The organism is Candidatus Nanopelagicales bacterium, from assembly GCA_037045355.1.
In the GTDB taxonomy this organism is placed as follows: domain Bacteria; phylum Actinomycetota; class Actinomycetes; order S36-B12.
This window is the reverse complement of record JBAOHO010000012.1, coordinates 173,015-288,357: the sequence shown is the minus strand read 5'-3', so window position 1 is coordinate 288,357 and position 115,343 is coordinate 173,015. Positions and strand designations below refer to the sequence as shown.

General features: G+C 66.6%; 101 protein-coding genes and 3 pseudogenes (2 of these 104 running past the window's edge). 44 read left to right on the top strand and 60 right to left on the bottom strand.

Annotated features, from left to right (window positions below):
• On the top strand, positions 1-618 hold the 3' portion of the coding sequence (locus V9E98_06120; protein MEI2716558.1) for a ParB/RepB/Spo0J family partition protein. Its footprint begins 351 nt before the window's first position; only the last 618 of its 969 coding nucleotides appear in the window; its start codon lies beyond the left edge, outside the window; its stop codon occupies positions 616-618.
• 37 nt (positions 619-655) lie between these two features.
• Here the strand turns inward: V9E98_06120 and V9E98_06115 are convergent, their stop codons facing one another.
• Together V9E98_06115 and V9E98_06110 are read right to left on the bottom strand one after the other, a co-directional pair.
• Positions 656-1,615, bottom strand: coding sequence for a D-alanine--D-alanine ligase (locus tag V9E98_06115; protein ID MEI2716557.1), 960 nt, complete (start codon positions 1,613-1,615; stop codon positions 656-658).
• 122 nt (positions 1,616-1,737) lie between these two features.
• A complete protein-coding gene (locus tag V9E98_06110) occupies positions 1,738-3,042 on the bottom strand; it encodes a PLP-dependent aminotransferase family protein (protein MEI2716556.1) in 1,305 nt (434 codons plus the stop codon).
• A gap of 54 nt (positions 3,043-3,096) precedes the next feature.
• On the opposite strand from V9E98_06110, the gene V9E98_06105 reads away from it, so the two are divergent.
• The gene (locus tag V9E98_06105) at positions 3,097-3,246 is read left to right on the top strand and encodes a hypothetical protein (GenBank protein ID MEI2716555.1); all 150 of its coding nucleotides are present in this window, start codon (positions 3,097-3,099) and stop codon (positions 3,244-3,246) included.
• A 31-nt stretch (positions 3,247-3,277) separates the two neighbouring features.
• Here V9E98_06105 and V9E98_06100 read toward each other — a convergent pair whose 3' ends face one another.
• The 11 genes from V9E98_06100 to V9E98_06050 all read right to left on the bottom strand — a co-directional run bounded on the left by V9E98_06100 (position 3,278) and on the right by V9E98_06050 (position 13,981).
• Positions 3,278-4,429, bottom strand: a complete 1,152-nt coding sequence (locus V9E98_06100) for a peptidoglycan-binding protein (GenBank protein MEI2716554.1) — start codon at positions 4,427-4,429, stop codon at positions 3,278-3,280.
• A gap of 27 nt (positions 4,430-4,456) precedes the next feature.
• A complete protein-coding gene (gene trxA, locus V9E98_06095; GenBank protein MEI2716553.1) occupies positions 4,457-4,783 on the bottom strand; it encodes a thioredoxin in 327 nt (108 codons plus the stop codon).
• Between the two features lie 74 nt (positions 4,784-4,857).
• Entirely contained in the window at positions 4,858-5,235 is a 378-nt protein-coding gene (locus tag V9E98_06090; protein ID MEI2716552.1) for an NAD(P)/FAD-dependent oxidoreductase, read from the bottom strand.
• A gap of 19 nt (positions 5,236-5,254) precedes the next feature.
• On the bottom strand, positions 5,255-5,794 hold the full coding sequence (locus V9E98_06085; GenBank protein MEI2716551.1) for an FAD-dependent oxidoreductase: 540 nt from the start codon (positions 5,792-5,794) through the stop codon (positions 5,255-5,257).
• Between the two features lie 268 nt (positions 5,795-6,062).
• The gene (locus tag V9E98_06080; protein ID MEI2716550.1) at positions 6,063-6,752 is read right to left on the bottom strand and encodes a hypothetical protein; all 690 of its coding nucleotides are present in this window, start codon (positions 6,750-6,752) and stop codon (positions 6,063-6,065) included.
• Between the two features lie 156 nt (positions 6,753-6,908).
• Positions 6,909-7,511: an RNA polymerase sigma factor SigM gene (gene sigM / locus V9E98_06075; protein MEI2716549.1), complete on the bottom strand. Its 603-nt coding sequence runs from the start codon at positions 7,509-7,511 to the stop codon at positions 6,909-6,911.
• Between the two features lie 21 nt (positions 7,512-7,532).
• On the bottom strand, positions 7,533-8,972 hold the full coding sequence (locus V9E98_06070) for a protein kinase family protein (GenBank protein ID MEI2716548.1): 1,440 nt from the start codon (positions 8,970-8,972) through the stop codon (positions 7,533-7,535).
• 252 nt (positions 8,973-9,224) lie between these two features.
• Entirely contained in the window at positions 9,225-9,695 is a 471-nt protein-coding gene (locus V9E98_06065) for a hypothetical protein (protein ID MEI2716547.1), read from the bottom strand.
• Entirely contained in the window at positions 9,670-11,394 is a 1,725-nt protein-coding gene (murJ, locus tag V9E98_06060; protein MEI2716546.1) for a murein biosynthesis integral membrane protein MurJ, read from the bottom strand. The genes V9E98_06065 and murJ overlap by 26 nt, the downstream gene beginning before the upstream one ends.
• Positions 11,387-13,477: a DUF6049 family protein gene (locus V9E98_06055; GenBank protein ID MEI2716545.1), complete on the bottom strand. Its 2,091-nt coding sequence runs from the start codon at positions 13,475-13,477 to the stop codon at positions 11,387-11,389. The genes murJ and V9E98_06055 overlap by 8 nt, the downstream gene beginning before the upstream one ends.
• A complete protein-coding gene (locus tag V9E98_06050) occupies positions 13,478-13,981 on the bottom strand; it encodes an NUDIX hydrolase (GenBank protein ID MEI2716544.1) in 504 nt (167 codons plus the stop codon).
• Here V9E98_06050 and V9E98_06045 point away from each other — a divergent pair.
• Both V9E98_06045 and V9E98_06040 read left to right on the top strand, forming a co-directional pair.
• Positions 13,980-15,095 (top strand): glycosyltransferase family 2 protein, encoded by a 1,116-nt coding sequence (locus V9E98_06045; GenBank protein MEI2716543.1) that lies wholly within the window; start codon positions 13,980-13,982, stop codon positions 15,093-15,095. The genes V9E98_06050 and V9E98_06045 overlap by 2 nt on opposite strands.
• 93 nt (positions 15,096-15,188) lie before the next feature.
• The gene (locus tag V9E98_06040; GenBank protein MEI2716542.1) at positions 15,189-16,637 is read left to right on the top strand and encodes a CCA tRNA nucleotidyltransferase; all 1,449 of its coding nucleotides are present in this window, start codon (positions 15,189-15,191) and stop codon (positions 16,635-16,637) included.
• 110 nt (positions 16,638-16,747) lie between these two features.
• On the opposite strand, the gene V9E98_06035 is transcribed toward V9E98_06040, so the two are convergent.
• Positions 16,748-18,043 (bottom strand): MFS transporter, encoded by a 1,296-nt coding sequence (locus tag V9E98_06035; GenBank protein MEI2716541.1) that lies wholly within the window; start codon positions 18,041-18,043, stop codon positions 16,748-16,750.
• 225 nt (positions 18,044-18,268) lie between these two features.
• Here V9E98_06035 and V9E98_06030 point away from each other — a divergent pair, with 225 nt between their 5' ends.
• Entirely contained in the window at positions 18,269-18,430 is a 162-nt protein-coding gene (locus V9E98_06030) for a hypothetical protein (GenBank protein ID MEI2716540.1), read from the top strand.
• Between the two features lie 96 nt (positions 18,431-18,526).
• On the opposite strand, the gene V9E98_06025 is transcribed toward V9E98_06030, so the two are convergent.
• Entirely contained in the window at positions 18,527-19,513 is a 987-nt protein-coding gene (locus tag V9E98_06025; protein ID MEI2716539.1) for a hypothetical protein, read from the bottom strand.
• A 116-nt stretch (positions 19,514-19,629) separates the two neighbouring features.
• Between V9E98_06025 and V9E98_06020 the strand changes: the two genes are divergently transcribed.
• A complete protein-coding gene (locus V9E98_06020; GenBank protein MEI2716538.1) occupies positions 19,630-20,901 on the top strand; it encodes a cation:proton antiporter in 1,272 nt (423 codons plus the stop codon).
• A gap of 164 nt (positions 20,902-21,065) precedes the next feature.
• Here V9E98_06020 and V9E98_06015 read toward each other — a convergent pair whose 3' ends face one another.
• Together V9E98_06015 and V9E98_06010 are read right to left on the bottom strand one after the other, a co-directional pair.
• Complete coding sequence (locus V9E98_06015) at positions 21,066-22,145, bottom strand: inositol-3-phosphate synthase (GenBank protein ID MEI2716537.1); 1,080 nt, start codon at positions 22,143-22,145, stop codon at positions 21,066-21,068.
• Between the two features lie 18 nt (positions 22,146-22,163).
• Positions 22,164-22,775 (bottom strand): PadR family transcriptional regulator, encoded by a 612-nt coding sequence (locus V9E98_06010; GenBank protein MEI2716536.1) that lies wholly within the window; start codon positions 22,773-22,775, stop codon positions 22,164-22,166.
• Positions 22,776-23,378: 603 nt separating this feature from the next.
• Between V9E98_06010 and V9E98_06005 the strand changes: the two genes are divergently transcribed.
• From V9E98_06005 to V9E98_05990, 4 genes are all read left to right on the top strand, one after another.
• On the top strand, positions 23,379-24,059 hold the full coding sequence (locus V9E98_06005; GenBank protein MEI2716535.1) for a hypothetical protein: 681 nt from the start codon (positions 23,379-23,381) through the stop codon (positions 24,057-24,059).
• Positions 24,010-24,483 (top strand): sugar transferase, encoded by a 474-nt coding sequence (locus tag V9E98_06000; protein ID MEI2716534.1) that lies wholly within the window; start codon positions 24,010-24,012, stop codon positions 24,481-24,483. Before V9E98_06005 ends, V9E98_06000 begins: the two co-directional genes overlap by 50 nt.
• Complete coding sequence (locus V9E98_05995; GenBank protein ID MEI2716533.1) at positions 24,480-25,613, top strand: glycosyltransferase; 1,134 nt, start codon at positions 24,480-24,482, stop codon at positions 25,611-25,613. Before V9E98_06000 ends, V9E98_05995 begins: the two co-directional genes overlap by 4 nt.
• A 71-nt stretch (positions 25,614-25,684) precedes the next feature.
• Positions 25,685-27,445 (top strand): cellulase family glycosylhydrolase, encoded by a 1,761-nt coding sequence (locus V9E98_05990; protein ID MEI2716532.1) that lies wholly within the window; start codon positions 25,685-25,687, stop codon positions 27,443-27,445.
• A 16-nt stretch (positions 27,446-27,461) separates the two neighbouring features.
• Here V9E98_05990 and V9E98_05985 read toward each other — a convergent pair whose 3' ends face one another.
• Positions 27,462-28,877, bottom strand: coding sequence for a metallophosphoesterase (locus V9E98_05985; protein MEI2716531.1), 1,416 nt, complete (start codon positions 28,875-28,877; stop codon positions 27,462-27,464).
• Between the two features lie 318 nt (positions 28,878-29,195).
• On the opposite strand from V9E98_05985, the gene V9E98_05980 reads away from it, so the two are divergent.
• Together V9E98_05980 and V9E98_05975 are read left to right on the top strand one after the other, a co-directional pair.
• Entirely contained in the window at positions 29,196-30,548 is a 1,353-nt protein-coding gene (locus V9E98_05980; protein MEI2716530.1) for a hypothetical protein, read from the top strand.
• Position 30,549: 1 nt separating this feature from the next.
• Positions 30,550-31,491: an ATP-grasp domain-containing protein gene (locus V9E98_05975; GenBank protein ID MEI2716529.1), complete on the top strand. Its 942-nt coding sequence runs from the start codon at positions 30,550-30,552 to the stop codon at positions 31,489-31,491.
• Between the two features lie 154 nt (positions 31,492-31,645).
• Here the strand turns inward: V9E98_05975 and V9E98_05970 are convergent, their stop codons facing one another.
• Positions 31,646-33,289 carry a hypothetical protein gene (locus V9E98_05970; protein ID MEI2716528.1) on the bottom strand — a complete coding sequence of 548 codons (1,644 nt, stop codon included), beginning with the start codon at positions 33,287-33,289 and terminating at the stop codon, positions 31,646-31,648.
• Positions 33,290-33,613: 324 nt separating this feature from the next.
• On the opposite strand from V9E98_05970, the gene V9E98_05965 reads away from it, so the two are divergent.
• Both V9E98_05965 and V9E98_05960 read left to right on the top strand, forming a co-directional pair.
• Positions 33,614-35,842, top strand: a complete 2,229-nt coding sequence (locus tag V9E98_05965) for a (Fe-S)-binding protein (GenBank protein ID MEI2716527.1) — start codon at positions 33,614-33,616, stop codon at positions 35,840-35,842.
• 123 nt (positions 35,843-35,965) lie between these two features.
• Positions 35,966-39,067 carry a lipase family protein gene (locus V9E98_05960; protein ID MEI2716526.1) on the top strand — a complete coding sequence of 1,034 codons (3,102 nt, stop codon included), beginning with the start codon at positions 35,966-35,968 and terminating at the stop codon, positions 39,065-39,067.
• A 35-nt stretch (positions 39,068-39,102) separates the two neighbouring features.
• On the opposite strand, the gene V9E98_05955 is transcribed toward V9E98_05960, so the two are convergent.
• From V9E98_05955 to V9E98_05935, 5 genes are all read right to left on the bottom strand, one after another.
• Positions 39,103-39,573 carry a DUF2752 domain-containing protein gene (locus V9E98_05955; GenBank protein MEI2716525.1) on the bottom strand — a complete coding sequence of 157 codons (471 nt, stop codon included), beginning with the start codon at positions 39,571-39,573 and terminating at the stop codon, positions 39,103-39,105.
• A gap of 271 nt (positions 39,574-39,844) precedes the next feature.
• The gene (locus V9E98_05950) at positions 39,845-40,492 is read right to left on the bottom strand and encodes a hypothetical protein (GenBank protein MEI2716524.1); all 648 of its coding nucleotides are present in this window, start codon (positions 40,490-40,492) and stop codon (positions 39,845-39,847) included.
• 527 nt (positions 40,493-41,019) lie between these two features.
• Positions 41,020-41,649: a hypothetical protein gene (locus tag V9E98_05945; GenBank protein MEI2716523.1), complete on the bottom strand. Its 630-nt coding sequence runs from the start codon at positions 41,647-41,649 to the stop codon at positions 41,020-41,022.
• A 499-nt stretch (positions 41,650-42,148) separates the two neighbouring features.
• The gene (dcd, locus tag V9E98_05940; protein MEI2716522.1) at positions 42,149-42,724 is read right to left on the bottom strand and encodes a dCTP deaminase; all 576 of its coding nucleotides are present in this window, start codon (positions 42,722-42,724) and stop codon (positions 42,149-42,151) included.
• A gap of 48 nt (positions 42,725-42,772) precedes the next feature.
• Entirely contained in the window at positions 42,773-44,404 is a 1,632-nt protein-coding gene (locus tag V9E98_05935) for a S8 family serine peptidase (protein ID MEI2716521.1), read from the bottom strand.
• Between the two features lie 703 nt (positions 44,405-45,107).
• Here V9E98_05935 and V9E98_05930 point away from each other — a divergent pair.
• The 6 genes and pseudogenes from V9E98_05930 to cydB all read left to right on the top strand — a co-directional run bounded on the left by V9E98_05930 (position 45,108) and on the right by cydB (position 50,682).
• A complete protein-coding gene (locus V9E98_05930; protein MEI2716520.1) occupies positions 45,108-45,968 on the top strand; it encodes an LCP family protein in 861 nt (286 codons plus the stop codon).
• A gap of 19 nt (positions 45,969-45,987) precedes the next feature.
• Positions 45,988-46,398, top strand: coding sequence for a DUF3151 domain-containing protein (locus V9E98_05925; GenBank protein ID MEI2716519.1), 411 nt, complete (start codon positions 45,988-45,990; stop codon positions 46,396-46,398).
• A 1,201-nt stretch (positions 46,399-47,599) separates the two neighbouring features.
• On the top strand, positions 47,600-47,965 hold the full coding sequence (locus tag V9E98_05920; protein ID MEI2716518.1) for a hypothetical protein: 366 nt from the start codon (positions 47,600-47,602) through the stop codon (positions 47,963-47,965).
• A 174-nt stretch (positions 47,966-48,139) separates the two neighbouring features.
• Positions 48,140-48,997: pseudogene (locus tag V9E98_05915) on the top strand (cytochrome ubiquinol oxidase subunit I).
• Positions 48,998-49,001: 4 nt separating this feature from the next.
• Positions 49,002-49,571: a cytochrome ubiquinol oxidase subunit I gene (locus V9E98_05910; protein MEI2716517.1), complete on the top strand. Its 570-nt coding sequence runs from the start codon at positions 49,002-49,004 to the stop codon at positions 49,569-49,571.
• 10 nt (positions 49,572-49,581) lie between these two features.
• On the top strand, positions 49,582-50,682 hold the full coding sequence (cydB, locus tag V9E98_05905; protein MEI2716516.1) for a cytochrome d ubiquinol oxidase subunit II: 1,101 nt from the start codon (positions 49,582-49,584) through the stop codon (positions 50,680-50,682).
• On the opposite strand, the gene hisC is transcribed toward cydB, so the two are convergent.
• Positions 50,657-51,733: a histidinol-phosphate transaminase gene (hisC, locus tag V9E98_05900; GenBank protein ID MEI2716515.1), complete on the bottom strand. Its 1,077-nt coding sequence runs from the start codon at positions 51,731-51,733 to the stop codon at positions 50,657-50,659. The genes cydB and hisC overlap by 26 nt on opposite strands.
• A gap of 63 nt (positions 51,734-51,796) precedes the next feature.
• On the opposite strand from hisC, the gene V9E98_05895 reads away from it, so the two are divergent.
• From V9E98_05895 to V9E98_05880, 4 genes are all read left to right on the top strand, one after another.
• Positions 51,797-53,401, top strand: coding sequence for a SpoIIE family protein phosphatase (locus tag V9E98_05895; GenBank protein MEI2716514.1), 1,605 nt, complete (start codon positions 51,797-51,799; stop codon positions 53,399-53,401).
• A 165-nt stretch (positions 53,402-53,566) separates the two neighbouring features.
• The gene (locus V9E98_05890) at positions 53,567-54,055 is read left to right on the top strand and encodes a hypothetical protein (protein ID MEI2716513.1); all 489 of its coding nucleotides are present in this window, start codon (positions 53,567-53,569) and stop codon (positions 54,053-54,055) included.
• Between the two features lie 42 nt (positions 54,056-54,097).
• Positions 54,098-54,691, top strand: a complete 594-nt coding sequence (locus V9E98_05885) for a 1-acyl-sn-glycerol-3-phosphate acyltransferase (GenBank protein MEI2716512.1) — start codon at positions 54,098-54,100, stop codon at positions 54,689-54,691.
• Positions 54,688-55,290, top strand: a complete 603-nt coding sequence (locus tag V9E98_05880; GenBank protein ID MEI2716511.1) for an N-acetyltransferase — start codon at positions 54,688-54,690, stop codon at positions 55,288-55,290. The genes V9E98_05885 and V9E98_05880 overlap by 4 nt, the downstream gene beginning before the upstream one ends.
• On the opposite strand, the gene V9E98_05875 is transcribed toward V9E98_05880, so the two are convergent.
• The 3 genes from V9E98_05875 to V9E98_05865 are packed head-to-tail and all read right to left on the bottom strand — an operon-like array spanning position 55,253 to position 57,926.
• Positions 55,253-56,461: a hypothetical protein gene (locus V9E98_05875; protein MEI2716510.1), complete on the bottom strand. Its 1,209-nt coding sequence runs from the start codon at positions 56,459-56,461 to the stop codon at positions 55,253-55,255. The two genes, V9E98_05880 and V9E98_05875, sit on opposite strands and share 38 nt — an antisense overlap.
• Before the next feature lie 57 nt (positions 56,462-56,518).
• A complete protein-coding gene (locus V9E98_05870) occupies positions 56,519-57,025 on the bottom strand; it encodes an MFS transporter (GenBank protein MEI2716509.1) in 507 nt (168 codons plus the stop codon).
• Positions 57,012-57,926 (bottom strand): MFS transporter, encoded by a 915-nt coding sequence (locus tag V9E98_05865; protein ID MEI2716508.1) that lies wholly within the window; start codon positions 57,924-57,926, stop codon positions 57,012-57,014. The genes V9E98_05870 and V9E98_05865 overlap by 14 nt, the downstream gene beginning before the upstream one ends.
• Before the next feature lie 221 nt (positions 57,927-58,147).
• Between V9E98_05865 and V9E98_05860 the strand changes: the two genes are divergently transcribed.
• Positions 58,148-59,098 carry an SRPBCC family protein gene (locus V9E98_05860; GenBank protein ID MEI2716507.1) on the top strand — a complete coding sequence of 317 codons (951 nt, stop codon included), beginning with the start codon at positions 58,148-58,150 and terminating at the stop codon, positions 59,096-59,098.
• Here V9E98_05860 and V9E98_05855 read toward each other — a convergent pair.
• Together V9E98_05855 and V9E98_05850 are read right to left on the bottom strand one after the other, a co-directional pair.
• Entirely contained in the window at positions 59,069-59,743 is a 675-nt protein-coding gene (locus V9E98_05855) for a DUF2461 family protein (GenBank protein MEI2716506.1), read from the bottom strand. The genes V9E98_05860 and V9E98_05855 overlap by 30 nt on opposite strands.
• 66 nt (positions 59,744-59,809) lie before the next feature.
• Positions 59,810-60,028, bottom strand: coding sequence for a PLD nuclease N-terminal domain-containing protein (locus V9E98_05850; GenBank protein MEI2716505.1), 219 nt, complete (start codon positions 60,026-60,028; stop codon positions 59,810-59,812).
• 156 nt (positions 60,029-60,184) lie between these two features.
• Between V9E98_05850 and sulP the strand changes: the two genes are divergently transcribed.
• Together sulP and V9E98_05840 are read left to right on the top strand one after the other, a co-directional pair.
• The gene (gene sulP / locus V9E98_05845; GenBank protein MEI2716504.1) at positions 60,185-61,870 is read left to right on the top strand and encodes a sulfate permease; all 1,686 of its coding nucleotides are present in this window, start codon (positions 60,185-60,187) and stop codon (positions 61,868-61,870) included.
• Positions 61,871-62,008: 138 nt separating this feature from the next.
• The gene (locus tag V9E98_05840) at positions 62,009-62,767 is read left to right on the top strand and encodes a HisA/HisF-related TIM barrel protein (protein MEI2716503.1); all 759 of its coding nucleotides are present in this window, start codon (positions 62,009-62,011) and stop codon (positions 62,765-62,767) included.
• A 41-nt stretch (positions 62,768-62,808) separates the two neighbouring features.
• On the opposite strand, the gene V9E98_05835 is transcribed toward V9E98_05840, so the two are convergent.
• Together V9E98_05835 and V9E98_05830 are read right to left on the bottom strand one after the other, a co-directional pair.
• The gene (locus tag V9E98_05835; GenBank protein MEI2716502.1) at positions 62,809-64,272 is read right to left on the bottom strand and encodes an HAD-IB family hydrolase; all 1,464 of its coding nucleotides are present in this window, start codon (positions 64,270-64,272) and stop codon (positions 62,809-62,811) included.
• Positions 64,265-66,091 carry a 1-acyl-sn-glycerol-3-phosphate acyltransferase gene (locus V9E98_05830; GenBank protein ID MEI2716501.1) on the bottom strand — a complete coding sequence of 609 codons (1,827 nt, stop codon included), beginning with the start codon at positions 66,089-66,091 and terminating at the stop codon, positions 64,265-64,267. The genes V9E98_05835 and V9E98_05830 overlap by 8 nt, the downstream gene beginning before the upstream one ends.
• Positions 66,092-66,234: 143 nt before the next feature.
• On the opposite strand from V9E98_05830, the gene V9E98_05825 reads away from it, so the two are divergent.
• The 4 genes from V9E98_05825 to V9E98_05810 all read left to right on the top strand — a co-directional run bounded on the left by V9E98_05825 (position 66,235) and on the right by V9E98_05810 (position 69,705).
• Positions 66,235-67,161: a patatin-like phospholipase family protein gene (locus V9E98_05825; protein ID MEI2716500.1), complete on the top strand. Its 927-nt coding sequence runs from the start codon at positions 66,235-66,237 to the stop codon at positions 67,159-67,161.
• A gap of 257 nt (positions 67,162-67,418) precedes the next feature.
• Positions 67,419-68,501, top strand: coding sequence for a L,D-transpeptidase (locus tag V9E98_05820; protein MEI2716499.1), 1,083 nt, complete (start codon positions 67,419-67,421; stop codon positions 68,499-68,501).
• 24 nt (positions 68,502-68,525) lie between these two features.
• Positions 68,526-68,858 carry a PGPGW domain-containing protein gene (locus tag V9E98_05815; GenBank protein ID MEI2716498.1) on the top strand — a complete coding sequence of 111 codons (333 nt, stop codon included), beginning with the start codon at positions 68,526-68,528 and terminating at the stop codon, positions 68,856-68,858.
• Positions 68,859-68,868: 10 nt separating this feature from the next.
• Positions 68,869-69,705 carry an aldo/keto reductase gene (locus V9E98_05810; protein MEI2716497.1) on the top strand — a complete coding sequence of 279 codons (837 nt, stop codon included), beginning with the start codon at positions 68,869-68,871 and terminating at the stop codon, positions 69,703-69,705.
• A gap of 10 nt (positions 69,706-69,715) precedes the next feature.
• Here the strand turns inward: V9E98_05810 and V9E98_05805 are convergent, their stop codons facing one another.
• The 4 genes from V9E98_05805 to V9E98_05790 all read right to left on the bottom strand — a co-directional run bounded on the left by V9E98_05805 (position 69,716) and on the right by V9E98_05790 (position 75,441).
• On the bottom strand, positions 69,716-71,047 hold the full coding sequence (locus V9E98_05805; GenBank protein ID MEI2716496.1) for an AarF/ABC1/UbiB kinase family protein: 1,332 nt from the start codon (positions 71,045-71,047) through the stop codon (positions 69,716-69,718).
• Between the two features lie 33 nt (positions 71,048-71,080).
• A complete protein-coding gene (locus tag V9E98_05800; GenBank protein MEI2716495.1) occupies positions 71,081-72,550 on the bottom strand; it encodes a cytochrome P450 in 1,470 nt (489 codons plus the stop codon).
• A gap of 68 nt (positions 72,551-72,618) precedes the next feature.
• Entirely contained in the window at positions 72,619-74,661 is a 2,043-nt protein-coding gene (locus V9E98_05795; GenBank protein ID MEI2716494.1) for a DUF222 domain-containing protein, read from the bottom strand.
• Between the two features lie 57 nt (positions 74,662-74,718).
• Positions 74,719-75,441 (bottom strand): nitroreductase, encoded by a 723-nt coding sequence (locus V9E98_05790; protein ID MEI2716493.1) that lies wholly within the window; start codon positions 75,439-75,441, stop codon positions 74,719-74,721.
• A gap of 448 nt (positions 75,442-75,889) precedes the next feature.
• Here V9E98_05790 and V9E98_05785 point away from each other — a divergent pair, with 448 nt between their 5' ends.
• A complete protein-coding gene (locus V9E98_05785; GenBank protein ID MEI2716492.1) occupies positions 75,890-76,675 on the top strand; it encodes a M15 family metallopeptidase in 786 nt (261 codons plus the stop codon).
• A gap of 18 nt (positions 76,676-76,693) precedes the next feature.
• On the opposite strand, the gene V9E98_05780 is transcribed toward V9E98_05785, so the two are convergent.
• The 4 genes from V9E98_05780 to V9E98_05765 are packed head-to-tail and all read right to left on the bottom strand — an operon-like array spanning position 76,694 to position 81,414.
• A complete protein-coding gene (locus V9E98_05780) occupies positions 76,694-77,677 on the bottom strand; it encodes an NAD-dependent epimerase/dehydratase family protein (GenBank protein MEI2716491.1) in 984 nt (327 codons plus the stop codon).
• Between the two features lie 8 nt (positions 77,678-77,685).
• Positions 77,686-78,822 (bottom strand): AMP-binding protein, encoded by a 1,137-nt coding sequence (locus tag V9E98_05775; protein ID MEI2716490.1) that lies wholly within the window; start codon positions 78,820-78,822, stop codon positions 77,686-77,688.
• Complete coding sequence (locus V9E98_05770; protein ID MEI2716489.1) at positions 78,794-80,356, bottom strand: alpha/beta fold hydrolase; 1,563 nt, start codon at positions 80,354-80,356, stop codon at positions 78,794-78,796. The genes V9E98_05775 and V9E98_05770 overlap by 29 nt, the downstream gene beginning before the upstream one ends.
• Positions 80,353-81,414, bottom strand: a complete 1,062-nt coding sequence (locus tag V9E98_05765; GenBank protein MEI2716488.1) for a 3-oxoacyl-ACP synthase III — start codon at positions 81,412-81,414, stop codon at positions 80,353-80,355. Before V9E98_05765 ends, V9E98_05770 begins: the two co-directional genes overlap by 4 nt.
• A gap of 342 nt (positions 81,415-81,756) precedes the next feature.
• Here V9E98_05765 and V9E98_05760 point away from each other — a divergent pair, with 342 nt between their 5' ends.
• Positions 81,757-83,274 (top strand): S41 family peptidase, encoded by a 1,518-nt coding sequence (locus tag V9E98_05760; protein ID MEI2716487.1) that lies wholly within the window; start codon positions 81,757-81,759, stop codon positions 83,272-83,274.
• Positions 83,275-83,331: 57 nt separating this feature from the next.
• Here the strand turns inward: V9E98_05760 and V9E98_05755 are convergent, their stop codons facing one another.
• On the bottom strand, positions 83,332-84,591 hold the full coding sequence (locus tag V9E98_05755; protein MEI2716486.1) for an alpha/beta fold hydrolase: 1,260 nt from the start codon (positions 84,589-84,591) through the stop codon (positions 83,332-83,334).
• A gap of 299 nt (positions 84,592-84,890) precedes the next feature.
• On the opposite strand from V9E98_05755, the gene V9E98_05750 reads away from it, so the two are divergent.
• Entirely contained in the window at positions 84,891-87,026 is a 2,136-nt protein-coding gene (locus V9E98_05750) for an NADPH-dependent 2,4-dienoyl-CoA reductase (GenBank protein MEI2716485.1), read from the top strand.
• A gap of 148 nt (positions 87,027-87,174) precedes the next feature.
• On the opposite strand, the gene V9E98_05745 is transcribed toward V9E98_05750, so the two are convergent.
• The 13 genes and pseudogenes from V9E98_05745 to V9E98_05685 form a co-directional block, all read right to left on the bottom strand.
• On the bottom strand, positions 87,175-88,893 hold the full coding sequence (locus V9E98_05745) for a DEAD/DEAH box helicase family protein (protein ID MEI2716484.1): 1,719 nt from the start codon (positions 88,891-88,893) through the stop codon (positions 87,175-87,177).
• 251 nt (positions 88,894-89,144) lie between these two features.
• A complete protein-coding gene (locus V9E98_05740; protein MEI2716483.1) occupies positions 89,145-90,086 on the bottom strand; it encodes an MOSC N-terminal beta barrel domain-containing protein in 942 nt (313 codons plus the stop codon).
• 115 nt (positions 90,087-90,201) lie between these two features.
• Positions 90,202-90,984 carry a YwiC-like family protein gene (locus tag V9E98_05735; protein ID MEI2716482.1) on the bottom strand — a complete coding sequence of 261 codons (783 nt, stop codon included), beginning with the start codon at positions 90,982-90,984 and terminating at the stop codon, positions 90,202-90,204.
• Positions 90,981-91,724: a respiratory nitrate reductase subunit gamma gene (narI, locus tag V9E98_05730; protein MEI2716481.1), complete on the bottom strand. Its 744-nt coding sequence runs from the start codon at positions 91,722-91,724 to the stop codon at positions 90,981-90,983. Before narI ends, V9E98_05735 begins: the two co-directional genes overlap by 4 nt.
• Positions 91,721-92,353: a nitrate reductase molybdenum cofactor assembly chaperone gene (narJ, locus tag V9E98_05725; protein ID MEI2716480.1), complete on the bottom strand. Its 633-nt coding sequence runs from the start codon at positions 92,351-92,353 to the stop codon at positions 91,721-91,723. The genes narI and narJ overlap by 4 nt, the downstream gene beginning before the upstream one ends.
• Positions 92,350-93,075 carry a hypothetical protein gene (locus tag V9E98_05720; protein ID MEI2716479.1) on the bottom strand — a complete coding sequence of 242 codons (726 nt, stop codon included), beginning with the start codon at positions 93,073-93,075 and terminating at the stop codon, positions 92,350-92,352. Before V9E98_05720 ends, narJ begins: the two co-directional genes overlap by 4 nt.
• A gap of 187 nt (positions 93,076-93,262) precedes the next feature.
• Positions 93,263-93,373, bottom strand: a pseudogene (locus tag V9E98_05715) (4Fe-4S dicluster domain-containing protein).
• Between the two features lie 28 nt (positions 93,374-93,401).
• A pseudogene (locus V9E98_05710) lies at positions 93,402-93,488 on the bottom strand (4Fe-4S dicluster domain-containing protein).
• A gap of 132 nt (positions 93,489-93,620) precedes the next feature.
• The gene (locus V9E98_05705) at positions 93,621-93,800 is read right to left on the bottom strand and encodes a hypothetical protein (GenBank protein ID MEI2716478.1); all 180 of its coding nucleotides are present in this window, start codon (positions 93,798-93,800) and stop codon (positions 93,621-93,623) included.
• Positions 93,801-94,099: 299 nt separating this feature from the next.
• Entirely contained in the window at positions 94,100-94,231 is a 132-nt protein-coding gene (locus V9E98_05700) for a hypothetical protein (GenBank protein ID MEI2716477.1), read from the bottom strand.
• Positions 94,231-97,128 (bottom strand): nitrate reductase subunit alpha, encoded by a 2,898-nt coding sequence (locus V9E98_05695; protein MEI2716476.1) that lies wholly within the window; start codon positions 97,126-97,128, stop codon positions 94,231-94,233. Before V9E98_05695 ends, V9E98_05700 begins: the two co-directional genes overlap by 1 nt.
• Positions 97,040-97,795: a molybdopterin-dependent oxidoreductase gene (locus tag V9E98_05690; GenBank protein ID MEI2716475.1), complete on the bottom strand. Its 756-nt coding sequence runs from the start codon at positions 97,793-97,795 to the stop codon at positions 97,040-97,042. Before V9E98_05690 ends, V9E98_05695 begins: the two co-directional genes overlap by 89 nt.
• Before the next feature lie 16 nt (positions 97,796-97,811).
• Positions 97,812-98,642: a hypothetical protein gene (locus tag V9E98_05685; protein MEI2716474.1), complete on the bottom strand. Its 831-nt coding sequence runs from the start codon at positions 98,640-98,642 to the stop codon at positions 97,812-97,814.
• Between the two features lie 367 nt (positions 98,643-99,009).
• Between V9E98_05685 and V9E98_05680 the strand changes: the two genes are divergently transcribed.
• From V9E98_05680 to V9E98_05670, 3 genes are all read left to right on the top strand, one after another.
• On the top strand, positions 99,010-99,570 hold the full coding sequence (locus V9E98_05680; protein MEI2716473.1) for an MFS transporter: 561 nt from the start codon (positions 99,010-99,012) through the stop codon (positions 99,568-99,570).
• Positions 99,465-100,442: an MFS transporter gene (locus tag V9E98_05675; GenBank protein MEI2716472.1), complete on the top strand. Its 978-nt coding sequence runs from the start codon at positions 99,465-99,467 to the stop codon at positions 100,440-100,442. Before V9E98_05680 ends, V9E98_05675 begins: the two co-directional genes overlap by 106 nt.
• A 988-nt stretch (positions 100,443-101,430) precedes the next feature.
• A complete protein-coding gene (locus V9E98_05670; protein MEI2716471.1) occupies positions 101,431-101,691 on the top strand; it encodes a hypothetical protein in 261 nt (86 codons plus the stop codon).
• 2 nt (positions 101,692-101,693) lie between these two features.
• On the opposite strand, the gene V9E98_05665 is transcribed toward V9E98_05670, so the two are convergent.
• A complete protein-coding gene (locus V9E98_05665) occupies positions 101,694-102,845 on the bottom strand; it encodes a molybdopterin molybdotransferase MoeA (protein MEI2716470.1) in 1,152 nt (383 codons plus the stop codon).
• 4 nt (positions 102,846-102,849) lie between these two features.
• Positions 102,850-103,650: a DUF6457 domain-containing protein gene (locus tag V9E98_05660; protein MEI2716469.1), complete on the bottom strand. Its 801-nt coding sequence runs from the start codon at positions 103,648-103,650 to the stop codon at positions 102,850-102,852.
• A gap of 75 nt (positions 103,651-103,725) precedes the next feature.
• Here V9E98_05660 and moaC point away from each other — a divergent pair, with 75 nt between their 5' ends.
• The 4 genes from moaC to V9E98_05640 are packed head-to-tail and all read left to right on the top strand — an operon-like array spanning position 103,726 to position 106,388.
• Positions 103,726-104,187 (top strand): cyclic pyranopterin monophosphate synthase MoaC, encoded by a 462-nt coding sequence (gene moaC, locus V9E98_05655; protein ID MEI2716468.1) that lies wholly within the window; start codon positions 103,726-103,728, stop codon positions 104,185-104,187.
• Positions 104,184-105,125, top strand: a complete 942-nt coding sequence (locus V9E98_05650; protein MEI2716467.1) for a molybdenum cofactor biosynthesis protein MoaE — start codon at positions 104,184-104,186, stop codon at positions 105,123-105,125. The genes moaC and V9E98_05650 overlap by 4 nt, the downstream gene beginning before the upstream one ends.
• Positions 105,122-106,141: a GTP 3',8-cyclase MoaA gene (gene moaA, locus V9E98_05645; GenBank protein MEI2716466.1), complete on the top strand. Its 1,020-nt coding sequence runs from the start codon at positions 105,122-105,124 to the stop codon at positions 106,139-106,141. Before V9E98_05650 ends, moaA begins: the two co-directional genes overlap by 4 nt.
• Before the next feature lies 1 nt (position 106,142).
• Positions 106,143-106,388 carry a hypothetical protein gene (locus V9E98_05640; GenBank protein MEI2716465.1) on the top strand — a complete coding sequence of 82 codons (246 nt, stop codon included), beginning with the start codon at positions 106,143-106,145 and terminating at the stop codon, positions 106,386-106,388.
• A 66-nt stretch (positions 106,389-106,454) separates the two neighbouring features.
• Here V9E98_05640 and V9E98_05635 read toward each other — a convergent pair whose 3' ends face one another.
• Positions 106,455-106,730 (bottom strand): hypothetical protein, encoded by a 276-nt coding sequence (locus V9E98_05635; protein ID MEI2716464.1) that lies wholly within the window; start codon positions 106,728-106,730, stop codon positions 106,455-106,457.
• 262 nt (positions 106,731-106,992) lie between these two features.
• On the bottom strand, positions 106,993-108,036 hold the full coding sequence (locus V9E98_05630) for a hypothetical protein (protein MEI2716463.1): 1,044 nt from the start codon (positions 108,034-108,036) through the stop codon (positions 106,993-106,995).
• Positions 108,037-108,209: 173 nt separating this feature from the next.
• Between V9E98_05630 and V9E98_05625 the strand changes: the two genes are divergently transcribed.
• The 3 genes from V9E98_05625 (at position 108,210) to V9E98_05615 (ending at position 112,883) form a co-directional block, all read left to right on the top strand.
• Positions 108,210-108,731: a GNAT family N-acetyltransferase gene (locus tag V9E98_05625; protein ID MEI2716462.1), complete on the top strand. Its 522-nt coding sequence runs from the start codon at positions 108,210-108,212 to the stop codon at positions 108,729-108,731.
• Positions 108,728-111,106, top strand: coding sequence for an excinuclease ABC subunit UvrA (locus tag V9E98_05620; GenBank protein MEI2716461.1), 2,379 nt, complete (start codon positions 108,728-108,730; stop codon positions 111,104-111,106). The genes V9E98_05625 and V9E98_05620 overlap by 4 nt, the downstream gene beginning before the upstream one ends.
• 70 nt (positions 111,107-111,176) lie before the next feature.
• Entirely contained in the window at positions 111,177-112,883 is a 1,707-nt protein-coding gene (locus V9E98_05615; protein ID MEI2716460.1) for an MFS transporter, read from the top strand.
• Here the strand turns inward: V9E98_05615 and V9E98_05610 are convergent.
• Positions 112,855-114,915 carry a beta-L-arabinofuranosidase domain-containing protein gene (locus tag V9E98_05610; protein ID MEI2716459.1) on the bottom strand — a complete coding sequence of 687 codons (2,061 nt, stop codon included), beginning with the start codon at positions 114,913-114,915 and terminating at the stop codon, positions 112,855-112,857. The genes V9E98_05615 and V9E98_05610 overlap by 29 nt on opposite strands.
• Positions 114,912-115,343 carry the final stretch of a sugar-binding domain-containing protein gene (locus tag V9E98_05605; GenBank protein MEI2716458.1) on the bottom strand. Its footprint extends 1,350 nt past the window's final position, so 432 of the gene's 1,782 nt are visible here — the last part of the coding sequence; its start codon lies beyond the right edge, outside the window; its stop codon occupies positions 114,912-114,914. Before V9E98_05605 ends, V9E98_05610 begins: the two co-directional genes overlap by 4 nt.

The window sequence follows — 115,343 nt, the reverse complement described above, 5'->3', positions numbered from 1 at the left end:
CGCTTGCGCGCCGGGCGATTGGCCGGCCTCACCCGGATCCCGGCCCTGATCCGTCAGACCGATGACGACGTCATGCTGCGCGATGCGCTGCTGGAGAACCTCCACCGGGTCCAGTTGAATCCTCTCGAGGAGGCGGCTGCCTACTCCCAGCTCATGTCCGACTTCGACTGTACCCAGGAGGAGTTGGCGCAGCGGGTGGGGCGCTCGCGTCCGCAGGTGGCCAACACTTTGCGCTTGCTCAAGTTGCCTCCGACAGTTCAGCGTCGGGTCGCGGCCGGGGTGCTGAGTGCCGGACACGCACGGGCGATCCTGGCAGCCGGTGATGCCGATCGGATGGAACAACTGGCCATGCGCGTCGTCGCTGAGGGGCTGAGCGTGCGCGCCGTCGAGGAGCTCGTGCTGGTCGATGACGCTGCCCCCGACGCCAAGAAGCGTCGCTCCCGCAAGACCCGAACCCCCGTGGAGTACCGCGAGGCGGCGGACCGCTTGGCGGACCGGCTCGAGACGCGGGTCCGAATCGAAGGCGGGTCGGGCAAGGGCCGCATCGTCGTGGAGTTCGGCGGCGTCGATGACCTGGCGCGCATCGTCGACCAGATCCTCACCGAGCCCCGGGACTGAACCCGCAGAGATCCCCCATGGCGCGGTCCGCAGGCAGTTATCGGGAACCGCGGGCAATCGCGGTGCGGACCAAGGCGGCGAAGACTGTTCCCAGGTCCCGCGAGGCTGCGTCGAGCGCCTGCGGGAACAACGATGTCTCCGTCATTCCGGGAGCCATGTTGACCTCCAGGAAGGTCGGTCGATCGGATGCATCGATCATCAGGTCGACCCGCGAGTAGTCCCTCAGGCCGATCCGGCGGTGGACCTCGAGTGCCAGATCGCAGGCCGCGCGGGACACGGGTTCGCTGATCCGCGCGGGGCAGAAGAACTCGGTCAGCCCGGCCGTGTACCGGGCGTTGTAGTCGTAGAACCCACCATCGGGAACGATCTCGACTGGGGGCAGCGCGATCGGACCGGACTCGGTGTCGATGATGGACACGGCCACCTCGGTGCCGACGACACACTGCTCGATCAGCGCCACGTCGCCGTAGGCGAACGCTCCCACCATCGCGGCCGGGAGTTCGGATGGGTCGTGCACGACAGCCGCCCCGAGCGATGAGCCCCCCCGCGTGGGCTTGACCACCAAGGGCAGCCCCAGACGCTCGACGACCCGCTCGAGAAGCTGGTTCGCACCCAGTTCGCGGAACATCGTGTGGGGCAGCGCCACGGACCCCGGGGTCGCCAACTCCCACCGTCGGAGCGCGGCCTTGGCCACACTCTTGTCGAAGGCGATACGGGTGGCGTCGGGCGGGGAGCCGACGTAGGGCAGACCGAAAGTGGTGAGGACATCGGCCAAGGCGCCGTCCTCCCCCGCAGCGCCATGCAACAACGGGAGCACACAGTCGGGGGGCCCGTCGTTCAGCTTGCCCAACAGTTGGGCGTCGACATCTGAGACGGTGACCGCCATCCCTTGACCACGCAGGGCCTCGGCCACGCGGCGGCCAGACCGGATGGACACGTCACGTTCGGGGGACAGGCCCCCGCACAGGACCAGAACGGTCGGCGAGGAGTCGGGCATGACGCCGATTGTGTCACTGACCCCCCGGCGATCCGGCCCCCGGATCGGATCAGGGATTCACCCGGGCCCCGATTCGGGATGGCAACTGATCAGTGCGGAGACCGGCCCGTGATCGCCGGGTATCAGGCCAGATCGGGGCCCGGCGTGTCGCTGCCGCTGGGGTGGTGCAGCGTCGAAGCAGTCCCGAACGTCTGTCCGATCTCCAACTCGGCCTCCATGACCGTGGCCAGCCGCCGCACGCCCTCGCGGATCCGGTCCGGCTCGGGATAGCAGTACGACAGCCTCAGGTTGCGTCGACCCTGTCCGTCCGTGAAGAACCCGGTCCCAGGGACGTAGGCGACCAGCGCACTCACCGCGCGCGGCAACATGGCAGTCGCATCGAGACCCTCGGGCAAAGTCAGCCACGAATAGAAGCCGCCCGCCGGCTCGGTCCAGGTGGTGCCGGGAGGCATCTGCGCGGTCAGCGTCTCCAGCAGGGCATCACGGCGCTCCCGATACACACCCCGGAACACGTCGACCTGCCGGCGCCACGGTTGGGTGGCGAGGAACTCCGACACAATTCCCTGGGTGAAGTTGGAGGGACACAACACCGCTGCCTCAGCGGCCAGCACCAGCTTCTCGCGCACCCCATGGGGCGCGACTGCCCACCCGACCCGCAAACCGGACGCGAGGGTCTTCGAAAACGAACCCAGGTAGACGACCTGTTCGGAGTCATCCGCGCGCATCGCCCGGGGAACAGTTCCATCGAATCCGAGTAGGGCGTACGGATCGTCTTCGAGCACCAGGAGGTTCTCCCGAATCGCGACGTCGAGGACCTCCTTGCGGCGTTGCGCGGGCTGGGTGATGCCGGCCGGATTGTGGAACGACGGGATCGTATAGATCATCTTGGGCGTGCGGCCGGAGGCCCGCACCGCGGTGATCGCCTCGGCCAACGCCTCCGGCACCAGGCCCTGGTCGTCCATCGGAACGTGGACGACGTCGACTTCGTAGGACCGGAAGATGCCGAGCGCCCCCACATAGCTCGGAGCCTCGACCAACACGACGTCACCGGGGTTGCAGAACACGCGCACCACAAGGTCGAGCGCCATCTGCGAGCCGGTGGTCACGATGACATCGTCGGGGTGTGCGATCACGCCGACATCCGACATGACGTCGAGGATCTGTTCGCGCAGGATCACGTCTCCTTGTCCTGAGCCGTACTGCAGCGCGGTGGCTCCGCGCTCTCGGATCAGGCGCGCGACGGTGTCGGCCAGATCGTCGAGTGGCAATGCCTCCACGTAAGGCATCCCACCGGCCAGCGACACGACCTCAGGCCGCGAGGCCACCGAGAACAGGGCCCGAATCTCGGAGGCGGTCATACCGGCCGCACGCTCGGCGTACGCGCCGATCCAAGGATCCAGACGCGAACCGGGGCGATCCAGGGACACGGGACTCCTCACGGCCGGGCGAACATGCAGCGGGCGACGTTCTACGATGCCTGAATGTCCCCTGGAAACCAAAGTCGAACCACCAGGTGGGTCGTGATCGCGTTCCTGGCGGGTGGCCTGGTGGGCTTCCTCGCGTCATTACTGCGGGCGCACCCGGTATCGCCGTATCGCGACGACCTGGAGCATCAGCGCCTCGGGCGGTGAGACTTTCGACGAAGACTCCAGCCGGGCTGAGCTACAGGACGTGTTCCGGTGAGAAGAACCGCTCGACCGAATCCGCGATGGCGCGCGCGAGGGAGTCGACGAAGACCGGGTCGGACAGACGGCTGGCGTCGCGGTCGGCCGCGAGGTTGCCGCACTCGATGCGCACGGCCGGCATCCGGGTCAACCGCAGCAGATCCCATGTGCGGGCATGTCGGGACCTGTTGTCCAGATCGGTGTGGTCGACGATCCCGTCCAGCAGCAAGGTGGCAGCCAGTTGGCCGGGTACGGAGAAGGACGTGTCGTCGCGGCCGTAGAAGTAGGTCGCGGTGCCCGCTCCCGCGTCGGGGTCGTTCACCACAGTCAGGTTGAGTACCAGGTCGGCTCCGACATCGTTCGCGAGATTCGCGGTGGAGTCGTCGGTATGGTCTGGACCCGGGACCGCCAGGGATCGAGTGATCAGTACCTGGGTGCCGAGCGCGGTCAGGCGACCTTCGATCCGCGCCGCAAGGTCACCGCAGATGTCGGCCTGGGTGGGTGCGTCGGTTCCGGTCGCCGGGTCGATGATCACGACCTTGCCGCGCACGCCCGTCCGGATGTCGTGCAATGAGTACCGTTCCCGGACGGCGTGACCGGAGTGCCGCCCTACCGTGCGACGCAGTCGGCCGAGCGCCCGGAACGTCGCGGGACCGCACACGCCGTCCGATCGGATGCCGGTGTTGCGCTGGAACTCACGGATCCCCGCGTCAGTGTTGGGCCCCAGATGCCCGTCCTCGCGACCGCACGAGAATCCCATGGCGTTCAGCCGCTTCTGAAGGTCCAGGACGTCCTCGCCGACGGTCGGATGCGCGGCGGCGTAGGAGAGTATGCGGTCGCCGAGCTGCCAGCGGGCCTCTTCGAGGCGGCGGAAGGTCTCGGGCCCCACGACCCCATCGACGGTGATCCCGCGCTGCTCCTGGAACGTCCGGACGGCGCTCTCGACGGTTTCGTCGAATTCCGCGCTCGCGAGCGCGGTGGTCTGCCACTGCCAGGGTTCCCCGGGTTGGGTGCTCATCCCTGAACGCAGCGGGTCCTCACCGGCGCGCTGTTCGGCGTACTGAGATCCGGGGAGCAGCCCCAGTCGGGCCAGGCGAGCACGAACTTCGGCGACCGCGGGCCCCCGGTCGCCCAACTTGAAGCCGGTCACCTCAGCAAGCCCCGAGATAGCTGAGCGTCACAGGAACTCGGCTAGGTCCTTCAGCAGTGCCTGCTTGGGTTTCGCCCCGACGATCTGCTTGACGACCTGGCCACCGGAGTACACGTTCAGGGTCGGGATACTGACGACCCCGTAGCTGGCCGCGGTCTGTGGGTTCTCGTCGACGTTCAGTTTGACGATGCTCAGCTTGTCGCCGTGTTCCGCTGCGATCTCGTCGAGGATCGGCGCGACCATGCGGCAGGGGCCGCACCATTCGGCCCAGAAATCCACCAGGACGGTCTTGTCCGCCTGCAGGACATCCTCGACGAACGAGGCGTCGGTTACTGCCTTCGTGTGTGCTCCCACGATTTCTCCAGTTTCTCCTGTGGTGTAGCCCTCACCCTACGGTGCGAGATTCGGTGCGGGTGGCGGCGTGGCCGTCACATTCCCAGGTCGGCCAGGAATCGCTCGGCGTCGAGTGCGGCGGAGCACCCGGTACCCGCGGCGGTGATGGCCTGGCGATACGTGTGATCGACCACATCCCCGCACGCGAAGACGCCGGCGACGTTGGTGCGGGTCGAGGGGTGGTCCACGATCACGTAGCCCTCCCCGTCGAGTTCGATCTGGCCCTTGACCAACTCCGAGCGAGGATCGTGACCAATCGCGATGAACAGACCACTCACCGTCAGTTCTCGCCGCTGTCCGGTGACGGTGTCCTCCAGCGTCACGCCGGTCAACTTGTCGTCGCCGTGCAGCGCCGTCACCGTGCTGTTCCACGCGAACTCGATCTTGGGATCAGCCAGCGCCCGCTCGGCCATGATCTTGCTGGCGCGCAGTTCAGTCGCGCCGATGGATCACTGTGACCTTGTCGGCGAACCGGGTGAGGAAGGTGGCTTCCTCCATGGCCGAGTCGCCGCCGCCCACCACGGCTATGTGCTGGTTGCGGAAGAAGAATCCGTCGCACGTGGCGCACCAGGACACCCCGTGCCCGCTCAAGCGCTTCTCGTCGGGTAGGCCGATCTCGCGATATCCCGATCCCATGGCCAGGATCAGTGCCCGGGCGCGATGTTCCTGACCGGCACCGTCGACGACGGTCTTGATGTCACCGTCCACCCGGATGTCGGTGACGTCATCGGTGATGAGATCGGCGCCGAATCGCTCGGCCTGCAGCTTCATTTGGGACATGAGTTCCGGACCCATGATGCCCTCGGCAAAACCGGGGAAGTTCTCGACCTCGGTGGTGTTCATCAACGCTCCACCGGCGGTCACGGCCCCCTCGAAGACCAGTGGCTGCAACTGCGCCCGGGCGGCGTAGACCGCCGCCGTGTATCCGGCCGGTCCAGAGCCGACGATGATGACGTTGCGGATATCGGTCACGATGGTCCTTCCCGGGCGTACCGACAGAGGGTACCCATGGCGTGCAACGAAGCGGCTCCGGGGATCATTCCGCCCCGCGGATCGTCCCGGGGGAATCAGGTTCAGAGAGGAGATCCGAGGAGGACCCACCGAGGATCCCAGGCGAACCAGGAAAAGCCCAAACTCAAGGAACCGAGAAAGCCGAAGGACCCGAGAAAGCTCAAGGAACCGAGAAAGCCCAAGGACCCGAGGAAGGAGGAATGGACTTTGCGAAAGGGACTGACGGGCGTCAGTCCAGACCCACCTCGGCAACGACCCGTTCGGGCTGGTCCTGGCAGTCGATGACGAGCGCCCGACTGGGTGGTCCGACGACTGCGATCGTCGCCGGGTCCGTGCCGTAGTACCCACGATCGACGACCATGACATCTGCTGTGGGTGCTGCCTCGATCACGCACCGCATGGATCTCAGGGCCAGACCGGGGCTCATCGCCGGAACTGGGTCACGAGTGGGTTCGGCGGGTCGCACCTGGTTCTGAGTGGATACTGGCGAGCGGGCCTCCGCCGAACAGTAGGCCGCCAGATCCTGGGCCTGGTCAGTGAACGATGCCGGGACATACCTGGTTCCCGACTCGTAGGTCAGGGGCTGCCCTCCGCACGACACGTCAGTGGCGACCTTGTGATCATCGCCCACGGAGGGCGCCTGCTCGCCCGCGATGGTGGTGGCCGGGGGTTCGGAGGACCGCGGCAGGAACACGACGCCCACGAGGAGCACAAAGGCTGCCGCCACCGCCGCAAATGTCCACCATGCCTTGCCATTGGACCCGCCAGTGGCCCCACCGGCGGCCTTGTTGTTGCCAGGGGTTGCCGTGAAGTCGGGCTGGGGTTCGGCCGCCAATGCAGCCAGGATGCGTTCGCGAACGGCGGTCGGCATCTGCGGGCGGGGTTGGGCCGCCAAGCAGTTCCCGGATCCGCGCCTCACTGGTGAATGGTGATTCCGGGCTCGCGCCTGCGGGGGACTCCGCGCCTTGGTGGGACTCCGCGCCCGTGGGGGCCCCGGGGGATTCTTCGTCCTGGGGGGATTCTTCGTCCTCGGGGGACTCTTCGTCCTCGGGGGAGAAGCCGTCGTCGACAGACCTCACTCCTGGTCACCTCCCGATGGTGGGACGCCCGATGCAGCGGGCTGGTTCCGCAGCAACTGGGCCAATCGGGCTCGACCGCGGTGGCATCGGCTTTTCACGGTGCCCGGGGGACACTGGAGGACGTCGGAGGCGTCGTCCACGGACCATCCCTCGAGATCCACCAACGTGATGGCCACTCGCTGGTCCGCCGGCAACTGCGCGAGGGCTCCCAGGACCGTCAGCCGGGTGGTGTGTTCGTCGATCGGATCGCGGTGATCCGGGACACCGGCGTCCGGAGCTTCCTCGGGAAGCGCGACTGTTGGGCGCACCTTCTTCGCTCGCAGTCGGTCGAGGCATGCGTTGACGACGATCCGGTGCAGCCAGGTGCTGACCTTAGCCGTCCCCCGGAATGTGTCGGCGCGGCGAAACGCGGAGATGAACGCATCTTGGACCGCGTCGGAGGCTTCCTCGGGATCCCGACACGTGCGCAGGGCAACGGCCCACATCCGGTCGCCGTGCCGACGCACCAGTTCGTCGAACGCACGTGGTTCGCCGGCGACGTGGGCTGCGAGGAGTTCCTCGTCGGACTCCGGGCGGCCCGAGATCGTGGCGTCGGTCATGGCGCTTGGATGGTATCTGGGTCAGCCGACGACTTTGACGTCGCGCACGCCGCCGGTGTAGTAGCTGCCGTCGAAAGGCAGCCGCGTCAGCCAGACGAGGACGAACCGGGCATTGCGGGCTTTGGGGGTCCGAACCTTGATGGCGTCACCCGCACCCTTCACCGAAACGATCCGGCGGAAGTCGGAGAGTCGACGCGGACGCTCCTGGGCGGTGCGGATCTCGAAGTCGCTGCCGGTTCCTACGAGACGCAGGTTGATCGCCCGCACGGGGCGCACCGCGCCGAGGTCGAGGAGCAGTCCCACTCCACCTTTGCCGTTCAGGTCGGGGCTGCTGTAGGAGTCGGTGTACCACGCCGTGCCACGCTTCCGATCGATCGCCTTCCGCGCTGTTCGACCTCCTTCGAAGCGGTCGCCTGCCGGATCGAAGTCTTCCGCACCGACGATTGCGAACGGGGACTCGGGGGCGGGAGTTTCGACGGGTGGCAGCGCGTCAAGCGGAACGGCGGCTTGCAGGGCGGTGTCGGGTTCGGAAGCAAGGTTGGTGACGAGTTGCCAACCGAGCAAGACCAGCCCGGCGACGGCCAGTACTCCGACGGCAAGGGTGCTGACCCGCCCGACGAGCCTGTCGGTGGCCGAGTCCTGGTCGGTGGTGAACTCGGTATCGGAGTCCTCATGCGGCACTGCCGTGAACGCCCGCTCCAGCGCATCGACACATTCCCCCATCTCGGTGAAGGAGTCGGACCTCTTGGCGGCGGAGCCCCGGGCCGCCCGACAGCGGGCGATGATTCGGTCGAGGCTGGCGGGGACGTCGGGGGCGACTGTTGAGGGAGGCTGGGGGACCCCATGCGAGAGGGGGGCCGGGGGCAGTCCGTCCGTCGGCTCCCCGTCGGCGCTGGGCCACCGACGGGTCAGTCCGGCGTACAGCAGGGATCCGACGCCTTCGATGTCGGCCCGGCGGGGATCGACCGATGGGTCCGCCCCGAGGAGGACAGCGTCGATCCCCAAGCCGCGCAGCCGTACCTCTTGGTTGTCGGTGATCATCACCGAATCGGGTCGCAGGCGGCCGTGGGTGACGCCCACGGCGTGGGCGGCCTCGAGAGCTTTGGCCACTTCGAGGGCCACGACTGTTGCTTCCTGCGGACTCCACCGTTCCGTGAGCAGTTCGGGCCAGGAGTTGCCGGGGATCCATTCGGAGATGATCGCCAGGTAGTCGTCGGTCTCGACGACATCCAGCATCCGGACCACCCGGCGGTCCTGCACACTGGCTGCGTGTTGGGCGGCCGCGCGAAGGTCGGCAACCCGGGGATGGTCCAAGGGGATGAGGCGGGCGCTCACTGGCCTGCGCAGGGCAGGATCTGTCGCGCGCCACACAGTGGTACCGGCCTTTTCGGCCACTAGATCATTGAGCACGTATCGGCCGATGGGGCGCCCGGCAAGGCCCGCGTCGGTCCGATCTGTCACACCCAGCAGGTTACGTCACAGCAGCGCCGACAGGTGCCCAGCACACCGTGGGCTGCCGTCATTCTCAGCGCCTACTGCGGCGGTTCGAGTGACCGGGTCCAGGGCCATCGCCAGGGCCCAGGTGGTGTCAGTCCGCCGGGGTGCGGGGTGCGGGTGGGACGCGGTGGGGTGATAGGCGTGGCGCGGGTGGGGCTTTTCGGTGGCGGGGCTATTCGGTGGCGGGGGTGGTGCTATTCGGTGGCGCGGGTGGGGCTATTCGGTGGCGCGGGTGGTGTAGGTCTCGTCGACTTCACCGAACTGCTGCAGTGGACCGATCCGGCTGACGAACAAGGTGTCCGCGGTTCGGTGAACAGACACGGTGACAGATCCTTCGGAGTCGATGGTGATGTCGTCGCCGCCGAGTTTGACTCCGCGCGACTTGGCGCGCTCCTTGGCCACCAGGACGGCTTCCTCGGCGGTTGCGTTGCGCAGCACGATGGCCTCGGACGCTCCGCGAGCGATGAACGAGGTGTCATCGGTGGTCGTGACCTTGGCGACGGCGATAACGACCAGATCGTAGGCGGCCAGACCGAGGATCAGGAGGATCGCGACGATCTTGAGCAACCACCCCAACACGATTCCGCCGCTGTCGACGCATCGGTCGCTCGGGCCCATGACTGGGGGATCGGAGTGCGGGAACGACGGCTTGAGACGGTGCTCAACGGCTGCGACGGGCAACTCCACCCACCCATGAAAGCAGTTCTCGAACCTCAGCGACACGAAGCGCCCACGTCAGGACCAAGTATCCGAGTACGACGACAGCAGAGCCCACGATCAGGTCGACAAGTGCCGTCATCTTGCTGTCACCGGGCTCGAACACGTTGAACAGCGGAACCCAGGTGGTGAGGACCATCGCGATCACAACCGCCGGCACGATGCGGAGCAGGGCAAGGGCTGTGCGCCCTGAGTCGAGGAATCCCAAGGTGTTGCGCAACGCAGGCCAGGCCACAGCGAACGTGATGATGTTGGCCACCGAGTACGCCAGTGCCAACGCCTGAACCTGAGGTCCGCCGGGTTCTGCTCGGGGAAACAGGAAGAGCGCGAACGCCACGAAACACACATTCATGAGCACCGCGAACAAGAACGGGGTCCGGGTGTCCTCGCACGCGTACCACCCGCGTTGGAGCACGTAGTACAAGGTGAAGGGCAACAGTCCCACCATGAAGATCGAGATGACACTCGCCAACTGTGCTGCCTGTTCCGCACTCCCGGCGCCGTAGTTGAAGAGCAACGCGGCCAGCGGCTGAGCGCCCAGGAGTAACGCCCCCGCGAGCGGTGCGATGGCCGCGGCCGTCAACCGCATGGTGTGTCCGACGTCCCGACCTGCTGCTCGCCGATGGCCTTCGTGGATAAGCCGGGACAGGCCAGGCAGCTGTGCGGTCACGAGGGACACAGTCACGATGCCGTGAGGGATCATGAACACCAGGTAGGCATTGGTGTAGGTAGCCAGCCCGGCCGGAGGCGTCCCCGCTTCGGCGGCGTTGACGTTCGCCGCGGTCGCCAAACGGGTGATCACGACGAATGCCGCCTGGGTCACGGCCACGAGCCCGATGGTCCAACCGGCGAGCCGACCGGCTTTGCCCAGACCCATCCCGCGCCACTTGCGCGAGAAGTGAAACCGGTAGCCGGAGCGCATCATGACCGGGACGAGGATCAGGGCCTGGGCAGCGATCCCGGCGGTGGTGCCGACCCCGAGCCAGGCAGTCTCGCCACCGGACAGTTCGCCGTCCGAGGCCACCTCGGCACCGAATACGACGACGAACGACACGTAGGTGGCGATGGCCACGAGGTTGTTGAAGATGGGCGCGAACATCGGCATGCCGAACCGTCCGCGGGCGTTGAGGACCTGACTGAGCATCGTGTAGAGGCCGAAGAAGAAGATCTGGGGCAGGCAATACCGCGCGAACGCCACGGCGAGATCGACCTGACCCTGCGTGTACTCGCTCGTGGCGTACAAGGACACGATCAGTGGCGCGAACAATACGGAGGCCGTCGTCACGATGAGCAGGAGCACCGAGGTCGCGGAGATCAGCGAATCGGTATAGCCCTGGCCACCGTCGGCGTCCTCCTTCATCCTGCGTACCAACTGGGGCACGAAGATGGCGTTCAACGCGCCGCCGATCACCAAGACGTAGACGATGTCCGGCAGGGAGTTTCCCAACGCGAACGCGTCTGCGGTGATCGTCAGACCCAGCGCCGCAGTCAGGCTGGCGTTGCGCAGGATCCCCGTGACGCGCGAGATGATCGAACCGGTGGCCATCACAGCGCTGTTACGCAGCAGGCCGACCTGAGCTCGCTGCGCCAGATCGGCCTCGCGCTGATCGCGGATATCGTCTGGCTCGAAGTCCGCAGTGGGCCGCTGCGACGCGTCGAAGTCAGACACGCTCGTCCTGCCGCTGGGGTTCTGGGTCATTGGTCCGTAGGCGGGTGCGACGACGGCGGACGAGGTTCAGTCCCGTCAGGATCACCAGTGCAACCCCACCCACTCCGACGACGACCGTCGCGATCCGGGTGGCAGCGGTCGAGCGCAACTCGATGGTCGCGGAGTCGTCGTACAACTCACCGTCTCGGTCGGTCAGCAGCACGTCGACGGGCATGGTCTGACTCCCCACCACCCGCACCGGGACCTCGAGCCCGACCTTCTCCTTGGCCTCGATGCGGACCGGATCTGGCGGGGTGTACTGCAAGGTGATGGGGTTCTCGGTCGCCAGTTGGACCCCGACCGACACCGGTCGGTCCAGATCGTTGGCGATGGTCAGCGGAACGACTCCGCTGTCGCCGGCGAGCGTCACAGTCCCCGCCGACACCACCCGTACCTTGTCCTTCTGCTCTTGGAGTTGGCGGTCGATGGTCTCCAGCAGCGCATTACGAGCAGCCGGCTCATCGCGCCACACGGCTGACCCGGCGCGCTGCAGCGCCAGTCGGAACGACTCCCCATACCCCGCCGGGTCGATGACGATCCGCGACAGCCGATCGAGTTCGGTGTCGAGCTCGCCCAGCCGACGGGTGTAGTCAAGGGGGAGTTCCTTGCGCCGGGCGACATCGGAGTAGCCCAGATCGATGCGCGGAACCGCGGGGGCGGCCGCGACCGAGTCGAGTCCAACCAACTGAATCCACGGCGCCTTGTCGAGAGTGCCCACGAGGGCGGTGAGCCATGACTCGGGGGGATCCCACAGCATCGGGGGGACCGCCACGACGCTGCGCGATTCGCCGGGGAGTTCCAAGGTGATCATCGCGGTGTCGGCCAGGAACTCCTGACGGGCCCGGGAGCGCTCTGCCGCGGTGGCGAGCGGTCGGTTGAGGATGCGGCCGAGTAGTCGGTCGGCAAGCAGTACATCGAGTTTCGTGCCACCCACGGTCATCGATGTGATCCCCGACGGGGTGAAAGCAGTGGGCGGATCGGGGGGGAAGACCTGATCGCCGAGCAGGGCCCGCCGCACCCCCGCATCGGTGAGGGTCTGCAATGTCGCACGATCGCTGTTGCCGCCAGGTGCCAGGAACAGGACCCCGGCGTCCGACGCGCGGGCTGCGCCACCGGAGACGACTGCCGGCAGCGATGCGCTGCGTACGACGAACGGTTCGAGGCCTGCGCGTTGCAACGCGTCCGCGTCAGCCAACGCGAACTGAGACTCCGCGACCTGGGCGTCAGTGAGCAGTTGCTGTAGTCGGCGGGCGAATTCGGCGGCGCTGTCCGTCTGGTCACCGGGTTCCGGTCCGTCGGGTCCGACCACCTGATAGCCGTCGGCCATGGACCGGGCCGCTTCCAGGACGCTGGTGTCGACCAGCCAGGAGACAGGTCGGTCTTGGCCCAGGGTCAGCAGCCGTCCCAGCCGCCCGCCGGCGGCGTATTCCCCGGGTAGGGATGGGTCCAGCACCAGTTCATCGGCAGCGATCGCCGGCTGTTGGGCGATGGGCCACACCCAGGCAAGTTCGGATGCGGTGAAGTCGGCGTCCGACCCGAACCAGGGGAGGACCGTCCCGGATTGGATGACGGTGAACCCACCGGACAGCAGTTCGACGAACACCGCGTACACCCCGGATCCGCCCGGGTCCAAGGGCAGATCGGCGAAGGGAACCGTCAACCTGAACTGTGCCTGCTGGCCGACTTCGAGGGTCTCGCCGATGGGAGTCAGGGTGAACGGGATGGGGTTGCCGGTGCGGTCGGTGGATCCGTTGAGGACCTCGGTGACCTCACCCCGACTGTTCAAGGGCAATGGGGACAACCGCAGTTGAACCTCGGGGAACGCAAGATCGGTGTCGCCGGTGTTGGCCACGCGACCCGAAATCCGCAGCGTCGCCTTCTCGTCGGGAATCCCCGGCGCGACCGACTCGATGAGGACTTCGGCGGGCTCGTCCGCGGCAACTGCCGCAGGTGCACCAGACAGCAGAAAGATGGGCAGCAGAAAGCTGGGGAGCAGCGCCCCCCAGATCAGCACGACCGGCACGGCCCGGCGGATCGCGCGCACCTACGCCAGTTCCGACAGTCGTTCACGGGCCTTAGCGAGCAGCGCCCGTTCGTCGGAGTAGGCGAGCCGTCCGGGGACCGCGGAGATGGGGACCCACTCGACCGACTCAACCTCGGGGTCGTCGGCACACAGTTGGCCACCGCGGCTGACCATCAGGAAGTGGTGGACGGTCTTGTGGATCCGACGCCCATCCGCCATGAACCAGAAGTCGATGTCCCCCAACCGTTCGACAACCTCGGCGGTGATGCCCGTCTCCTCGCCCACTTCGCGGACAGCTGTCTGGGCCTCGGTCTCACCCGGTTCCACGTGACCCTTGGGAAACGACCAGATCAGCCGCCCGCGTCGATCGAACCGGGAGATCAGCAGCGCCTGTGCCGCGGGATCGAGGCGATCCACGACCAATCCCCCGGCGCTGACCTCGTCGACGGTGCGCACGCGCCGGGGTGGTCGCGTACGGGGCCGGGGTGGTCCGGCGGGGCGGGAATGAGTGCGCCGCTCGGACATGAAATCCACCATAACCGTCCTGCTGCTGCCGCGGGGTCCCCGTGACTGCGTGGAGTCCTACACTGGCGAGGTTCGGCGTCTGGCCAGATTCGGCGAACGACTGGCGAGGTTCGGCGCCGAGGGGTGGAGGCTGGGCATGCGCATCGGCACGGCCTCGCTGGTCCGAGCCCCCGTTGAGATTCTGACCGAGTGGGTGGCCTACCACCTCAATATCGGGATCGACCGCATGGTCATCTACTTCGACGACCCCGAGGATCCGGCGATCGCCGCCCTTGCCGGGCAGCCGAGAGTCCAGGCCATTCCCTGCGACGACAACCTATGGCGGGAGTCGCTACGGCCGGGCGTCACCCGGCTTCCGGAGCTTGTCCCGGAGAAGCAGCACGCAATCATGTGGCACCTGATGAACGTCATGGCTCCCGCCGACCTCGACTGGGTGGCCCACATCGACAGCGACGAGCTGATCTGGGCGCCTGGTGATGTCCGGTCCGCGTTGGAGCAGGAGTTGGTGGCGGGCGTCTCACACGTGCAGATGATGCCGATGGAGGCCGTGCCACCCCGGCTGGACTCGGTTGATCCGTTCCGCGAGTTCACGTTGTTCAAGGAGAACCGCACAGACCGCATCGCCTTGGCGCAGCGGTTGGGTGTTCGGTCCCCGTTCCGGCGCGGCAAGTACTTCCGCGGTCACACCAAGGGCAAGGCCCTGGTGTGCCTGGACGGTTCAGTGCCGTACATCCGCATCCACGGGCCGCCGCCGGCCATGCTCGAGGCAGCCACGTTCACGACAGTGGTTGCTCGGGACCTGAGAGTCCTGCACTACGACGCCGGCACCTATACCGGGTGGCTGGCCAAATGGTCCGGACGCGAAGATCGGGCGGACATGGTCGGCCACACCACAAAGCGTCGCCGTCGGCAAACGGAGCGATTCCGCCGTGAGTCGGCCCGGGCTCAACGCCGCGGCAAGGATCGGCGCCTGCGGCAACTGTTCCGGGACGAGTACATGCTCACCCCGCGCGACGCCCGAATCCTGCGGGTGCTCGGGCTGGCGCGGCGAGTCGAACTCGACAACCGATTGTTCAGCCTCCCGATGCCTGAGTCAGGCCCCATGCCCCAGTAGGGCCCCAAACCCGAGGCGGTTCACAACCCGAGCCCCACGTCGGCCGGGACGACTGACCGTCACCAGTCCGGCAAGGTCGCCTACCCTGGGCCGGTGACCACCTCTCTGCCCGCACCGCTGGTGGCCGTCCAGGAGCAGGCGGTGCAGCGACTGGTTGACTCCGAGCCGCGAATCGTGGCACTGGGGGAGCGGTTCGCTGCGGCTGGGTTCGAGTTGTCCGCCGTGGGGGGCTGTGTCCGTGACTCCGTCAGTGGCGACATGGCTGACGTCGATATCGATCTCGCCACCGATGCCCCTCCGCAGGACACCGTTGCGCTGCTCTCCGGCTGGGCGGACACGGTGTGGGACGTCGGAATCCGGTGGGGCACGGTTGGCGCCCGCAAAGGAGATCGAGCCTTCGAGATCACCACTTACCGCGCCGACGTGTATGACGGCGAGACGCGCAAACCTGACGTCACATTCGGCACCACGTTGTCCGGCGACCTGATGAGGCGCGACTTCACCATCAACGCCATGGCGATCCGACTTCCAGAGCTGCGCTTCGTCGATGAGCACCGCGGCCTGATCGACCTGGCCGCGGGGCGGTTGCGCACGCCGGGACGTCCCACCGATTCGTTCCGGGATGATCCGCTACGGATGATGCGAGCCGCCCGGTTCGTGTCCCAGTTGGGGGTGTCCATCGAGCCAGACACATATGCGGCGATCTCCCAGATGGCCGATCGCCTGCAGATCGTGTCACCCGAACGTATCCGCGACGAGTTGGTGCGTTTGCTCCTGGGGGAGTTTCCCCGCCGAGGGCTGGCGGTCCTGACCGAATCGGGGCTGGCCGCCGTGATGCTGCCGGAGTTGCCCGCACTCCAACTCGAGATCGACGAGCATCACCGACACAAGGATGTCTACGAGCACAGTCTCACGGTCCTCGAGCAGGCTATCCAACTCGAGGACGGGGGCCCGGACTTGACGCTCCGCCTGGCAGCAGTGCTGCATGACATCGGCAAACCACGCACCCGACGCCATGAGTCCGGGGGCGGCGTGTCGTTCCACCACCACGAGGTCGTGGGCGCCCGCATGGCCGCGAAACGTCTGCGGGCACTGCACTTCGCGAAGACCGAGATCGACGATGTTTCTCGGCTCGTGGAACTGCACCTGCGATTCCATGGCTACGGCAGCGGGGAGTGGACCGACTCGGCGGTGCGCCGCTATGTGCGCGACGCCGGCGACTTGTTGCCGCGCCTGCACAAGCTGACCCGCGCCGACTGCACCACCCGCAATCAGCGCCGCGCCCGAGCCCTGCAACGTTCGTACGACTCATTGGAAGAGCGCATCGACCGACTGGCGGCGGCTGAGGAACTGTCAGCCATCCGCCCCGAGTTGGATGGCAACCAGATCATGTCGGTGCTCGGCATCGGCCCGGGACGCGAGGTCGGTCAGGCGTACAAGTTCTTGCTCGACCTGCGTCTGGACCGCGGCCCGATCGGACCGCAGGCGGCCACGAAAGAACTCACTGAATGGTGGGCGGCTCGCCAGGAGGACGATCAGTAGCCGAAGTCATGTCGTCCCGCGCGACTCGGACGAGATCGTCCCCCGGGGTCCGCAGGCACGGTTCGGGTGCCTCTTTCTACTGCGAGGCACCGCGTTCCACCCGCGTCGGATTAGGTGGTCGAGGTGTTCCTTCCAGCCGGAGCATCCTCGCGGGTGCGGCGGTACCAGGCAGCGATGACGAGGTAGAACATTCCAAGAGCGAGGAATCCGATGATGGAGACTCCGCTCGGGGGCGCAGTGACGGCGACGAGCAGGGCCCCGGCCACGAGGGCCACGTTGACTCCGACGTCGTACAACGAGAAGACCCGCCCGAGGTGGTCGTCGCTGATGCGCCGCTGCAGTGTCGTGTCGCCGCCGATCTTGGCGGCCTGCTGGGTCAACCCCAGGACGAACCCGGCCGCGGTCAGTGCGGGCATCGTCACCGGGAAGAGCAGCACCGGGGCGGCGATCCCGCTGATGACCAGCGTGATCGTCGTCCACCGGATGGTGCCCAGCCGCCGCGTGATGCTCGGTGTGATCAGCGCCGCTCCCAGGGCTCCGACGGTGGCTGCCCCTGCGACGATCGCGAAGTCGGCCAACGCCGAGTCGGCGTCCGTCGGCGGATTGAGCGTGTTGCGGAGCACCAGCAGGAGGAGCACGGTCAACGAGCCGAACGCGAGCCTGTTGAGCAACACCACGGTGACCGCCCGCCAGGAGGCAGCGTCGGAGCGCAACACCGAGAATCCATCGACGAACCCGCGGGCGACTCCCGCGAATGTCTGCCCAGGTCGGTCGCCGGTCGGTCCGAGTTGGTCCGCCCGCAGACTCAGTGGGATCAGCCCGGCGGCCACGTAGACCACGGCAGCGCTGATCAGGACCCATCGGATGCCCTGGTCTCCACCTCCGGCGAGCCCGCGGATCCCGATCCCCACCAGAGCCCCGATGCCGTACACGACGGTCCCGGCGGTCGGTGCCAGGGAGTTCGCCGTCACAAGTTGCCGCTGCGGTACGACATGGGGCAGGGCCGCAGACAACCCGGACAACACGAACCGCCCCAGGCCGAGGGTCGCCAGGACGATCAGGCCCAACTCCACGCCGACGCGTCCGGTCGCGACGACGAGGATCACACCGACCGTCGTCACGGCGCGCAGCCAGTTGGCGAAGACCAGTACCTGCCGCCGCCGCCACCGGTCCAGGAAGACGCCTGCGAAGGGGCCGATGAACGAGTAGGGCAACAGCAGGATGCCGAACGACGCCGCGATCGCCAGCGGAGTCGGCTGGCGTTCGGGAGAGAACAGGACGAACGTCGCCAACGCTGCTTGCAGGATGCCGTCCCCGACCGAACCGGTCAGACGAGTGCCGAACAGTTTCAGGAAGCCGCGATTGTGCATGAGGTCCCAGATGGGGGGACGCGCTGCCGTGGCCACGCCTGACGCTACCGTGCCATGCGCCGACCGGTCCGGCACGTGGTCTGCCGGGCTGACCACGCCTCGGCGCTTGGTTGATGGGCCACGCCGGTCCCGGATGCGAGGATCCTGCTCCGCTCGTGGGGTCCATGGGCTCGTGGGGTCCATGGGCTCGTGTGCCAGGGCACTGCCCTGGTGGCGCGGAGCGAGCCGGGGGATCGGCGCTTCCGGGGTAGGGTCGGGCGCGTGAACGGATTCGACGGCCGCAGCATGGGAGTGGGCATTGCCGTCGGTGTCCTGGTCGGACTGCTCGTCGCCTACTTCACCGAGAACCCGGTGTGGGTCAGTCTGCTGGCGGCCATCGGTGCGCTGATCGGGATCAGCCGCAACTGGTTCGACCGCAGCTGACCTCTGACTCGAGCCCACACTGCACCTCGAAGCGGCTACTCGTCCGCTGGAGTGGGTGCCAGCCTCGGTGGGGCGAGCGCCAACGTTGCGGGCAGGTCACGGAGTCCATTGGTCGCAGGGCAGCCCCCCGCGCACCCACTGAAGGCCCGTGATGGGCTCACCGGTTGTTGTGTTCGGATCCCTGCCGGGACCCCAGTACTCGCCGGTCACGGAACCGTCGGAGGCAACCCGCCAGGTGTAATGAGTCGGGTTGCCGTAGGAGTCCATGACGTACGTGACCGCCCACGAGCCGTCCGTCTTGAACTCCGCCCCGAGGATGCCGACGATCGTGCCGACCGAGTTGATGTCCGGGCCTGATGCATTGGTCAGGCGGCAGTAGAACTGCCGGCCATCGGACATGTGGGAGTATCGCGTCTCGACCGCGCAGCTGCCGCTGCCCCAGCCGGCCGGGCAATCCGTGAAGCGTGAGTCCAGGAAGTACGGTTGGAGCGCCGCTACCGCGTCGGGGCCGATCAAGTCGCTGCTCGGCGCCGCGAACAATGGGGCGGGCGTTGAACCACCGCCGCCGTTGTCCGCACCTCCACCCGGGTCCGGCGCGGGGGTTCCAGGGTCGGTGGGTGGCGTCCCGGGGTTGGTTGCCCCGCCGCCCCCATCGGTGCCCGCGGGTTCGACCTCAACCCGCTCGCGGACGAGTCCGGTCTTCGTCGAGAGTGCGACGGTTGCGGTACTCCCGAATGAGTCACGCAGCTGAATCGCTGCAGAGCCTTCGCGCCACGAGGAAGCCAGCGTGAACCCTGTGCGCCGGGCTTTCGCGGTCGCCTTCGCCTTACGCAGTTGGTACTTGGCGCCCCCAATCGTCACTCGCGCCTTCTTCACTCCCCTCCCTTTGCCCGTCAGCACCAGGCGGGCATCCCCGTCGGTTCGCGTCGCGACGACCAACTTCTGGATCTTGGCCGCCTTCGCCGCCGGACTGGTGGGCGCTGCCGGAACAGCGGTTGCCGACGGGACCCCGATGAGGCCAAGCGCAAGCGATGAAGCGGCCAAGGCCGTGAGTGTCCCCGTTCGGGTCACGATACGAGTCATGGGGAATAGAGAACTCATAGGGGAAAGAAGAGCCATAGGGAGAAGGACACACCGAGTCACCCGCTTCCCGCAAGACATCCGTACAAATCACGCGACCGGATCATTACGCTGCGGTCATGCCGGACCTCGCGCTCGCACTTGTCGCGGGGTTGATCCTGCTCTACGCCCTGACGGCTCAGCGATCGCTGAACTGGAACATCACCGCTCCGATGATCGCTCTCGTCGTCGGGGCTGTCGTGTTCCGGCTGAGCGGTCTGGCGTCGATCGACCTCAGTTGGGTGCACCTCATGGCCGAGGTGACGCTGGTCATGGTGTTGTTTCATGACGCTGCCACCGTGCAGTTGTCCGGGTTGGTGCGTGACTACGGGTTGCCGCTGCGATTGCTCGCCATCGGGTTTCCGCTGGCCCTCGTCGCGACCCTGGGCACTGCTCTGTGGCTGCTGCCGGCTGTCGGCGTGGCCGGAGCGCTGCTACTCGCAGCGGCCGCCACTCCCACGGATGCCGGACTCGGGGCGCCGACGGTGCTCAACCCGTCCGTCCCGGTCCGCGTTCGCCGAGCCCTCAACGTGGAGAGCGGACTCAACGACGGTCTTGCGACTCCGCTGGTCCTCCTGGCACTGGCCGCCATCGCGGCTGAGCCCAGCGAGGACCCTTCCCTGTTCGGCATCGGCGTGATTCCGGTGGCCGTCGGCCTGGGTCTCGCCGTCGTCGTCGGATTGGCGGGTGGGTGGCTCACGGATCGTTCCCGGGAGTTCCAGTGGAGTTCGGTCGACAGCCGCGAAATCGCTGTGTTCGCCCTGCCTCTGCTGTTGCTCGGGCTCGCCACCATGACCGGGGGCAATGTCTTCATCGCAGCCTTCGTCGGTGGTCTCATCTTCGGTGGCGCCTCCAGCACCTTGCGAGCCGAGCCCGAAAGCAGTCAGTTGCTGCAACTGATCACGGACCTCTTCAGTCTGGCCGTGTGGTTCATGGGCGGTGGCCTCGTACTGCTGGTGGTCGAGTTCGGGATCCGTTGGCAGTGGGTGGTCATGGCCCTGTTGATCCTCACCGTTCTGCGCATGGTCCCGGTCTGGATCAGCCTGTGGGGCACGGGATTCCGGTGGCAGACGGTCGCTTTCTTCGGCTGGTTCGGGCCGCGCGGGCTCGCGACCGTCATCTTCGCGATCCTCGCCATCGAGGACCTGGGCGACTCCGCACCGCTGATCACCGATGTCATCGGCACCCTCGCGGTGACCGTGCTGATCAGTGTCTTCGCACACGGCATCAGCGCCGGACCCCTGGCTGGGCGCTATGCCGCCTGGGTCGCCCGCACGCACCCACCGATCGAGCACGAGACGGCCCCGGAACCGGCTCCCACCCGCGGTGGCATCGCCGGTCGCCCGGGCTGAGTCTCAGCCGGCTGAACGGGATCGACCACACCCCTGCCGAGCACTTCGCGCCATCTCACGCCATCTCGCGCCATCACGCGGCTTGTGCGGCGTTCCCGCCAGCCGGACTGCTCACCCCGCCGGATATGGCGCGGTGAGCGCATTCCACTCCGTACTGGAGGGCCTCAGCGCTCGATATCGCCGGCGATGAAGGCCTCGACAGCCGTCTTGGCCTCATCATCGGTGTACTGCACCGGCGGGGACTTCATGAAGTAACTCGATGCGCTCAGGATCGGGCCACCGATGCCGCGGTCCTTGGCGATCTTCGCTGCGCGCAGGGCGTCGATGATGATCCCGGCGCTGTTGGGGGAGTCCCACACCTCGAGTTTGTACTCCAGGCTGAGCGGCACATCACCGAAGTTGCGACCCTCCAGGCGGATGAACGCCCACTTGCGGTCGTCGAGCCACTCGACGTAGTCGCTGGGCCCGATGTGGACGTTGCGCGATCCGATGTCCCGCGACATCTGCGAGGTCACGGACTGGGTCTTGGAGATCTTCTTCGACTCCAGTCGCTCGCGCTCGAGCATGTTCTTGAAGTCCATGTTGCCGCCGACGTTCAACTGGTAAGTGCGGTCGACGGTGACGCCCCGGTCCTCGAACAGTTTGGTCAGCACCCGGTGGGTGATCGTGGCGCCGATCTGGCTCTTGATGTCGTCGCCCACGATCGGGACGCCGGCATCGGTGAACTTCTGGGCCCACTCGGGCGTGCCCGCGATGAACACCGGCAGTGCGTTCACGAACGCCACACCCGCGTCGATCGCGCACTGTGCGTAGAACTTCGCGGCTTCCTCGGATCCCACGGGCAGGTAGCACACCATCACATCCACGCGGGCTTCGCGCAGCGCCGCCACCACATCGACGGGTTCGTCGGCGGCTTCGGTGATGGTCTGCATGTAGTACTTGCCCAGACCATCCAGGGTCGGGCCGCGCTGAACGGTGACACCGCTGGGCGGGACGTCACTGATCTTGATCGTGTTGTTCTCGCTGGCGAAGATGGCGTGGGCCAGGTCCTGCCCGACCTTCTTCGCGTCGACGTCGAACGCGGCGACGAAGTCGATGTCATTCACGTGGTAGTCGCCGAACTGCACATGCATCAGCCCCGGCACCCGGGACTCCGGGTCGGCGTTGCGGTAGTACTCCACGCCCTGGACCAGGGACGAGGCGCAGTTACCGACGCCGACGATCGCGACGCGGATGGATCCCATCGTCGTACTCTCCTTCGTTCACCGGCGGGCGTTGTGCCCGTTGTCCGGGTTGGTGGTGACGGCGCTGGATGCGCCATGTGTCTCTTCGTTCTCGATCAGTTCTCGCAACCAACTGACCTCTCGCTCGACGGAGTCGAGGCCGTGCTGTTGAAGTTGCAGCGTGTAGGTGTCCACTCGCTCGCGGGAGCGGGTCATGGATCCGCGCAGAGTGGCCAGGCGTTCCTCGAGTCGCGAGCGGCGGCCCTGCAAGATACGCATACGCACATCGGCGTTGGTCCGCCCGAAGAATGCCAGATGGACTCCGAAGCGGTCGTCCTCCCACGCCTGCGGGCCACTGTCGTCGAGCAGTTCCGCGAAGCGATCCTTGCCGTCGGCCGTCAAGCGGTAGACCACCTTGGCGCGCCGGCCAGACAGTGCCGGCGCCCCCTCCGGGGTACCGATCGGTCGCTCTTCCTCGATGAGCCCCTGACGCAGCAGGTCCTTCAGGCACGGGTACAGCGATCCGTATGAGATCGCACGGAACGTCCCGAGTACTCCGTTGAGTCGCTTGCGGAGCTCGTAACCGTGCATGGGGTTGTCCTGCAGCAGGCCCAACACCGCGAACTCCAGGACGCCGGAGCGCTTCGCCATGCCGTCCCTCCTTCGCAGTCGGACCGCGGGTCGGTGCGTCCCGCGGCGGGAGGCAGTGATAGGAATGCCTAACGCTGCCGGATACATCGTCCGGTTCGATCGTTCCGACATATTCAGTCGACGTATCTCACCAACGTGTCGAGTCAATGTATCGCATCGATATATTGACCGAAAGCCTCAGCACGCGGTGGGAATAGATTTGTGACGGGAATCACAAGTTCAGCGCTCCCCTGGGAGCCCCGTCAGTAGGGTGACGGAGCGAGCGTCAGGCCGCACGAGCCACAATCGGAGGGTGCGCGACGATGTGCGAGACGATGATGTGATCTCCGGGCCGAAGGGGAGCGATGCGCCCTCGGGTCCGGCCGTCCCCCACCGCCGGAGCCGCACGCGCAGCAGGCAGATCCTGCTGGTGGGAGATCTGCTGGCCATCGTCCTGGCGTATCTGACGTCGGTCTCCGATCCGCCGTGGTACGAGATCATCACGGGTGTGGTCTTGATCGTCGCACTGCGTGCTGGCGCGTCAGTACCAGATGAAGATGTCACTCCACGTACTCGACGACCTGCCGCGCCTTGTGGCCGCCACGATCGTTGCGGGAGCCGCCAGTGCGGCGATCCTGGCGCTCATCACACAATCTCTCCTGGGCGGCCGGGATCAGATCTTCCTCGCCGTCGCTCGTGGTGCTGGTGGTGGTCGTCCGTACTGCTACCTACTGGCTCGTTCGCGAACTGCGCCGTCGGGGGCATCTAAGAGAACGAACGGTGATCCTGGGAGCGGGTCAGGTGGCCCGGGATCTCGGGGTCTACATGGTGACCGATGGGTCGTACGGGTGCACCCTGGTCGGTTACGTGGACAGCGACCCAGCGCTGCCCGATTCGGCGCTGCCCGCCTCCAATCTCGGCCCATCCGAGAATATGGCGACCATCGTGTCCGACGAGCGTGTCGATCAGGTCATCATCGCCTTCACGGTCGCTCCCGAAGACCAGTTGGTTCCGATCATCCAGACGTGTGATCGGGCCGAGGTGAGCATGTACATCGTGCCCCGACTGTTCGAGCTGACGGCGCAGCGCGGCGCCTCGGATGAAATAGACGGGATCCCCTTGCAGCATCTCCATCGAGCGCCATTCCGCTCCCCCACCTGGTGGCTCAAGAGAGCGATCGATATCACGGTGTCCGGTACTCGCGCTCTTGCTGCTGTCGCCGTTGCTCCTTCTTCTGGCACTCATCAATCGCATCGTGGACGGACCCGGAGTTCTCTTCCGGCAGCACCGGGTGGGAATCGATGACGTGGAGTTCGAACTGTTGAAGTTCCGCAGTCTCCGCCCGGCCAGCGAGACGGAGAGCGCCACCAACTGGAACGTCAAGCATGACGATCGACTGTCCTGGTTCGGCAAGTTCCTGCGCCGGTCGTCGCTCGATGAGCTTCCCCAACTGTGGAACATCTTCCGGGGGGACATGAGCCTCGTCGGGCCCAGGCCGGAACGACCTCACTTCGTCGACGAGTTCTCGGATCGTTACGCCCGCTATGACGCGCGGCATCGGGTGCCGTGCGGTTTGACCGGTTGGGCGCAGATCCACGGCCTGCGCGGGGACACCTCGATCGAGGAGCGTGCGCGCTACGACAACTATTACATCCAGAACTGGACTCTGTGGCTGGACCTCAAGATCATGCTGCGAACCCTGACGGCCTTCATGAAGGGCTCCGGATGACGGGCGCGCCGGACACTCCGTTCGCCGACCCGCTTCGGGTTCTGCATGTGTGGCAGCCGATCGAGGCCGGGGTTCCCCGGTACGCCTGGGCCGCTGCGGAGTATCAAGGCGATCATGGCTGGGACGTGCATGCGGCGTGCCCGAACCCAAGTCCACATCACGGTGTGACCACCCACCGTTGGCCGGCGCAGCGCAACCCGATCAAAGGCCTGCGTCGCGAGTCGCGGCGACTGCGCCAACTCGTGACTCAGATCGCCCCGGACGTGGTGGTGGCGCACTCCGCGAAGGCCGGGCTGGTCGTGCGGGCGACGCTGCGCGGTGAACTGCCCACCGTGTATGTGCCACACGCGTGGCCACACCTGGCGCTCCCGCGACCGGCACAGCCCATCGCAGTCGGCTGGGAGCGGTTCGCCGCACGCTGGACCACCACGGTGGTCGCGGTAGGTGATGGCGAGGCCGAGGAGGCCGTCCGTCGGTCCATTACCGTGCCGATCGAGGTGGTCCACAACCCTGTTCCGCCGGGCTGGGTTCCCGCGACTCCCGCTGACAAGGACAGCGCCCGTAGCGAGCTGGGGCTGCCGGATGGGCCCATCGCAGTGTGCGTCGGGAGGTTCTCGCGCCAGAAGGGTCAGGATGTCCTGGTCTCCGCCTGGCCGATCGTCAGACAACGGGTCGGCGACGCGACGCTTGTGTTGGTCGGCGACGGACCCGACCTCGAGAGCGTGAGGCAATCCGCTGGACCCGGTGTGCTGTTCCCCGGTGCCTCGCGCGATCCGCGCCCCTACCTGGCGGCGGCGGATATCGCGGTCCTGCCGTCACGCTGGGAGGGGCTGTCCCTGAGCATGCTCGAAGCCATGGCCAGCGGTCGCAGCCTGGTGGTGACCGACGTGTCCGGTAGCGAGGTGGTCGAAGCCTCAGACGGCGGCGCCGTCGTTCCGGTCGATGATCCGCAAGCGCTGGCCGACGCAATCGCGGCCCGACTGAGTGGTGACATCGATGCGGCAGCGGAGGGCCGACGGGCAGCGGACTTCGTGGCGGAATTCCACAACTTCGATACGGAGATGATCCGGCTGGCGGAGGTCATCGCGGCGGCGGGTGGCAGTCGCCGGCCTGTCGTCGGCACCGGATGACGCTGAGTTCCGAAACCCGATCGGATGGGGCGCTCAAGTAAACGCTGAGTTCAGCCGATGGCCGTCAGGTGATGACATCGACGGGTGCACTTCTTCGCAAGCTGGCACTTCTTCGCCAGTTGGCGTTGATTCGCAAGCTGACATTGACCGGGGTGGCCGTGTTCGCCGTGGTCGGTTTGACGATGGTGGCTCCTCCAGCGGGTGCGGCCGGTCCGACGCCCGTTGCCTGGCAGGTTGGTGATCCGTCTTTCACCGCCCCGACGGCCAAGACACCCATCGCCGGTGTCCAATACCACGGGCTGTGGAGCGACTACACGGACGCCACTCGGGCCCGGATCCTCGACAGCCTTGCCGCGGCCGGTGTCCAACATGTGCGATTGGACGTGGCGTGGGCGCAGATCCAACCCAATCTGCCCTCGGCTACCAACGGTGGATACGACCTCGGATGGGCTGTTCCCCGGATCGACGCCCGACTGAAAGAGATCACCGATCGCGGCATGAAAGCCCTGATTGTCTTCTACTGGGCCCCCCAATGGTCGACGGGGACTTCGGAGAAGAACGGCGTGCCCCGCAGCGCTGCCGAGTACGGCGATGCTGCTGCTTGGGCCGCCAAGCGGTGGAGTTCGTCGCTGGTCGGGATGGAACTGTGGAACGAACCTGATCTGCCGGAGTTCCTGGCCAACACGTCCGTCGCCACCTACACCAGCCTCGTGAAGGATGCCTACTCGAAGATCAAGGCTGTTGCCCCCGCGGTGACGGTCGTCGCCGGGGCTCCGACCTATGTCAAGACCTCGTGGTATCAGGGCTTCTACGACAATGGTGGTGCGGGTCACTACGACGCTCTCGGCATCCATCCCTACATCGGGGTGGCAGACCAACCAGTGACCGCCTGTGAGTCGAAATACCGCGAGTACTACCCGTGCAACATCCCGAACCTGATCTCACTGATGCAGGCACACGGTGACGGTGCCAAGAAGATCTGGGCCACGGAATACGGCTGGTCCAGTCACGACGAATCCGCCTACACCGCGCCGGTCCCCAACTGGAAGCGAGGCGTCACCGAGGCGGAACAAGCCGACAATCTTCTGGCCATGCAGAACCTGCTGGGCTCGTACCCCCAGGTCGAGGCATCGTTTTGGTACAACGACTGGAACAAGGCGACCGGCGATCAGCAGGAGGACAACTGGGGTTTGCTCCAGCGGGACTTCACGCCCAAACCCGCCTACTTCGCCATGAAGTGTGCCGTCAGCGGTATCTGCGGCGCCCCCACCACCCCGACTCCAACTCCGACTTCAACTCCGACCTCGACACCGACTCAGATCACGCCGACGCCAACACCGGATCCCCCGACGGCGACACCGACGCCGACTCCTGATCCCACGACCGCGACCCCGACGCCAACACCGGATCCCACCACAGCGACACCGACGCCGAATCCCACAACAGCGACCCCCACCCCGACCCAGCCCACGCCCGTGATCCCAGCCGCGCCGACCGGCCTCCAGGGATTCGCACCGAGCTCCAGTTCGGTGAAGCTCACGTGGTCAGCGTCCAGCGGGGCCACCAGCTACCTCGTCTATCGGAACTCGAAGAAGGTCGGCACGACGGCGAGCACCGGTTTCACCGACTCTGGTCTGCGGGCCTCGACCAAGTACTCCTTCAGCGTGCGAGCACGCAACACAGTCGGGACGAGTCCGGCGAGTACAACCGTGACGGTCACCACCCTGAAGCGCGGTCAGACAGCGACAGCGCAGGGCACAGCTCGCACGACCGCGAAGGCCAAACGGGCCGCGACGAAGTCCGCGAGCGCCAAGGCGAGGCGGGGCAAGTAGTCGGCCAGGCCGGCGCTCAGCACGCGTCGGTGCCGCTGTCGACGACGATCGCGCTGTCGGTGGGGATGAAGCGCCAGTCGTAGCCGTCTGTTTTCAGGTCCAGCTGCAGCACTCCGTGCCCCTGATTCCACCTGACCTCCGAGGCAGGGTTGACGGTCGCGAACGGATACAGATTGGCACCACCGGTCCCGACGATGAACTCCCGCATGCCTGACTCAGCCGGAGTGCCGGTGCCGGACATCCGCGGGTACCGCTCGTAGAAGTGGGCGTGCCCGTTCAGCACAAAGTCCCCGCCGGCGTCCACGAGTGCGGTGAACAAGGGCGCGACCTCGTCGTTATCGCCGTATTCGCTGCTGCTGTAGCGCGGGTGATGCCAGATGGCGGCCAGGCAGGCGGTGTCGGACTCGACCAAGTCCTGCTCCAGCCAGCGGTACTGCGGGGAGTTCTCGTCGCAGCCACCGATGTACTCGCAGTTGGAGTTCAGGTGCACGATGTGCCACGAGCCGATGTCCTGGGAGTACCAGGATTCCTCCTGCGTCCCTGCCGTGGCGCCGAAGTAGTCGAAGTAGGGGCGACCGTCGTCGGTCATGTAGTCGTGATTACCCGGAACCGGGCGGGTCCGGTCCTTGAACTGCCCGTAGTAGGGGTCGTAGCACTCCTTGTAGTCCTCCGGCGCACCCTTCGGGTAGGCGATATCGCCGAGCGCCAAGAATGGTCCGCCGACAGCCTCAAGGATCTCCGAGGTCTCGGGGGCGGCCCCCCCGCACTCGCCGATGTCCCCGGCGGCCAGGACGCGCGTTGCGCCCGGTGGGATCGGGGAGTCGGCGGGGGGAGCCTCGTCCAGGGCGAGTATCTCGAGATCGAAGAGGAGGTCACTGGAGTCGCGGGCGGACTGATGGACCTCGACGGCGACCGTGTTGGGCCCCGGTGCCACGACGTCCGCAGGGAGTTCCGCGCTGACCCAGGTCTGCCCTTCGTCCGGTGCGTTGCGGGCGGCGACTGACGCTGTGACTTCACCTTGCGGCATGCCGGTGCGCAGGACCTCGCTGCCGTTGAGGTAGACCACCGCCCCATCGTCCCTACGAATCCGGAGCTCTACACCGGCGACGCCTTCCGGAACCTGGAAACCCGTGCGGAAGTACGTGGTGATGTGCTTGCGCTTGGGGTCGGCCCCGTAGGAGATTTCCGTCGCGGTTTCCTGGCCGTAGCCGAAGGGGGCGGGAGCCACCGGCCAGCGGGAGTCGTCGAAGTCGGCCTGTCGCCAGGCCACGTCCAAAGGTTTTCCGCTGTCGTCGTATCGCCACAGCGAACCCGTCGGCAATAGCACAGCGGCATGGCTCTCAGCTGTCTGCCGCAAGAGCAACGCGGCTCCCGCCAGCAACCCGGCCACGAGGACTACGGCAATAACAATGCTCAGGCTGCGCCGGCTCATCCACCCTCCCCATCGGGCCCCTGTTGCTCCATCGGGCCCCTGTTGCCCCATCGGGCCCCTGTTGCACACTACCCGCGGGCCGCGGCCGGGTCGCTATGCCCGTGAGTCCGGGTAACTCCTGCCCGGAAGCGCCGACATCGGGGCATTCTGGGAGGCAACAAATACGCAGGGTGACTCGTTGTGTGAGCAGAGTGATAGCCCGGCTGAAATCTGCTCTACCCGGTTCGAACTCAGCCGCAACTCGCTTGTGCCACCCCGAGGATGGCGCAAGGATCAAGCCACCGGTGTGCCTGCCGGGGGTGATCGATCGGGGAACGCGTGAGGCTCCAACTCAGCGACACGATCGGCTGTTGGGCGAGCGCGGCCACCGAGTACCTCCATCGTGGTGGGTATGGCGGGATCGAAGTCACCCGGGGGCAGGCGGACCTGACCGTCACCGACTCGGCGTCGCGCGGCAACTCGGAGTGGCGCTTCACGGATGCCGCCGGTGACCCTGTGAACCAGTCGCAATGGATCGTCCACGCCGTGGCCCACCGGGAGCCGGTCCAACTGCAACTTCGCAGCGGCGATCAGATTCTCGCTGCCGGTGTCACCGATGTCCGCCGCAGCATCGTCAGCACCGTCGCAGTGGCGCTCTCGTCGGCGGGCCCCCTCATCGAGATGGCCCTGTCCGACTCGACCGTGCCCCGCCCTGCCGTCGACCGGCGGCCGATTGGTCCCCCCAACGCACGGACGGCGGATCTACGGGCGAACATCGCCCTCGCCGGTCGCGTCGTCCGGGCTGCGATGACCTATCGGCAATGGGGAGTCGCCCGACTGCCGGCGAGGACACTCGATCACCTGATCGAACGGCGGCAGTTGTCGGGTCGACTCGAGTGGCACTCCCCGCCGCCTTCGTTCTTCTGGGCTGATCCGACCGTGGTCTCTCATGACGGACAGTGCTGGCTGTTCTTGGAGGAACTCGATCGCAAGACCGGGCGGGGACACATCCGTGCCCTGCGGTGGCTCGACGGAATCCTCCAGCGTGGGCCGGTCGTGTACACGACCCCCCATCACCTCTCCTACCCGCAAGTCCAGTTCGTCGGAGGTCGGTGGCTCGCCACTGTCGAGACCTGTGCTGCCGCCAACCCGATCCTGACCTTCGACAGTCTCGGGGACCCGTGGCGGGTCTGCTCCGACCTCTCGGCGCTACCTCCGCACATGGCCGATCCGGTCGTGGTGTTTCGTTCGGATGGGACTCCCGACCGACTGATCAGTACAGATGCGATGACCGGCCCGGACACCAACTACGTCGAGCACATCTATGAAGAGGATCGCTGGGTGCGAGACCCCTGCGCTACCTATGTGGACATCACGTCCGCGCGGGGAGGGGGAACTCGCGACCCATTGCGGGGGGTTCGCGCGGTCCAAGACTGCGCCGGCGGGTATGGACTGCGCTTGGGTGTCGTGCCGGACACAGATTGGTCCGGAACCGTCTACGGCGAACCTCTGACGCGACTGGATCCTGACGACGTCCCACGAAGCGACTGGCAACCTGCGGGGGTGCACACCCTGACCTGGACGCCGGATCAGGAGCACGTCTGGATCGACGGGTGGCGCCGCCAACCGTCGGCCGTCGGCGGGTACCGTCGCATCGTCGAGCGGCGCCACTTGCGGCAGTGCGAGGGCTGACGTGTCGCGCGAAGCCGTGCTTCTGAATCCGTACCAGTTCTACGCGGACCGCTTCATCGAGCGCTTGTACGAAGAGCACGGCATCCGAACTGTCGCCCTTCACTCCGATTGGCGCACCCGGCTGATCAGGCAGCCCAGGCAGGCGGTCTTGAACTCCCGCGCGATCGCGGCGCACTACATGGTGCCCACTGCGGGGATCGAGGCACTCGCCCCGCTGCTGCGCCGACGCCACGACGTTGTCGCGGCGCTCCCGCACGACGAGGGAGCCGTGGCGCCGCTCGTTCGGCTCGCCCGCGAACTGGGTGTCGGATGGGCAGAGCAGCCGGTGCTGACAGTGGTCGACAGCAAGCGGGCTGTCAAAGCGTTCATCAGAGCGGCTGATCCTACGATCCGGCTGAACCAGGTGGCGTCCGTGTCGAACGCGAGAGAGGTCTCAGACTGGGTGCGAGCGACCGGGGTGCGTCGGTTCGTGCTGAAGCCCGATGCCGGTTCCGGCAACCGGGGTGTCGCCTTCTTCGCCGCGGACCCTCTCGATGAACAAGCCGTGCACGCCTACTTCGCACACCATGCGGCACCCACCTTGGTCGAGGAGTTCGTGGGCGGTTCCGAGTACTGGGTGAACGGCCAGTGCGACTCGACTGGGCGTCCCATGGTGACCGGGATCGGCGTCTATGACAGACGCGACGTGAACGGTAAGGAGAACGTCGAGGTTGGATCGCGCACCATCCCCCGGAATCATCCGGCGTCGGCCACCCTGACGGACTACGCCGCGCGAGTCCTCACTGCATTGGATCTCCGCTGCAGTCCGTTCCACCTCGAAGCCAAGATCGACGATCGAGGACCATGTCTTGATCGAGGTCGCCACACGCCTCGGCGGCGAGAAGATCGTGGCGACCGACTCCTGGCAATTCGGCGTGGACCTGATCGATCTCGCCGTGGATGACTACGTGAACCTCGATCGCACGGAGGACCCGGCGCTCGACGTCGCGCGCTATGACAGCCACCCCATCGTGGCGATCAACGGGACCGCCACGAGGCGCGACAAGATCGCACGCATCGACGGCATCGACGCCGTGGAGACAATGCCCGGATTCCTCCTATGGATCAAGAAACCCAAGGTGGGCAACACCGTCGTGCCCACCCGGGACCTGGTTGCCAACCCGTGGTCCGTCTACTTCTGGGGTGAGGACGACCAGGCACTCGATGCAGCAACCCGGCGTGTCCACGACACTATTCGTCTCGTCGGTGCGTCCGAAGCGACCCGTGTTGGCCAGCGCTGGCCGTTGGCGAAAGAACGCCTGGCCCGGTACTGGGGAGCCCGGCCGAGGCCCGCGATGGCGCGGTCCTGGTGGCTGAGTCGTCAGCTGTGATCCTCCGGCGAGGCCTGATCGAGGTGCGACACGTCTCGCCAGGTCCATGCAGTCGGACAGTGCGCGCTGACCCCAGAAGTTGGGGTGCAGCGGCATCTGCTGCTGGTAGAGGTTGCCGCCGATCGCACCGCCGAACAGCTTGATGGGGGTCACCCACTCCGTCTTGATGCCGTTGTCGTCCTGCCACTTCGGCTCCATCCCGGCCTGGCCGGTGGAGTAGTTCAAGGCACCGATGGTGTCCTTGCCGCACAGTTTGTGGCGCTTGAAGGTGTCGGTCGTGTCCAGGATCACTACTTGGGTCTCGCCGAGCGATGACTTCGCTTGTTTCAAGCCGTCCCTCATCGCGTCCACAAGATCGGGATACACGTCCTTGACGATCCAGTCCAGATCGGCGTCGTAGAACGGGCATCCCCCGATGTCCTGCCGGCTGTAGCCGGATTCGGAGTAGGGGTAGGTCTGGGCGGCAGTGCCGATGGGAAGTGGTGGCTTTTGGTAAACGAGCTTCCACGCGGTCTGGTCGTATCCGGCGCGGTCCATGGCCTTGGTGACGTTCTCGACGGAGGCCTTGACGGCTGCCTTCGCCTTGGGGATGCCCTCCTTCACGATCTTGGCCGCATCTGGATCGCTCGAGCACTTCTGCCGGAATGGCCACGGCTTCAAGAAATCCGTGACACAGACCTTGGCCAACGCCCCGAATCCGAAGTCGTTGCCGCCGATCGACAGGGCCACGACGTCAACGTTGCGGTTGTCTGTGGCGTATTCCTGGAGCATGAGGGCCTGACCCTGGCCGACCGGTACATAGGGCGCCGGATTCACCAGATCCGCGAAGTCGATGCCCGGCTTGAAGAGCCCTTCTTTGGTCTTGGGAACGGTGGTCAGGATCGCCCCGGAGCAAGCGAGATTCTCCGACAGCCAGCCGCGTCCGATGTGCATCGCGGCTGCATAACTGCGATCGCACAACGGAATGGACTCGCGGTTCGAATTCGGCGGGTACGGCTTGTACCCGGTGGCATCTCCGAAGACCGACAGCCATCTGTTGCCCACCGCCGTGGGGTCGTCGGGTGTTCCGATATCGCCGCCGATGGCTCCCGCGGCCGTCTGCCACATCGACCAGTCGCCGCTGCGCTTCGACGACGAGAAGTTCTTGTTGGCGTACATGACACCCTCACCCGACATGTACGAGTCGCCCAAACCGACGATGGTCGGTGGCGCGAGGGCCGAGTCATCCGCTGCGGGAAGAGCCGGAGCTGATTGGGCAGGGACCTGCATGACGCCGGCCATCAACGCCAACGCGGCGACCGGAACAGCAGACAAGGTGAAGAAACGACGAGACACGCGCCGGCCTCCGATGCAATAGGCGTACACCTTCATGGAACCACTGTCATCGAAGCATTCGCTCACCGGGCTTGTCGCGGCGGCTTCGTTCGTAGGCACCCGGATCGGTCGGGTCGACCTCGGGTCGACTTCGGGTCGGCTTCGGGTCGGCTTCGGGTCGGCTTCGGGTCGGCTTCGGTCGAGACGGTGATGGCGCAGGCGAGAAACCCGGTGCCACCGTCACCGTCCGGTGCCCAACGTCACAAGGCGTGCGCTGCCCAGGTGAAGTTACCGGCCGGTAGGATCGAGAGCGGGTGTGCAGCGCGGCTGGACCCACATCGATACCGCCGCGGGCCCGCCCCCGAACTCCTGGGAGGGGTCATGGAACCGTCGTTGGCGCTGAGGGCCGGCATCGGAATCGTCATCATCGTCGTTGCGGCCATCTTCGCCGCCAAACGTGCTTGGTTCCTGACCAGCCTGATCCGCTCCGGTCAGCCCGCGGTCGGACGTACCAGCGAGGTCCCGACCCGGCTCGAAGCCGAGGCGACCGAGGTTCTCGGACAGAAGAAGCTACTCAAGTGGACGGTCCCCGGCATCGCCCATGTCTTCGTGTTCGCCGGCTTCCTGATCCTCGGCATCACCGTTGTCGAGGCCGTCTTCGAACTCTTCATCCACGGATTCGCGTTCCCGTTCATCGGTACCTGGCCCGTGATCCGCTTCCTCGAGGACCTGTTCATCCTGCTCGTCTTCGTGGGTGTCGTGATCTTCCTCATCATCCGGCTGCGCAACCAGCCCAAGGAACGCGGTCGCTGGTCCCGCTTCTACGGTTCCCACACCTCGGGCGCCTGGCTGGTCCTGGGGATGATCCTGCTGGTCATCCTCACGCTGGCTCTCTACCGCGGCGCGAAAATCAACATCGAGGACTACGCGGGGGACGCCGCGGCGGCCGGCATGACCGGGGCCTTCGTCTCGCAGGCGGTCGCATCACTGCTCGCCCCCCTGGGTGCGGTCACCAACGCATGGCTCGAGACCATCGGTCTGTGGCTGCACGTCGGTGTCATCCTCGCGTTCCTGTTGATCGTGCTCAACAGCAAACATCTGCACATCTTCACTGCCCCGATCAACGTGGGCGCCTCACGGCGGCCTGACGCCCTGGGGCCGCTTCTCCCGATGTACTCCGACGGGCAACGCCTCGACCTCGAGGATCCGCCCGACGACGCCACCTACGGCGTGGGCCGAGTTGAGGACTTCACCTGGAAAGGCCTGCTGGACATGGCCACGTGCACTGAGTGCGGCCGGTGCCAGTCCCAGTGCCCGGCGTGGAACACGGAGAAGCCGCTGTCACCCAAGCTCATGATCATGAATCTGCGTGATCACGCGTTCACTAAAGCGCCCTACGTGCTGGCGGCGCAGAAAGCCAACGACGGCAAGAACCCGGAACTCGGCGAGATCGACGAGGACGTCCTGGCCAGGATGCCGGAGAACGTCCAGAACGAAGCCCAGCGCGAGTTGGTCGGACCTCGCGACTTCGATCCACTACGCGCGACCGACGGCTACGACGCCGCCGGGCACCGTTCCCATGAAGGACCAGTCATCGACACCGACGCACTGTGGTCGTGCACCACGTGTGGCGCGTGTGTGAACCAGTGCCCGGTGGATATCGAGCACATCGACCACTTCGTGGACATGCGCCGCCACCAGGTGATGATCCAGACGGAGTTCCCCTCCGAACTCAATGGCCTGTTCAAGAACCTCGAGAACAAGGGCAACCCGTGGGGCATGAACGCCAATGTGCGTAACGCCTGGATCGACGAGGTCGACTTCCCGGTTCGAGTGTTCGGAGCCGACGGCGAGGACACGATCCCCGACGATGTCGAGTACCTGTTCTGGGTCGGCTGCGCCGGTGCCTACGAGGACCGCGCCAAGGAGACGACCAAGGCAGTCGCCGAGTTGCTCCACACAGCGGGTGTCGAGTTCATGGTGCTCGGCGACGGGGAGTCCTGCACCGGTGACGCTGCCCGCCGCGCCGGCAACGAGCCCCTGTTCTACATGCAAGCGGTGCAGAACATCGAGGTCCTCAACGAGGTCGGTGCCAAGAAGATCGTCGTCACCTGCCCTCACTGTCTCAACACATTGGGCCGCGAGTACCCCGAGTTCGGTGGCAACTACGAGGTCGTGCACTACTCGCAGCTGCTGCACGCCCTGGTCTACGAGAACAAGTTGGTGCCGGTGAACCGCGTGGACGACACCGTGACCTATCACGACCCGTGCTACCTGGGGCGTCACAACCAGGTGTACACACCGCCGCGGGCGTTGCTGGAGTCACTGCCCGGCGCGAGCCTCGTCGAGATGGAGCGCTCGGGTGAGAAATCGTTCTGCTGCGGCGCCGGGGGTGCGCGCATGTGGATGGAGGAGACCCTCGGCACGAGGGTCAATCAGAACCGCGCCGACGAAGCCATCGGGACGGGGGCGACCAAGGTCGCAGTGGCCTGCCCGTTCTGTTCGGTCATGCTCAACGACGGGGTGACCGTGCGCCAGCAAGAAGGGGCGGCGGAGGACGTCGAAGTCGTCGACCTGGCCTCGTTGATGCTCGACTCCGTCAAACGCTGAGTCCGACCGCTGCGTCCCTCTTCTGTCATCGTGAGTGCAAGTCGTTCCGGGGGCACTCAGCCGCTGGCGGCGTCCACGACGAACTGACGCGATCCACCGCTCGGCGAGACACCGCCTCAGGTGGTGAGCACACTTCTGGTGTTGTCCGCCAGGAGTCTGGGGTTGTCGATGTTGCGAACGCTGATCACGGGAACCGTCGCGTCACTGCTGATCGTGCCGGCAGCGCGAGTGCCGGCGGGGGCCGCACCGGCGCCCACCAGCAGCACCGATCCGGTGGCGGCGATCCATGAGCTCATGACCCAGAAAGCGGCCGCTGGGAACCAGGAACAAGCGGTGAGGCAGATTCAGGCGAAAGCCAGGGTCAAGAAGGTCACGGCCAAGGCCAACAAGAGCAAGGTCAAGGACGGCGGGACCGTCAAGGTGACCACGTGGGTGAAGCCGAAGAAGAAGGCGCCGGTCGCCTTGAAGCTGCGCAAACCGGACAGCAAGAAGTGGCGCCTGGTCCAGAAGAAGTCGACCAGCAAGAAGGGCAAGGCCACGCTGTCGACGAAGCTCACCAAGGTCGGCGACAACCGCCTGCGGGTGACGAGCGGCAAACAGAAGAGCGCAACGCTGGACATCACGGTCCGGCGTGACCCCACACCTGGGCCAGGCCCGGGTCCGAACCCCGACCCCGACCCCAACCCCGGTCCTGGCCCCGATCCCGGCCCTGGTCCCAATCCTCAACCGGACCCGAAGGTGAACTCCGTCGCAGCCACCTGGCCCTCAGGTTCACCGTTGCAGGTGGACCGCAAGTACGACGTCGCAGTCAATGTCGACCCGAACAAGTCGGTCGCGGTCCATATTCAGCGCAAGCGGGACTCCGGGTGGGATGACCTTCCCGGCAGCGCCACCCGGACCAACGACAAGGGCAACGGAACTGCCCAGTTGAGCGTCCCCGACGACGGCACTGCGAGGCTTCGCGTGGTGGTGGACAGCAGCGATGTGCAGTCCACTCCCGTCGACATCGCGTTCAGCGACGCCGGCGATGCCCTCTACAACGTGCCCGTGAACCTGCCGGACCAGCCCGGAGTGATGGTCAAGGCGCAAGAGTTCCCGATGAACTACCCGAAGCTCGCGCTCCCCAATCCGATCGACAAGTCCAAGGGTCCGCTCATCCTGCCCCCGATCGGCAACCCCGCTGCCGGCCCACCGACCTGTGTGACGGATCCGGCCATCCCCCAGTCCGACTGCAAGATTCCCGGGCGCCAGTACCGGGTCATGTACACCACCGAGCGGTGGGTTCCAGACAGCACCGGCGACGGCTCCGTGAAAGGACCACCGGAGGCTGCGACAGCACTCCTGATGGTGCCCCCCAACGTTGCCAACGACGCTCCGATCGTCGCCTGGGCGCACCCGACTCTCGGGCAGTCGGATCAGTGCTCGGTGTCCCGCGGCACCGAGCGGATCCCGATGCCCGGCGGTGGCACCGGACCCGGAGGTATGGAGATCAACGTCACGGACATGATCTTCTTCCTGGACCAGATGCTCGCCAAGGGCTACATCGTCGTCATGCCCGACTACTTGGGAATCGCCGTGAACGGACCCACGGGGAACCAGAAGACCTACATCGTGGGCCCCCAGGAGGCCCGGGACGTGTTCTTCGCCGTCGAGGCCCTGCACACGGACCGCAAGGCGGGCCGCGGCTGGCCCGGAGTTCCGCAGGCCGGCAACCGGTTCGTGGTCATGGGTCACAGCCAGGGCGGTCACGCTGCTCTGTGGTCGGGGATCAAGGCCGACGATCTGTACAAGAGAACGGCGCAACGCCTCCTGGGCGTGATGGCCGTCGCACCCGCCACCGACATCAACCAGCTCGTCAACACGTTGTGGAACCAGCAAGCCAACTGGGTCCTCGGCCCCGAGGTGATCCAGACCTGGGCCGGCTACCTCGGCGGCTGGGCGCTGAAGAACAATGTGCTGTCGCAAGCGGGCATGGCCAATGCACTCAAGTACTTCGACTACTGCACCACGCAGGCGTTCGCGGCGAGTGCCGAGTTCTACCCCAACGGGGCCAGTGCTCCGGGAACCCCGTTCATGAAGGACCCGAACGATCCTGCCAATCAGGAGGCCTTCTACAACTGGAGCAAGATCTTCGCCAAGATGACACCAACCATCCAGCAGGGGAAGTCGAACTCCTTCCCGAAGGACATGCCCTTGCTGATGGCGTCAGGTACCGCCGATCAGATCGTGCTGTCACAGGCGAACGCTGCGTTCCAGGAGTCGTTCTGCGCCGGCGGGGCGGACATGGCCGCCTACTGGACGCCGGTGGCGACGGGTATCGCGAACCCCAACCCGCAGGTGAACTCCGCCTTCCAGGCGGCGGATCACCTGAACGTGCTCACCTTCCCGTTCACCGACGATGTGGGCGGCAAGACAGCGCAGCCACAACTGGTGGGCGGGTCCTTGTTGGAGTTCACCAACGACAGGTTCACCGGCAATGGGCTGCCCAGCGACTGTGGCGACAAGCAGAAGACTCACAGCGCCAAGAACCCGTTCCAGAACGACATCCAGACGTGGTACGTGTTCCCGCGTCTCGACTGGGGAGAGGGTTGCAGCGTTCTCACGCCTTTGAAGTGCAAGATCCCGCCGGCCATTGATCCCACTGATGAGAAGTTCTACCTGACCGGCGGCGATCCGGCGCTGATGATGCCGTCCAAGCCCACACCACCTGGTGGTCAACCGACACTGAACCCACCACCGTCGCTGGGGTCGATCGACATCAACTCTCTGAGCCAGACGGGCTGCGGCTTCCAGTTCAAGAAGACCGGATCCGGGCTCAGCACGAAGTATCCGACCAATCCCGACTGCGTGCAGTGGGGGCTGTATCCCTACAACGAACTGATCTACAGCGACGGCAAGGTCGACAAGACTTGGGGCACCTACCCGTTCCAGCCGGCACTGGTGACAGCCGAGGCCGTCGGCGACTCGACCGGGCAAGCCACCCGCCAGTACGCCGGTGCCTCCCGGATCAAGGTCAATGTCAATCCCGACAAGAAGAAGGCGGACTACCGCGTCCAGATCCAGAAGCAGACGGGGAACGGCTGGCGCACCGTGACCACCACCAAGACTCGAGGCAAGGCGGACACCGTCGTGATCAACCAGCCCGCGGGACGGTACCGCGCGGTACTGCCTGCGCAAGCCCCGCACCAACGGTTGGTGAGCGACTCGGTACGTCTGACCAGTTGACCTGGCCAGCGGGGAAACTGCGACCGCTCAGGACCTCAACCAGTTGAGTTCAAGTACGAGAACGCCGGCAGGTTGCGCAACACCCAGAAGACCAGAAAAACAGCCAACACGACGAACCAGAAAACCCTGGCGCCGAGCACTGACCTGACGGGTTCGAAGGACACCGAGGCCCTGCGTCCGTCTTGCGGGCTGGACCCGGCGACACTCGGGCCTGCTCGCTGAGCCAGCAGCCACCAAGCGGCGACAACGACGCCGGCCAGCGCCATGACCGGGACCAGGACGTTGAAGTCGGCTGCAGTCGACAGATCACCGGTCACCAGAGCCCGAGTCGCTCGCGTCCCGCCGCAGAAGGGACAGTCCCACCCCGTCATCAGGCGGAAAGGACAGGCGGGAAGAACCGAAACGCCCAGCAGATCAGGCACCCAGAGGAGCACTCCCGCGGCTGCGACGGCACCACCGCCCATCAGCAGGGCACGTCGGGTGCTCAAGGTCTGCTCGGTCTGCACGCGTCCACCGTAACCCGGACCAGCAGTCAACGGACTACTCCTCGGGGAACGGACACGAACGTCCTCGGGGAACGGACACGAACGTCCTCGGGGAACGGACACGAACGTCCTCGGGGAACCGACACGAACGGTCGTCAGCGCCCGACCGAACGATCGCCGGAGCCCGATCGCCGGAGAATCGCGGAAGGATCGCCGGAGAATCGCGGGAGGATCGCCGGAAAGAGGTGTGGCCCCCAGCCGAACGCTGGGGGCCACACCTCGGTGATCGCTCTCAGGCCGCTACGGGCTCGCGGTTCAGTACCCGGAACGTGTAGGCGTGGGCGATGATCGTGACCGGGATGGCCACGAACAGTCCGATGCCACACAGGATCGCCCCGATGAACAGCGCCACCATGCTCGCGAGGAACAAGATGATGATGTTCGCCAAGTTCTGGTTCACAAAGGCGAAGCTCGACTTGATCGATTCCCAGGCGCGCTGCTGGCGATCCAACACGAAGTACGCGTAGAACTGCGCGAAGAACGCCACGATGATCGATCCGATGAACTGAACGATCCATCCGATGATGGGAACGATCCCAATGATCCCCAGCACCAGCTGGATCACGGCGAGAATCAGTGACGCCAGGATGATCACACCGATGAACTGCCACTTGAAGAAGATGCCGAGTTCGATCTTTCCGTTCGTCACATTCGCCAGGGCACCGCGAACGAACTGAGCCGTGATGATCCACCCCAGTAGTGCGAAGGCCACAGCGAACAGCAGCGTGATGATCGTCAGGCCGATGCCGCCTGCCGTGTTTGTCGTGTACGTGATCGTCCCGGACTGGGTCTCGATCGGAACGGTGTTGGCCGAAACGATCGGGATCAGCAATACGAAGTACACGATGCTGAGCACGACGGGCACCACCAGTGCGATCAAGCACGCGAGGATCCACGGACCCAGGTTCTGCTGGAACTTCGTCCAGCCGTAGTTGAACGCGTCACTGACGGAGTATCGGCTCGTCTCAGGCTGGAACCCGCCGGGATGGCCGCCGGCAGGCGGAGGCGGCGGGGCCCCACCTCCGAACCCTGAGGGCGGTGGAGGCGGTGCTGCCCCGCCGGGAGGAGGAGTGCCGCCGGGAGGAGGGGGCGGAGTTGGTGGGATACCACCGCCGGGGGGAGGAGGCGGAGTTCCACCGGATGGCGGGGGAGGTGGGGTACCGCCGCCGGGAGGAGGTGGGGGGCCGGGGGGAGGGGTGCTGTCGCTCATATCGCTCCAACAGGATGAGTTCTCGGACCTGTCGAACGTAGCAGTGAACTCTGCGGAATCCGTGGACCCATCACCGTGATGTGAAGTGTCGAACAGCGAACAGCCCCCGGAGACCACGCTCCGGGGGCTGTCGCTACTGGCCGACTATCCGCGACGGTTGCGCCTGCTTGCAGCACGAGCCCGTCGCGGTTACCTGCCTACGCCGCCACGGGCTCGTTGTTCAGCACGCGGAAGGTGTAGGCGTGAGCGATGAGAACAACCGGGTACGCCACCAGCAGCCCGATGCCACACAGCAGCGCGCCGATGAGAACCGCCAGCATGCTCGCCAGGAACAGCACGATGATGTTCGCGAGGTTCTGGTTGACGAACGAGAAACTCGACTTCACCGCCTGCCAGGCCGACTCGTCCCGATCGAGCACGTAGTACGCGTAGAACTGGACGAAGAACGAGACGATGATCGCCCCGATGTAGCAGGCGAGAACGCCCACCGCCGTGAGAACGGCGACGATCAGGCCCGCCACGATGATGGTGCCGATCAGGCGCATCTCGAAGAACTTGCCGAGGGAGATCTTGCCCTCCGTCGCCGTCGCCAGGCCACCACGCACGAACTGCGCGGAGACGATGACGCCGAGAATGATGATGGGGATCATCAGCACCAACGTGGCGAGGAGGCTGCCGAAGAAGCCCCCTGGGATGAAGCCGCTGTTGGTGAACACGAGTTCACCGGTGACCGGATCGATCGTGGCCTCGGTCGATCCGATGATCAGGCGAGCGATCACCGTCTGGTAGACGAACTGGATCGCGATGACGATCAAGCCCAGGATCAACAGTCCGAGGATCCAGGGTCCGAGATTCTCCTGGAACTTCTTCCAGCCGTAGTTGAACGCGTCACTGACGGAGTAGCGACTGGCTTCCGCTTGGAACCCGCCGGGCTGACCGCCACCGGGTGGGGGCGGGGGGGCGGCTCCGCCGCCGAAACCCGAAGGGGGCGGAGGAGGAGTGGCCCCCGGAGGAGGTGGGGGTGTGCCGCCGCCGGGCGGCGGAGGAGGGGTCCCACCGCCGGGAGGCGGAGGAGGTGTCCCGCCGCCGGGAGGCGGAGGAGGGGTCCCACCGCCGGGGGGAGGTGGAGGTGTGCCGCCGCCGGGGGGCGGCGGGGGGCCGGGAGGGGGGGCGCTGTCGCTCATGGGGCTTCCTTCGCATCTGGGACCAGCCGGGCGCCGAATCCTTACGCATCCACAACGACCCAGGCCGGGACGGCGGATTCCACGATCGTAGTACCGCGACAGTGCCGGGCACAGGCGCCCGACGGTCGTGTCGGCCGTCAGATCAGACCGGCGTGCGATGGAAATTCAGATGGGAACGGCTGGGTGTCGGGCCACGTTGACCCTGATACCGCGATCCGTACCTCTGTGAGCCATACGGGTGATCAGCGGGAGACGACAAGCGGAACAGGCACAGTTGCCCGATCTTCATTCCGGGCCACAGTTTGATCGGCAGGGTGGCGACATTCGACAGTTCGAGCGTCACGTGTCCACTGAAACCGGGGTCGATGAACCCTGCGGTCGAATGGGTCAGAAGGCCGAGTCTGCCAAGACTCGACTTGCCCTCCAGCCGGCCTGCCACATCGTCGGGGAGGGTGACCACTTCCAGCGTCGAGGCGAGCACAAACTCGCCCGGATGCAGGATGAAGGGCTCTTCCGCTTCCGCTTCGACGAGCCGGGTCAGGTCGGGCTGTTCCTCTGCCGGATCGATGTGGGGATACCGGTGGTTCTCGAACACCCGGAAGTACTTGTCGAGCCGGACATCGACACTGGAGGGCTGGATCATGTCCTCGCTGAAGGGGTCGATCGCGACTCGGCCATCGGCCACCTCGGCGCGGATGTCCCGATCCGACAACAGCATGCGGCCTCCCAGCCCCTCGGGGTTTCTGGGAGCGTATACGACCAGTGATCAGGCGGCCGTGACCCGCACCGACAGCACGCTCGTGAACGGGCTGTACCCGGAGCCGGCGGCGGCGGTCACCTTGAGTCGGCAGCGCCCGCTATGGAGTCCACGGATTCTGAACGCGTCGTCGCGCCGCAGCAACCGACAGGTTCTGGGGGTCACGTTGTCCCAGGACCGGATCGGCAGTCCTTGATCAGTCCGGTTGGGAAGCAGGGCGGTGCGGCCGACGCGCAGGCGTTTCACGCTGTTGTTCAACGACTGCTTCTTCGTGGCGGGGGTCGCCGGGGCGTCCCGCTGCGGCACCGACTCCGGATCAGCTGGGGCGGAGCATGTGGGGCACGCTGACGCCACCGACCGGGCGGCGTTGATCGCGCCGTCGCCGTAGCGGTCGTCACGCCCCGGCGCACCGAGATCAGTAGCACCTGCCTGCAGCATCGCGACCGGATCCACCCCAGGCGCGATGGAGCGGACCAGCGCCACGACCCCGGAGACGTGGGGGGCGGCCATGGACGTGCCACTCATCGACTCGTAGCCACCGGGGACAGTGGACAGGACCCCGGAACCCGGAGCGGCGAAGTCGATGGTCTCACCACGGTTGGAGAACGGCGCCGGATCCAGGCGTTGTCCGATGGCGGCCACCGACACCACGCCGGGCAGAGCCGCGGGGTACGAGGCCTCGGCGCTGGCGTCGTTGCCGGCTGCCGCAACCACTGTGACACCACGCCGCTGCGCATATTCCACGGCCGGCGCCATGACGCTTGCGTCCGGGCCACCCAGGCTGAGGTTGATCACAGTGGCACCGTGATCGGTGGCCCAGACGATGCCTTCGGTGACGTCGCTCAGCCAGCCGCTGCCATCGCTGCCCAATACTTTCACCGGCATGATCGATGCCTCGGGGGCGACTCCTGCCACCCCCAGCCCGTTGTTCGCTCGGGCGGCGATGACCCCGGCCACGTGGGTGCCATGGCCGTTCGGGTCGGTGTCGGGCGCTGATCGGTCTCCGCCGCGAGTGCTGGTTCCGGGGACCAGGGCCCCGGCGAGATCTGGGTGGCTTGCGTCCACGCCGGAATCCAGAACCGCGACTGTGACGCCCCGTCCGGTCGCCAGCGGCCACGCTGTCTCGACGTCCAGCGCCGTCAGACCCCATTGGTCGGCGCGCATCGGGTCGGTCGTCCCGACGGTGTGCACGCGCTGATCGACGCCGACCGCCAGCAGATTCGCGTCAGCGTCCAACTCCGCGACGATGCCCCGGGCGTCGTTCGTGTCGGCCACCCGTTGCGTCGTCACCTCCGGACCGTCTGCACCTGCCCGAACGACGACCAGTCGCATCTTCTCTCCGCCTGCAACGCCAGCGGCAACCTCATCGAGGGCGCTCGGGGACGGTTCACCCCCCCTCTCCCCCGGCACGGCGGGAACCTCCCCAGGCACGGCCAGGACCTCGCTCGGCACGGCGAGGACCTCGCTCGGCGCAGCGGGAACTTCCCCCGACGCGAGAGGAGCAGCAACTGCCGATTGTGTGACGGCTGGTTCGAACGGGGAGGCGGTTTCGGCGCTGGCAGGACCAACAGCCGATACCAAGATCAGGGCAGCCGACAATGCCGCGGACACACAGACCCCGCCCGACGACCACAACCCCATGCTTGAGCATCGGCTGCGGGGCCCTGGCTTCCGTAGCGCCGTCACTCGAATGCAGCGCAATCGTGATCCGACAGTGATCTCACTGACACCACCACTAGGCCGCCGATCCCCTCGCCAACGAACATCCCCGGTGCGATTGAGGAGCCCGCACGCTCCAACGACACCCCTGTCCGAGTCCTCGGTCTGCCCCAGGCACCAGGTATCAAGCGGGTCACGGTCGAGCGGACGGGTGTTTGGGACGGGGGTCCGGGGCACACTTGACCCATGAATGAGCCGGATCGCCCCAACGCGGTTCCGCCCGAGTACGAGCAATTCATGCGTCCGGAAGCGACCCCTCAGGCGCCGGGCGCGGGCCAGGTGGCCCGCCATGACACGGTCAGCGACACCGCGCTCTCGGACTTCTCGGATCTGTTCCGCGACCCACCGCCGCCGCAAACCCCGCCCCACACACCACCCCCGCCGTCCTCCCGCGCGTCCGTGCAGCACGGATCAACTCCCGATCCACACGCAGTGACAGCGCCGACTCCGCGACCTGATCCCGGGGCAACCGCCGTGCTGCCTCCGCCCACACCCCCGGGTCGGGTGCCACCTACCACCCGTCCGGCTCGACCCTCCCGGTGGTCCGGCGCGGCCGCCTCGATCCGGACGCAGCCGAGCGAAGCGCATCCTGCTCTACGTTCTGGTCGCGCTACTCGTATACGTGGTGGCCCTGGTCGGTTTCTTCGCGTTGAACGTCAACAAGATCAACGCGATGCCCGCAGACCAGATCGCGGATACCGCGGGATCCAACTACCTATTGGTGGGGTCCGACGGCCGCGAGGAACTCACCAAGCAGCAACAGCGGCAACTTCACACCGGCAGCACGGACGGTCAACGCACCGACACCATCATGCTGCTGCACGTCCCCAACCTGGGCACGCCCACGCTCATCTCGATCCCGCGGGACTCGTGGGTTCCGATACCCGGCAACGGTGAGGGCAAGATCAACTCCGCCTACGCCCTCGGCGGTCCCCAACTGCTGATCCAGACCGTCGAGAACACCACCGGAGTCCACATCGACCACTATGTCGAGATCGGCATGCTCGGGGTGGCTGACATCGCCGACTCCCTGGGCGGCGTGACCATGTGCCCCGCAGCCAACTACGACGACGAGAACTCCGGACTGGACGTGAAGAAGGGCTGCCAGGTCATGGACGGCCCGACGGCTCTGGCCTATGTCCGGATGCGGTACGCCGACCCCAAGGGGGACATCGGGCGCGCGGAGCGCCAGCAAGAGTACGTCAAGGCGGTCGCCGCCAAGACCGCCAACCCGCTCACCTTCCTCAATCCTTTCAAGATGTTCTCTGTCGACCGGGCGGCTGCGTCTTCACTGACCGTGGACGATGGCACCGGTGTCGTGGCGGACGGTCGAATGGCTTTCGCGATGGCGCTCATCTCCGCTGGGCTCGGCGAACAGACCGCTGTGCCTATCGAGTCGGATTCGTATTGGGTAAACGGGCAACAGGCCGTCAAGTGGGACACTCCCCGGGCACTGAAGCTCTTCGAATCCATCGGCGGCGGCTGACCCGCGGCATCATGTCGGCATGACGAATCATCCCGACCTGCTCGGTGGCCCAGAACCGACCTTGCTCCCCCCTGACCCGGCGACCGATGAGCTGGCTCAGGGTCTACCGGCCACTGACGCAGCGCGACTTCATCCTGAATCGGGTGCCGCTTGGGCGGCACTGGCGGCGGCCGCTCGCGAAACGGATGCGTCGCTGGAGTGGTACGCCTTCGCGCGGGTCGGCTACCACCGCGGTCTCGACGCCTTGCGCCGCAACGGCTGGCGGGGCCATGGGCCGATCCCGTGGGAGCACGAACCGAATCGGGGATTCCTTCTCTGCCTCGCCGAACTGAGTCTCGCGGCTGCCGCTATCGGCGAAACCGCCGAAGCGCAAAGGTGCGCGGACTTCCTGCGGGACTCGTCCCCCGTGGCTGCCGACGAACTGCTCTGATTCGCCGTCAGGAACTTCGATTGCCGGGGGGAGGCGAATCGGGCGCACTGCCGGGGCCAGGGGTGGGCGATGAAGCCGTGGGATCGGATGGGGGCACGGCGCCCTCGGACGGTAGTCCGGTGCTCCCGGGTGGGGTTGGGGAATTGCCGGGTGGGGTTGGGGAATTGCCGGGTGGGGTTGGGGAATTGCTCGGATGGAATGGTCGGCTGCTGCCCGGCGGGCGGCGGGTATCCGGGTTGGGGTACCTGCGCCTAAGGCCTGTTGTCCCACCGGCGTGGGTGGTGCGAACCGTGGGTCCATCGGCGGGGGTGCGGGATATGCGCCGCCGGTCGGTACCGCTTGGCCGTCCGCGGGGCGGGGGCCTTTGGGACGCGACAGGTACTGGACCAACAGGACGACGAGCCACACCATCCCCGCGGCGATCAAGAGGCCGCCCACCCCCATCCACATGAGCGCGGAGAACGTGTCGCTCACAGTGCGGAACGCCGACTGGGCGACGGCCAGGCGGGAGCCGCTGGTCTCGGTCGTGATCGAGTAGTCACCCGCAGTCTCGGCCGCGAAACGGACGACTCCTCGGTACGTCACTGCGCCCACCCCGAGCGTCTCCGAGCCGGAACAGTAGACACAACTGGTGGCGACCGGACCGGACGGTCCGGTGACCGTGATGTCCTGCCAGTCGATCGTCCACTCTTGCGAACGCCCGGTGCGCGGGGAGATGGCACCCGCCTGATAGACGACCCACGTCCCCTTGTCGAGAGTCACCGTCTGGGTGCCCGGCGAGTTCCATTCGGCGGCCGGCTGGAGCGCTGAGACGAAAGAGCGCACCCCGGAGACACCGGCGAACACGATGACAGCGACACCGGCGACGAGGAGCAGCCAAGGGATCACCCGCGTCATGATCTTCATGACTGCATCATGCTCCACACGCGGCAGCCCAGGAGCGAAAAGCAGCGGTTGGCGAGAACGCCGGAGGCGGACTCCTCCGCCCCAAGGCAGGGACTCCTCGACCGTCATTCAGAGGCTGCTCGGCCCTCAGGAAGGACTGCTCCGCCCTCAGACAGGGCGGCTCGGCAGGAATCAGTCGCGGCTGGCGGTCAGGATGCAGTCAGGTCCCAGCGGTTCAGGGACCCTGGGAGCGACAGGACCCGCACCCGAGCGGCGGGAACCCGAGGAGCGCCAGGAGGTAACGATGCTGGTAGCCGTGTTCAGGCGACGTTTGAAAGAAGGCGCATCATTCGACGACTTCATCGCTGCGTGGGAGGCCGACCAGGGATTCGGGGTTCCGGCCCGCGTCTTCAACGCGCTCTCACTGACGGATGACCGCGAGATCCTGTCCGTCGGATTCCTGGACATCGACGCCGCAGCTCTCGCCGACCTGGCTGCCGGGGTCAGCGAGCAGGAAGCCGTGCGCCATGCCCGGATCGACGAGGTCATCGAATCGACCGAGTTGCGCGCGTTCTATCACCTGCGCACCGAACACGACTTCAGTTTCGATCCCCGTCAGATCGACCCGAACTCAGCCGAGAGCCTGCTCGCCAACCTGCTGTCGCGGGCATCCGGGACCTGAGCGCACCCACGCTCCACTGCTTCGGAATCCGCAGCAGAAATGCCGTCGGATGAGAACTAAACCGGGACCTTGGTCCCGACTTTCGCGCGGATCCCGCAGGAGCAGCTCGATGTCAGGGGCGCCGAAATGCGCGGATTGGCATGATCGAAGGCATCGGCAACTCAAGGAGTTCCTGTGGATCCACTCGACATCGCCAGGTGGCAGTTCGGAATCACGACCGTTTACCACTTCCTCTTCGTCCCCATCACCATCGGCTTGTCTTTCCTCGTCGCCGGGCTGCAGACCGCGTGGGTGCGCACGGGCAACGAGAAGTGGCTGAAGGCCACGAAGTTCTTCGGCAAGTTGTTCCTGATCAACTTCGCGATGGGCGTGGTAACGGGAATCGTCCAGGAGTTCCAGTTCGGAATGAACTGGAGCAACTACTCCCGTTTCGTGGGAGACATCTTCGGTGCCCCACTGGCGATCGAGGCGTTGCTGACCTTCTTCTTGGAGTCGACATTCCTTGGATTGTGGATCTTCGGATGGGATCGGCTGCCGAAGAAGGTCCACCTGATGACGATCTGGCTGGCCGCGATCGGGACCGCGCTGAGCGCTTACATGATCCTCGCCGCCAACGCCTTCATGCAGCATCCGGTCGGCTACGAGTTCAACCCCGAGAAGAACCGGGCGCAGATGACGTCCATTACGGAGGTCCTGTTCCAGAACACCGCCATCATCGCCTGGCTGCACACGGTGTCGGCAGCGTTCCTTACTGCCGGTGCACTCATGGCTGGCGTCTCGTTGTGGCTCTTGATGCGGGACAAGTCCGCGGACATGGCGCGCAGCACCCTGAAACTCGGCGCTCTGGTGGCCGTCATCGCGGCCGTCGCACTCGGACTGTCCGGTGACCAGGACGCGAAGATCATGGTCCAGCAGCAGCCCATGAAGATGGCCGCCGCTGAGGCGCTGTACGAGACCGCGACTCCCGCTCCGTTCAGCATCTTCACCGTCGGCACTTTGGACGGGTCGCAACCGATCTTCAGCGTCGACATTCCCGGTGCGCTGCTCGTTCCTGGCCACCGGATCCTTCAGCGGAACCGTCGAGGGCATCAACAATCTCGAGGCGCAGTACCAACAGGAATTCACGCCGCAGATGCAGGAGATGTACGGCCAGGCACCCGAGTCCTACACGCCGAACATCCCGGTCTCCTATTGGGGTTTCCGCCTCATGATCGGCTTCGGAATGCTCGGCGCCCTGTTTGCGCTCATCGGCTGGTGGGCGGCCCGCAAGGGACGCGTTCCGCAATCGAAGTGGCTGCTACGCATGGCGATCATCGCCCCACTCATGCCGCTGCTGGGTAACAGTTTCGGATGGATCTTCACCGAGATGGGTCGCCAACCGTGGGTCGTGTTCGGGCTCATGCCCACCTCCGAGGGGGTGTCGCCGGGTGTCAGTGCGGGCAGCGTGATCACCAGCCTGACGGTGTTCACCTTGCTGTACGGGGCACTGGCTGTGGTCGAGGTCGGCCTACTGCTGAGGGCGATCAAGCAAGGCCCACCCGAGACCGTCACTGATCCGTTCGCGGACCGTGACGATCCCGACCGCGAACTCACGGTTACCTACTGAGGAGCTTGAGATGTCACTGGAAACTCTTCAGATCGTCTGGTTCGGCCTCATCGCCGTCCTGTGGATCGGGTACTTCGTGCTCGAAGGCTTCGACTACGGCGTCGGCATGCTGCTGCCTGTGCTGGGCAAGAACGAACGCGAGAAGCGGGCGCTGCTGACCACACTCGGTCCCGTGTGGGACGGCAACGAAGTCTGGCTGCTGACTGCGGGCGGAGCGACGTTCGCGGCATTCCCCGAGTGGTACGCCACGCTGTTCAGCGGGTTCTACCTCCCGCTGCTGCTCATCCTCGTGGCACTGATCTTGCGAGGGGTGTCCTTCGAGTACCGCAGCAAGCGCAGTGATCCCTCGTGGCGCAAGCGGTTCGACATCATGATCGTCGTCGGGTCGTTCGTGCCCGCCCTGCTGTGGGGTGTCGCGTTCGGCAACCTGGTGCGCGGTGTCGCTGTGAGCCAGGACGGCCAGGGGGGCTGGATCTACACAGGCGGGTTCTTCGACCTGCTGAACCCCTACGCACTGATCGGTGGACTGACCACGCTGACTCTGTTCCTCACCCATGGGGCCGTCTTCGTCGCGTTGAAGACCGGCAGCCCCCTGCGGGAGAGGGCCAACAAGCTGGCCGGTCAGATCGGTATCGTCGCCGCAGTGCTCGCCGTGGTGTTCCTGCTGTGGTCCCAGTTGGCTTACGCCGGCAAGACGTGGACGTGGATTCCGGTGATCATCGCTGCCGTGTGCTGGGTCGCGGGGATCGCGATGAACCTGCTCAAGCGCGAAGGCTGGGCCTTCACGTTCAGCGCTGTCACCCTCGCCGCCGCGGTGGCCGGGCTGTTCGGGATGCTCTACCCCTACGTCATGCCGAACATCGACCGGGCACTGCCGGGGATGACCATCGCCGACGCCTCATCGTCGGAGTACACGCTCACGATCATGACCTGGGTCGCGGTCATCTTGACCCCGGTGGTGCTCGTCTACCAGGCGTGGACTTATTGGGTGTTCCGCAAGCGGGTCGACCCGTCCGCGATCGTCGATCCCTACGCCGGCTCGCTGGACACCCCCGAAGAGGCCGCCCAGGCCGCCCAACGGGCCGTCACGTCCAGTCAGCCAACAGCCTGAGGACGATGTCGTTGGCGTCCGGCTCGCCTACCGTGATCCGGACGCCTTCGTCTGCGAAAGCCCGCACAGTCACACCACTGTCTCGGCAGGCGTGAGCGAAGGCCTCGGTCGCGTGCCCCAGCGGCACCCAGTAGAAATTGGCGCCGGTATCCGGCACGTCGTAGCCCAGTTGTCTGACCCGGTCCACCACCCGATCCCGTTCGATACGCACCCGCGTGACGCGCTTGCGCAGTTCGTCCTGCTGGTCCAAGGACGCGATAGCAGCCACCTGGGCGAGCGCCGAGACCCCGAAGGGAATGGCGGTCTTGCGCATCGCGGCTGCGACGACAGGCGACGCGACTCCGTAGCCCACGCGCAGGCCCGCCAGGCCGTACGCCTTCGAGAAGGTCCGCAGCACCATCACGTTCGGGCGGCCCCGCGACAGCGCCACCCCATCCAGAGCTTCGTGCCCGTCGTCGGCGAGCCCGAACTCGAAGTAGGCCTCATCGACGACCACCAAGACGTCCCGTGGGATGCGATCGAGGAACTCGACCAGTTCGTCATGGGTGACGGCCGGCCCCGTGGGGTTGTTGGGGGTACAGACGAAAACGACCCGCGTGCGGTCGCTGACAGCTGCCGCCATGGCGGCCAAATCATGTCGGGCGTCCGGGAGTAGAGGGACCTGGATGGACTGAGCGCTCACCAGCCTGGTGACGATGGGGTAGGCCTCGAAGGATCGCCACGCATAGACCACCTCGTCACCGGGGGAACAGGCGGCCATCACCACCTGCTGGCAGACCGCGACAGAACCCGTTCCGAGCGTCAACTCATCGACTCCCACCCCGAGTCTGTCGGCCAAGGCGTTGCTGAGTTCGGAGGCGGCCGGGTCCGGGTAGCGGCATAGGTGCGGAAGTCGCTCACGCACCGCCTCGGCCACGCCGGGCAACGGGCCGTACGGGACTTCATTCGAGGCCAACGAGTAGCTGGGCAGTGTCGCGTGCCTCACGCGCGCCCCCGCTCGGTAAGCGGGCACCCCGTGCAGATCGGGGCGCAGGCGGGGGATGTCGGTCACCGGACCAGGGTACGGACCACGATCCGACCGCCTGGACCCCGCCGACGGACTACCGTCTTCGGTGTGGCGCCGTTGCGGAACCGGATCTCCTTGCGGGCTCTGCTGTTCCTGATCGCGGCGGCATCACTGGCGATCATGCTCGCCATCGCGATCGGAGTCGGCTTCCGCGCCTCCCAGGTCCTGCGTGAGACCAACAGTGTTGTCGAGGTTTACGATCCGGCCGCGGACGACGTGGCCACCTTGAATCTGGCCGCCTCGGACATGGAGCGCGGTCTGACGCTGTTCGTGTTGACCGGCCGGGAACGCAGCCTGCGGCCCTACGTGGACGGTGAACGCCGTTCGGCGCTGGCCCTGGAATCCCTCGACGGGCTGGTCGGCGAGGAGCCGGACATCGCGCCGCTGCTGCGATCCGCCGAGCGCAACCGTCAGGAATGGATCGAACAGATTGCTCGCCCCGGCATTCAACAGATGCGCGCCGACCAGAAACGACGGGCCCAGGTGACCATCACCGGACCTCGAGCGCTGGTGCTGTACGACCGGCTGGTCTTGTCCACCGACCGGTTGGACAACGAGATCAACGCCAACCGTGTCGCGGGGTTCGCGACCCTCAGCGATCTGTCCCAGCGGCTGACGAACGCGGTCATCTTGTCCCTGGTCGTACTCATCGCCACCCTGTTCCTGGCCGGGTGGCTGTTGTTCCGGTGGGTTCTCATGCCGATCAACGACCTGCGCCGCCAGATCCGCCGGGTGGCCCGACGCGGCGAGCACCACACCCCGATCGAGCCGACGGGTCCCACGGAGTTGGCGGCAGTGGGCCATGACGCGGAGTCGATGCGTCGCCAACTTGTGTCGGAGATCGACGAGGCGCGTTCGGCCCGGCAGGCGCTGGAGCACCGGGCGCCGCTCGTGGCCGCGATCCGGCGCGAGTTGTCGATGGCCACCGACCCGGCGGTACCCGGTGTTCGAGTGCACGGCGAGGTGCGAGCTGCGGAGGGCGTTCTGGCCGGCGACTGGTGGGACTGCGTGGCGATGCCCTCCGGAGAGGCCGCGCTGATCATCACGGACATCGCCGGCCACGGCCCGGAGGCGGGCGTGGCGGCCATGCGGATCAAGCACGTGATGGCACTGATGCTCGCGTCCGGATCTGGCCCTGATGAGGCGATCGGCCTGGCCGCGCGGGCGTTCACCGACGAAGTCGGCCGATTCGCCACCGTCGCAGTGGTGTGCGTCGATCCGGCGACCGGCAGGATCCGGTGGGCCAACGGGGGACACCACCCGCCCGTCATCGTGGCCGCCGACGGCACGAGTCGGGAGCTGAGCCGGACAGGCCCGTTGTTGTCGTGGCTCGGGGGCCCCTGGCTCGTCGAGACGACCCGGATGGACCGATCCGACTCACTGGTCGCCTTCAGCGACGGCCTGATCGAGTCCCACGACGCCGAGGGGCACCAGTTGGAGCTGCAGGGACTGCTGCAACTGCTTCAGGAGGCGGGGACCGACGGTGCGGGAACTCAGGAGGTCGTCAACCGCACGCTGGCCCAAGCCAGGGCGAGGGCCGTGGACTGGGACCGCGACGACGTCACGCTGGTCGTCTTGTCGCTGACCCACGACGACGACGCCGACCGACCGACGATCCCCGTGCCACGACCGACCCCGACACCCGTTACCTGATCCGGGTCAGCCGATAGCCGCCCGTTGCACGACTGATCCGGATGGTCCCGGTGCATACGCGCGGGTGCGACGCGATTGCGACCAACTTGGGAGTCAGCACCAGTGGTAACGAGCCGATAACGGTTGCATGGTGGAGTTCCACCACCCCTGATCCAGGAGGTTCCGATGACCGCAACAACGCTGCCATTGTCCTCTTCCCACTCGTTCCCGGTGTCACGCTCGCCTGCCGCTCCACGCTCACCGGCGGCTTCACAATCGGTGGCGGACGTCTCCCGCAGGCTGACCAGCCTCCTCGACAACAGCGGAGCCGTGGCCCAATGGTGGGTCGAGTTGGCCGCCGAACTCGACGAGTTGTCCGACCGGCTCATGCTCGAAGGGCACACCGTCTGGCAGGCGCTGCGCCATCAGCTGACCGTGGATGCCCCCCACCTGACATCCCACCTCAGTCGATTGGACAGCGAGCAGGAGCGACTGCAGGGCGAGATCCAGCAGGTCCGTCTGCTCACCGGCTCCGCCGCCGGTGATCCGGAGAGTGCCGGGCGAGTGCGCACCGCCGTTCGCGATCTTCTGCGCCGCTTGCGGCGTCACGAGGAGAGAACGACCTCGATCATGTACGACGCCTACGAGCGGGATCTCGGCGGGGAATCCGCCTGACAGTGCCTCTACGCTGGACTCCTCGAACAGTGAGGAGGATCCGTGGTCCGCAGGTTCATCGGCGCGGGCGTGCTGAAGGCGACAGGGTGGCGCGTGACCGGACCCGCCCCATCACCGGACGACACCCGCATCTTCGTGGGGGCTCCCCACACCTCGGGGTTCGACAGTGTGCTCATGCTGGCGGTTGCCTGGAGCAACGATCTGAGGATCCGGTTCCTGATCAAACGAGAGGTCGTCGATGGGCCTTTCGGGTTCTTCTGGCGGTCCGTGGGAGCTATCCCCGTCGACCGGGACAACCCGGCCGGCTTGATCGACGAGCTCGTCCATCTGGCCGACTCGGGTCGGGGTTTCCAGTTGGTTCTGACCCCCGAGGGGACCCGCAAGCCGGTCGACTACTGGAAGTCCGGCTTCTACCGGCTCGCTCAGACCACGGGGATCCCGCTCATCCTGGTGGCGCCCGACGGCCCCACGAAGGTTGTCACCTGGGGACCGACTTTCGCCGTGACCGGGGATGTGCGGGCCGACATGGACCGCGTGCGGGCGTTCTTCGCGGACAAACGTGGCGTCGACCCCAGCAAGGTCCGTGAGCCTCGGTTGCGGGCAGAGGAGGATCCCGAGCAGTTGGCGATGCCGTGACGGATTCCGGGCCACCCGTCACGATCAGGCGTGCGGCGCACCAGGACCGCGCGGCACTGGCCGACATCGCAGCTCGCACGTTTCCCCTCGCGTGCCCCCCGCAATCGACTGCGGCTGATATCGCGCTGTACATCAGCACCCGATTGACGGTCGACACCCTCGCCCGGGAGCTTCAGTCCACAGGGACTGTGTTCTACCTGGCCGAGGCCGCCGACACGGTGGTGGGCTACGCCATGCTGGTGGGTCAGGTGGCACCCCCCGCGGACCTCGACGCTCGAAACCCGGTCGAACTGCAACGCATCTATGTCGATGGCTCCTGGCATGGGCGCGGAGTGGCGGATCACCTGATGCGGACCTGCCTGCACCATGCCCGCACCCACGGCTACGACCTGATCTGGCTCGGAACGAATGAGGCGAACGAACGAGCCATCGCGTTCTACCGCAGGCACCACTTCGAGATCGTCGGCAGCAAGACATTCGCCTTGGGAAACTCGGTCGAGTCCGACCATGTCATGGCGCGGCCACCGGAAGTCACGACGCGGCCGCCGGCACCATCAGACGTCAGTAGCGCTGCTCGGGAAGTTTCTGAAGCTCCTTGAGCGTGGCGGGATCCATGGCGTCGAGCCAGTTCGCCAAGTCGATGTTGCTGACGAATCGGACATCCGGGTACTTGGCCTTGGCATCGACGATGAAGCGCTGCAGTGAGTTGATGTAGGCGCTGCACGCCCAGGAGTTCAGATGGCTGCCGAGGAACAGCGGTGCCCGGTTGCCGTTGTACACGCCGTCCAGCGCCTCCATGAATGTCTGATAAGTCTGCTCCTCGACCTGCGCACACTGCGCGGGATCGACCTCGGTCTCGCCGTTGGTCTGGTTGACCAGCAGGTTGTAGTCCATCGACAGCACCCATTTGTCCGTGCCACCGAGCTTCAGCGCCGGGAGCGGGAACTGCCACAACTGCCCCTGCGCCACCTTGCGGGGCCACTGCAGCACACCGGGGTCCGACGCCTCATAACGGAAACCTTCGGCGATGAACGCCGGCCACATCTCGTCGCGTTGCCCTTCGAGGCAGGGGGTCCGATCTCCGGCGATCACCGTGGAATCGAACGGCAGGGGTTGGAACTCAGGGACCTGTGGATTGTTGCGTGGCCAGGTATCGAGCAGTTCTTTGGCTTGGCGGATCTCGTCGGTCCACTGCTCCGTGGTCCAGGTATCGACGCCGCTCGCACCGCAGAAGTGGCCGAGGAAGTGGGTGCCGATCTCGTGGCCGCGGCGGTACATCTCGGAGAAGACCCGGATGCGCTCGGCCACGAGTTCTGGGGTGGCGAATCCGACATCCGATGTGCCGGGCAACTTGCCCGGTGGCCGGTAGATCATCCGCTGGGAGTCCGGGAGCAGGCACAAGCCGGACATGAAGAAGGTGAACCGGCCTCCGACTTGCTGCCCGACATCGATGAACTTCTGCATGGTGCCGTCGGCGGTCTCGCACCCGCCGTCCACCGACACGACGATGGTCTGAACAGGTTGGCTACCCGGGGCCGGTTGGGGCAGGTCGGCTGCCGGTTGGGACTCCGGCGGGGACATGACTCCCGGAGCCGCCTGCGCTACGGCTGCGCCGTCGCCCAACTGGGCAGGAGCGGCAGCAACCTGCGAATCGCCCGTCTCAGCGCCGGCGGAGTCGCTGAACGGCGTGGTGAAAGCGACGACCAGAAGCAGGACAGCCCCCACCGCAGCGGCGATGAACTTCGCCGGCACTTTGGTGGAGCCGCCCACGTCGCCCTCCGGGATGTCGCTGGCCCCTCATTGTCACCCGCCGCCGCGGACCCGCCGTCACCTGTCGGGGTGTGTCGCGGGGCCGTTGGGAACGCGATTCCCGGACAGACGATTCGCCACGACAACAGCACCCGCGCCCACGAGCAGCAGGAGGGGGACGACCGCAAAGCCCGCGGTGACACCGACCGCTCCCGCGAGCGCGCCGAGTGCGAACGGGGCGGCACCCATCGTCAGCCCCATGACCACGGCGATGATGGCGATCGCCTTGTCCGTGCGCCCGTGAGCGTGTCCGATGGCGACGCTGGAAGTGAGGGGGAACAGAAGGGCGAATCCGACGCCCGTGACGAACAGCCCGACGGCGGCGACCTCGAGGGCTGTGGCCGACCACACGATGAGGAAGCCTGCCCCGGCCAGCAACAGGCTGCCCAGGATCAATCGTGTGACCGACCAGCGGCGCGTCAGGCCGGCCCCGAGCGTGCGGCCCACCGCGATTCCGGCGATGAGCAGACTGAGCAGAGCGGTGGCGACCGCGAGGTCGGACCCGGTGTTGTCACTGATCAGCACCGCTCCCCAGAAGTTCAGCGAAATCTCCGTACCCACCGCTGCCACGACGGCGACGAGGCTGACGGAGAAGGCCGCCGGGAGTGGACCCATCGGCGCCTTCCCAGTCACGGAGGGCCCAGTCACGGAGGGCCCATTCACGGAGGGCCCAGTCACGGAAGGCCCAGTCACGGAAGGCCCAGTCACGGAAGGCCCAGTCACGGAAGGCCCAGTCACGGCGGGGGATCCGCCCTCTTCCAGCTCCGCTGGAGGCCGACTCGCTGGAGGGCGACCCGCTGGGGGGCGACCCGCTGGGCTCCGCATCCACGGCGCTGTCGGCCACGGCGAATACGGTGGTGCGGCCGGGGTGTTCGGTCAGATGCACCCGGGCCAACGCCCCGGCAACGACAACCGCGGTGATGGCAATAACCAGCGCGGCCGCGCGCCAGCCGAACCCGATACCGACAGCCGCGGCAATGAGTAACGGGGACAGCAGTCCCACCCACGCTGCCGCGGCGTTCGCCTCGGTGATCGCCCGTGGGCCGGACGGGCCATGCCGATCCGCGAGTGCGGCGGTGGCGACGTTCATGAGCATTGATCCGGTGGCCGAACTGAAGGCCACTGCCAGCAGGATCACGACGAAAGTGGGGGCCACCACCAAAGCCAGGCATCCACCGGCCAGGCCGAGCGCGGCACCGATTCCCGTGCGCCGCCGTCCCCAGCGCGCGATGACGCGATGCCCCAACAATCCGGCGGTGATCAGGCCGGCGGCGAGACAGATGCCCGTGAGGCCAGCCACCTGCAACGGCAGATCCAGCTGTTGGGCGATCAGGGGAGTGGCGGGGCCGAGGAAGTAGAGGAAGAAGGCCCACGTGGCCGCCGTGGCGTACGCCATACGCGTGCCCGCGTCCCGTTCGATATGCATCGGTCTCCTTTCCTCTCCGCGCCGACCGTGTCCCGCCCGTCGACCCGTTCCCCGCTCGTCGAGTCGTTTCCCGCCCGCCGACCGTGTCCCGCTCGTCGGCCACCGTCGCCCGCGTCCTCACCCTCGGTGTGCCCCGACGCCGGGCACCGACACCTCGAGTACTCGATGTGTCCCGGCCCGATCACAGCTCGAGGCAGCGTGACTCGTGGCACAGTGAACGGATGCTGCATCACGTTTCGTTCGCAGTCGATGAGCCGCGTGCGGTCGCCACCATTCTCGCGGGCTTGATCGGCGGCCGGGTCAGTCACTTCGGGCCGTGGCCCGGCGGATTCATCGCGTGGGCCCCCGACGGCTTCGGGACGGCGATCGAGGTGTACCCCCAGGGCACCGAGATGTCACCGGACCCCGGCACCCAGGCTCGGTTCGCCCGCAACTACTTCGCGCAACGGCACACGGCGACCCACGCCGCGCTATCCGTGCAACGCACGGAGTCGCAGGTCTTGGAGATCGCCGCAGCTGCCGGATGGCAGGCGGAGATCCTCGACCGGGGCGGGTTCGAGGTGATCGAGATGTGGGTGGAGAACCGGGTGATGCTCGAGGTCATGACTCCGCCGATGACCGCCCAGTATCTGCAGGTGGTCGATGCCCCGCGCATCACCGCGACAGGACGCGACTTCCGCGCGGTGGCCGCCGCCACCACCATCGGGACGGACCCGGCCACCGCCTTCGCGGCATGGACGGACGGTGACCGGCTGCGTTCCTGGTGGCCCGTCCCCGAAGCGCACATCGACCTGCGGGTCGGCGGCGCTTTCGAATTGTTGTTCCTACCTGAGAACGACGACGGCAACCGGGGCTCCGCGGGTTGCCAAATCCTCAGCTACGTCCCTGACCGCATGCTGTCGTTCAGCTGGAACACTCCCGGTCACCTGAGCGTGGGGCGGGCGCTCACCTGGGTCGTGGTCGAGTTCACCGGCGTCGAAAACGGAGAAAGGGCGGACGGCGGAACGAGGGTCGACATCACGCACCAGGGCATCGGGAGGGGTAGCGACTGGGACGAGGTAAGCGACTACTTCCGGCATGCCTGGCGGCGCGTGCTGCGGCGCATGGTGGACCGCTGGGGATCTGTGGACGGATCTTCCGCGTCAGCAGCAGTCACGCAACCAACCGTGTAGATCTGCCAGCAACGCCGCCCGGCGGGTGATCCACGGGACGAATCGTTGGCCGGTCGTGCAGCGTGGCCGGGACTCGACCCAGCCCACGCGCAGCGAGCGATGCCGCAACAAATCGGCCTGCGGATGTTCCGGGTCATACCCAGCGGGCACTCGGCGCAGTTCTGGCTCGGTGATGCGTAGTGCCGGCCGAGCTGTCCGAAGTTCCGCCAGGATCCCGGCCAACGCGACACCTGCGGGTCCGGCGACAGCCGCCCGATAGTCCGGAATGGCGCTGGGATCGAAACGGCGGCCCGCGGCGAACTCGATCTCGTTGGCGGACAGACGCAGGCTGAGGGTGCTGCTCGAGTACTTGTCGTCGCCCTCCCAGAACCGCAACAGGACGTGATCCTTGCACTCGGTGGCCGTGGCGAAACGCGCATCGTTGATGACAGGGGCGATGGAACCGTTCACGCTGGGCACCGCCTGCAACCCGGGAGATACGGCGGCGCGCAACGGGTCGGCCAGCGCAGCGACGAGAACGCGGGCTGGTTCGAGGACCGACTCCCGGTAGGTGTCGCGATGCTCGGCCAGCCAGCGTCGGTCGTGTGATCCGATGCGGGGAAGAAGGGTCCAGGTGTCGTCGGGGAATCCAGTGAATGCAGTCATGCGCGGCACAGTAGACACGCGTCTGCGGACGGTGCCGGAGTTGTCCCCAGGGTCGGCTGGTGGGTCCTACCCGCGCCGTCGCCCGACAGTGAGATACAGCACCGGCCCGACCGGCTGGACGAACAAGCCGGCCGCCCACAGCAGCTTGGGACCGCGGACGCGCTCCCGGGGTCGCCGCACCAGATCGACCACCGCCACCGTGGTCACCACCACCTCGACCGCAGTACCGACCACGATCAGAGTCCGCTGTCTGCCGGACATGTCGTCCCAGTTCGCCTTGGCCATACCCTCACGCTAGTCGCAGCCGTGATGGGTCGCGCGACACGCGGATGTCGTAGGGCGACACCAGGATGTCGTAAGGCGACACCCGGATGTCAGGGGTGCGATTGCATCGCGGGAAGGGCCGTCGGCGGGCGGCGTCGCTGTGCCACGCTGGAGATCGTGAGCGACGACTCCACGTTCGTGCAGCGGGTACTGCCGGGCTGGAACCGTGAGCTACGCCCATGGGAGCGCGGCAACGTCATCGCCGGGCTGACCATCACCGCCTACCTGGTCCCCCAAGTAATGGCCTATGCGACGGTGGCCGGCCTCCCGGCCATCGTCGGGCTGTGGGCCGCCGTGCCCGCGCTGGTGTTCTACGCGTTCCTGGGATCGTCGCGGGTCCTGAGCATGGGCCCCGAGTCCAGCGTCGCACTCATGACAGCCGCAACGATCGCCCCCATGGCCGCCGGGGATCCCGATGCCTATGCCGGCCTGGCTGCGGCGCTCGCGATCGCCGTCGGTGTGATCGGCCTGCTCGTCGGGCTCGTCCGGGTCTCGTTCATCTCGGACCTCCTGTCCCGACCGGTCATGGTCGGGTACATGGCCGGGATCGGTGTGCTCATGATCGAGGGGCAGATCGACAACTTCCTGGGGATCTCCACCACCGCCGACGAACTCCATCTGCATCTGGCGCAGGCCGTGGCGGCACTGCCGACTGCCAGCGTGTCGGTGCTGGTCCTGTCCGCCATGGTCCTGGTCTTGCTGTACGTGCTGCCGCGAATCGACGAACGCATACCAGGACCCCTGATCGCCGTCGCCTTGGGTGGTTTGTTGGCTGCGGCGATGAATCTCGCGGGGCTGGGAATCCCACTCGTCGGCACTGTTCCCCAGGGATTCCCCGTGCCGATGCTCCCGCAAGTGGATACGGCCGACCTTCAGTTGCTGATCCTCGGAGCCGCCGGCGTGACCCTGGTCGGTTTCACCGACACGGTTCTGACGGGGCGAGCGTTCCGGCAGCACCACGACACCATCGATCCCCAGGCGGAGTTGCGGGCGATGTCCTTCAGCAACCTCGGGGCCGGACTCCTGCAGGGGATGGCCGTGTCCAGCAGCGGCAGTCGGACGGCTTTGGCGCAGACCTCCGGAGCGCGGTCGCAGGGCTATTCACTGGTCGCGGCGGCGGGGGTCGTCATCGTTCTGCTCGTGGCCGCGCCTGTACTCTCCTTTCTGCCCAAGGCGGGCTTGGCAGCGCTCATCATCTACGCGGCCCTGCGGCTGATCGACCTCAAGGAGTTCCGTTGGCTGTGGCGCTACAGCAAGGTGGAGTTCGCTCTCGCGCTCATCACAGCGGTGGCCGTCTTGGTGGTCGGCATCCTCTACGGCGTGCTGGTCGCCGTCGGCCTGTCAGTTCTGGCGATGCTGGCCCGGGTCGCCCGCCCGCACTCGGCCGTGCTGGGCTTCGTGCGCGGGATTCCCGGAATGCACGACATCGAGGACTTCCCCGACTCCGCCGAGGAACCCGGGCTGTTGATCTTCCGGTACGACTCCCCCCTGTTCTTCGCCAATGCCCAGGACTTCAAGCACGAAGCGCTACGCGTCGTCGCCGAACGGGAACCAGAACTCGAGTGGTTCGCCCTGAACTGCGAAGCCATCATCGACATCGACTCCACGGCCACGGCGGTACTGGGGTCGCTCGTCACCGATCTCCAACAGCAGGGGCTGACCGTGTGCCTCGTCCGGGCCAAGAGGGAACTCCTGGACCAACTCGAGCTCGCGGGACTCTACGAAGGAATCGGCGACGCCCACATCTACGCAACTTTGCCCACCCTCGTGGCGGCGTACCGCGAGGCACACCACCGCACCTGACGATCCCCGCCTAACCGCCGCAAGCCCCGTCAAGCGCGGTCAAGCCCGGTCAAGCCCGGTCAAGCCCCGAGTAGTTCCCGCGGGCACAAGCGCCGGGGTCGTCGGCACCGAGCCCCACCTTCCCGGTAGCGTGGCGGAATGGCCCGAACCCTGATGCCCATCCCCGCCATCACCGTCACCGGCGGATCATGTCCGCTCCCGCCCACCCCAGGGCCCGGCCTGGAGACCGCGCAGGGCAGTGTCCTCGACGCCGTCAACGGCTGGCGCAAACAGGGGGCGCACGTCATCTGCCTGATCGACGGTGATGCGCACGCCGCGACGGGATCGAACGGCGCCATCATCAAAGACGCGATCCACCACGGGCACAACGCGCACTTCGTGGTCGGAGGCGGCATCCACGACCAGGCGACACTCGACCAGGCGCTCTCCACGGGTGCCGCCAAAGTGATCATCGACGTCGCCTCGGCGGATCGGGAATGGCTCTATGGCGTGTTCGCCGACCACGGGCAACACGTGGTCGCCGGACTCAACGTGCACGGCAGCGACATCGCCGATCCCACCGGGCAGCCGGTGGCCGACCTGTGGGACACCGTCCTTGACCTCGACTCACACGGATGTCCGAGGTACCTGGTGATCGAGGCGACCAAGAGGGGTCACTGGCACCACAACGGCAAGCATGTCCTGGCAGGGGTGTGCGAGTCGGTGAAACACCCCGTGTGGGCGCAGGGCGGGATCGACAAACTGTCCGACCTGCACGATCTCGAGGATCTGGCGCCCAGGCTCGAGGCCGCGGTGATCGATGAGCCCCTGTACTCCGGCCGCTTTACCTACGAAGAGGCGATCGCCGCCGCCCAGCCACGGTTCGACCCCTACGAATGGGCCCCGCCGCGTCCCTGACACCCGACCCTCTGGCCTGACGCAACGCCCCACGCCGGACTTCAGGTCACGATCCGGGCCACGTCCTCATCGGACTCCGGCCAATCGGCGAGGGTGTCCAAGTACATCTGGCGCACTTCGGCGATCTTGCGTTCCATGTTCGCCTTGGTCCACCCTTTCGTGGACACCGGGGGCAGCACCGCGACATCCACGACGCCCGGGTGGATGACATAGGAGTGGGCCGCCATGATCTCGCCGCAGTTGCGCATCACGATCGGCACGACCGGGACCCCTGCCTGCATGGCCATGTGGAAGGGACCCTTCTTGAACGGCAGCAGTCGGGCCGTCGGTGATCGCGTTCCCTCGGGGGCGATCGCGATGGAACGGCCGGCCTTGAGTGCATCCACCACCGGCTGCAACTCCTCGCGGGCGCGAGCGTTGTTGCTGCGATCGATGTAAGCGACATCCGCCAGGTAGCCGATGGGCCCGAACATCGGGTTGTACTCGAGTTCCTTCTTGGCGACTCCCGTGAAGTCCTTGCGCAGCACCGCCCCGAGTACGAACACGTCGAGTTGGCTTTGGTGGTTGAACAGGAACACCGCGGGCCGCTCCGCCCAGGCGTTCTCCTCGCCGACGATGTCGAGTCGAACCCCCGCCGCCGCCAAACCCAGGTCGGACCCAGCGCTGGCCGCCACATTGGCCCCCAGCCTCCGGGACCCATTCAGCACCGCGAGCCCCGCAGCCGCACCGATCGAGCCGGCGAAGACGCCGATGGCGGCAGCGCTGCGCACGACATCCAGCGGAGACGTACTCGCAGCGTTCTTCAGCCGGGCAGAGGGCCAGCCCCGGCGGCGCGCCTGCTCCGCCAGCTCCTCGTCCGGATTCAACGCGCACGGGCGACCGACCGACTCCAGGAATGCCACGTCCTCGGCTCCATTGCCGTAGGCGAAGGACTGTTCGAGGTCGATCCGATGCAAGGCGGCGAACTCCTGCACGCCCTTCGCCTTGCCCTCACCCCACCGGATGTCACTGGCCAACTCCCCGGTGAGGAATCCCTCGTCGTCCACCTCCATCTCGGTGCACACGATGTGATCGACCCCCAGGTCGTCCGCGGTGGGCTTGATCTGGGGCAGTGTCGCCGATGAGGCGATCACGACCGTGTGGCCCTGGCGTTTGTGCGCGTCGATGAGCAGTCTCGACTGCTCGTACAACATCCCCGCGATGCTCTTGGCGAAGACCCGATGCGCCCAGCGGTCCAACTCCTCGATGGGTCGGCCGGCCTGAGCCTGAACCCCGATCCGCATCAACTCGGACACATCGTGCCCCCGCCTTTCGACGTTCATCGTCTCCGTGAGGGTGGAGAGCAACTCACGCAGTCCGATGTCACCCTTGCGCAGCCTTTGCCGGAAGAACGCGGCCGCCGAGTAACCGTCGATGAGGGTGCCGTCGAAGTCGAAGAATGCCGCGACCTGCGGTCCCTCGGGAGACGTCTCGATCTGCTCGAGCAACCATTCGATGTCAGCCACGAGAACCTCCTGCCACCGGGACAGCCCGCTCGATCATCACCGGCTGGCCGGATGCCAGCGCGAGCCTGCGGATGTCATCGACGCGTCTGACGGCATTGCGAAGTTCGGTGGCGAACGCGCGCCGCCGCTCCACCACGCCCTTCTCGTCCGGTTCGATCAGGCCCTGATTCTTGGCCAACTGGAACGCGTTCTTGAAGTAGTCCCGCGAGATCGACTCCGGCGTGTGCAAGGTCTTCTGCAGCCAGCGCTGCTGCGCCAGTCCCAGGCACCGGTTGACCAGGTCTCCTTCGTCGATCAGGGCATCGGCGGGGAAGGCCTCGAGCTCGTCGGCCAAGACGCTGTACGCCTCGAGGAACGGCCCGACGACGCGATGCGCCAGATGCAGTTTAAGGTCGCGCAACTGTTCGAGAATCCCGGCATTCGTCCACGTGTCCGACTCCCAGCCCGGGTGGACGATCGACGACTCCTCCGCGATCTGCTCGGCGAACTTGCGCGTCCGTGGGAAGAAGAACTCGAACTTGAGGATCTCCTTCAGACGCCTCGCATTGCGCCACGTCGCCTCGGGAATGGTGTCCGCTCCCTGTAATCCCTCTTCCGCAGTCTGCATCAAGGCGAGTTCCGTGATCGCTCGGTTGATGAAGTGGTGGATCACCGTGTTCCGGTAGAACGCCGCCTCGTGTTGGTGCTGCAACTCCACCCAGTAGACGGATTCGCTGCCGTTGCTGTACTTCGAGACCACGGACTCCCGCACGAGCGTGTCGAGGGCATCCCGCAGGGGACCGTGGTCGGTCAGGTCGAACCGCTGGGTGACCGGCAGGTCCCGGCGCCTGATGTACTCCAGCAGCGGCGCCACGATGTTGCGGCCTTCAGCGACCGTGATGGCCCGGTCCCCGTTGTCGAGCAGCGCGAACGTGACCAACGCGCTCGGGGTGACCGGGGTAACCTCGTTGATCCGGTCGGCGACCTCGAAGGCGATTTTCGGCACCGCCAACCGAGGGCGCTGCCGGCCTTCGTCGTCGACCGTCAATTCCAGCGCGTTGCGCAGGGACAGAGGCTCCCCGAACCTCAGATGCGCGCGCCCGAGCCGCCGCGACTGGGACTTGGCGAAGTCGTACAACCAGCCGATACTCTCGGGCGCCTTCGCTCCGCCCATCTCCTCGGCTGAGATGGCGCCCACTTCGTGCTGTTGGTCGTAGATGATCGATGTCGGGACGATGTGCACGTCGTGTGCGGGGTACTCCGCGAAGGCATCGACGACGTAACTGAGGATCCCGTATCGGGGAGGCCGCAACTTGCCCGTCCGGGTACGACCCCCTTCGATGTACCACTCCAGATTGCGCCGGTGCTCGATCAGGTGCGCCAGGTACTGCTTCAGTACAGCGCGGTACAGGTGATCGTCTCGGAACTCGCGGCGGATGAAGACGATGCCGTTGCGTTGGCCGATGAGCGATAGCGGCCACAGAGCAAGATTCGCGCCACCGAGCACGTTGTTCGGTGGAAATCCATGCTGCTCGAGCGCGGACCGCAGCACCAGCGGATCCAGATACGAGCGGTGATTCGGCAGGAAGATCAGGGCCGACTCCCGGTTGAGCTTCTTCAACCGTTCGACCTCGGAGTCGCGGTAGTCCAGTTTGTAGGCCCGCGCCAGCCAACGACAGAACCGGTCCCAGCCGGCCACCGTCAACTTGCCGGGTTTGGTGGCCATCTCCTTGAGATCGGCCGCCGCCTCCTGCCGCAGGTCGGCCACACTGCGCCCGGACTCCGCCGACAGTTCCTCCAGCGTCTGCTGAAACTGCGGCGTGTCGAGTACTCGATCCACGGGTCCTCCCAGGGGTTACCCGGCCACGCTAGTAACGAGGGGCACCTGATGCCCGACGACAGCCCGGGTGGCACCTGACCTCGAGACGTGTACCCGGATAGCGACCGCGCCCCCCGGCGCCGCCATCCTCTACCGTTGAGCCCGTGGATCTGCCGCTGCCCATCGACTTCGAGGCACGGTACGGCGCGGGAACCAGGCGGGGCCTGGTCCTCGGGGGCGGCGGGATCTTCTTCATCGCCTGGCAGGTGTCGTACCTCAACACCCTGGCGCGGGCGGGCGTCGACCTGACCCGCGCCGAACGCGTCGTGGGTACTTCGGCCGGGTCGATGATTGCGGCCATCTACACCAGCGGGGGCCTGGGCCGTTTCGCGCGCACCGTCGAACTACTGTCGCACGCACCCGGACTGGTGAGCGCCCTGGCGCCGGCGGGCAACCTCAAGCCCAGCCAGAACCGGGCGCTCGATCTGTTCCGCACCGCTGACAACGCGGAACCGCCGACCGTTCAGGCCATCGGTCGTGCGGCACTCGCGGCAGCAGCCGCCCCCGCGGCGAACATGCGTCGTACCGCCACCTTGATGATCGGTCGGCGCCGATGGCCCGCAGCCTCACTGCGGATCACGACGGTCGACGCCTACAGCGGGGAACGACTGGTGATCGACCATCGTGCAGGTGTTCCGATTCCCGTGGCCGCCGCGGCGAGTGGAACCGTCCCGGGGTTGTTCGCCCCTCAGTTGATCCACGATCGGTACTGCATGGATGGCGGGGTGTCCGGATCGGGAATCCACACCGACCTCGTCGCCGGGACAAAACGGGCCTTCGTGCTGTCCCTGAGCGAGGCGTTTCGCGATCTCGGGCCCCGGCCCGGGGGCCTGACCCAGCGCCCGGGCGCCTATCAGGCTGAGCTCGAGGCGCTGGCGGCCAGCGGCACGGAAGTTCTCACCGTGGGTCCTGAGCACGCGGACCTGACCACGCTCATGGATCCGCGCACTGTGCCCGATGCGATGGCGATGGGCGCCCGGCAGGCCCAGGCGGACACCGGTCGAATCCGCGCTTTCTGGTCCGGCGGCTGACGCCCCTCGGGTCCCGCCGCCGGAAGGGAGCCGATACACGCCGCGGGGAGCCGATACACGCCGCAGGGATAGTGACCAATCGGCAGGTGATGACGCACACTAGGCCAATGAGATTCGGGAGGCCCCTGAGGTCCGGGAGGCCCCTGAGGTCCGGGAGGCCCCTGGGACCCGGCCGGTCATTGACGTCCGGGAGGTCATCCGGATCCGGACGCTCACCGAGACTCGGGCCCCCCGCCGCCCTGGCCGCCGTCACACTGTTGCTGGCCGCATGCTCTGCCACCGCACCCGAGGCCACCGACATCGCCGCGACGTCCGCCGTCGCGCCGCCGCCGACCCGGGTCCTGTTCTCGGTCCCGGCCGACCCGGGCCGGCCGGCTGAGGCCACGGTCGGCAACGGCGCGATCGTCACGGCCGAACTCGTCAGCGCCGGGCAGGACATCGAGATCGAGTCCACCCGTCGCAAGGTGGTCACTCCGAAACTGGAACCGGGTCGCACCTACCGACTCAGCCTGGAAACCAACGGCGCCGACGGGTTGCGCACCTGGACGAAGAAGTGGACGGTCCGTGACGCCACTGACGATGAGACCGTCGACGCCTGGTTGAGCCCCGAGGGCGGCAAGTACGGCGTCGGGATGCCCGTCTCTCTCACTTTCGAGGAGCCGGTCTACCGCAAGGAAGACGTCCAGGAAGCCCTGACTGTCACGGTCGACGGCGAGCCGGCGGACGGCGTGTGGTCGTGGTTGGACGATCAGACCGTCATGTACCGAGGCCAGGACTTCTGGCCGGCCAACAGCACGATCAAGGTCGATGCCGACCTCTCCGGTGTCCCGGTGACCGACGACAAGTGGGCATCATCTGACGTGAGCACGAAGTGGAGTACTGGCCGCGAGATGATCGTCAACGTCGATCTCGCCGACCACAGTTACGACGTCGAGAAGAACGGCAAGACCATCCGAACGGGTGGGGTCAGTGGCGGTCGACCCGGATTCGACACCCGCTCGGGCATCAAGGTGGTCATGGACCGCAACGAGGTCGTGCGCATGACCAACGAAGGCGTCACCGACGAGTTCTACGACCTCCAGGTCCCGTTCGCCATGAGGATCACCGACACCGGTGAATACCTGCATGCGGCGCCTTGGAACGGAAACGTCGGCGCGGTCAACACCAGTCATGGCTGCACCAACCTGACCTACGCCGACGGTGAATGGATGTACTACAACCTCATGGTCGGCGATCCGGTGGTGACGACCGGCAGTAGCCGCTCCATGGAGACCTGGAATGGCACCGGCGGCCCGTGGAACATCTCCTGGAAGGACTGGAAGGCCAACTCCAAGGCCTGACCGGTCCCGACGGAGGTAATGGGCATGCGTGAGACCCTGCTGGCGCGCTGGCGCTCGGTCCCGCGGCCTATCCGGAAGTCCGTGGTCCTGACGATCGGCTTCACCCTGATCGCGATCGGTGGTGTCCTGATCATCCTGCCGGGCCCCTTCACGCTTCCCTTCGTGATCGCCGGTATCGCGATCCTGTCCAGCGAGTTCGTCTGGGCTGCCAACCTCATGGAGCGTGGTCACCAAGCCACGGCATTGGCCAAGGGCTGGATCGGCCGAATTCCGACGCCGTGGATCGTCGTGATGGCCGTCTGGGTGGCGGTCGCGGTGGGGGTCGCGGCATGGTGGTGGTTCGTTCACCGCCCCTGATCGGAGTGCCATGACGCCGGACATCACCTTGAACAACGGGGTCACGATCCCGCAGCTGGGGTTCGGGGTCTTCAAGATCGACCCGACGGTGACGCGGGACATGGTTCTGGCTGCTTTCGACATCGGCTACCGACACGTCGATACCGCTCAGATGTACGGCAATGAGCGCGGTGTCGGCGAGGCAGTGCGGGAGTCGGGTCTGCCTCGATCCGAGGTGTTCATCACCAGCAAGCTCAACAACGGTTACCACGAACCGGAGGTCGCACTGCGCGCTTTCGATCGCACGATGGACATCCTCGGGCTGGACGTGCTCGACCTGTTCCTGATCCACTGGCCACTGCCCGCGGTCGGTGATTTCACCACTACCTGGGCGGCGATGGAGGCGATGTATGCCTCAGGTCGGGTGCGGGCCATCGGGGTGTCGAACTTCCACGAGCGGCATTTGCAGCTGGTGCTCGGCAGTTGCGTGGTGGTGCCAGCCGTGAATCAGATCGAGGTCCACCCGTACCTGACCCAGGACAAGCTGCGGAGTTTCAACGCGGTTCACGGAATCGCCACGCAGGCGTGGTCACCCATCGCGCGCGGCCGGGTCCTGACCGACCCCGTCATCTCGGCGATCGCCGAGAGACTGGGGCGCACCACCGCGCAGGTGGTGCTGCGTTGGCACGTTCAACGCGGTGACATCGTGTTCCCCAAGTCGAGCCGCCCTCAGGGCATGGCGGAGAACCTCGACATCTTCGACTTCCGTTTGACGGACTCCGACATGGCCGCGATCAGTGCGTTGGACCGCGGGGAGCGCACGGGACCCAACCCTGACGAGTTCAACTGGGTGCCGCACCCAGACTGACGTCCGCAACTCAATCGGGCCGACCGGCTGCGATGGCGGCTGCGAAGCCCGGCAGGTGAGCTTCCAGCTCGGGGCGCACAACCACCGTCGCGTCCAGTCCGCTCAGCACGCCGACAAGTCCGAGCCAGACCCGGTGCGTGAACAGCTGTTCGGCCGGCATGTTCAAGCGCAGCGCAACGGTGAAGTCGGGATTGCGCGGGTCGTTGACCCGATTGAACTGCTCGCGCAGCCACTGCCGGGAGTAGTGGAATACCTCGTGGCGTGCGGGTTCGGTGAAGGGCCCGAGGTAGTCGACCAACTTCTCGATCTCGATCGACACCCCGGAAGCGACAAACCCGTCGGACCGCAAGCGGGCCTCGACTGCCGCCGGGTCACCCGCGAGCATGGCCCCGATCAATCCTCCGAATGTGTCCGGCAGTCCACCAGGCGTGACGAGCACGGACCCGAAGTCCAGGACCCCCAGCCGGCTATCCTCCAGCAGCCGGAAGTTGCCGGGATGTGGATCCGTGTGCAGCAGACCGACGCGAGTCGGAGAAGTGAGGAAGAACCGTTGGTAGAGCTCACCGGCACGGTCGCGTTGGTGGCGGTTTCCCGTGCGGGCGACAGCGGCGAACGGCTCACCGGACAACCAATCCGACACCAGTACCCGTGGCGTGGCCAGGCGGACAGGGGGCACTACGAACTCGCAGTCGTCGCGATATTCCCGGGCGAACGCCGCCTGGTGCCGTCCTTCACGCCGATAGTCCAACTCCTCACCCAGACGGGTCCGCAGTTCGGCGATCAGTGGGGGCATCGCGACACCACGGGCGACTACCGACGTCACCCGCAACGCGGTGGACAAGGACCTCACGTCGGCGGCCATCGCCTCGGCGACGCCTGGGTACTGGATCTTGACCGCGACTTCGGTGCCGTCGGCCCACGTGGCCCGGTGCACCTGCCCGATGGACGCAGCCGCAGCCGTCGTTTCGTCGAAATCGCGGAACAGCGAACGCCAGTGGGAGCCGAGGTCGCGACGCAGGACCGGTTCGACCTCATCGAAAGCCAGGGCCGGGTTGTCCTGCTGCAGAGCGGCCAACGCGACCTGCCACGAACCGTCCGGATCCTGGGGCAGGAGCGCGTCGACGGTGGACAGCATCTGACCCACTTTCAGCGCGCCACCCTTGAGCTCACCCAGGACTCGGCGCGTGTCAGCGGCTGTGGCGCTTCGGGCCTGTCGCTGCAGGGCGGCGCGGTCGCCCCCGGTCAACCGGGCGAACTCGATGCGGGCGGTCCGAGCCAGAGCGCGTACCGGCAGTCCGCTGATTCGGATGGCACGACCGAACCGGGACGTGGAAAGGGTCACGCCGCCATTATCCGGATCGGCCGGGGCAGTCACTCAGGCGCGCAACCTGATCCGTGCGGGAACCGCCGTCGAAGGCCTCAGTGTGACGCTGGGAACCGGTTCGATGTCTCCCGGTGCGGTCGGGACGATGTGCCAGCGCCGTCCGAGTCCGGCCAATGCCAGCGTCGCTTCGGTGAGGGCGAATCGGTCCCCGATACATTTGCGGGCTGCGAACCCGAACGGGAACCACGCTCCCCGAGGAGCGATCTTCTCGGTGAACGAACCATCCGGGGTCAGCCAACGGTCGGGACGGAACTCTTGCGCGTCCGACCAGAATCTCGGGTCGCGGTGCATGGTGTATTGGCTGGCCAGGATTACCGAACCCGCAGGGATCACGACGGACCCGAGATCGAGATCCTCCAGCGCGATCCGGTCGAGGACCCATGCCGGAGGGCGAAGACGAAGTGTCTCGGCCAACACCGCGCGGGTGCGGGGCAGGCCTGGGATGTCCGCCACGGACGGGTTTGGGACGGAGTCCCACTCGGGCGCCACCCAGGCCTTCCACCGCGGGTTCGCGAACAGTAGCAGCCACGTCCAGGTGAGCAGCATCGCGGTCGTCTCGTGCCCGGCCAAGACCAGCGTGAGCGCCTCATCGCGAATCTCGTCGTCGGTCAACTCAGCTCCCGTTTCCGGGTCCCGCGCAGTGACCAGAGCGGTCATCATGTCCGACGCCGGTGTGCCGGCAGCTACCGCGATTCGTTTGTCACGGATCATGGTCGCCACCACCGTGTCCATCTGGTCGACTGCTCGGGTGAGGCGTCGGCGGGGACCGCTGGGATACCGGCTCAACAGCTCCCACTTCGGATTGACCGTCAAGGTGAACACCTCGAGGGCGTCCGACAGCGCCGGTCCGATCTCGTCACTGACCGCGGCGAGGTCCAGTCCGAACAAGGTCCGGCCGACGATGTCGAGCGTCAACGCTGACATCTCCTCGGTCACCGACAGCGCGGTGTCGCCTTGGTCGTAGCGGTTCCGCCAGCGGTCGTTCAGGTCGGCAACCGCCAACTGCATGTCGCTTCCGTAGCCGGCGATCTGGCGGCCTGTGAAGGCCGGTTGCACCATGGCGCGATGCGCTTTGTGCTTGTCACCCTCACTGGTCAAGATCCCGTCGCCTACGATCGGGCGGGCGGCCTGGAGCCCGAAACCCTTCATCGTGGGCTGATTGACGAAGACCTCCCAGATCAGGTCTGGGTCGTTGAGGAAAAACATGTCGGCGCGCGGCATTCGCACGTGAGCTACGGGACCGTAGCCGGTCATTCCCGTGAAGAACCCGATGGAGGGAACTTCACCGCGCAACAACTGGCGCCACACTTGGCTCATCGGGGGACCCGGTGGATAGTCGAGATCGGTTCGATGCGGTGATCTCAGCCCCGCGGACCGGCGGCGGGAGTCGGCGATGCGGTCCAGGGTCGAGGCGAACTCCGGTGTTGCGGCGAACTCCGGTGTTGCGGCAGTGGTGCTCATGGCGGCTCCGGACGTAATGGGCTCTTTCGATCGTGCCACAGCTCCGGGTCCGACCCGGACGCCGATATTCAGGGGAGCGGGGACTCGGGCTCGTCCCGATAGGAGATGCCGCTTGGCGTGGTCCAGATCCATCCGACTGGGGCGGCGCCGGGGTGCGGACCTGCGGTGGGGTTCGGATTGGACGCAATCTCTGGAGTGACGTCGGCGCTGGAGTCAGGACCGGAGCCAGCGTTGGGGTTGGGGTGGGGGTTGGGACCGTAACCAACGTCCGGGCTGGAGTGAGGACCAGAGTCAAGGGTGGGACTGGTCTCACGAGCGGGACCCGGGTCGGGACCGGTGCCGCTGGGTCTGGTCGTGGGGACAGGTACCTGGGGCGGACCACAGCCTGGGCCACCGCTATCGCTGTCTGCATGGTCGATAGGGGCTTGTTGCCTCCATCGCGTATGGGTCTTGAGCCGATGGTGCCGACGACAAAGAGGTCCGAGATTCTCCTCGGTGGTCGGGCCACCGGGGAACGGAGTCACGTGGTCGAGGTCAGTGAGGGAACTGCGGCATCCTGGCATGCGACAGTACGGCTCTCGGGCACGGATCAGTCGCGACAGTGCCGCGGTGGGACGGTAGGTCCCGGGGCTGGTGGCGATCACCTGGGTACCCGCGGTGGTCGTGGTCGTGATCCACGCCCGCCACCGCGTGTCGGCGGCCAATTCCCGAGCGACGTCAGCCGCGACCGGTCCGCAACCCAACACCTCACCAGGGTTTTCTGCCAGTCGCAGCAGCGTGGCGAGGTCGATCACGACGGCGACCTCAGCGCCCAATACGCGGTTCGCCGACCCCTGGCCATCTCCACCCGGGGGATGCCCTCCATCCGGCGCATGCCCCGGAGGTTGCTGGTCCCCTCCACGATGTAGGCTCGCGCCCCCTGATAGGCCACCGGCGTGCGGCGGGTCCGCGGTCGCTGTCCTTTCGATGCGCCTTTCGATGGGCCCTTCGATGGGTTCCGTGCCGTCAGAAGTCGCCATCCTGTCGCTGGGCTCGGGACCGTGAGGCGGAGTGGGAGGAGCCAGCAGCAAGTCCGTGAACACATCCGCTCGCCGCTGGTCGAGGGTGCGTGGCCCCTCGTCGCCGTCAGTGCCAGGACCCAGGACGTGGGCGATCGCAGTCAACCGGCGGAAGAGCCGGGTCGCCACATCGTCAGTCAGGTCGGCGCTGATGGTGGCCGAACCCTGACCGTGCAGGCGCAGCCGCACTCCCCGGTCTCGGTGACACTGCTTGCGCCGAGCGGCGAGGTCGAGATCCAAGCCCGCGGCGATGCGCTTGGCCTGGGACCGCAGATCGGTCAAGGTCCACTCGCGGAGCCCGGCAGCACGTCGCTGGCGTAACCGGTCCAAGAGCGTGGCGACCACCGTGACCCGTTCCGCCTCGGGCAGATGCCGAAGATCTGTGGCCAGGAGATGCGCGTGCCACCCCACCACCAGCCCCTTCGCCACCGCCGCACGTAGCCCCGGTATCCCGGCCACCCGCCGCATCCCCTCCAGGCGATGGCGGGCACTACCCGGCGACACTCGCAGTGCCGGGGCGAGCTCCTCGATACACGGATCGACCATGACGCCCAACTCAGGACGACCCGGTACCAGTAGGTCCTCCAGGGGCTGGTCGCCGGCCACATCGACGACGAACTCATCGGCCTTTGCAGCGACCCAGGAGGCGACCGCAGTCCACGCTGCGGCCGTCACCACCTGACAGGCACACGGACTGCCCGGCACTCCCAGGATCTCGTCCTTCGATACCGACGTGTGCACCTGCGGGCACCGCCCCCGGGGGTAGCCCGCCGAACGGTCGATCATCGCCAACTCCGCCAGCCGCCGGTGCAACTCGCGGCCCACGGGAAGCAGCATCAATCCGCGCACTTCACCACGAACATCCGCGTCCCACCACCCGGCCTGGGTCCACGCCGGACGCGACACGAGCCACATCAGCCGGGCGAACGCCCCGTCGATCTCGCCCCGTGACACCTCCACAGCGGGGACTGGACCCGACCGGACGCCAGGCGCGTCGGTGCCACCTCCGGGAGCGAAGGCAGCGACCCCGAATGAGAAGTCTGAATCGAACACCGGAACGACCATGACTCATGTGATCACAGTGGTCCGACACACAGTTCAGCCGCGCCCTCACCCGCGGGGAACCTCCCGGCGACCGGGGTTGAACTCGTTGACCGGATGAGGCGAGGCATAGCCCAGGGACACCCCACAGATGAGCTTGTACCGATCAGGCAGATCGAAGGCGCGCCGCACCGGTCCGGGCCACGTAGCGAGAGCACCTTGCGCACAGGTCGCCAGGCCGTTGGCGTGCGCCGACAGCATGAGGGTCTGCAGGTAGATGCCGGCGTCCAGCACCGAGAACTCCTTGAGCCCCTCATGCACGAAGACGAAGATGACGACAGGCGCCCCGAAGAACTCGAAGTTGCGGCGCATCTGACGGTCCCGGGCCTCATGATCGTGCCTCTCGATCCCCAGCACGCTGTACAGTCCGAATCCCGTATGACGGCGGTACGGCTGCAGGTCCTCCGGATACGTGAGGTTCGTGTCGAAGTCACCGTCGGGCAGACCCTCGCGAGACACCAGCAAGCGGAGCTTGTCGAGAGGACCGCCGCGACGCGCGGCGCTGGCTCGGTCGTACCGAGCGCATAGTTCGTGTTCGAGGTGATCCCGACGGGAACCCGTCGCTACCGCAAGCCGGTAGGGCTGGGTGTTCGACCAACTGGGCGCCCACTGGGCATCGTCGAGAACCTGCGCCAAGACGTCGTCGGGGACGGGGTCGGGCAGGAAGTCCCGGACGCTGCGTCGGCTCCTGACCAACTGGCTGAACTGGCGGGCAGCGGGGGAACGACTCATGTCCTCATGGTCCCGCGATCGGAGGTAACCGGCACGCCGCGGGCGGCGGAAGGGGACACCCTGAGAGGAGCCGGTCGAGACCGGCCGGACCAAGACGGAGCCAGCCGATGCCGGGGCGAGACCGGCACAGGCGAGACCGGCACAGGGCGTGTGTACTGCCAGCGGGCAGCGCCACACTTATCTTGTGAGAACAGACTCCGATCTTGTGAGAACAGACTCCGACGGGCGAGAGCGCCGCCCACGAACCCCCGAACGGCCAGCCCCCGCACCGCCCAACTGGGACCGGGGATCTCCTGCCACGAACTCGGACCCGCGAATATCGAACCCCAAACGGCTGCCGCGGCGAGTCGGCCCAGTGCGGTGGTGGGGGGTCGGCGCACTGGTTCTGGCTCTCGGCGCATGTTCCGCGCCCAGTGAAGCACCGCCGGCAGCCACAACGACTCCAACGGTGGCCGCACCCTCGGACTCCGCCACCAGCACCACCGACCCCACCGACACCACCGACACCACCGACCCAAGCGACACCGCCGACCCCGTCGAAGGCATGCCGAACAACTTCGTCCGGGTCCGTGACCTGATCCCGGACGCCGAATACGAGATCCGGTACGCGGGTGAGCACAACTTCGTCGGCCGACCGATCACCGGGTACCGAGCGCCCGAGTGCTGGCTCACGCGCGCGGCGGCCGAGGCGTTGGTACCGGTGCAGCGCCGTGTCAAGCGCGCCGGATACACGCTGAAGTTCTACGACTGCTTCCGACCGCAGCGCGCGGTCGACGACTTCGTGTCGTGGTCGCACCGTCCGGATGACACCACCACCAAGGCCGAGTTCTACCCGGACCTGGACAAGTCGGTGCTCTTCCCCGAGGGATACATCGCCGAACGCAGCGGGCACAGTCGCGGTTCGACCTTCGACGTCACCTTGGTGCCACTCGGCAAGGGGGTCAGCCCGAAGTGGCGGGTCGGCGACCCCCAGGTCGCGTGCACGTCATCGCTGCCGCCGCGGTTCCCCGACACTTCCATCGACATGGGGACCGGCTTCGATTGCTTCGATCCGCTCGCGAACACTGCCAACCCAGGCATCACCGCCAGGCAAGCAGCCAACCGGGCTTTGCTGGTCAGGCAGTTGCGGCGAGCCGGTTTCACGAACTACGACAAGGAATGGTGGCACTACACGCTGGCGAACGAGCCCTACCCGGACACGTATTTCGACGCCCCGATCACGCACGGCCGCTGAGGGGGCATCCAGATAGGATCAGTCCGCGCGAGACATTCCGTCGCGGAACCAGGCAGCCAGCCGCTCGAAGCCCTCATCCAGACCGACCTCGGGCGTCCACTGAAGGACCTCACGGGTTTGTCGCTGGTCGAACCAGTGCGCGGTCGCGAGCTGTTCGGCGAGGAACCGAGTGATCGGCGGATCGTCCTGGCGATCCCGGATCCGCCACCAGGTGTCGACTGCTGCTCCCACCGTCCACGCCAACCGGTACGGGACGTGGCGTCGAGGTGCGGGCACGCCGGCAGCTCGGCACAGCGAGGTCAGGATCTCCTGCACGGGCCGCGGTTCTCCGTTGGAGATCACGAACGCCTGTCCCGACGCTTGCGGAGCGCGGTCCAGCGCGGCGACGATCGCCTCGGCCGCGTTGTCAAGGTAGGTGGTGTCGATCAGGGCGGTTCCCCGGCCGACCACGGTCAGCCGACCGGCGCGCGCCCGGGCCACGATACGTTCGACAAGTTGCGTGTCGCCGGGCCCCCACACCAGGTGCGGCCGAACCGCGACCACCGCCAAGGAGTCACCGGCGGCGCCCAAGGCGACCCGTTCCGCGAGCGCTTTGCTGCGGCTGTAGGGTCCCCGCGCGTGGTCCGGGTCGGCAGGGGCGGCGGGTTCACCGACGAGCGATGATCCGCTGTGTGCCACCGATGGCGACGAGACCTGGACCAGACACGAAACACCCGCCTGCCGGGCGCTTGTCACCACATTCGTCGTCCCCACGACATTCGCCGCGAAGTAGTCGCTCCAGGCCCCCACGACATGAACCTTCGCGGCCAGATGCACAACGGCGTCTTGTCCTGAGACCGCGGCGCGGACGGCCGCCGCATCGCTGACGTCGCCCAGACGCTCCCGCAGGCCGAGATCGCTGGGGCGGCGCTGCATGACGGTCACGTCATCACCGCGTCGATCCAGTCGCCGGGCCACTTCCGCACCGAGCAGTCCCGATGCCCCGGTCACCAATACCCGCATGTCGATCCCTACGACAGGACGTCTGCCGCCCACCGGCTGACGGCGGCGCGGTCGATCTTGGAGTTGTGTCGGATATCCACCGGCAGGTCCGGCCGAACCAGCACGGCCGCCACCTCGACGCCTGCGACGGAGCGCACCTGCGCTGCCAGGACGGGATCAGCGAGAGCCTGCCCACTTGACCCGCCCGATGCGGGAACCACCACGATCGCCACCACCTGGGCGCCGGTCGGACCAACACCCACGCACGCTGCAGACGTGACGTCGGGCAACTGCTCCACCCGCTGCTCGATCCCGACCGGGGTGATCGGACCATCGGCCGTCGAGACGACATGGACCAGTCGACCCTCGACCCACAGCCTGCCCTCGGCGTCCAGGTGCCCGACGTCCCCGGTTCGGTGCCAGCCGGGGTTGGCCGAGCTCGCCGACTCCGTGGCCCACAGCCGGTCGTAGCGGTCCTTGGCCCAGGGAGCGGAGACCAGGATCTCGCCAGTGAGGTCAGGGGCAGTAGTCGGTTCCCCGGTCGCTCGTCCCAGCTCATCGAGTGGGCTGATCCGGAGTCGAGCCCCGGCGATCGGACGCCCGACGCAGACGCCGTCACCGACCCCCGCCAACTCCCGGTCGGCGAGGCTGATGTCGGTGACCGGCAGGACCTCGGTCATTCCATAGGGGGTGTGGGGCTCCGCGTTCGGGAGCACGGTTTGGAGATTGCGCAGTAAGGACTGCGGAACCGGCGCTCCCGCGCTCATCACCAGTCGGACATTCGCCAGAGCACTGCGTTGGTCGGGCGACAGGTCCGACTGCGTGGCCTCGACGTTGCGCAGGGAGGCGGGCGACGCCCAGACAACAGTCGCGGCGACAGCGGAGACCGCATCGGCCAGGCCGACGGCAGTCAAGGTCGCAGGCTGGGTGACATCCATATCGGGTACTGCCGACGCGATCCCCAGGGCGGGACCGTAGAGCGCGAACGGTGCGAATGCCGCGACGAGACTGTCCGCAGGCGTGATGGAGTACAGGTCGACCAGGGCAGCGACGTTGGCGGCCACTTGCCGATGGCGATAGCAGACCCCCTTGGCGGGTCCGGTGGCCCCAGAGGTGAACACCACCGCAGCCTCGTCGTCAGGTTCCGGCGGGTCCGGTAATGGCACGCCCCGGCCAGACCGAGCCGACCTCGGCCAACGAGGCTGTGGCGCCGAGGGCTCGGGTGCGTCGAGGGGTCGTCGGACCGGCGACAAAACGGCGGCCACCCACACGCAGGGCTCGAACCAGCGCGAGGCCCCGCGGTACGGCGATCACGTGTTGGGGCCAGGCGCCCCGCAGCGCCCGGGCCAGCCCTCGAGCGCCGAGCCCGGCGTCGGCCACGACGATCACCGCGCCGATGCGCCAGCACGCATAGACGGCTGCCGTCAGGTCGGCGCCGGGGGGGATCAACAGGGCGACCCGGTCGCCGCGGCGGACTCCGGAGCTCGCGAGTCCTGCTGCCAGATCGCGGACCACCTGGTCCAACTCCCGCCACGTGACGCCGTGCCGGCGACCGCCGAGTTCCACGACTGCGGGGCGATGCGCGGTCATGGGATCGGTGGCCCGCTGAGGGATGGCGGAGCCGACGAATCCTCCCCGCTGCCCCTGCGCGGGTGGAGAATCCGGATCCACGGTGCTCGTAACGCTCCCGCCGTCGGTGGGGCTGTCGGTGGGATGGGCGGAGGACGAGTCGGTGACGAGGGCATGGGAGGGAGCGGGTCCGGTGGCGAGGTCACGACGTTCGATCCAGCGCCGGATGTCATCGATGGCCGCTGGGGCGTCTTCCGTGACCAGATGCGAGGCTCCCTCGTAGCGGTGGACATCCGCGTGGGGGATCCGTTGCAGCAGGTCCTTCAGATACAGATCGGAGAACACGGGATCCGCAGGTCCCCAGGCCAGCAGCACTGGGACGTCCAGCGCTGTGACGCCGTGGGCCAGGCTGTTGAGCGTCGACATCGAGGGGTGATCGTCTTCCAAAGGGATGTCGGCCACGAAATCCGCCACCGCTTGACGGCGGGTCGCGGTTGCGTAGGGGGCAGCGAAGGCGGCGCGGACGTCGCGCGGCGGGCGGGGTCGCGATAGCGCAGTGGTCCCCCGCACGAATGTCGGTGTGCTCCGGCACACCGTCGCCAGCATCGCGGGGGTTCGGGCCATGCGGATCAAAGTGGGGGCCGGAGACCCGGAAGGCTGATGCACCGCGGTGTTCGTCAGAACAACCCCGGCCAACTGGTCGCGGTGGGACAGCGCCCACCCCAAGGACACCGGTCCGCCCCAGTCATGCGCAACGGTGACGACGGGGCCGCCGATGCCCAAGGCCTGGGTCAGCCGGTCGAGGTCTTCGATGCGTTGGGCTAGGCGCCGAACCTCACCGATCCGCTCGGACCAGCCCATCCCGAGTTGGTCGACGGCCACGACCCGCCAACCGGCCGGGGGCTCGGCGACGAGTCGGCGCCACAAGTAGGACCAGGTCGGGTTGCCGTGAACGCACAACACCGTCCCGATGGCACCGGATTCGGGTCCGCTGTCGAGCACATGGAACCGTCGGGTCACCCCGTCGGCATCGACCACATCGATCAGCCGAGACCAACTGGGGTCCAGCCCAGTCAGGCCGGGTGACGGCAGGGACGCCGGGATCGATCCGGGCTCAAGGGACGCTGTCACCACTCGATCTCGAGGGCGGTCGCGTTGATCCCGGATCCGATGCCCATCAGCAGCACCCGGTCGCCCGGAGTGAGGGACTGCGACTCCAGGGCCAACGTGTACGGCACAGATGCGGGACCGATGTTCCCATGCAGCCGGAACGTGCTGGGGGCCTTCTCCGGATCGATGCCCAACGCTTCAGTGATCGCCGCCGTGTGCACCTTGGAGATCTGGTGCGAGACATAGCGGTCCATGTCGGTCCAGTCATAGGACTGTTTCGCCTCGTCCCACAGAGCGGTCGATAGTTCCAATCCGGCGGTGAACAGTGCCTTGTGATCGGTACGCATGTCGTCCAAGGTGCCCACGCACAGGTCGAAGTGTTCGGTGGCGGCGCGGGTGACACCGGCAAGGACCCGGTGCCCCTCCGGATGCCGGTCCGCGGGGCCCAAGACCATCGCGGTGCCGCCCGAGCCCAGCGTGAGCGAGGCGAAGCGCTCCCAGATGTCCGTCAGTGTGGCCTCAGGTGATGCGAGCCGTTCCAAGGTGATCTCCTGGGTGTAGCGGCTGCCCTCCCCATCGACGACGAGCACGTACTCGACCTGACCCGCATCGATCATGGTGCCGGCGAGTTGCATCGCGTTGACGAACCCGAGACATGCGTTGGACAGGTCGAAGTTCAGACACGACGAGGCCAGCCCCAACTGGTGGTGGACCTCCACTGCGGCACTGGGCTCGAGGTGGTCACGGCACACCGACGTGTCGATCAACATCGCGATCCGACTGGGGTCGATCCCGGACTCGGCGATTGCCTTCGCTCCGGCCATCACTGCCGCGTCGACGAAGCTGACGTCCTCGGGCCACCACCGCCGCTCCTCGATACCGGCGACCGTGGAGAGCATCCCGGCTCGGAAGCCAGTGCGTTCGTAGGTTTCGGCCAGTCGTTCGTCGAATGACGCGGAAGTGGCCACGATGGGCGCCTCGACGGCTGTCACCGACAGGATCGCCGTGTTGGAGTACCGGAAGTTGACGTTTCCGGGCGGTTCTGACACGGCTGGTGGTGGAGTCGGGGTGGAGGTCATGCGCGTTCCTTGCAGCTGCGACAACGATGCGGGCCCGGACAGTCGAGTACGAGTGGACCGGCTCGTCCAGTGTCGCACGGGTATCTGGTAGCCACCTCTCCGCGATGGAGCGCCTGCGACGGCCCGCCGCCGTGGGTCCGGAAGCACGCTCGCGAACCGGTCAGCAACCAAGCCACACGGGCGAGGGGTCCTACCCCGACTGGTCACACCGCGACCGGCAACACGGAGAGACATCCCCACGGCCTTCGACCCAGGCGCGCGCACGCGCGCAGAAGAGTGCCCAGCGCAGAGCAGGGACCTGCGACCCTGGCCCCGGTTCGGCCTTCGGCGGATGCTGGGGACATGAGGAGTCGTTACCTGAGGGCCTTCGCCCTGGTCACCGCGTCGGTCGTGTCGCTCGCCGGGGGAAGCACCGCCACCTCCCTCGCCCGCCCCACGGAATCACCCTCTGACGCAGTCGCGTCTCCCTACGTGCCGCCAGCCCCCGAGGACTTCAGCGCGCTCACTGCCAGCGACGCTTTTGCGGAACTCCAGCGCAAGATGGAGGCGGAGTACGCCTTCACACAATGGAAGGACATCGACTGGGAAGCACTGCGCGCCCGCTATGCGCCGCTGATCGCCCGCGCAGAGGCGAGGGGCGACGAGCAGGCCTACTACCTCACCCTGAGGCGGTACCTGCACGAGTTCCGTGATGGCCACGTCAGCATGAAGCCCGAGAATCCGGCCGTGACCGAGGCCCTGGCCGGGGGTGGATTCGGGATGACCGTCATGCGGATCGACAGCGGTTCAATCGTTGTCGATTGGGTGCAGCCCGGCGGGGCGGCGTGGCGGGCCGGCATCCGGGCCAAGGCACGAATCCTGCGTTGGCGGAACCAGCGCGTGGACCGGGCGCTGCGTCGGACCAGCACCGCGTTGTCACCGAACATGCCGACCGACGGCCGGGTCGAGTATGAGAAGCTGCGCTTCCTCGTCCGGGCGCCGATCGGGGCGCAGCGTACTGTGACGTTTCGGAATTCCGGGGATGAGCGCTCCCGGCAACGAGTCCTGACAGCCGCAGATGACGACCTGCTCACCTTGGAGCGCACGTCCATGGCGTCCGTCATCAACAGCGGCTGGCCGGAGCGGATGATCGATCATCGGATGCTGGCCGGTGGTGTGGGGTACATCCGCGTGTACGCGGAGATCGACCTGCCGGCGGAGTTGCCCGGCGACCACACCCCGACGCTCACGCTCTTTCGACGAGCGATCCGCGACCTGAAGGCCGACGGCGCCAGTGGTCTGATCATCGATGTGCGGGCCAACTCGGGTGGGTCCGATCAGATGGTCGCCGACTTCATGTCGTCGTTCTACCCGAAGCGGTCGTTCTACGAGTATCAGAACTACCTGGTGCCGGGAACTGGCCGATTCGAGATCTGGCGGGTCGACGACACGACCGGTGAGTACCGATGGCCGGGGCGCGGACTGTGGATCCAACCCGACGGACCCCGGTTCACCGGTCCCGTCGTGGGATTGGTCAACAACGGCTGCATCAGTTCCGGCGAGGGCGTCGCGATGGGGATCAAACGACTGCCGCAAGGCCGAATCGTCGGTTTCACCGAGACCAACGGGTCTTTCGGAATGGCCGGAGACGCCGCTCTGATGCCAGGCGGGTACGAGATCCACTGGCCTTTCGGGCAGTCGCTGGCCAAGGACCGGGTCGTGCAAATCGATGCCCACTACGGGCGCGGCGGAGTGCACCCTGACGTCCGGGTTCCGATGACGGCCGGCACTGCCCATCGCACGGCGACGGGGCAGGACCTCGTCCTGAAGGCGGGGGTGCGCGAACTTCGGTCCATGCTCGCGCGAGTGGGTCTGTCGTGACGTCCGCAGCGCACCCGATCTGCCGCGGGTCCGGTTCCTGGCCGGGTGGGTTGTCGATCAGAGTTCGCGCGGTTTGAGGGCGGGGTCCAGCCAACCGAACACCCGGGCCTGGAACAGCGGATGCGCCGCCTGTTCGCAGTGCTGACCCGCTCCTTCGGCGGCCGTGAAGGTCACGAACTCGTGCGGGCAGGTCAGAGCGGCCACGAGTTCGGGCGCGCTGGCGCTGATGGAATCACCCTCGGCGTTGCACACGAAAGTCGGGCAGGTGATCTTGTCGGCGGCGCCCTTCAGTGTGAAGCCGCGGGTGGCATCCACCAGGGCCAGAGCATCGGGAACTCCGTGAACCAGCAGGCCGCGGCGGAGCGCCCAGCCCGCAGTCGGCTGCGCCATGACCTGCTGCAGCATCTCGCCGACCTCGGAACGGGTCTTCGCGTCGCCCGCTTCGAACTGCGACCGGACGGGATCGGGCAGTCGCGCCAGGAAGGCCTCGTACAGATCGAACGCACCACAGTCGGCGACGCAGGCTGCCAGTCGATGCTCCGCACTCGCGGCACGTGGAGCGAGGTAGCCTCCCAGGCTCCCCCCGATGAGTGCCACCCGCGTCGCGTCCACATCGCCACGAGCGGCGACGAAGTCGACGACGGGGGTGATGACGTTCTCCCAGTCGGGGCGCATCGTCAGGCCCTGCTGGATCAACGCAGCGCCTTGGCCGGGGCCGTCGAACATCAACGCGTTGTAGCCGCGCGCCAGTGCGGCCGCGCCGTAGAAGGAGTACAGCTCCTCGGCCGTTCCGTCGTACCCGCCTGTGATGATCACAGTGGCACGCGGCCGGGAGTCGCCCTCGACTCGGAAGAAGTAGCCCGGCAGGGTCGTGCCCTCATAGGGGATCTGCACGATCTCGGGCGGTTGTGTCAGCAAGTCCGCCCCCTGGCGGAACAACTCCGTCTGCCGTTGATTCGCCTGCTTCAGTCGGTCATCGATCGGAGGCTGCAGGAGCATCAGGCCCGCGGTGCGATGGTAGGTGGCAGCGCTCCAACTGGCCTGCCTGGCAGATTCCGGGTCGCCCGCCGCGAGTGCCGCCTGGGCTCGCTGAGCGGCGGCCTCTCCGGTGTCACTCCATTCGCGGAACCACGTGTCCGCGTCGGTGTCGGTGATCCGGGCGGTCGTGGCCATGACTTCACCCAAGACGGCCGCATCGGATGCCAGACCCGCGGCCCGCATGGCCTGCGCGTCCAGCAGTGGGTCGGAGTGGAAGATCCCACGTGAGGGCGGTGGCGGGGGCGGGGGCGGGGGCTGAACAGCGGGAGTGGTCGGCATGGGGACACTGTTCCATCCCCGAGCACTCGGCACATCTATCCCCGAGCACTCGGCACATCTATCCCCGAGCACTCGGCACATCTATCGCCCCAGGCCCCTCGGCAAGTTCATCTCCGAGCCCTCGGAACATCCATTGCCCCAGGGCCCTCGGCACATCTATTGCCGAGCACTCGGAACATCCATCGCCCGGAGGCCACCGTCACGATGAGGGCCCATCATCGGGCGGGCTCCCCATCGGCCATGATGAAAGTTGATCGTCGGCGCTGTCGTGCCCGATCGGGACTTGACCGGGAGACCTCATGACCAACTCTGCCCCAGGCGGAAAGAACACCCCCGACCCCGGCCCAAAGAACACCCCCGACCCCGGCCCAAAGAACACCCCCGCCACAGACGGGAACTCCACCTCAGCCACGGCCGGCCCTTACCCTCATCTGCTCGCACCGCTGGATCTCGGTTACGTGACCCTGCCCAACCGGGTCCTGATGGGCTCGATGCACGTGGGGCTGGAGGAGGCCGAGGGCGGATTCGAGCGGATGGCCGCGTTTTACGCCGAGCGCGCCCGCGGCGGCGTGGGACTCATCGTGACCGGTGGCATCGCGCCGAACGAAGAAGCCCGGCCTTGGCAGATGGGGGCATCACTGACCACGGAAGCCGAGGCGGGCCACCACCGCATCGTCACCGACGCTGTGCATGCCGCGGGCGGGCACATCGCGATGCAGATCCTGCACTTCGGTCGCTACGCGTACCATCCCGAGCTTGTGGCGCCGAGCCCCATCCAGGCTCCGATCTCACCCTTCCCGCCGCGAGAGATGACGGGTGCGGATATCGAGCGAACGATCGACGACTTCGTGCGCTGCGCCGACCTCGCACAGCAGGCCGGGTACGACGGCGTCGAGATCATGGGGTCCGAGGGCTACCTGATCAATGAGTTCATCGCCGAGCGAACCAACCAGCGCACCGACGACTGGGGCGGGTCCAACGCCAACCGGATCCGGTTCCCGATCGAGATCGTGCGACGGGTGCGGGAAAGAGTCGGTCCGCAGTTCATCATCATCTACCGGTTGTCGATGCTGGACTTGGTCGACGGTGGATCGACGTTGCCCGAGGTGATTCAACTCGCACAGGCGATCGAGGCGGCCGGAGCCACCATCCTCAACACTGGCATCGGTTGGCACGAGGCCCGCATCCCCACGATCGCTACCAGTGTGCCGCGCGCCGCGTTCACATGGGTGACCGCGGAATTGAAAGGCTCGGTGTCGATCCCGCTGGTCACGAGTAACCGGATCAACACGCCGGAGGTCGCCGAACGGGTACTCGCTAAAGGTCAAGCCGACATGGTCTCCATGGCCCGGCCGTTCCTCGCAGACCCCGACTTCGTGAACAAGGCCGCCGCTGATCGCGCCGACCGGATCAACACCTGCATCGGCTGCAATCAGGCGTGCCTGGATCACACCTTCCAACTCCAGTTGACGTCGTGTCTGGTGAACCCGCGAGCCTGCCACGAGACCGTGCTCACGATCGACCCAACGCGTCGGCGCAACCGGATCGCCGTCGTGGGATCGGGGCCGGGCGGACTGGCATGCGCTGTCACGGCCGCCCAACGCGGTCACGACGTCACGTTGTTCGAAGCCGATGAACGGATTGGGGGCCAGTTCAACCTGGCCGCGCGAATCCCTGGCAAAGAGGAGTTCCGCGAGACACTTCGCTACTTCCGCAACGCATTGGCGGACAGCGGAGTGCGGGTCGAGCTCGGTCACCGGGTCACCGGCGCCGAGTTGGTCGAGGCCGGGTTCGACGCGGTGGTCTTGGCCACCGGTGTCACTCCTCGCATCCCGGATGTCCCCGGGATCGACCACCCCAAGGTCGTGACATACCTGCAGGTGCTGAGGGACGACGCAGCTGTGGGCGACTCGGTCGCGATCATGGGCGCCGGCGGCATCGGATTCGATGTGGCCGCGTTCCTGACCCAATCGGGTCCCAGCGCGACCCTGGAACCTGCTCGGTTCTACGCCGAGTGGGGCATCGACTCGACCCACTCCACGCGCGGCGGAGTCATCGCGCCCGCACGTGAGGAACCCGCTCGACAGGTCGCCCTGCTGCAACGGAAGACCAGCAAAGTCGGCGCCGGGCTCGGCAAGACCACGGGCTGGATCCATCGGATGGAGCTCAAGCACCGCGATGTCCAGATGATCCCCGGAGTTGAGTACGAACGCATCGACGATGTGGGTCTTCACATCACCCTCGATGGTGAGCCGCAGGTGCTGCCCGTCGACACCGTCGTCGTGTGTACGGGGCAAGAGCCGCAGCGCGAATTGCTGGCCGGCCTGACGGACGCGGGGGTGAACGTCCACGTCATCGGAGGTGCCGACGTAGCAGCCGAACTCGACGCCAAACGCGCTATCAAGCAGGGCACTGAGGTGGCGGCCGCACTCTGAACCGATGAGCGGCCCCGCAAGGTACGCCCCTAGTGAATAGCCCATGAACGGCGGCGGTCACCGTCTGTGTGGCGCGGAGGATCTGTGTGGCGCGGAGGATCTGTGTGGCGCGGAGGATGAGTCGGGATTCCCTGACCGTTCGCCGCAATCAGTGCAGTTGCCCGAGCAGCCAGTCGCGGCGACGGGTCAGCGTATCCACACCGGCCTGCGCGGACCCCGGTCCAGGCACTTCGCGCCTGAGCGCGACATGGATCTCGGCGTGGCTTCGCCCCGATCGCGCCGCCAATCGCCCCACAAGCGTACTGATGTCCTGGCGCAATGACTTGGTGTCGCGCCACAGTGCCGTACGAGTTGTACCGGCGGTGCCGGGAGCGGGCGGTGTGATGGTCGTGGCATTGCGGCGGCGCAGTTCGGCATCCCGTTTGGCCAGCAACGCCGCCGTCTGCTCGGGGGTCAACAATCCAGGCAGACCCAGGAAGTCATCCTGTTCTTCATCCGCCTGCGCCGGGGCCGGTTCCCCCTCACCGGGGAGGGGAGCCTGACCGGGCAGGTAGGCCTGTCCCGAATGCAGGACGTGACCGAAGGCCGCTTCGGCGCCGAGATGCTCGATACCCCCGGAACCGTCGGAAAGCTCCCGTTCGGGCAAGGTGAGGTCGGTGTCGGAGTCGCTGGGGGGCGGTATCACGTGGTTGCGGTCGGACTCCATCTCGGCCGCTAGGGCCACGAGGCCGCGCACCGCTGGGATGAAGACTGTCGCGGACTCCCTCGGTGAGCGGGCGCGCACGACACGGCCGACGGCTTGTTGCCAAAACAGCGGGGTGCGGTAGTTGGTGGCGTAGACCAGAACCGCGAGGCGGGGGATATCCGTGCCCTCGGACACCTGTCGCACGGCGACTATCCACGGATCGCTGCTCGCACGGAAGGCATTGACCTTCTCTGAGGAGTTGGGATCGTCGGAGACTGCTACCACCGCCGGGCGGCCGGTCACCTGCTGAACGATCTGCGCATAGGCGCGGGCGACCTCCTGGTCTCCGGCCAGCAACAGTCCAGCGGCATCAGGAGAGCCCGACGATCGCAGGTCCTGCAAGCGCGAGTCTGCCGCCGCGATCACGTGACGGATCCACTGGCCCTCGGGATCGAGCGCGACCCGCCAGGCCCGGTCCTCGACCGCGCGAGAGGCCTCAGCACCGAGTTCGTGGGCCTGCTCAGCGATGTCGGACAGCGCCCCGGCAGCGGAGTTACGCCAGCGTGCGACGCCGGTGTACGCGGCGAACACGACCGGTCGGCACACACCGTCGCGCAGGGCATCGCGGTAGGAGTAGGTCACGTGAGCCGTCGAGACGCGCCCTTGATCGGTGTCCTCGTAGGCGATGTACGGAATCTCTTCGGCACCCGAGCGAAACGGGGTTCCGGTCATGAGCAGCTTCTTGACAGCAGGGTCGAACGCCTCGACCACCGCTTCGCCCCAGGACAGTCCATCACCGGAATGGTGGACTTCATCCATCACGACCAGGGTCCGGCGATGCTGGGTACGGTGGCGGTGCAGGATCGCCCGGGAGGCGACCTGGGCATACGTGGTCACGTAGCCGTGCATTCCTTCGGGGAGGGTGACTCCGGCCTGGTTGGTACGCGTCGGGTCAAGGTTCAGGCCGAATTCCGATGCGGCGTCGGCCCACTGCTGACGCAGATGGTCGGTGGGGGCGACGACGACAACCTGGTTGATCCGGCGGCGACGCAACTCAGACGCGGCGACTGTGAGGGCGAAGCTCGTCTTGCCCGCACCGGGGGTAGCACAGACTGTGAAGGTGTCACCGTCGTGGGCGTCGAACGCCGCTACCGCCTCGCTCTGCCATGCTCGCAGCCGCACGTCGTTCCTCCCTGATTTCTGATGGTGGGGTCAACAGGCCACCCCGAGAATTCGTCGCGGGGAATGGCCGGCGCCCTACTATCGCCTGTCCCGACCCCCTCCCCGGGCAGCGACACCCGCTGATCGCGCTGCAGGGTCCACCCAGCCATTGGTCAGGGTTCGGCGGTCGCCGAACAGATTCAGTTGATCTCGCCACGCACTGCCGCGCTGCCGCCGTATCTGGCGAGATCAGCGCGTGGGGTGGGGCGAGATCAGGGCGTTGGGGACCAGAGAGAGTCTTCGCTCCGCACTGCGGTCACGGCGTCGCCCACGCGCAAGGTGCCGTTGGTCCGGTGCACAGCGTTCTGTCCGAACAACACTCCCCGCTCACCGCGGCGGTAGGTAGCCAGAGCGCGGAGCGGTTCCCCGCCGGACCTGACCCCCGTCTGCTGATCCACGGTAGTGATGGCGCATCGAGCACACGGCTTGACCAGATCGATGTCGACGTCCCCGACTTTGATCGAACTCCAACCGTCCTCCGCGTAGGACTGGGAATCAGTGATCACCAGATTGGGTCGAAACCGGTTCATGGGCAGCGCTTCGGGGAGTCGGTCGTTCAAGTCGGCCAGCGAGGACTCGGCGGTGATCAGCAGCGGGAATCCGTCCGTGAACGACACTGGGGCGGTGCGGGGGGCGAAGTTGGCGTCGGCCGCACGCTGGTGGTCCGGCGCAAGACCGACCATACGCACCGCACGGCCCAGGTGGGTGCTGAGCAGGTCGGCGACCTGGTCGCCCGCGTCGAGTGCCGGTCCGTCGTGTTCCCAGACGGACACCGACACGACCGGCGAATGAGGCGGGAGCTGCAACGGAACAGTCACCTGATCGCCACCTACGACCACGTCCAGGGTCCCGCCGGCCATCGGTGTCGGGCCCGCCTTGGCTGCTCCGTCGGCCGTCGGTGTTTCGTCGGCACTCGGTTCCCCGACGACACTCGGTGCTTCGTCGATGACACTCGGTGCTTCGTCGATGACGATGACCGGCCGCACCAACGCCAGCGCGGGACACTCCCGCTGGGTGAGAAACGATCCGGTGGCGGCGTCGACGACCATGAATGAGCGGTCATGGGCGAGGCCCCGGTCGAGCAAGGGCCACTGTTGGGCTGATATCCCGGCGCCGGACTTGATCGGGTAGACGACGATCTGGCTGAGCCTCACGCCCCGATCGTAGGCCTCGACTCCAGGAGCCTCGTCCATCGCTCCTTCGGCCACTGCGCGCCACAGAGGACCGGTGAATCCGGGCCGAGCGATCTTGGCCCGCCCTCGGCAAGGCTCAGCGCAGAGCGGCCACGGTGGCGACCACGACGAGAACCGAGATCACTGTCTCCACCGCACCGACCACCGCGGGACGGGTGCCTTGCGGCACGACGAACGACCGCACCGCGGCTGCCCCGAACGGCACGAGCAGCCACGCGGAAAGAAGACCGAGCCCCAGAGCGAGGATGTGGAACACGCGTGAGGCGATCGCCCAGCGACGGTCTCCGGCGCCGCGGATCAGCGACTTCACATGCAACACGGATCCGGTGAAGAACACCAGGCAGATCCCGGCGGCCTGCCACGCCGACATCGCAGGCACCGCATCGACGGTGACGGCCCAGAGCAGGGGAACAGCGACCGACGCCTGCGCGACCAGGATCAGGTCGTTCGTCAGGCCACGCTCGTGTCCGGTGCGGGTGAGCCAGAGGCTGCCGAGCCAAGTCGCACCGAGGAGGAGGGCCACGACCACCAGCCACGGGCGCAGAACCACCAGCACGATCGCCGGGATCGCGGTGAGTATCAGCCAGGGCAGCGCGTCACGCAGTTCCCGGCGCGCGAGACGGGTCCATGACCCCCGGCGCCAACGCACGACAACGGCCCGGCCCAGGTAGTAACTCGCGGGATAGACAAGGACCCAGGCGGCGCTGAACAGAATCCCTGACGCGCTGACTCCGACCAGGGCAAGGCCGATCGCCAGTGGGACGAGCAGGAACGCCCAAGCCCCATGTTGTCCCGGAATCCGGATCCAGGGCCGGGTGGACCCAGGTGCGGAACTGCTCTCCCGCACCGGAGCACTCACCCGACCTTCTCCCAACCGCGCCGTTGGGGCCGGCTGCCGGGATCGTGGGGTCCGCGGTCGCGGTAGACGACGTACGGCCGGAAGATGTAGCCGACTGGCGCGCTGAAGGCGTGCACGAGGCGGGTGAACGGCCACACGATGAAGAGGGCCAATCCGGCGATCGCGTGGATCTGGAATGCGGCCGGCGCTTCGGCCATGTCCTGGATCTGCGGGTTGAGGAAGAAGATCGAACGGAACCACACCGAAACGGTCTCGCGATAGTTGTACGCCTCGCCGATCAGTCCGGAACCACGCATGGTCGCCACCAGGCCGAGCAGAATCGCCGCGACCAGGAACACGTACATGAACTTGTCGTTGCGGGTCGTCGCCGAGAACACCGGCCCCACCGTGCGCCGGCGGTAGATCAGCAGCACGACCCCCACGAGGGTGCAGACACCGGCGACGGCGCCCAGCGACAGTGCCATGGCGTGGTACATCCCCTCGCTGATACCCAGCGCGTTGGTCCAGGTTTCGGGGATGATGAGTCCGATGACGTGCCCCATGACCACGGCCAGGATGCCGATGTGGAACAACGGGCTCGCGATGCGGATCAACTTGCGTTCATAGAGTTGGCTCGAGCGGGTCGTCCAACCGAACTTGTCGTAGCGGTAACGCCAGATCATGCCAACGACGAATACAGCGATCGTGACGTAGGGCAGGACGGCCCACAACAGAATCTGGGTGGTCGTCGACTCTGTCATCGGCGTGCTCCGATCTCGATGAGGCTGGGTGCGGTGGGGAACGGTTCGAGGCCGACCTGTTCGACGGGTGGACCGCTGGCGGCCAGTTGTGCCATCCGCGCCACGATGTCGTCGGTCAGTTCCGGCAACGTGGCCAGGACCGCGTCGAGGACGTGCACATAAGCGGAGTCCATCTTGGCCAGCGCGTCGCGCAACAGACCGATGGGGCCGCGGTGCTCGGCCAGAAAGGCGTCACCGGTCAACGGATCCCCGACAGCTGCGAACTCGAGCACGACTGCGAGGTGATCGGGAAGCTCGTCATCCCCCATCTCGAAACCGGACTCGCGGTAGGCCGTCTTGAACCGCACCAGTGCCTGGCCACGGTTCCGGGTCTCTCCGTCGGTCCAGTACGTCAGGTAGAGGCAGGCCCGGCGGCGCATGTCGAAGACAGCGACGTAGTGCTGCTGCAACTGCATCAGCGGAGTGTCGGCAACATGGTCCAGGAAGGCCAGCAAGGGCTCGCGCGTCTGCTCCGGCAGCGACTCCACGGCGGCATGGATCTCGTCCAGCCGCCCCAGTAACTCACTGTCCGGGTAACTGAGCAACCACGAGGCGGCCAACCGAGCAACCGCCGTACTGCGCTCGGTCATGAGGGCTCCTTCCGCGGCGGGACGGCGGGCATGCCCAGGGGCACTCCACGACCATCCCAGTTGAGCAGGTTGACCTTGGCCGACTCGTCGGACACATCGGCCGACATCTCGGTCGTCGCTCGCTGTTTGAGGGCATGGAATGTCTCGACGGCCACGGGAACCGGCCGACCCGATGCTTCGCCGAACGCCGCGGAGCCGTACTGGCCTGGGCCTTCTTCGAAGTCCAGGGAACAACCCAACTCCTCGAGTTCGCGCCCCACTTCGGCATGGGCCTCGGGAATGACGTAGCGGTCCTCGTACTTGGCGATCGCGAGCAGTCGGTACAGGCCGAACATGGTGTCCTCGTCCATCCCGACGGCAGCCGGGATGGAGGGGTCCAACGGATTACCCAAGTTGTCGTCACGCATGAACGCGCGCATGGCCGCGAGAATATGCAGTGACCGTGACACTGGTGTGACGTCGCCGGCCGTGAAGAGCTCCGCCAGGTATTCGATGGGGATCCGCAGCGACTGGATGGCTCCGAACAAGTTGCCGACATCTTCGGCGTCGTTGCCGGTATCGCGCAAGGCGTCGACGACTGGCGACAGCGGCGGGATGTACCAGACCATCGGCATGGTGCGGTACTCCGGATGCAGCGGCAGCGCGACCCGGTACTTCTTGGCCAGCGCGTAGACCGGCGACTTGCGGGCGGCGGTCCAGCCAATCCTCCGGAATACCGTCACGGCGGGCCGCCATCTGCACCTGCGGGTCCTCAGGGTCGAGGATCAGGTCGAGTTGGGCTTCGTAGAGATCCTGCTCGTTCTCGGTGGCCGCTGCCTCGGTGACCCGGTCGGCGTCGTAGAGGAACAGCCCCAGGTAGCGAAGGCGCCCCACGCAGGTCTCGGAGCACACCGTCGGCAAGCCCACCTCGATGCGGGGGTAGCACAACGTGCACTTCTCGGCCTTGCCGGTGCGGTGGTTGAAGTAGACCTTCTTGTAAGGACAACCGGTGCACACACATGCGCCAGCCGCGACAGGCATCCTGATCGACCAGGACGATGCCGTCCTCGCTGCGCTTGTACATGGCACCCGAGGGGCAGGCCGCCACACAGGCGGGGTTGAGGCAGTGCTCGCAGATGCGCGGCAGGTAGAACATGAACGCCTGCTCGAACTCGAGCTTGACGCGGTCGCCGACCTCGTCCTTGATCTTGCGCAGGATCGGGATCCTGCGGAGCCAGTTCGGGGCCACCACCGAGGTCGTCGTCCCAGTTCGCCGACCAGGAGATCTTCATCGGGCTCGCCGCTGATAAGTGACTTCGGCTGCGCGACCGGGCGTCTGATCGCCCAGCGGAGCGGTGATCAAGGTGTCGTAGTCGTAGGTCCACGGCTCGTAGTACTCCTCGATCTCCGGCAGCTTGGGGTTGCTGAAGATCTGGGTGAGCCGGTGCCAGCGGCTTCCGGAACGCAAGCTTCAGCCGACCACGCTTCGTGCGCACCCAGCCACCCTTCCACTTCTCCTGATCCTGATACGTGCGTGGGTAACCCTGACCTGGCCGGGTCTCGACGTTGTTGAACCACACGTACTCGACGCCCGCGCGGTTCGTCCACGCCTGCTTGCAGGTCACTGAACACGTATGGCACCCGATGCACTTGTCGAGATTCATCACCATGCCCATTTGAGCCATGACTCGCATCAGAAACCCACCTCCCTCACGTCGATCTCAGCAGTCCTCGTCGCGGCTTCGCCCCGTCGCCCATTACCTCGCATCAGTACTGCACCTCCTGCGAGCGACGACGGATGACCGTGACCTCGTCGCGTTGGTTGCCGGTCGGGCCCAGGTAGTTCATGAAGAACGACAGCTGGGCGTAACCGCCGACCACATGGGTCGGCTTGATCATCAGACGGGTGAGCGAGTTGTGGATTCCGCCGCGCCGACCCGATAGTCTCGGCGATCGGCACATCCACCACGCGGTCCTTGGCGTGGTACATGTACACGGTGCCGGCGGGCATCCGATGGGACACGATCGCGCGGGCAACAACGACCCCGTTGCGGTTGTAGGCCTCGATCCAGTCGTTGTCCTTGACCCCGACTCGTGTCCGCGTCCTGCGGGCTCATCCAGATCGTCGGACCACCGCGCGACAGCGACAGCATGAAGAGGTTGTCCTGGTACTCCGAATGGATGGACCACTTCGAGTGTGGGGTCAGGTACCGTACGGTCACCTCCTTCTCTGCCCCGCTGGCCTGGTCACCGAAGATTCGGTGCATGTTCAGCGGCGGTCGGAAGGTCGGCAGGTTCTCACCGATCTCGCTCATCCAGTCGTGGTCGAGGAACAGATGCTGGCGCCCGGTCAGTGTGTGCCACGGCTTGAGTCGCTCGACATTGATGGTGAACGCCGTGTAGCGGCGGCCGCCATGCTCGCTGCCGGACCACTCCGGGCTGGTGATCACGGGGACCGGGCGAGCTTGGGTGTCCGGGAAAGTGATGCGCTTGCCCTCGTTGTCCAACGCCAGGTCGGCCAACTCCTGCCCGGTGCGGGCCTCGAGGTTGCGGAATCCCTCGACCGCGACCCGTCCGTTGGTGGTCCCTGACAGGGCCAGGATCGCTTCGCAGGCCTGCTGGGCGGTCACCAGCGCCGGCCGGCCGGCGGCCGGACCGTCCGGGATCACACCGTTCGTCTGCGCGATCGTCGCGACCTCAGGAGTCGTGTCCACCGCGACGCCTTTGGTGACGGTCCCGAGCGACTCGAGCAGCGGTCCCAGCGCCCCCATCTTGGCGCCGACGGCGGTGTAGTCACGCTCGACACTGATGAACTTCGGTGCCGTCCGACCGGGGATCAGGTCCACTTCGCCTGACTTCCAGTCGGTGACGACCCCACCGGGCACCGCCAGCTCATCCGGGGTGTCGTGCAGCAGCGGGATCGTCATCACATCCGTGCGCGTATCCAGGTGCCCGGGTGCGAGGTCGGACACCCGCCGGGCAAGTGCCTGGAAGATGTCGTAGTCGCTCTGTGTCTCCCACGGCGGATCGATCGCCGGAGTGAATGCATGCACGTAGGGGTGCATGTCCGTGCTCGATAGGTCGTGCTTCTCATACCAGGTGGCGGCAGGAAGGACGATGTCGCTGAACAAGGTCGTACTCGTCATCCGGAAGTCGAGATTGACCAACAGATCCAGCTTGCCGACCGGCGCCTCTTCGCGCCAGGTCACGTCCTGCGGCCGTTGGGACTGCGGGGTCTCATCGGCCCGGACGGAACTGTCGGTGCCCAACAGGTGCTTCAGGAAGTACTCGTTGCCCTTGCTCGACGAACCGAGCAGGTTGGCGCGCCACACCGTCAGTACGCGGGGCCAGTTCTCTTCGGCATCCGGGTCTTCGATGGCGAACTTCACGTCACCACTCAGCAGTTTCTGCTTGATGTACTCGGGGGCCTCGATGCCGGCGGCCTTGGCTTCGTCGGCCAGATCGAGCGGGTTGCGGTTCAACGAGGGGAATGACGGCATCCAGCCCGACCGGGCCGACTGGGCGATGGTGTCGATCATGCTGCGACCAGCGAACCGACCCTCGCCCAGCGGTGTCGCCAACATATCGGCGCCGAGGCCGTCGTAACGCCACTGATCGGTCTGGACGTACCAGAACGCGGTGCCGATCATCTGGCGCGCCGGCCGGTGCCAATCCATCCCGAAAGCCAGGTTTGCCCAGCCCGTCACGGGGCGGCACTTCTCCTGTCCGACGTAGTGGGCCCAGCCACCACCGTTCACGCCCTGGCAACCGGTCAGCGTGATCAGTGCCAGGAAGGTCCGGTAGATGACGTCCGAGTGGAACCAGTGGTTGGTGCCCGCGCCAAGGATGATCATCGAGCGACCGCCCGAGTCCTCGGCATTCTGTGCGAACTCGCGACCGATTCGCTCGGCGGCGGCAGCGGGGACTCCGGTGATCTCCTCCTGCCAGGCGGGCGTATAGGGGCTGGGATCGTCGTAGCCGGTCGGCCAATCTCCCGGGAGGTCGGGACGACCCACGCCGTACTGCGCGAGCATCAGGTCGAAGACGGTGGTGACCAGACGTTGCCCCGAAGTGGTCTCGACCCGAGCGGCGGGGACGCCGCGCGAGTGCGCCGAACCGCCCTCGTCGTCCGCCTGCCCGGTGTCGAACCGAGGCAACAGCACCTCGGCGTGCTCCGTTCCGGTGGCCCCGTAGAAGGAAAGGGCGGGGTCGATGCCCTCGAGGTCCAGGTTCCACTTGCCCTTGCCGGACTCCGAGAACCGGTATCCGAGTGAACCATTGGGCACATGGGGACGCCCTGTGGCGGAGTCGACCAGCACGGTCTTGAAAGCCGCGCCCTCGCTCGAGTCACCAAGGTCGGCGGCGGTGAGGAACTTGTCCGGCACCCAGGCTCCGTCCTTCTCTCGCAATGAGATGAGGAACGGCAGATCGCTGTACTTCTTCACGTAGTCGACGAACCGCGGGACCTGTCGCTCTATGAAGAACTCCTTGAGGATCACGTGCCCCATCGCCATGCCCAGCGCCCCGTCGGTTCCCGGATGCGGGGACATCCACTCGTCCGCGAACTTGGTGTTGTCCGCGTAGTCGGGGGACACGACGACGACCTTCTGACCGCGATAGCGCGCCTCGGCCATGAAGTGCGCGTCAGGGGTTCGGGTCTGGGGAACGTTGGCGCCCCACATGATCAGGTACGAGGCGTTCCACCAGTCAGCGGATTCCGGCACATCGGTCTGGTCGCCGAAGACCTGCGGGGAGGCCACCGGCAGGTCGCAGTACCAGTCGTAGAAGGAGAGCATCGCAGCCGCCGAGCAGCGATACGAACCGGCTGCCCGCCGCATGGGACGCCATCGACATAGCCGGGATCGGAGAGAAGCCGAAGACACGATCCGGTCCGTACTTCTTGATGGTGTGCACATGGGCGGCGGCGATGATCTCGTTGACCTCGTCCCACGACGCCCGCACCAGGCCACCCTTGCCGCGGGCTCGCTGGTAGGTCGATCGGGTCTCGAGGATCATCGACGACTGCCGCCCAGGCATCGACGGGATCCCGGTGCTCGCGCCTTGCGCGGCACGGTACGACTCGAGCAGGACTCCGCGGATGTAGGGGAACCGCACGCGGGTCGGCGAGTACGTGTACCAGGAGAAGGCCGCTCCCCGCGGGCAACCACGCGGCTCGTACTCCGGGCTGTCCGGACCCACCGAGGGGTAGTCGGTCTGCTGGGTCTCCCACGTGATGATGCCGTCCTTGACGTACACCTTCCAAGAGCAGGAACCCGTGCAGTTCACACCGTGGGTACTGCGCACAACCTTGTCGTGACTCCACCGGTCCCGGTAGAAGACGTCTCCCTCGCGGCCCCCGTGCCTGGTGACGGTGCGCAGGTCGCCGGAGATGTCGCCAGGAGTCAGGAACCGACCTGCTTTGACCAGGAAGTCGCCGGCGATATCGGGATCGGTGGTGGTCATGCGTTTGTTCCTCTTCTTACCGTTTCGGGTTCTTACCGCTCGGGTGCTTGCCGTTTCGGGCGCTCTTCTTGACCTTGCCATTCTTGTCGTCGGCACTCTTGCGGCGCGTCCGGGCTTCTGCCTCACCGCTGGGGGCCGACCCTGGGTCATCCTGGGTAGCTCTCTCACCCGATTCTGCAACGTCGATCACGCGAGCGGGCTGCCGGTCGGGCCGGTGCAGATGAGTGCGGCAAACGCCCGGGGCGGCCCAGACCTGCATGTCCTTGACGGTCACAGGCTGACCCGTGCGGGCGAGCAGCTCCCGAAGCAGTGCAGTGTGGATGTCACAGATCACCGGCTGGTCGCGGATCAGGGCCGCGTAGGGGCAACTGCCGAGTGTGATGGTGTCTCCCACGGGCGACACGTGGGCCGAGAAGCCCAGTTGGTTGAGCGCCTTCGCCGCTTGCTCGAGCGCTTCGTCGATGCTCTGCGCCGTCCCTGAGTGGTCGACGACTTCGGCCCACCGATCGGCGGCGTCGTCGATCAGGGCCGGGTCGGTGCTGTCGCCCAGTTCGGCGACCAGCGCTGTCACCAACTCCTGGTAGATCGGCGATTCCGGTCCGACCGCCCGGTACAACATCGGCGGGCGCCCGCGGCCCTCACGACGGCCAGGGGCACGAGCAATCTGTCCCGCAGCCAGGAGCACCTCGAGGTGGCCGCGCACGGTGTTGGGATGCAGGTCGGTCCGAGAGCACAGCCATTCGACCGATACGGGTTCCTCGGCTGTCTCGATGAGGTGCCGGATCTGTGCCCGGGAGTCCGAGGCAGGCTCCCCTTCTTTGGGGATGCCGCGGACTGAGGGCAGCAAGACGGGCCAGCGTTCGACCGATGCTGGGTGCCGTTGCCATGCCTCCGTTCTACCACATAAAACCGGGATTTGGTAATAAACACGGGAGTTATGTGTATAGTGTGAACAAATGGTGGGAAGGAGCGCGAGATGACCACCACCACACCAGGAACCGAGGGCACACCCGGAACCGAGGGCACACCCGGAACCCCAGGATCCGGTACCGACACTCACCCCGGTCTGGACACCACTCCCCTGTCCGACGTGGCTGTTCCGGGCCGCGGTCGCGTTCTGGTGATCTCCACGGTCGCGTTCACCTTGATGTTCGCCGTGTGGCTCATGTTCGGCGTCCTGGGCATCCCGATCCGCACCGAGTTCGGCCTCACCGATGTCCAGCTTGTCCTGGATCACCGCCGTCGCAGTCCTCAACGGGGCGATCTGGCGACTGCCCGCCGGCATCCTGGCCGACCGCTACGGCGGCCGGATCGTCTTCACCCTCATGCTGCTGCTCACCGCGATCCCGGCGTATCTGGTTGCGCACGCCACTTCCTACGTCGTCCTGCTCTTCTATGCCTTCCTCGTGGGGTTCGCGGGCAACTCCTTCTCGCGTCGGGCATCTCGTGGGTCAGCGCCTGGTGGCCACGCGCACCTGCAGGGCACCGCCCTCGGTGTCTTCGGCGCCGGCAACGTCGGTGCTTCCGTCACCAAGTTCATCGGCCCGGCATTGATCGCGGCGGTCCCGGCGGCCGGGCTACTCGGCGGGGTCATCCCCGGCGGCTGGCGGTTCGTTCCCTTCCTCGTACGTCGTCCTCCTGATCGTCGATGGCCGCAGCCGCCTGGTTCATCGCCCCCCGCCACGACCACAAGCCCGGCCAGGGTCGCTCCATCAGTTCGATGCTGCGCCCGCTCAAGGAGGTCCGCGTCTGGCGCTTCAGCTTGTACTACGTGATCGTGTTCGGCGCCTACGTCGCGCTGGCGGCCTGGCTTCCCAAGTACTACGTCGACGTCTACGGGCTGGCCCTGCCGCAAGCGGGCCTGCTGACAGCGTTGTTCATCTTTCCCGCGTCGCTGCTGCGCCCGGTGGGCGGCTACATCTCCGACCGGATCGGCGCCCGCAAGGTCATGTACGCGACCTTCGGCACGATGCTCGTGGCCAGCGGAATCCTGATGATGCCCTACGGCTACATCGTGTTGCAGCAGCCCGGCGGCGAGGCCAAGCAGGTACTTCCGTGGACCGTCGGCGTAGTGCTGTTCACCGTCCTCGTGTTCATCATCGGCTGCGCCATGGGCATCGGTAAGGCCGCCGTTTACAAGCACATCCCCGAGTACTTCCCGCACGATGTCGGGGCCGTGGGCGGTCTCGTCGGCTCGTTGGGCGCTCTCGGCGGATTCTTCCTACCCCCACTGTTCGCCTACGCCTCCGCCTGGAGCGGGCGCCCCGCAGGCCACGTTCGGCGTGCTCTTCCTGACCACGCTCATCGGGACAGTGTGGATGCACTGGACAGTCGATGCACGATGCTGCATATCGGCCACGCCCCGAGTTGGCGAACAAGTTCGAGAAGGAAGGCGAGAGCGCCGAAGCGTGGGCTGACGCCGACGCCGGAATGCCCGGCAGCACCGTCCGACGATTCTGGGTCGAGTCCGGACAGTCCGGCACCGACCACCGCACAGAAGGGAATCCGGGTCATGACCACTCAACCAGCAGCTGCGCCGGTGCGCAGAGGCAAGGACTGGCTCCACGAGTTGGGATCCCGAGGATTCCGCGCACATGGGACTCGGGTCGGGCCTGGAAGACCCTGTCCGTCACCACCTTCTCGCTGACCCTCGGGTTCATCACGCTGGTTCCTCGTATCGGCCGTTGGCCCCGATCCTGAACTGCCATCGGGTTCACCCTGTCCGCATGCCCAGCTGTACTGGCTCGGCGGCAATGCCCGGGCCTTGCCGGCGGTGCGACTGCGGCTGGTGTGGATGTTCCTTCCTCCGATCATGGGCACCCGCAAACTCGTCTGCCCTCACGTACCGCCCTTTTCCTCATCCCGCTCATCGGCTGGGCCCTCGCCGTGCACGAACCCCGAGCACGCCCTACGCCAGTCCTCCTGCTGCTCGGCATTCCTCGCCGGCATCGGAGGCGGAGCGTTCTCCGGCTTCATGCCGAGCACGTCGCTACTTCTTCCCCCGCGCCAAGCAGGGCACCGCGCTCGGGAGTCCAGGCAGGCATCGGCAACTTCGGTGTCAGTGCCGTGCAGTTCGTGACCCCGTGGATCATCGGCTTCGCGATGATCGGGTACTCGGTGCCTCGCAGATGTTCGACCAATCAAGGACAAGGGCGTCGACAAGGAGGTCTGGTACCAGAACGCCGGCTACATCTGGGTGCCGTTCGTCATCGTCGCGGTCGTCCTCGCCTGGTTCACTGCTGCGCAGCGTGCCGGTGCAGGCCCGCGGCGTGCCGCGAGCAGCTCGACATCTTCAAGAACAAGCACACCTGGCTGATGACCTGCCTGTACGTCATCACCTTCGGCACGTTCTCCGGCCTCGCCGCAGCAGCTTCGCGCTGCTGATCAAGAACCTCTACGGCACCAAGGCGTTCGGCGACGGCCGGCATCGACCCGCGTCACGTACGCCTTCCTGCGGCGCCCTCATCGGCTCGGCGGCGCGCGTGCATCGCCGGCCCGATCGCGGACCGGGTCGGCGGCGGACGGCATGACGGTGGTCGCTGACGATCGGCATCGCGGCTTCGGCTCGCTGTACACCTGCGTTCCAGCTCTCGCCGACATCAGCGTCGACCAGTTCCCGCAAGTTCCTGTGGGGAATGCTCGCGATCTTCTTCTTCGCGGGAGTGGGCAACGCGAGCACGTTCAAGCAGATGCCCATGATCTTCGAGCGTCGGCAGGCGGGCGGTGTGATCGGATGGACAGCGGCCATCGCGGCCTTCGGGCCGTTCGTGTTCGGCCTGATGTTCGCCCTTGGGCATCCCGAGCTGATCTTCTATCTCGGCGTTGTGACCTGTCTGATCGGAGCGTGGATCACTTGGTGGTACTACGCACGACCGGGCGCGGAGAAGCCGTCCTGATCTCAGGGCAGGGGCAGCCACGGCACCTCGGTGCCGATGGCCGCCCCACCCGGGGGCAGGACCGCGAACCCCTCTGCAGTGGCCAGGCCCCGCAGCATCGCCGAGCCCAGATGTGAGGCTGCCGTGAAACTCGTCCCCGACCGTGAGCCGGCCACAAGCCGATGCTCGTGCGCAGGTGCCTTGAGTTCCTCGGTCAGGAGGACCCGTCCGAGCTCGGGTTCGGGCTTTCCCAACATCCCACCGAACAGCGGGGCGCCCAACGTCATCAAGGCGACGACCGCGCTCTGCGGATTCCCCGGCAACCCGACCACCGGCAGGTCGCCGAGACGAGCGAGCAGCATGGGGTGGCCCGGGCGCACCGCCACGGAGTCGACGACCAGTTCCGCGTCGAGCGCCGCCAAGGACTGGTGCAGGCAGTCCACGGGCCCGGCAGCGGTACCTCCCGTGGTCAGGACGAGCTCGACGTCGTCGCACGCGGCCAATGCACTGGTGAGATCGACGACGGTGTCCGGCACGCGGACGATCCCCGTGACGACACCCCCGAGACGGTCCACCCATCCCGGGATCTGGGGGCCGAGCGAATCGCGCACTTGGCCGACCGCCGGGATTCCGGAATCGAGCAACTCGTCTCCGAGCAGCAGCAGCCGCACCCTCGGGGGGCGGACAACCTCCACGCTGTCGACTCCCGCTGCGGCCGCCAAACCCACGGCTGCGGGCGACATCTCACTGCCAGGGGACAGCAAGACCTCGCCGACCCGGCACTCCTCTGCCTGCGGGCGCACATGGCTGCCCGGCACCACCGGAAGGTCTGCGAGAACCCGCTCGGATGTGGCCCCATCCTCTCGCTTCACGACAGCCGTCGCCCCCGAGGGGACGGCGGCACCCGTGGCGATGACCACGGCGGTGCCGGACTCCAGTTGGGCAGGAGGAGCAGTGCCGGCGAGAACCTCGCCCACAACTGTCCAGGGCCCAGTGCCGGCGACTGCCCATCCGTCCATCGCGGCCGTGGCGTATCCGGGCAACGGGCACAGTGCCGTCACCGGCTGCGCGAGGGTGCGTCCCACCGCGTCGGCTGCCGAAATCAATTCAGTGCCGCACGGTCGGGCAAGACGACTGGCGGCCTCGCGGGCCTGCGGCCAGGTCGGCTCGTGCATCGGGTCAGTCCTGCTTCGGCCAGTCGCCCGCGAGTTCCTTGACCCGGTCGGCCGCGAGTTGAGGCTCCATTCCGCCGGCGACCGCCAGCCCGATCAGATACGTGGTGACCGGGGCTGCGGGGCGCTGCACCTTGTGGGCGGCATCCTTGGCGACATCGAGCAGCAGGTCGATGTCCACATCCCCCGGTACCTCGAGTCGAGCCGCCACCGCTTGTACCCACTCCTGCATGAAGTCCTCCTTCGTCGGGGTCATTATGGCCGCCTGCCGCGTGGCAACGGCGCGCGCGGCGGCAAGGTCCCCCGGGTTGTCGACATCACGCAGTTCCTCCGCCGACCAGAGCGGGGATTCGATGCTCAGTTGAGCGAGCAACTCGCGCACCGATCTGCCGTCAGGGGCACCGAGGGCTGCGGCCGCACGGGCAAGGGCTTCCGTGCGGTACGCAGCGCACAACGGTTGGCAGTGCCCATCGGCCATCGGAACGATCGCGTCGATGTCCGTGTCCGCGGTCGTCATGAGCCGGGCGAGGCGCTCCAGCGCGGGACCGGCGAACGGCAGGTCCACGGCCGTGACGACCACGACAGGGGTCGCGACCACGCCCAAACCCGCCACTATTCCGGCGGCGGGACCACCCCCGTGGGGTTCCTCACGGGTCACTGTCACGGCTCGCGGCAACACGCCCGGATCGGGGCCGACCACGACCGCGGGGATATCGGCGCGGTACACAGCGTACGAGCCGCGCCAGCAGGGTCGTGCCCGCCACCGTGAGGGCCGCTTTGTCCTCGCCCATCCGGCGCGACGCCCCACCGGTCAGAATGAGCACAGACCACCCAGGCGGTTCGGACATGGTCACGTTCGAACCCTAGGCGACCAGGAGCTGACGTGAGCGGACTCAGTCATGTGAACGACCGAGGCGAGGCGCGCATGGTAGACGTCGCCGAACGCGAGGTGACGGTGCGCACGGCGGTGGCGACCGGTGTCGTACGCACGCAGGCGGCGGATGCCATCTCTGCCGGCCGTGTGGCGAAGGGCGATGTGTTGGCCACCGCACGGATCGCGGGGATCATGGCGGCGAAACGTACGCCCGAGTTGATTCCGATGTGCCACCCCATCGCGATTCATGGCATCACGGTGGATCTGACAGTCGACGAGATGACGGTGCGGATCACAGCCACAGTGCGCACTGCCGACCGGACGGGCGTCGAGATGGAGGCGCTGACGGCGGTATCCGTGGCGGCCCTCACCATCGTCGACATGACGAAGTCGCTGGACCCCGCAGCAACCATCACCGACATCCGTGTGCAGACCAAGAGCGGTGGCCGCTCCGGGGACTGGACACGATGACTGTGCCCGCCGCCGTCATCACGTGCTCGGACACGTCGAGTCGGGACCCCGACCAGGATCGTTCCGGACCACTCGTGGTCGAGCTGTTGGTGGCGGCCGGATACGACGACCCCACCCTGGCAGTCGTCCCCGACAACGTCGGGGACATCGGTGTGGCCGTGTCGGGTGCCGTGGCAGCGGGAGCCCAGCTCGTGGTCTGCACCGGCGGGACCGGTCTGGGACCACGGGACGTCACACCTGAGGCGATCGTCGCTCTGGGCGCGCGCCCTGTGCCCGGCATCGGGGAGGCGTTCCGGGCAGCGTCGCGGGCGTCCGTCCCCACGGCTGACCTGTCCCGTACCGGTGCCTGGACGCTGGAACGGGCGTTGGTGATCGCCCTACCCGGCAGCCCCGGCGGTGTGCGCGACGGGTGGGCCGTCCTCGAGCCGCTGGTCGACCACGCCCTCGACATGATGTCGGGCGGGGGCCACGCCACCCCCCCTCCCGCGGCGTTGCGAGAACGAGCCTTCTCCGAGCCGCTGCGGACCGTCGGCGAATGGGTCACCGCCGATCACCTCGACCCCCTGGTCATCACCGCTGAGGTGTACCGGTCCGATGCCGGTGCCGTGGTCACGTTCGAGGGCCGGGTGCGCGACCACGACCATGACCGCACGGTCACCGCCCTGACCTACGAGGGGCACCGCCAGGCCGATGAGGTGTTGCGTCGCACAGTTGCGGAGGCCGCCGGCCACCCCGGGGTCCTGGCTGCGACCGCGCGACACCGGGTGGGGAATCTCGCCATCGGTGATCTCGCCTTCTTCGTCGCGGTGGCGGCAGCCCACCGCGACGAAGCGTTTGCCGCCTGTTCGTGGGTGGTTGACACTGCCAAAGAGAGGCTGCCGATCTGGAAACACCAGACCTTCGCCGACGGCACCAGTGAGTGGGTGAACTGTCCATGACCATGTCGTACTCTTCGGACACCTCCGGGCGGGAGTTGCGTGACACCTTCGGTCGGGTGCACCGTGACCTGCGAGTCTCGTTGACCGACCGGTGTTCGTTGCGCTGCACCTACTGCATGCCGGCCACCGGCATGGAATGGATCGCCGGACCCGATCAGCTGACCACCGATGAACTGCTCCGCATAGTGCGGATCAGTGTCGAGCACGGTATCGGCACCGTCCGACTGACCGGCGGTGAACCACTCCTGCGTCCCGACGTCGTCGATGTCGTGGCTGCCATCACCGCGTTGCCCAACCCCCCTGAGGTCTCGTTGACCACGAATGGGCTTCGGCTCCCCGGCCTGGCGGCGCCCCTGGCGGACGCGGGCCTGCGACGGGTCAACATCAGCCTGGACACCATGGATCGTGAGCGGTTCCGCACCCTCACGCTGCGCGATCGGCTGGTCGACACCCTCGCCGGGATCGCCGCTGCCAAGGCCGCCGGACTCGACCCGGTCAAGATCAACACGGTCCTGATGCGCGGCGTCAACGACGACGAGGCCCCCACCATGCTCCAGTGGGCCTTGGCAGAGGGACTTCAGCTGCGCTTCATCGAACAGATGCCGCTGGACCCCCAGCATTCATGGGATCGCAGCCGCATGGTCACCGCCGCCGAGATCCTCGATCTACTGACGGCCGGTGGCTTCGATCTGACTCCGGAGGAGGACCGCGGCTCGGCTCCTGCCGAGCGCTGGCTGGTCAACGGGGGGCCACAGGCCGTGGGAATCATCGGTTCCGTCACCCGCCCGTTCTGCGGCGACTGTGACCGCGTCCGGATCACGTCGGATGGGCAATGGCGTTCGTGCCTCTTCGCGCGGCATGAGACCGACCTGCGCGGACCGCTGCGGGCAGGGGCGAGCGACGCCACCCTGGCCGAACTCATGCGCTTGGACGTGGCGGGGAAGGCCGCGGGACACGGCATCGACGACCCCGGGTTCATGCAACCGCGGCGCCCCATGTCGGCGATCGGTGGCTGAGATGTCCGCTCTGGTCACCGTGCAGTTCTATGCCGGTGCCCGTGAGGCAGCCGGCACGGGCACTGCGGTCGTCGCTGCCCGCGACGTCAGCGAACTTCGGGTCCGGTTGGGGGAGCAGTTCGGGGCGCGGCTGGTCAACATCATGGAGGTCTCCACGCTGCTGTGCGACGGTCGCCGCTTGGAAGCCACCGATCCGCTGCCCGCCGATTGTGAGGTGGAGCTACTGCCCCCGTTCGCGGGTGGGTGACTGACCTTCAGGAAGGGGTTCGACAAGCCCCACGCACATCTGGTCCGACTTACTGCCAGAGGCGCGTCACACCGATCCACCGTCGGGACGGCCCGGGCCCCCCGAGGTACGCTGAGCCACCGCGGCGATGACCTCCGCCGGTGCTGCGTCCAACGGAGTATCGCGTGCCGGCAAGGACGAGGGATGCCCCGCGGGTCCCAGAGCCGGGAAGGCCGTCGCCGGCCGGCTATCGGGGAACTGACGCTCGGCCTGTCGGTCGAGGCGCTGGACCAGCCACCACGCCAAGCCGAACCCCAGGGGCACCATCACCAGCGCCAGCATCGCCATTCCCATTCCGATCACACCAACCACCTCCCGGTCACATCAACCACCCCCCGGTCACACGGGCCATCTCCCGGTGACCCAAGCCATCTACCGCTCACCTGGCCACGAGTCGCTCCTCGAAGGAGTCTCCCGCGGAATCGCACCATGGTGACCCCTCCTGCCACAGTCCGCATCTCGGCGGACCGGGTGCGAGAGGCTCATCGCGCCCAGTCGTCGAAGTCGCCTCTCTGGGGTCCCACCGATGCCCGACGAGACACGGCTGACTCGAATTGGCAGCCGCTCAGGGCAACCAGGTGGCCAAATGGTGGGCGTGATTGACGCTGAAGCCGGCGAATGCCGCTTCGTGCCCGAACCGTCCCGACAGCTCATCCATGGCCGCCAGCAGTTGCGTCCGACCCTCCTCGGCGAACGTCACCCATTCCGGCTCTGTGTCTGTCGGCGCGGTGTCCTGGCCGATCACCACCGCAACGCGGCCACCACGCCGGGCCGCAGCCGCGAACTCCGCTGCCACCAGCGCAGCGGAACCGTTCGCTCCCGTCACCGTGTCCCGATACGCCATCACAACAACCGCATTCCCCGAGGCCCCGCGGTAGTCCAGCAAGCGCAGGACGTGGTCGGTGGCCGACATGGTCTTGCCGCCGTACCTGACCGAGGCCGGAGTTCCGGACCCGTCGAACCAGAACGGCACGTCGACACGCAGTGGAATCTGCTCCGCGGCGGGCAAGGCGCGCTGTTCGGTCCGCATCTGGTCGATGAACCTCAGCCACTCGATGACGAGCAAGCGCTGGGCGTTGGACTGCCACTGCGGCGTCACCCAGGGCTCCACGTCGACCTCGAGGGCGGTCAGGCGCTGGGCACGCGGCTGTGAGGCGTTGAATCGCCGGACCCAGCCGGTGACGGTCCCCGCGAGGTACCGCGAGTTCGCTGCAGCCCACGCCGGGGTACCGACAACGGCTGACACGGTCATGCCGCGAGCGGCGGCAGCCGTGGTGTAGTCGACCAGCCGTTGACGAAACGCTTCATCCGCGCCCGTTCGCTTCGCAGGGTCGGGGATCTCGCTGATGTCCACGAGTCGGGTCAAGTCGATCGTCACGTGGGTGGCACCGACGGTCGCAGCACCGGAGAGCCCCGCCATGAGGTCGGCCCAGTTCGAGTCCGGAGGTCGCCACTCCCACACCCTGACGGGAGCATCGGCAGCAGTCGTTGCCCGGGCCGGGCGGGGTGAAGCGACGCCTTCGGCACCGGCGGTAGCACTGGACACCGACATCACTCCTGGGATGAGGACTGTGGCTACGGCGACAGCGAGCCATCTGCGCATCATCATGGCTCATCCCTTTCCGGGTGGACAGCAGCCGCCCGGTCCCGCGACCGCATCAGTAGGGATATCGGCAATCGGGGAAGACGAATCAAGCCCTGCCACGGCAACTCCGGTTCCGGCGCTGAAGCTGCGTCCGGATCGGATGTGACTCGATGATCGGTGTCAGGCAGGATCCCGGTATGCACTTGCGCCCGGCCACGATCGCTGACCTGCCCACACTGAGGCACTGGGACGAGCAGCCGCACGTCGTCGCATCCGACCCCAACGACGACTGGGAATGGGAGTGGGAGTTGGGGCGCCGACCACCGTGGCGCGAGCAGTTGATCGCCGAAATGGACAACCGACCGATCGGTTTCATTCAGATCATCGACCCACAGGCCGAGGACTCGCACTACTGGGGTGACTGCGGTCCCCACCTGCGCGCGATCGACATTTGGATCGGAGCGGCCGACGACCTCAGGCGCGGATACGGCACGATCATGATGCAAGCAGCCATCGAACGCTGCTTCGCGGAGCCGGAGGTGACCGGAATCCTTCTGGACCCGCTGGCGTCCAACACCGGAGCCCGTCGGTTCTATGAACGGCTGGGATTCGAGTACATCGAGGACCGGCGGTTCGGTGCGGACTTGTGCGCTGTCTATCGACTCGCGCGACGCGCGGGGAATAGCAGCCCCAACCAGGAGATGGAGTCAGCAACATGAGCACGACCGAAGCGAGGACCGCGTCGATCCCGGTCGCCGACGACCACGACATGATCCGCGTCCAAGGTGCCCGTGTGAACAACCTGAAGGACGTCAGCGTCGAGATCCCCAAGCGGCGGCTCACGGTGTTCACCGGCGTCTCCGGTTCAGGGAAGAGTTCACTGGTGTTCGGAACGATCGCCGCGGAGTCCCAGCGGCTGATCAACGAGACCTACAGTGCCTTCGTCCAAGGCTTCATGCCCGCCCTGGCCCGACCCGATGTCGACCGGCTCGAGGGCCTGACCACCGCCATCATCGTCGACCAGGAGCGAATGGGGGCGAACCCGCGCTCCACGGTCGGCACCGCGACCGACGCCAACGCCATGCTGCGCATTCTGTTCAGCAGGCTCGGCCAACCACATATCGGCTCACCGAACGCGTTCTCGTTCAATGTCCCGTCCGTCACTGCCAGCGGCGCCATCACGGTCGACAAGGGAGGCAAGACCAAGACCGAGAAGGCGACCTTCAACCGACTCGGAGGCATGTGCCCGCGGTGTGAGGGTATGGGCGCGGTCAACGACTTCGATCTCACGGCCCTGTTCGACGACAACAAGTCACTCAGCGAGGGCGCCCTGACCATTCCCGGATACAGCATGGACGGCTGGTACGGGCGAATCTTCAGCGGCAGCGGGTACTTCGACATGGACAAGCCCATCAACAAGTACACCAAGCGGGAGATGCACGATCTGCTCTATCGGGAGCCGACCAAGATCAAGGTCGAGGGCATCAATCTCACGTACGAAGGGCTGATTCCCAAGATTCAGAAGTCGATGCTCGCGAAAGACATCGATGCACTGCAGCCGCATGTGCGCGCCTTCGTGGAACGGGCAGTCACGTTCACGACCTGCCCCGACTGTGAGGGAACGCGGCTCAGCAGGGAGGCTCGATCGTCTTTGATCGGCGGCGTCAGCATCGCGGACGTTTGCGCCATGCAGATCAGCGACCTCGCGGACTGGGTGCGGGGCATCGAAGAACCATCCGTGGCGCCCTTGATCGCGGGCCTGCAGCACCTGCTCGACTCGTTCGCGGAGATCGGTCTGGGCTACCTGTCTCTCGACCGGCCAGCGGGGACTCTGTCCGGCGGCGAAGCACAGCGAACGAAGATGATCCGGCACCTGGGGTCGTCGTTGACCGACGTCACCTACGTCTTCGACGAACCCACGATCGGACTGCATCCCCACGACATCGAACGGATGAATGGCCTGCTGCTGCAGTTACGGGACAAGGGCAACACCGTGCTGGTGGTGGAGCACAAACCCGAGACCATCGCCATCGCGGATCACGTCGTGGACCTGGGGCCGGGCGCCGGTTCGGCAGGCGGTCAGGTCGTGTTCGAAGGCTCGGTCGAGGATCTGCGGGCCAGTGCCACCACCACGGGTCACCATCTCGACGACCGGGCCACGCTCAAGGAGTCCGTCCGCCCCAAAGCCGGGACCCTGGAGATCAGAGGCGCCTCCACCCACAACCTGAAGGACGTGGACGTCGACATCCCGCTCGGAGTGCTGTGCGTTGTGACGGGAGTCGCAGGGTCCGGCAAGAGTTCGCTGATCCAAAGTTCGGTGGCGGGCCGAGAGGGTGTCGTCGTCATCGACCAGGGCGCGATCCGTGGCTCACGGCGCAGCAATCCGGCCACGTACACCGGCCTTCTGGATCCCATCCGCAAGGCGTTCGCGAAGACCAACGCAGTGAAACCTGCCTTGTTCAGTTCGAACTCGGAGGGAGCCTGTCCCGCCTGCAACGGAGCGGGAGTGATCTTCACCGACTTGGGCGTGATGGCCACAGTCGAATCAACGTGCGAGGAGTGCGACGGCAAACGCTTTCAAGCGTCGGTGCTCGAATACACCCTCGGTGGGCGCAACATCGCCGAGGTCTTGGCGATGTCGGTCGCACAAGCTGAGGAGTTCTTCGCCGACGGTGCGGCGAAGACGCCCGCCGCCCACAAGATCCTCGATCGACTCGCCGATGTGGGCCTCGGGTACCTCACGCTCGGACAGCCGCTGACGACGCTGTCCGGTGGCGAGCGCCAGCGGCTGAAACTCGCGACCCAGATGGCGGACAAAGGTGATGTGTACATCCTCGACGAACCCACCACGGGTCTGCACCTGGCTGATGTGGGTCAATTGCTGGGGCTGTTGGATCGACTGGCCGACTCCGGCAAATCCGTTGTCGTGATCGAACACCATCAGGCGGTCATGGCTCACGCCGACTGGATCATCGATCTCGGACCGGGCGCGGGTCATGACGGTGGACGGGTCGTGTTCGAGGGCACACCGGCGGACCTCGTGGCCGATCGCTCGACGTTGACGGGCCGGCACCTCGCCGCCTACGTGGCGTAACCCCGCAGTCGGAGCGTTTCCCCGTTTCCACCACGTGCGAGAACCCGTCCCCACGGCGGTAGTTTGACCCATGGCCAGGTGGCGTCCCCTCATCGTGCTGTCCGTCATGCAGTTCCTGATGGTGCTGGACACGTCGGTGATGAACGTGTCCATCAGCCAGCTGGTGGCCGACTTCGACACCACGGTCTCGTCGATCCAGGCAGTCATCACGTTGTACTCGCTGGTCATGGCTGCCCTGATGATCGCCGGCGGCAAGATCGGCGACATCGTCGGACGGCGCCGAGTGCTGGTGATCGGACTGATGCTGTTCGCCGCCGGCTCAGCACTGACCACGGTGTCATGGTCCGTGGCGTCCCTGGCCCTGGGCTGGTCGGTCCTCGAAGGGATCGGAGCGGCATTGGTGCTGCCGGCGATGGCTGCGCTGATCGCGGGGAACTACCGCGGGGGTGATCGCGTCACCGCCTACGGCGTGATGGGCGGAACCGCGGGAGCGGCCATCGCCCTCGGCCCGATCGTCGGGGGCTGGATCACCACACAGTATTCGTGGCGGGCTGTCTTCGGGGCCGAGGTGGTGGTCGCGCTGGGCGTGATCCTCGCCAGTCGGGTCGTGGTCGACTCACCTCGCCCCACAGCACGACCGAAGCTCGACATCGTCGGCGCCCTGCTGACCGCGGTGGGATTGACCGCGATCGTAGGTGGTCTCCTCATGTCGTCCACATGGGGCTGGCTCACGCCCGTCAACAGCCCCATCCAACCGTTCGGGTACGCCCTGACACCGTTCGTGGTGTGCGTGGGGCTGGCGATTCTGTACGTCTTCGTGCTGTGGGAGGCCCGCCGCGAACGTCTGGGGTTGGATCCGTTGGTGCGCCTGAGGCTGTTCCGCATCCATCCGCTGAAGTCAGGGCTGACGACGCTGCTCAGCATGAACGTCGTGTTCATGGGGGTGTTCTTCATCCTGCCGCTGTACCTGCAGATCTTCTTGGGGCTCAATGCGTTCGAGACCGGCCTGAGGCTTCTGCCTATGTCTTTGGTGATGTTCGTTGTGTCGTTCTGCGGCGGCCCTCTGCTGTACGTCCTGTCCCCCCGATCCATCATCCGCATCAGCTTGTTCGTGATGGTCCTGGCGACGCTGCTCCTGCTCGTCACGGTCGAGCCGACATTCCGGGAACGGGATTTCGTGTTGTCGATGGCCCTGATGGGTGCGGGCATGGGGCTGATGGCGAGCCAGCTCGGCAATGTGATCCTCAGCTCGGTGGGGCCGGAATCCCGGAGCGAGGCCGGCGGACTTCAGTACACCGCCCAGCAACTCGGGGGAGCGCTCGGTGTCGCCCTGATCGGGTCGATCGTCATGACGGGTCTGGCCTCGACCTACATCAACCAACTCGGGCGCAACTCCGATATCCCCCCGGCGACCACCCAGTCCGTCGAGGTCGACCTGTCGAACGGGGTCAAGTTCGTCCCCGGGACCCAAGCCGCCACTGCCGTCGCGGCCGCCGGATTCACCGGGGCCGTGGCCGACCAACTCGTCGCCACCTACGAGGAAGCGCAACTCCAGTCGCTGAAGTCCGGTCTACTTGCGGCGGCGGGCGTGGCAGCGCTGTCGTTTCTGGTCACGGGCGGCCTGCCGACGCGTCGGCTCGACGATCTGGCCGCGGAACAAGGCGATGACGGGCGGGGGCCGGATCTGGATCGTGCTCAACCTCCGGCGGAATCACGCGAGGGAATCGACTCGGATCTCGGGAATCCGATCAGCGATCTGAATCGGGGAACACGGTGACCCGCAGTGCAGTACTGCCGTAGGGGACGAGCCGGACTGTCGCCGGCCTTCCGGTTGGCGCGGCGCCCGCTGTGGTCGCCTTCGGCACCGGTCCCGCCGAGCCACGCGCGACGGTCCACCCGTTCAGTTGGCGCGCCGGCACCAGCACCTCCACGGGGGGATGGCCGTGATCGAACGGCGGTGTCGGCACGTCGTGGGTGGTTACCTGAGCCCGATCGAGCGCGTCCTCCTCGAGTCCGAAGGCCCACTCGGAAGAGGTTCGGATCTCCCAATCCGGCACCTCGTACCGACTGCGGCGCGCGGTCCACTCCTCGGGCAGGGTCAGACAAAGTACGAGCGGCCCGCGGTGGATCACCCTGCCCCGGGCGTCGTCGCCGCCCCGGGCCTGGTCGCCGCCCCGCTCCCGGTCACCGGACGTCTGCGGTCCCAGCGGCACCCGAGTCTGTCGCAAGGGCATCGGTAACCGCATGGTGACCGTTGTTCCGTCGTGCCATGGCCGGGCCAGCGTGGCGAATCCGGCGACGATGTCGGCGGGGACCGGGGCCCCGTCGATGTCGAACGAGACACCTTCGACCCAGCCGGGGACTCGGATCCGCAGCGGGAAGTCGGCCGACTGTCCGTCGGACACGGTGATCCGGACGGAGACCTGGCCCTCGAAGGGGTACAACGTGGTCACCTCGAGTCGGACCCGCGACCCCGCAATGTCAGCGACCGCGGTACAGGGAACCAGAGTCGCGAGTGCCAGTCCGTCATCGGCCCGCGACCGCAGAACGGCGCTTGCAGCCAGCCGGGGCCAGCCCTGGTGCAGGTTCGCGGTGCAGCAGCCGTACGTGGGTTCCAGGCCGAAGAGGGTGCCGTCCGCACCACCGTTGAACCACGGTCGACGCCGTCGGGTGACTTCCACCTGCGTCACCTGCTGATAGTACTGATGGCCCAGCAGATCGTCGGTGAGAGCCGCCGGCAAAGCATTGAATGCCACCTGCTCGAGCTGATCCGCCCACCGGCCGTCGCCGGTGAGGCGCACGAGTTCCTCGCAGGAACGCATCGTCTCCACAACGGAGCAGGTCTCGATGCCGTGGATCGGTGATCGGCCTGCGAGGTGCTCATCTGCGGTCACGACGCCCACTGCGCTGCCATGGGACTGCAGGACGGTGTCATCCGCCAGACGCGCCGCGCCGTCAGGATCGCCCCCGGTCACCACCGCCGCGTAGGCGATACCCCGCAACGCCATCGCGTGGTTCACCCCGTGGGTGCCGTGGTAGAAGCGCAGGACGGCCGACTCATTGGACCGTTTGATCTGGGAGGCAGTACGGATGCGCGTCCGCTTGGCGGGACGCCACCGGCGGATGACATCCTCCATGGCGATTCGGGCCGGCAGGTACGCCCGCAACAACCGCCCCAGGGGCAGCCTCGCCGCAGGGGAGGTGTAGGGGAAATCCCGGTACAGCGATTCCCAGTCGAGCGATTGGGCGACGAGCAGTTGCGCCAAGTCGAGCAGCCAGGGCTGCTGTGTTCTCTCGAAGCACCACAGCACTGCCGGGACCATTTCGGCACCCCGGGCGGCTGCCCACATCTCCAGTGGCCGGCCCGGCAGGTTCAGGTAGGCATAGCGCAAGTACTTCTCGACGAACGGTGGCACTCGATCGTCGCCCGTGGCCGAGTGATGCGACAGGAGCACGTTGAGCATTACCATGCGCGGCCACCAGTCCAGGTTGTGCGCCGGCCCGAAGAAACCGTCGTCACGCTGACTGGCCAGCGACCACTCGATCCACTTGCGCGCGGTGCCGCGTAGGTCGTCATCATCCAGGACCTCGGCCAAGACCACCAGACCGTCGAGGTAGTACGGGCCCCGCTCCCAGCACTCGCCCGGGCCCCCGAGCCACCCTGACGACGGACCCACATCGGGCCAGAGTTGCTCCAGGCGCCCGGTGCCACCGCGAGCCTGGGCCAACAGCTGATCCCGAAGCCATCCTGACGGCCGCACACTGCCCAGCGGCAACGGTTCGAACGCCGCAGACGCGGGCGTTCTCATGGCAGCGCCGCCTTCATCGCGGCAGTGACGCGCCGAACCGTGTCTGCCGGGACCTTGAGCTTTCGCCGGTCATAGGTCAACAGTCCGTTGGTCTCGTCCTCGACGTCTGCGAGTTGGGTGTACACGGTGGCGCTGAGTCCCTGGGGAATCGCGGGCACCACTTGCCGTTCGTGCAGTCGCTCGAAAGCGGCCTCGAGATCAGAAGCGAAATTGAACCGGCGATAGCCGAACTCGCGAGGGGTCGCACTGTGGGCTTCCAGCCGATTCGAGTATCCGCCGTATTCGGTGAGAGCGAGTACTCGGTGAGCCGTGGCCCTGCGGCGCCGTGGCACGCGGAACGGCCTGAAGTACACGTGCAGGCTGGTGAAGTCACCGGCGCCTTGATCGTGCCATCCGCTGGCGTGATCGACCTGGCGCGTCGGGTCGAT

Coding starts and splice junctions, on each gene's coding strand:
- V9E98_05690 (MEI2716475.1), bottom strand. CDS start 97,795: ATGACCACCACCGATCCCGATATCGCCGGCGACTTCCTGGTCAAAGCA.
- V9E98_05800 (MEI2716495.1), bottom strand. CDS start 72,550: ATGAGCACCACTGCCGCAACACCGGAGTTCGCCGCAACACCGGAGTTC.
- V9E98_05840 (MEI2716503.1), top strand. CDS start 62,009: ATGGCCCGAACCCTGATGCCCATCCCCGCCATCACCGTCACCGGCGGA.
- V9E98_06025 (MEI2716539.1), bottom strand. CDS start 19,513: ATGACTCGTATCGTGACCCGAACGGGGACACTCACGGCCTTGGCCGCT.
- narJ (MEI2716480.1), bottom strand. CDS start 92,353: ATGACCGAGCGCAGTACGGCGGTTGCTCGGTTGGCCGCCTCGTGGTTG.
- V9E98_05615 (MEI2716460.1), top strand. CDS start 111,177: ATGGCCAGGTGGCGTCCCCTCATCGTGCTGTCCGTCATGCAGTTCCTG.
- V9E98_05865 (MEI2716508.1), bottom strand. CDS start 57,926: ATGCATATCGAACGGGACGCGGGCACGCGTATGGCGTACGCCACGGCG.
- cydB (MEI2716516.1), top strand. CDS start 49,582: ATGTCACTGGAAACTCTTCAGATCGTCTGGTTCGGCCTCATCGCCGTC.
- V9E98_05755 (MEI2716486.1), bottom strand. CDS start 84,591: ATGCCGACCACTCCCGCTGTTCAGCCCCCGCCCCCGCCCCCGCCACCG.
- V9E98_06050 (MEI2716544.1), bottom strand. CDS start 13,981: ATGTCCGAGCGGCGCACTCATTCCCGCCCCGCCGGACCACCCCGGCCC.
- V9E98_05890 (MEI2716513.1), top strand. CDS start 53,567: ATGACCGCAACAACGCTGCCATTGTCCTCTTCCCACTCGTTCCCGGTG.
- dcd (MEI2716522.1), bottom strand. CDS start 42,724: ATGCTGTTGTCGGATCGGGACATCCGCGCCGAGGTGGCCGATGGCCGA.
- V9E98_05650 (MEI2716467.1), top strand. CDS start 104,184: ATGACTGTGCCCGCCGCCGTCATCACGTGCTCGGACACGTCGAGTCGG.
- V9E98_05700 (MEI2716477.1), bottom strand. CDS start 94,231: ATGATCAAGCCGACCCATGTGGTCGGCGGTTACGCCCAGCTGTCGTTC.
- V9E98_05640 (MEI2716465.1), top strand. CDS start 106,143: ATGTCCGCTCTGGTCACCGTGCAGTTCTATGCCGGTGCCCGTGAGGCA.
- V9E98_05630 (MEI2716463.1), bottom strand. CDS start 108,036: ATGATGATGCGCAGATGGCTCGCTGTCGCCGTAGCCACAGTCCTCATC.
- V9E98_05860 (MEI2716507.1), top strand. CDS start 58,148: ATGCTGCATCACGTTTCGTTCGCAGTCGATGAGCCGCGTGCGGTCGCC.
- V9E98_05815 (MEI2716498.1), top strand. CDS start 68,526: ATGCGTGAGACCCTGCTGGCGCGCTGGCGCTCGGTCCCGCGGCCTATC.
- V9E98_05855 (MEI2716506.1), bottom strand. CDS start 59,743: ATGACTGCATTCACTGGATTCCCCGACGACACCTGGACCCTTCTTCCC.
- V9E98_06105 (MEI2716555.1), top strand. CDS start 3,097: ATGTCCCCTGGAAACCAAAGTCGAACCACCAGGTGGGTCGTGATCGCG.
- V9E98_06045 (MEI2716543.1), top strand. CDS start 13,980: ATGAAATCCACCATAACCGTCCTGCTGCTGCCGCGGGGTCCCCGTGAC.
- V9E98_05750 (MEI2716485.1), top strand. CDS start 84,891: ATGACCAACTCTGCCCCAGGCGGAAAGAACACCCCCGACCCCGGCCCA.
- V9E98_06015 (MEI2716537.1), bottom strand. CDS start 22,145: ATGGGATCCATCCGCGTCGCGATCGTCGGCGTCGGTAACTGCGCCTCG.
- V9E98_05620 (MEI2716461.1), top strand. CDS start 108,728: ATGAGCACGACCGAAGCGAGGACCGCGTCGATCCCGGTCGCCGACGAC.
- V9E98_05625 (MEI2716462.1), top strand. CDS start 108,210: ATGCACTTGCGCCCGGCCACGATCGCTGACCTGCCCACACTGAGGCAC.
- V9E98_05610 (MEI2716459.1), bottom strand. CDS start 114,915: ATGAGAACGCCCGCGTCTGCGGCGTTCGAACCGTTGCCGCTGGGCAGT.
- V9E98_06115 (MEI2716557.1), bottom strand. CDS start 1,615: ATGCCCGACTCCTCGCCGACCGTTCTGGTCCTGTGCGGGGGCCTGTCC.
- V9E98_05970 (MEI2716528.1), bottom strand. CDS start 33,289: ATGAAGGTGTACGCCTATTGCATCGGAGGCCGGCGCGTGTCTCGTCGT.
- V9E98_05790 (MEI2716493.1), bottom strand. CDS start 75,441: ATGAGTCGTTCCCCCGCTGCCCGCCAGTTCAGCCAGTTGGTCAGGAGC.
- V9E98_05670 (MEI2716471.1), top strand. CDS start 101,431: ATGCTCGCGATCTTCTTCTTCGCGGGAGTGGGCAACGCGAGCACGTTC.
- V9E98_05665 (MEI2716470.1), bottom strand. CDS start 102,845: ATGCACGAGCCGACCTGGCCGCAGGCCCGCGAGGCCGCCAGTCGTCTT.
- V9E98_05780 (MEI2716491.1), bottom strand. CDS start 77,677: ATGCGGGTATTGGTGACCGGGGCATCGGGACTGCTCGGTGCGGAAGTG.
- V9E98_05695 (MEI2716476.1), bottom strand. CDS start 97,128: ATGCTCTCCTTCTACGACTGGTACTGCGACCTGCCGGTGGCCTCCCCG.
- V9E98_06010 (MEI2716536.1), bottom strand. CDS start 22,775: ATGGCGAAGCGCTCCGGCGTCCTGGAGTTCGCGGTGTTGGGCCTGCTG.
- V9E98_05810 (MEI2716497.1), top strand. CDS start 68,869: ATGACGCCGGACATCACCTTGAACAACGGGGTCACGATCCCGCAGCTG.
- V9E98_05965 (MEI2716527.1), top strand. CDS start 33,614: ATGGAACCGTCGTTGGCGCTGAGGGCCGGCATCGGAATCGTCATCATC.
- narI (MEI2716481.1), bottom strand. CDS start 91,724: ATGACAGAGTCGACGACCACCCAGATTCTGTTGTGGGCCGTCCTGCCC.
- V9E98_05985 (MEI2716531.1), bottom strand. CDS start 28,877: ATGAGCCGGCGCAGCCTGAGCATTGTTATTGCCGTAGTCCTCGTGGCC.
- V9E98_05850 (MEI2716505.1), bottom strand. CDS start 60,028: ATGGCCAAGGCGAACTGGGACGACATGTCCGGCAGACAGCGGACTCTG.
- V9E98_06090 (MEI2716552.1), bottom strand. CDS start 5,235: ATGGCCGAGCGGGCGCTGGCTGATCCCAAGATCGAGTTCGCGTGGAAC.
- V9E98_05765 (MEI2716488.1), bottom strand. CDS start 81,414: ATGACCTCCACCCCGACTCCACCACCAGCCGTGTCAGAACCGCCCGGA.
- V9E98_05935 (MEI2716521.1), bottom strand. CDS start 44,404: ATGGGGTTGTGGTCGTCGGGCGGGGTCTGTGTGTCCGCGGCATTGTCG.
- V9E98_05925 (MEI2716519.1), top strand. CDS start 45,988: ATGACGAATCATCCCGACCTGCTCGGTGGCCCAGAACCGACCTTGCTC.
- V9E98_05995 (MEI2716533.1), top strand. CDS start 24,480: ATGACGGGCGCGCCGGACACTCCGTTCGCCGACCCGCTTCGGGTTCTG.
- moaA (MEI2716466.1), top strand. CDS start 105,122: ATGACCATGTCGTACTCTTCGGACACCTCCGGGCGGGAGTTGCGTGAC.
- V9E98_05680 (MEI2716473.1), top strand. CDS start 99,010: ATGTCCAGCTTGTCCTGGATCACCGCCGTCGCAGTCCTCAACGGGGCG.
- V9E98_05990 (MEI2716532.1), top strand. CDS start 25,685: ATGACATCGACGGGTGCACTTCTTCGCAAGCTGGCACTTCTTCGCCAG.
- sigM (MEI2716549.1), bottom strand. CDS start 7,511: ATGACCGACGCCACGATCTCGGGCCGCCCGGAGTCCGACGAGGAACTC.
- V9E98_05760 (MEI2716487.1), top strand. CDS start 81,757: ATGAGGAGTCGTTACCTGAGGGCCTTCGCCCTGGTCACCGCGTCGGTC.
- V9E98_06020 (MEI2716538.1), top strand. CDS start 19,630: ATGCCGGACCTCGCGCTCGCACTTGTCGCGGGGTTGATCCTGCTCTAC.